The sequence below is a fragment of the Secundilactobacillus sp. MJ173 genome (genome assembly GCF_059704265.1).
In genome coordinates, this window is sequence record NZ_BAAKGN010000060.1 from 1 (window position 1) to 115,343 (window position 115,343).

Consider the following 115,343-nt stretch of genomic DNA (forward strand, 5'->3'; position numbering starts at 1 on the left):
TCCACATTCCATAATTGAACTATTTACTTTATGGTTACAAAACTGCTTTTCTCGTTTAAATAAGTGTTAATAATGGCGTTTCTACGCGCCAAAAACGCTTCGTTGGGTGCCTTAGGATGAACGCGATTAGATAAGAACACCATCCCCTGATGAGTCTGTAAATCTAACACCAAACAAGTTCCAGTATAGCCGCTATGCCAGATGCAACGGTGCGGTGTCGGTAGTTTTGCTTCTAAAAGCGCCCAACCCAATGACCGCCATTGGTGATGCAGAGGTGTCTGATCATTTAGCAATTCAGCCTTTTGTTCAGTGGTTATTGGTAAATCGCTATTTCCCAGCATCGCCTTTTCAAAAATAATCAAATCGTTTAACGTGCTAAAAAGTCCTGCCGAACCACAATGGAATTTCAACACAAACGCTTTAGGATCATGGACCACACCGCGAATTAGACTTCGGGTAGGCGATAGTTCAGTTGGTACACACTGCATTGGGTCAGCAGGCTGAAAAGTACTATTATTCATGCCTAATGGCTGCAAAACATTCTCAGTAATTAGTGTTTGAATGGGCTTGTCTAAAAGGACTTCAGCAATCCACCCCAGAAAAATGAAGTTGATATCCGAATACACCATTTTTTGTTCAAAATTCTCGCCCACATGCATCCCCAATAAAGCCTCATGCAGTTCCTTTGCACTAAGTTTATTCCGGTGCGGGATATAGCCCGTTATTCCTGAAGTGTGGGTCAGCAAATGCCTAACCGTTACACGCGTATCCTGCCAAGCTGGCAGGTAATCGTGAACCCTATCCGTTAACGCAAGCTTTCCAGTAGCCATCAACTGTAAAATCACGTTCACGGTACCCACTACCTTCGTCAGAGACGCCAAATCATACAGTTGATTGGGTCTTAAGGGCTCATAGCTTGGGACTAAGGCCTCAGCACCGTATAAGCCTGTCTGTACGTGCTGATCATCAATAAAGGCATAACTCACACCCGGAACTGTTCCGTCATTAACTAGCTCAGTTATCGCTTGAACCGTTTTCTCATACATTTAACTTCCAGACTCCCTTACACACTTTTCTCTAGAATAACATAAGGCCAGCAACTTCCTCAAAACTGGGAAAGCAACTGGCCTCATCTTTACTAAATCGATTAAAATTAAAGTTCGACTTTTTGAATCCAACCTTCGGGCGCTTCTACATCCCCAAATTGAATTCCGGTTAACGTATCATAAAGTTTCTGCGTTACCGGACCAACTTCGGTTTCACTGTAAAAGACGTGAAGTTGACCCTGATATTCGATGCCGCCAATTGGTGCAATAACGGCCGCTGTACCCATAGCACCAGCTTCCGTAAAACGGTCAAGATCATCAATGTAAACGTCGCCTTCTACTGTCTTCATACCGAGATTATGCTCCGCTAAATAAAGCAAAGAATACTTCGTGATACTTGGCAAGATTGAATCTGATTTAGGCGTAACGAATTCATTGTTCTTGGTAATCCCAAAGAAGTTTGCTGAACCAGCCTCTTCAATCTTAGTATGGGTTGCTGGATCGAGATAAATCACGTCGGAGAAACCTGCTTTATGAGCTTCATCACCAGGCAACAAGCTACCACCATAGTTACCACCCACCTTGCTTTGACCAGTGCCGTGAGGAGCAGCGCGATCATAATACGAAGTCGTAAAGTTAGTAGGTTTGACCCCACCCTTGTAATAAGCACCAACGGGCATCGCAAACACTGTAAACAGATACTCTGGCGCAGGATGAACCCCAATATTGCCGCCAACACCAATCATCAATGGCCGCAAGTATAACGTCCCGCCAGTTCCATACGGTGGTACGTAGTCAGCATTAGCCTTCACAACCGACTTTACCGCCGCAATAAACTTATCTTCTGGAAATGGTGGCATTAACAACCGCTCACAGCTCTTTTGCATCCGGGCAGCGTTACGATCCGGTCTAAATAACTGAATGTCACCGTTTTTAGTCCGATATGCTTTGAGTCCTTCAAAATCAGCTTGACCGTAATGTAATCCAGTCGATCCTTCACTGATATGTAAAGTTGCATCCTCAGTGAGTTCACCGTCGTCCCATTTGCCATCTTGATAGTGCGCTAAAAATCGATACGGCAAATCCATATAATTAAACCCTAAATTCTGCCAATCAATTTCTGATGGTGCTGGTGCCTTTGCCACATCAACCACTCCTTATTATTAAAAATGCATGAATGTTGTTCTTTAATTTTAATAGATTGTATGCTGATTCATTCAAGGTGTCAAGCACACCAAAGACTTCTGTTGCAACTGTCGAATCCCTTGCGACATTCTTCTAACATCTGCTACAATGTCAATGCACCAAAATGCATATAGAGGGAAAAGAGGTTAATTACTTGGCAAGTAATTCTGATTCAATTTATAACGTACTCACCTTTGTTCAGCGTCATCCAGACCGTGTGATTTTTAATCCGCGAGAGTACGCTAATACGGTCACCGTCGGCATTCCAGATAGTGTAAAGGTATCGAATCCTGAAATTTATTTTCCGAGTGATCATCTAAGTGTCAATCTCTTAGCAGACTCATTCGTTGGTGAATATGGTGACCTGCTTAATCATTTCTATGAATTAACGAAACAATCAAAACCTGATTTTCGTGAAGTGTGGGTCACAACTAGCCATTTAAAACATCAAGATTTATACCTTTTAGACCTTTCCTTTGAATAATTGAGTGTGTGCCAAGACTCGGTAGATTCCAAAATTTAACGCAATAAAGCCCATTCCGAACTTTATCGAAATGGGCTTTATTTTGCGTTAATATGCAGAAATCTGAGCTTTAGCGCGTAGCTAGATTGGTAAGTCGTCACTAATTTTAGTCAAAATTTGCTTGAAATACCTACGATATAGGGCCTGTCACAACCCCCTACCCTGTAGCTTTAGTTAGAAAAGGCACTGATCAGCCAGCTTCCCATTAATACCACAACGATAATCGCAAAAATTCCAATAAAGGACGACGCAAAAGCTAAAATCAAACCACCGACGATCAGAATGCCTAAAATTCGAAACAACCAGCCGAAAAGGCCAAGAAAAATACGAAGGCCAAAGAAAATAATGAGACCAAGTACGATCAACGTGAGCATATAACCTGCTTCCTTCCTAATGATGCAGTGATATTTCTTTTAATTTCCGTAGTGCTGCTGCCAAGACTGGATTAACTGTTTGGACATTACTGGTGTTTTTTTAACAATGTTCTGCGCAACAGGCGACATCTGGTACTGTGATTGAATCCATTCATTTGGGAAAAGCAATAAAAGATTAAGCACTAAAAAGATGAGCAGGTACCGCACAATAAAGTTTAGCGCAGCACCAATTAAGGCATTAACTGAATGAATCAGTGGTAAGCGTGTAATGAGATTAAGATCTCGACCAATCCGCCGAATAATCGAATACACGAAACTGAATAACACGAAAAAGACAACACCTGAGAGCATTCTTGGAACAGGAACGGTGACTGAGTTAGAGGAGGTAAATGCGTGGAACAGGAAGTTAGCTAACGTCTGACTAAAAACAGTTGCGATTAACCATGCCGCAACGTAAGCCAGCAGTGAAACCACAACGGATACGAAACCTCTCTGATAGCCCGAAATTAAGCCAAGAGCTAAAATAATGATGATGCCCCAAGTAAAAATCATAGCAACCCCCACTTATCAAAATTCTGTATCAACTACTCTATCAAAAGTACGAGAGAAATACCCCCATATTGCCAGAAAAAAACAAAAAGTTAAACAATTGTTTTTGCCTATCTGTGAATACGGACAGTCAATTGAGTTTGCATTTATTGAACTTCAAAAAGTACTGATGGAATACATTTAAAACAATAAAAAACCGTCATCGTTGATAAATTAAAATCAACAATAACGGATGAAATAAGATTGGGTATACTGGGCTCGAACCAGTAACTTACGGATTCAGAGTCCGCTGCCTTACCAATTTGGCGAATACCCAATAACTATCTGACAAGATAATAGTTTAGCGGTTTTTGAAATTATTGTCAACCAAAAATGAGTAAATTAGGGATAAAATGCATGATTAATAATCTCTGACGAATATTCTATCAGATACATTGACTTTTAGCTTAAAATCGTGTAAATTAATATATTGTGTTAAGACATTTAAATAGGTGTCATTGATAACCTTGCCCGCTGGTCAAATTGGTTAAGACGTCGCCCTCTCAAGGCGGAGTTACGGGTTCGATCCCCGTGCGGGTGATTTATGAAACAGCATAGAAAAATGAGTAAGCTTCAAAGCGCTGATAAACCGGTGTTTTGAAGCTTTTTTGTTGACCTTATTTTCCTGTAAAAGGCATAGGTTCACAAATAATTTGCATTTCAGGAATATTTTCTCCAAATAGTAGAAAACCTATTTAATTGAGGACCAGAATTTATATTCTTGAATGTATAATAATTAAATCACTATTACAACCACCAGGACAGGCACGTTTTGCACTAAGCTCTGAAATCTACCGAATTTTGTCACATACTATCAAATATACTAAGGTTAAATAGTTGCAAATAAGGCGTAGGTATCAGAAATCCAAAATCAGGATTCCTTACCTACGCCTTATTCTTCACTCGCTAAACGCTTGTTTTTACGTTCTATTGTTTAAACTACTTTTTATAGGCGTTTGTTAAGCTTTTCGCCCAGTTCTTCAAAACCTGGTTTCCCAAGTAATGCAAACATATTAGTTTTATATGCTTCTACTCCAGGTTGGTTGAATGGGTTGATCCCGTTAAGGTAACCGGAGATGGCCACAGCTACTTCAAAGAAGTAAATCATGTAGCCTAGCGTATATTCTGACTGATCCGGAATGTGAACACTCATGTTAGGGACGTTACCATCAGTATGGGCCAACGTCACCCCTTGAAAGGCTTTCGTATTGGCAAAGTGCATGGTTTCCCCTTCAAGGTATTTCAAACCATCAAGATTTTCATCTTCCTTAGGAATATCGATATCATGGTTAGGCTTGTCGATGAAGACAACTGTTTCCATCAGATTACGAAGTCCTTCTTGGATGTACTGACCTAACGAATGTAAATCAGTCGAGAAGTTCGCTGATGAAGGATAGATTCCCTTCTCACTCTTACCTTCTGATTCACCCATGAGCTGCTTCCACCATTCGGCAAAGTACTGCATGTTAGGCTCGTAATTCTCCAACAGTTCAGTGGTGAACCCTTTCCGGTACAAAATGTTCCGGTAAGCGGCGTATTGATAAGCTTCATTATTGTTAAGATCGGTATCAGTATAGGTATCCATAGCATCAGCAGCACCCAACATTAGTTGATCGATATCTGCACCAGAAGCAGCAATTGGTAATAATCCCACAGCTGTCAGAACAGAATAACGACCACCAACACCGTCAGGAATCACGAAAGTCTCGTAACCGGCAGCATCTGCCTCTTGCTTCAAGGCACCACGTTTTTTATCAGTTGTGGCGTAGATACGGGAGGTTGCCCCTTCTTCACCATACTTTTTAACCAATAGTTCCTTAAAGATTCGGAAAGCAATCGAAGGTTCAGTGGTGGTTCCTGATTTGGAAATCACATTGACTGAAAAATCACGGTCGCCAATTAGTTTAATGAGGTCATGAACGTACGAGGGACTAAGTGAATTACCGGCAAATAAAATCTGCGGTGTTTCACGTTGTGCATCTGGCAAATAGTTATAAAATGTCTCGTGCAGAAAATCAATGGCCATCTTAGCACCTAAATATGAACCACCAATCCCAATTACAACTAACACCTTCGAATCAGATTGAATCTTTTTTGCAGCTGCTTTGATCCGAGCAAATTCTTCCTTGTCATAATCCTTAGGCAGGGTTAACCAATCACGAAAGTCACTACCAGCGCCAGAACCCGTTCTTAATTCTTCGTCTGCAGCGTTGACCAACGCTTGCATTTCACCCAATTCATTGTCATGAACAAATTTATCGAGTTTTGAAGCGTCAAAGGAAATGTGTGCCATCTAACTGTACCTCACTTTTATTTTGATAAACCCCATTATAAACGATTCCGCCGAAAAAATAAATGGACTATACCATAATTTAATTATTTTAACAGTCCCAGTATAACACTACCGACAATCACTAAAATTGAGCCAATCGTAATATACACCATTTCACGACCCGTTTTCTTTTCGCCAAGAAGTAAAATACTTCCGAAAGTGGAAATAATAATTCCGCTTTGCGCCAAAGAATAACTAATAGCCAACCCAACTGCAGGAATTGACATGAACATGAAGAAATTACCAATTCCCCATACTAAACCAGTGCCAATGTTTTTTACCATTGGTTTACCAAACGGTTTGTTCCGGGCGGCGAATAATAACGCACCGATGACCATACCGATTGATTGAGGAAGAAAAACAGCCTTTGAGTTTACACCAGATGAATTGACAATCACAGTATACAACGTATAACCAATTGTTGAGAAGATTAAGGCTCGTACCCCTGCTCCTGCGTTAAATCCCGTTCTTGAGACATTCGCGCGATCGCGTAAAGAGGTAAAGACAATCCCAGCAATCAAAACGACCATTGCCGTTGTACCCAAGACTAACATTCTGGTTGTTGTCCATTCATGGAACAAAAGGACACCGGCCAAAGTTGTACAAACAAGCTGCATCCCTGTCGAAACAGGCACCGTAACTGAGATACCAATCGCTTTCATTGATTGAAACTGTTGAAATTGTCCGACTGCCCAAAACAGACCGGAAGCAATTCCGACTAACCAAACAAAACCAGTTAAATGGGGGTGGAAATAAAAGACGCTAAAAATCCCAAAAAGGAGGGCACCTACCGTCATTCCAAGGGTTTGCTGGTATGAAGTACCACCCAGCTTACCACTAATTAATCCAATGCTCCCCCAACAAATCGCGGGGATTAAAGCTAAAAGTATTGCCATGAAATTCACTCCGTTCTCTCTTTCATAATCTAAAACGTTTTTGAAAGCGCTTTATTCTCTTTTCATCTACACTAGTTTACTAGAATTTTGTCAAAAAAAAAAGGATTTTTTACAAAATCCCTCATTCTTAATCATTTTCTAAATAGAAGTTCATTTTTTAAACTGACTTGTCATCGGGAAAAATTACCGTAAACGTTGTCCCCTGTTCCGGCTTACTCGTCACTTCAATCTTACCATTATGAAGTAACACTAACTGATGAACAATGGCTAAGCCGAGGCCTGACTCACCATATTTCGTATTTGTTCGTGATGGATCAGCTTTGTAAAACCGTTCCCAAATATTGGCTAACTGTTTTTTAGTCATCCCAATACCAGTATCGCTGATCTTAAAGATGGTCTCTTGATAACCTCGTTGAGCCAAAATAACAATCTGACCGTTCTCAGTAAACTGGATGGCGTTTTGAGTGATATTGAACATAATTTGGACAAAACGGTCGTAATCAGCATAAACCTCAATATCCGTACCACCCTGAATGCTAATGGTATCGTTTTTTGCCGCTGCTTTTTGCCCCAATTGTTCAGCCATGCGCTTTAACGTATCGATTGCGTTAAATTGCTGCTTATTAAGCATAATTTGATTATTCCGAATTTTTTCATAATCCAGGTTCTCATTTACTAGACGGATCAACCGTTTCGTTTCATTTCGCATTAAATCAATGCTTTCAGTTTTACTCTCTTCGGGAATCGCATCATATGCTAACCCCTCTAACAGGCCATTAATCGTCGTTAGTGGGGTCCGCATTTCGTGTGCCGCATCCGCCATAAATTCCTTTCGGCGCTGTTCTTGACGCTGGATTTCTACCTTTGACTCCTGTAATGAACGAGCCATATTATTGAAGTCATTAGCGAGATCATCCACTTCATCTCGATTTTTGCTAGGTACTTGAACATCGTAATTACCCTTCGCAATCTGATTGGTTGCCTTTCGTAGCCGATCGATTCGCAACGTTAAATAACGAGCAATTAAGAATGCCAATAACATCGCTACAATACTTGCCACCAGTAACGCTTTTGTTAAGTTAGCATTAATTTTAGCAATATTGGAATTAATATTTGATACGTAAGCCCCTACCTTAACAACCGCCACCAGATGCTTTTGGTTGCGATTATCGGTGTAGAAATACGGCTTTAAAATGTCCGTCATTGCTGGCTCAGGCTGACCGCTAGCAGTATGCGTCTGCTGATCGGTCACCTTCTGAACGATTTTCCCCTGCTGTAATTTCTGCCAATCAGCATGCTTAATTTTTGAGATGTAAACATTATCTGGAAAAATGGCAGTATTATCACGGTTATAAACCGTAAAATGTACAGACTGATTCCGGAGCAGCACTTCGCTATTCAATAATGATTCGGAATCAAAACTCACGTGGGAAGGATTATCTGGTGAAACACGAACTGACTGTTCTACAAGGCTGTTCGCGTATTTTTCCAAACTCGTCCAAGTATTTTGATAGACGTATTCCTTGGTCATTCTACTAAAGGATAAACCCAGAAGCACTAATACAACAGCAATCATCGATAGCAAAGCAAGTAGCTGCTGGTAAACCAGTTTCATGACTCGTCAGCCCCTGTATCATCAAACTTGTAGCCAACACCCCAAACGGTTTGAATAATTTGAGGCCCGACTTTTTCGATTTTTTGCCGCAACTTTTTAATGTGGGCATCTACGGTTCGCTCGTCCCCGTAATATTCGTAGTCCCAAACCAGTTGCAATAACTGCTCCCGGGAAAATACCTGACGTGGTTTTTGTGCCAGCGTCTTGAGCAAATCAAATTCTTTGGGCGTTAGGTCGTTAATTTGCTTACCGTTTAAATAAGCTTCTCGCGTCTTACTATTCAATTGAAATTTGCCAGTATCAATATCAAATTTCTCTTCTTCCTTAATCACCGAAGCAGCCACTGGTTCATGACCGGTCATTTTACCACCAATTTTAGCACGCCGATCCAAAGCCTTAATTCTAGCAATCAGAGTAATCGGGCTAAAGGGCTTGGTAACGTAATCATCCGCTCCCATTTCCAATCCTAAAACTTGATCACTTTCTGAATCACGAGCTGTGAGCATAATGATGGGAACTGTAGGCGATGACTTGCGGATTTCTGCACTAACCTGCATGCCGTCCATCTTCGGCAAATTAAGATCCAGCGTAATCATATCCCAGTTGTCGGGATCCTCATTAAACATCTGGACCGCTTGCTCACCATCATACGCAAAGTGAGCATCCCAGTTCTCTTTTTTAAAAAACATTTGCATCATTTCAGATACAGATTTATTGTCTTCAATCATCAATATTTTCATCTTTGAGCCTCCGTAATTAAGTGATTGCTTATACTGAAATTGATGCGGTAAAACCGTTCTGATTATCAAGTATATAAATGATAGTGTTTACTTTTTTGTGCGTCATCAATGACTCAGGCGACGTATAGAAATCTGTTATTTAATACAACCGTTCTTATTATACTCGAAGTGTACTATTCATCACAAATCTAATATAAGAATGTGCTACAATCAAAATAATAGAGTAACAGGAAAGGTGAATTGATTCATGACAAAAGCAATCGTCTTTTTTGACCTAGATGGTACCTTACTGAATGATAAAACCCAATTGGATCCTGAAGTCATTAACGCCGTGACGCAACTGAAAGCCAACGATATTTTACCGGTTATCGCAACGGGCCGTAACATTTTCGAAATTAAGAACGTGCTTCAACAGACTCAAATTGATACATTAGTTTCTGCAAACGGCGCCTTTATTGTACTCAATGGCAAACCAGTTGATGTTACCGAAATTCCGCGAGATGTTATTAAACGATTGACTGTGCTGGTTAAAAACCACGATGATGCTTACGCGACATTGAATAATCAGACCGATCGTATCAACCGAATGAATGATAACGTCAAAAAAGTCTACCATTATATTAATAACCCAATACCGATTATTGATCCTACTTTCTGGCAGCTGTATCCGGTTCATATGATGCTGATCATTGCTACTGATGAAAACGATAAGGATTACTTGGACAGTTTCAAAGATGAACTCACCTTTTTCAGACAAACACCATACAGTATTGACGTTGTTGGCCCAGGAGTTTCGAAAAAAGCGGGTATTCAAACCTTGCTTTCTCGGCCTGAATTTAAGGGAATTCCCACCTACGCTTTTGGTGATGGCAACAATGATCTGCCAATGTTTGACGCGGTTGACCACGCCATTGCAATGGGGAATGGTCTTTCGTCCGTTAAAGACGCCGCAGAGTTTGTGACGACTGCCAATATTGACCACGGAATTATCAACGGTCTCAAACATTTTAAACTACTTTAATTTGTATAATTAACATTACCCCTTCAACAGAAAAATAAGCGCCATCCCGATTGCTGGGATAGCGCTTATTTTAGATGAAGAAGATTACTCCAATTAAATCAAGTTTCTTGCGTAAACGTATTGCATGAGTGAACGTGTTTCAGTGAATTCATCCTCATCATGCAAGACAACGGTGATCAGTCGATCATGACCAGATTTTTGACCCGTTCCAACGAAACAATATCCAGCTAAGCCAGTGTAACCCGTCTTCAACCCATCTACCTTTAAGGCAGAATCATAGTATTTGCGCCCAGGTAGGAGATTATTATAGTTGTAGCAAAGCTGCCCAGCAACTGTCAGGCTACCACGACTACTGTCAGTCAAAACTGAGGGATAGTCGGTAATCAAATGTTTGGCAATCAAAGCAACATCTTTAGCGGAAACCATGTTGGCATCACCACCACTGACCGAATAGCCGTAAGTGCGAAGTGCGGACTGTTCCATACCATTGGCAGAAACATAGGTGGCATTACCTAAATTCCACTTCTTTGCCTGAGCATTCATCATTGAAATAAACTTGGTGTTATAAGATGGGGTTGAGCCACCAGCCACCCATTGGCCCAAGGCAATCGCAGCGTTGTTTGAAGATTCAATTAACGCTGCTTGATAAAGTTGCTTAACCGTATAACTATTCTGAGTAAATTTGAAACCACCATAAACGCTTGAGTTCCCCATTCGCTTAAGCCCAGAATATGAGGTCGTTACCTTAGAATTCCATGTAGAACCTGTATTGGCTACCTTCTGTTCGACTAAGTACAACGTCATTAATTTTGAAACGCTGGCGATTGCTCTTGGTGTATTGGCATTTTTAGACCATAACACCTTGTCTGTTTTAGCATTCATCGCAACGGCTGCTTTGGCATACTTAAGGGATAAAGGCGCCTTCCCCTTAGTTAAATAACTATGCCACACATATCCAGAAACGGTACCAGCACCGTTCTTAACAGCATAGTAAATGGCCTTGGTTGACCCATGCTTTAGAGTCACTTTCTTAGTTGCGTACCAAGTTGTATTCGGATAGCTGCTCAAGTTAGCCAACTTTTTGGTGTGGCTAAGATTGTAAACCGCCCCCTTACTTGAAGTACGATGATAAGCTGTTTTAGTCATATTAGAACTGCTAACAACACTGTAAGTAGCGGCAGAAGCAGTTGCAGGCTTTAACGACATGAGGCTAAACATGCTTAACAGTCCAATGACTGTCATTAAAATGATTCGCGTAAAACGATTTGTAAAACGATTTGATGATGTTATTGTCATGATTTCCTCCCTCTCTCTTTATTTCCAACTTAGCATGATAAACATCGGCTGACAATGATAACTCCTGAATTGTAACTAAACTGTGCGGTTGTAGTCACCGGATTGTAACGGCCTTGACATTAATCACTAAAAAGCTGTTTTGTACTGTCAAATTTCGTGTTGACAAACAAGCTGAAACTCATTAATCTGAGTCATAGGTACTAATGAAGCCCGTCATTGTTTGACGGGCCTTGGTTGGTTTACAGAAAAGTTTCTTATTTCAGGTAAGAAGGGATAACATGTCGAAGTTTCCAACGTATAATTCACAGCAATGGGCTGAAGCCAGGGACGCTGTGATGCAGGAGTATCAAGATTTCGTTGAGGATTTGAGAACTCAAGGGGTAGATTACACGATTAAAAATGCCCGTAAGTTGTTGATTTTTCAGGATTTAATTGCTGAATGGCAACATCATTTACCAACCGTTATTTCGGATCTGGAAGAAAACACATTTGCTCTGTCAGTGTTCGATGAGCTTAAGAAGCACAAGAAATGTTCATTATTGGATCGCGCGTATAGTGATATGTCGACATGGTCAAACTTTAATCCACAGGCATTAACACTTTGGCTAGAATTATCAGAGGATGAAGCCATTACAGAGTTTTAATCACTGAAACTGCAATCGTTTAGCTTTCTAAGTCCTGATTAATATGCTAAACTATAGGTTGTAGTTTTTTGGGGATGTTAAGGATTCGACAGGTATAGGTCGAGCCTGGACTGCGTTTCGTAGTGAGGGTCTACGTAAAAAACCTCACCTAATTTTTAACTGCAAATAACAGTTCAAAATCTCTTGCATTAGCTGCCTAATAAGCGCTAAGTAAGGATCCGCCTAATCTCGCCCATGGGTTTGATACGGGTCTTAAATTAAGTGGGCTTACGCTGCCGGCTCCCATCTGAAGTCGTCAGAAGAGATCAATCAGGTTAGCTGTTCATGTTTGGCCCTGACAGGCGGCGAATTGATCAGTGAACTTTAAATAGTCTGAATATAAACGTAGAGGTTCGGGTGGCGATATGCTTGGACGCGGGTTCGACTCCCGCCATCTCCATTTTAAGATTTTAGCAAGCCTGATAGGATGGCATTTCTATCAGGCTTTTGTTTTGGCTAAATTGCTGAAATTCTAATTAGCATCAACTCTTATCACATTCCTTGCTGCCTTCTCATCTGCAACACAATGATTAACTTAGCCTATCTCTTTCCAAGGAGGGATTTCATGAAACAGGTCTTAGTTGAACTATTCGTATTGTTATTGACAATTTTACTGTTTCTAATCGGCATGACTCAATTTCATCAACCGGGAAAATCAAGGTCATCTATGTCTAAAAATATTCATTGTTATGTATATATAAATCAAAGTATCAATGAAAACGCCTACAAAGTAAGTCACAGCGTTATCATTTCTGCATAGTCATCGTATCAATATTAAATTTAATGAATTTTTCTATAGCTTTTAACCCACTTTCTGTGTATAATGATGGCAACTTAAAACAAGGAAGTGTTAAAAAATGAAAACAACCGAAATTACTGACTTTAAAGACCCTCATTTTGACTTTGACCATTTACGTCCAATTACCAAGAAGGATCTGCAACAATTTGATGCTGCAGAACTCAGTTATATTCAAGCTCATCACTATGCCATGGACCCTAAGGACAATCACTTAATTTAATCGAAAAAACAGCAAGCTGTGACAAAACTCGGTAGATTCCAGAGTTTAACCCAAATAATGCCTATTCCGCAAAAATCGCGGAATAGGCATTATTTGGGTTAAACGGCCAGAATCTGAGTTTTGTCACGTAATTAGGCTATATCAACATACAGAACCCCAAGCACGATAATAACTAATTTTGATTGAAAAATTGGTTGAAATACTTACCAAAATAGACTTATGACACCGTCTCTTGTTCTTAGTTTCAAGACTAACGATTTTTTAATCATTCTCTGGATCATCAAGATCCCGTTCAATATCAATACCGTATAGTTTATTCACCGCAGCATCGCGTGGTGCTTGGTGAACCACCAAAATCGTGGTCGCGCCTTTGCTGCTTACATAGCCAGCAAAAGTAGTCACTTCTTCCACTACGTATGCTAAACCATCTGAATGAATGATGTATTGCCCGGCAACTGGCATGGTTTCAAAATAAACCTTGTTCATGCGAATATAGTCGTCACCGTCGTGTAAGACCACCATAACTTTATACAAATTAATCGCTTCCTTTTCACCCTATTGCTATTAAACCACGATTAAATACCCGCTGGCAACTAGCTACTCTTTTTTTAAACACTGTTGTTTAACTACATAATAAGCGGGATGATGACTATCATCCCGCTTATTATAACTATCCCTTATATTGTTGCTAGATATCTGTTTGATTCCGCATACCGTCATGCTCCCCAAACAATTCAGTATGGGCGCGTACCATCGACCGAAAGCGTGCCATCGTTTCAGGATCAACAGTTTTGCCTTGCTGATCAAACTGTTCCACTAAAACTTTCTGCACTACGGGGTGGCCTGAAAAATTTATCACACTCATTAGTGATACCTCCAAAGCTTCAGGACCTACAAACCAACTCTTACAACGAGTTAATTATAGCTCATCACTCCTGATTGGTCTAGTTATAGCACCATAATTTTAAGATTTAATGACGAGCTCGACCCATAATGAAATTGCTCTTATGCAAAGTGTGATTAGTCAAGCAAAATATAAAGTCAACAAAACTTAAAAACTTTTAATTAAAAATATCATAATTGGTATAGTTGAGTCGGCAACGTTGCAATTTGGGTATTAAGCCTCTAAAATGATGAACAAAAGGAGTCTTTTACATGGCAGAAACAAAACACTACATTCATAAATATGAGACAGAAGCAATCAATAATGACGGCGTTAATGGCGTTGCCTACGTTCCTAATGGCTTGGCAGTAGCCGTCAGCCATCCGTTAAATGATGCCCCGGGAACTAATCCGGAACAGTTACTAGGATTATCTTTAAGCACCTGCCTATCAGCTACTTTGGAAGCCATCGAAAAAGAAAATGGCCTGCCTCACCTAGCCCAGGTCCATGTGCATGTCAGCATGGTTAAGAGTACCGATGGCCTTGATTTTTTAGTCACAGCTCGAATTCACATTCCAAACGTGTCTCACGCGCAAGCTTTGGACTTTGTTCACCAAGCTGAACACCGCTGTCCCGTTTCTAAATTATTAAGCAATAGTGCTAACTACACCATTGAAGTCGTTGATAGCTTCGATGAAAAATAACTAAACAGCACCATTTGAGCCGCAACCTTAAAACGCTACAGTCCAAATGATGCTTTTTGTTTGCTATTAATTAGCTTTTGGTCTTTTTTCCAAACTGGCTGCTTCACTAAACGCACGGATGAATTGCAGTAAATCCATCGCCCGATTCTCACCGAAAATATCGATCCAACCATTGAACCGATCTGCAGCTGCTTTTGATAATATCTCCTCAATTTGTTGACCACGCGGAGTCAAGTGCAAAAACTGTCTGCGGTGATCCTTATCATCACGTTGCTGGTATATATAGTCCAGCTTCAGTAAAACCTTAATCTGACGAGAAATCGCGCTGCGAGTCACCCCTCGTTTGTCAGCAATGCGCGCTAAAGTAACGTGAGACTGCCGAGCAATATCATGCATAATCAGATACTGTTCAAACGACAAGTTATACTTTATCCCCGGCTCAGACACAAATGAATCAAGATATTTAAGTGACTTCATATAAACATCAATGTACTCATCTAGTAATCGTGTACGTTCCATATTTTTCACCCTAACCTATATAACTTTCCTAGCATTAGCTTATCATTATCGGAAGTAAATTACCACATGTAAGCGATAATACTAGGTTTCCAGGACATAATTTGACACGCTGTGCAGAACCGGATTTACATCTTGACTCGCCAAAACGTCGCCTAAGTTTAACCCACATCAAAAAGAGTGTAAAATTAAGCCAATATCAAAAGGGGGCAAAGCATATCGAATTGGTTGATCGGATTCACCAAGTTGAATTAGGAAACCTTGCAAAAATTATCTCACTATGCGACGAGCTATCTCTCAACTATTTTTTGATTGGCGGTTCTTTATTGGGCGCTATTCGTCACCAGGGCTTTATTCCCTGGGATGATGACATGGATATTGGGATGACGCGTCCAGACTACGAAAAATTCGCCAAGTATGCACCAGAAAAATTACGTCATGACCATTATTTCCTACAAACCGCCTACTCAGATGATAGCTATGGTTTCAGTTATATGAAACTATTAGATCGCGTTACTTATATCGAAGAAAAAGGCAACGTGAATAACGCACGAAAAGGCGTTTTCATTGATATTTTCCCATTCGATCGAATTCCGGATGATCCTTCTCAAAGACATAGTCAATTTGCTCGTTTTAAGTTACTTGATAGCCGGATTATTTTAAAAGCAGGTTATGGGTTAATTGAGAACCCCTTGCGGCGGCATAGAGCTGATCCCGGACCTGATAAAATTGAAGATTTGACCCAATTAAAACATGAACGAGAAGCTATCATGCGTCTATATGATCACGATCAGTTTAACTTCTACAAAAATTTAGCTTCACAGTATAGCTATGATCACGAGATCCTTTCTGGCACTGAAATCAGCAATTTAACAAAGGTGCCGTTCGAATACTTAAAGGTTAATGTCCCAACGGCTTACGATGCAATTTTAACCCGTATGTATGGCGACTACATGAGCCTGCCACCCGAATATCAACGAACGGAAAAACATATCAGTAAGCTAATCATGGACAATCAAGTCTTTTATTAAATCTATCTTTTGGAGGCGATTATCTTGGCAAGCCATTACTTTGGTACCATGATCATTTCAGTACAGGGACTGGAACTTCTTATTGTTGATTTGAAATCCCTTAAAACAATTGAGCGCGTTCACAAAGAACTGCCGGTTGGAGATGATCTATATCGGCATCAGCCCATTAAATTTGAATTAGTTAATCAGATGGCCACCTCGTTACGGGGATTCTTACAGCTGTTAAACGATTATCAGATTGAAGATTACAGACTGTGGGGCAGTGAAGCACTTTCAAAGGCAATTAATGCCGACTTCATCGCTGATCAGGTTTTCTTAAAAACTGGTCTTAAGTTAAATTGGCTCTCAATTAGTGAGGAAACTTACTACCGTAATCAAGCCGTTTTGGTTGATCTTCAGCAAAAGAAGCTCTCAACTAGTCAGAATTTAACTTACCTAATAGGGATCAATTCTGGAAATACCACCATTACTGAATTCAATCATTTATCTTTTATCTACTCCAGTTACTACTCCTTAGGACCCGTTCGGATTGCTGAAGATCTGCAAAGTTTACGTCAAAGTGCGCCAAATTCCGTTGAGGTTCTGAGTGATTATATTGATAGCAAACTCTCGGATTACAAGCGGTTGCTACCACAAGAGGCAGTTGATGGTCCAAGTGAACTCATTTTACTCAGTTCGATGCCCTTAAACCAATTAACCGTTGTAAACGACCACCATCATACGTTAACGGCAGATCAGTTCGAAACAATTTTCGATCGTGTCATCGATGCGTCGGATCAATTTCTCATGGAAGAATACGGCGTAAAGGAATCAGAAATTCCATTACTGCTTCCAGAGCTCTTATTGGTCCGTAAACTGATGTACCTTACAAAAGCCACTTCGTTGCACTTTTCCCGTAATACTGTATTAGACGGGCTGGCAATTAACGAGGCTGTGCGTAGTGGTTACAGCAAGTACGACTTTTCTGAACAAACCATCACTGCCGCTTCTAATATGGCTAATCATTATCGGGTAGAACCTGTCCACCGTGAGCTGGTAACCAAGTTTGCCCTGCACCTCTTTGATCAGTTAAAACCGATTCACCAACTTACCACTCGCGACCGATTATTACTGCAAGTTGCTTCAATTTTACACGACGTCGGCGCTTATATCGCGGCACATGAACATTATTTACACTCCGACTATATTATTCGCCACACCAGTATCACTGGTCTGTCTGCCCATGAACGCCAAATCATTGCTGCCATCGCGCGTTACCATAGCTCTACCACCCCCAGCGAAGATCTCAGCCACTTTCAACAGTTGGATACCGGTGAACGGTTGCTGGTTGCTAAGCTAGCTGCTATTTTGCGCCTGGCCGATGCCCTTGATGATGATCGTCAACAAAAGATAAACCGCATTTCGGTTTCAATTAAATCCCCAGAATTAGTCATCACGGTTTATAGCAACAAAAACTTGTCATTTGAAAACTGGGAATTTTCATATAAAAGCCAGTTTTTTGAAGAAACTTTTGGCTTGAAACCGAGACTAAAGCAAAGGAGCGTGACTTCAAAATGAGTGATAAAAAAAATTATAGTAACCCAGAATATTTCACCAATCGGGAATTAAGCTGGCTAGATTTTAACGACCGCGTATTAGAGGAATCACGAGATAAAGGTAACCCGCTCCTCGAACGATTAAAGTTCTTGAGTATTACCCAAAGTAACCTTGACGAATTCTTTATGGTGCGAGTGGCTTCACTGGCCAAGCTAGCTGCAGTCAACTACCCCAAGCCGGATGCTTCGGGCATGACCGCAGAAGAACAGCTACGAGCGGTAAACGTCCGCGCACATGAAATGCTGGTTAAACAGTACACTACGTTAAACCGTTCACTGATTCCCGCAGTCCAGCAAATTGGCGTCAACATTAAGAAAGCAGCTAACTTAACTGCCGAACAATTCCAGTTTATTAAGAGTTATTTTCATGATGAACTCTACCCGGTACTGACTCCGATGGCTGATGACAGTTCCAGACCTTTCCCATTCATCGCTAATGACACGCTTAACCTCGCCATCCAACTGACGCCACATGACGGTGATGGCCGACTCTACGCTACCCTGCAAATTCCAGATGTTTTTCCGAGAGTTGTCCGCCTACCAGGAGAAGAAAATGCCTTTATTTTAATTGAGGAAATCATTAAAACCTTTGTTGGTCAGCTTTTCGTTAACTATAACGTCAAGGAAAGTGTGGTTTTCCGTGTTATTCGTGACATGGACCTAGACGTTGCCGAAGAAGATACATCAGACCTATTAAAGGACGTTCAGCAGCAGCTGAAACTACGAGAACACGGAAATGTAATCCGGTTAGAAGTGGAAAACACCATCAGCAAAAAGTTGTTAAAACGCTTAAACAAAGAACTGGATACTCCTGATTTTGCTGTTTATGAAACCAGCGGCCCGGTTGACTTAACCTTTTTAAGCAAGCTAGTTAGTCAAATCATCAATCACGACGATTTGAAATACGCTAATTTCACCGCCTATCAGCCAAAAGAATTAGATCACAGTCATGACATTTTTGCTGCTATTCGTGAGCATGACTGGCTCATGCAGCATCCTTATGACAAATTTGATCCAGTGGTAGAATTCATCCGGCAATCGGCAATCGATCCCAACACGTTAGCCATCAAAATGACGCTTTATCGTGTCTCCGGCGACTCCCCTATCATCCGTTACTTAGGACGAGCAGCCCAAAATGGTAAGCAAGTTACTGTCTTAGTTGAGGTCAAAGCACGATTTGACGAACAGAACAATGTTCATTGGGCCAGACAGCTTGAAAAAATGGGCTGTCACGTGATTTATGGCTTGATTGGACTAAAGACCCACTGTAAGCTGTCTCTGGTCGTAAGACGAGAACAGGGCGGCATTCGTCGGTACATGCACATGGGTACCGGTAACTATAACGACGTCACAGCACATTTTTACACGGATATGGGAATTTTCACTGTAAACCACGATATGGGAATCGACGCCACCAACATCTTTAACATGTTATCTGGCTACTCCAAACCACCCTACTTTCACCAGCTGCACATTAGTCCTGATGGCATCCGAGAATTCATTTATGATAAGTTAACCCAAGCCGGTGATGCGGCTAAAAAAGGTGCTAACGTCACCGTTCGCATGAAAATGAACTCATTATCCGATCAAAAAATGATTGAGCACTTATACAAAGCCTCTCACTGTGGCGTTCACATTGAATTGATCATCCGTGGTATCTGCTGTCTGAGAACTGGTATTCCAGGTATTAGCGATAATATTATCGTACACTCAATTGTTGGTCGTTTTCTGGAACACAGCCGGATCTACAGTTTTGATATTGACGGTCAGAAGAACGTCTACCTTTCCAGTGCTGACTTAATGACACGCAATTTAAATCGTCGAGTTGAATTACTTTTCCCCATTCTACAACCGGATTTAGCCGAACGGGTTTTACAAATCTACGATACAATGTGGCACGATAACGTTAAAACACGGGTGATGCAAGCAGATGGCTCCTACACACACATTGATCGACGTGGCTTGGTACCGTTAGAATCTCAAGCAGACTTTGCGCAAGCCGCTACCCGACACGTCCAGCAAGATCAAGCTAAAGCAGCGAAGACCGCGCCAACTGAATTTCAACCCATGTTAAGTCCGGAAAACCGGCCAAACCCTTTAAACTACGATGATGGGAGTGAATCAGACTAATGGAAAATTTTGCAGTGATCGACTTAGGATCAAACTCAGCCCGAATGACAATTACACAGATTGATAACGATGGAACCTACTCCACAGTGAAACAAATGAAAGAATACGTCCGCCTCTCTGAAAACATGGGTGAAAAAAAGGTCCTGCAGCCTGAAGCGATTCAGCGTACGATGGATGCGCTACATGAATTCAAAGAAGTCTATTCAAAGTTAAATAACGTCCATCTTAAGGCAGTAGCAACTGCTGCTACCCGTCAGGCCAGTAATCAAAAAAAGTTTCTGAAACGCGTTGAAACTGAGCTAGATATCAAGTTAGATGTCCTGCCAGGGACCATGGAAGCCTATTACGACTACCTTGGTGTTAGCGAGACATTACCCGCAACCAATGCTGTTATTTTAGATACCGGTGGTGCCAGCTCTGAAATTGTACTTGTCCAAAACGGTGCAATTAGTCATCTGATCAGTATTCCTCTTGGGAGTGTTAATTTAACCCAGCAATACCTCTCTACCGATCAAATTTCTGCCTCAAGCCTATTTGAAGTGATGACATTCGTTAATGATGTTTATAGTAGTATCTGGTGGCTGCGCAACGGTCTTAATTTACCCGTAATCGGGCTTGGTGGCAGTAACCGGACAATGGCTAAAATCAATCGCCGCTTTAATAACATTCTCAACTTTGAGGATATCCACGGCTATCGACTGAGTCGTCATTCCGTTGATGATACCTTCTCTAGGATTGTCAGTCAGGACTTAGAAGGTCGAAAAGCAATTCCTGGGCTCAGTAAAGACCGAGCCGACATCATCGTTGGGGGATTGATTCCATTGACCTTATTAATGCGTTATCTTGATTCTGATCGCATCACATTTTCCAATAGCGGTCTGCGTGAAGGTATTTTGTTTGAACACTTAAAAGAACTACAGTTACAAAACGTCCATGAAAAAGCCGCTATGACTTTAAACCGTTTCACAACTGATGAAGCCTGAAAGTAAGTCAAAACTGTTGATTCAAAATATTGCCAATAAAAAAATCTGGAAGCCAATTAAATTGGTTTCCAGATTTTTTATCGGTTTAAAAGATACTGCCCCGGCTGGGCTCGAACCAGCGACCTCTTGATTAACAGTCAATTATTCTACCACTGAACTACGGGGCAATAAAAACGCCATGAGTTATTTATACCATAACTTTCCACGACGTGCAATATTTTTTGCAAAATTATCCAATATGATTTTCTTTTAACACCATATCGACTTCGTGTTGAATCTTTTCAGGCTTCTTCCATTCTTCGAAATGATCCATTGCTTCCGTTGGCATCTCATAATTCTCGTTGATATATTTCTCATACGCTTCAACGTGAGGAGAATGTGGAATATTTAATTGTAAAATGCGAACTTGTTTAATAAATCCACGTTCAGCCGCTAATTCTGCACGACCATTTTGCACCATATTACTGATTTCCATATACTTGGTGCCATCCAGACGGGTAATTTCTTCGATGAGTGTAAACGTTTCGTGACTCTTCATCAATAATTGATCCCTCTCTCCACTTTTAATTGCTATAAAGACATTTTAACATAAAGATGTTAATACCTTGAAGCCACCAAAGCTTTTATGGTATACAAAAAGCCACTATCTAGGATAGTGGCGGCATAAGAGAGAAAGAGAATTGATTAGAAGGTAATTAATTCATACCTTACAAGAAATACTATAAGGCATAATGAAAGCGCTGTCAACCTTTTCCAAATTTATTCTCAATATTTATTAAAAAAAGCTTCAACCGTTTCACTGAACGGTTGAGGCTCTAAGAAAAACTAAATGTGAGAAATGCCCTGTTCGTTTAAAAACTAGTCAGGGGGTAAATAAATGGTTACTTACACTATACCACACATTATGAGAAAGTTTCACATTTTTTAACTAAAAACTCATTTATTGATGCAAACTACCCGTTTTATCTACGTGACTCGTCGGATGAATCAAGGTAGTCGGGTTAGAAACAACTTCTGTCAAAGAATGTCCAGAAAGATTCGTCCAGCATGTAAAGACCAGTAGTAATAAAACAACTAGCGTAATTAACCGACTGCCCAATGACATCTTTTCACTGATAACTGAACCATAAAATGCCTTTTTAACCTTGGCTGGTACGTTTTGCTCATCTGGATTTTGTTTCTGCCGTTCCTCAACTACCGACGCCTGATAAGCATCGATATCAAACTGCTTCTGGGCTTCTTTCATTTTCAACTGAAACTGTTTCTTTTCTTTTTTGTTCAAATCCTTGAACCATTTAACAAATTGGCGATAATCTTTCACGATTGTTTCAGTATCGCCGACTTCTTTTAAGTTACCATAATGAATCCAAGCAACCCGATCGCATAGCATTTCGATTTGTTTCAATGAGTGGCTGACAAAAATAATGGTTTTGCCTTCTGCTTTAAATTCAGAAATTTTATCCACGCACTTCTGGTAAAAAGTATCGTCACCAACAGAAAGTGCCTCATCGATGATCAAAATATCTGGGTTAACGTGTACAGCAATTGAAAAACCTAAGCGAGATTTCATCCCGCTTGAATAGCTTTTAACGGGTTGATAAAGGAAATCACCAATATCGGCAAAACTAACGATATCGTCCATTAAACCGTCGATTTCTTCGTTCGTTAGCCCCTGCATCAACGCCTTCAACCGAATGTTTTCAAGCCCCGTTAAATTACCACGTAGACCAGCACCAATCGCAATAATTGAGGTATCTCCACGAACATCCACAATACCCGTTGTTTGGGGAATAATACCCGAAATAATATTGGAGAGAGTTGATTTGCCTGAACCGTTAACACCAATTAAGCCCATCGTCTCACCTGGCATAATTTTGAGAGAAATCCCCATCAGCGACCAAAAATGTGGCACTGGTTTACGATTCAGTGCAAAAAAAGCGCGCAGTTTTTCCGACTGAGTTTTGAACAAATCATACTCTTTGGTGACATTTTGCACCATAATTTTATAATCAGTTGCCATTTTTTAAATTCTTCCTAACATCTTTTTTCGATTTATAATGCCATGAACGCTATTATATCAGAGAACCCTACCCGTGTCTTGCTGGCTCGCTAGTTATTCTTGAGCCCTAAAATATCAGTAATTTGAACCCAACCAGTAACAGAGCCGCTCTTAACTTGATACCAAATTGTCTGATCCTTAGTCACAATACCACGAGCCATCACTTTGACTTTTTTATTCGCTAACTGTCTGGTCCGAATTACCTTAGCTTTATCAGTAGCCGTTGGTACACCATTATAAAATTTAATCGTACCCGGCTTTATGGTTGCCGAACCTTCATAATTAGCATAATCCACACCAGGTGTTATCTTGGTGCTCGTGTCAGCATCCGTACTATTGGCAGTTGTCCGGTCAAAACGATCGTGTAAATCATAATCCGCAATAATTTTATTCAGTTTGTTAGCGTAATCCTTATCTGTAGCATAATTTTCCGCAACAATGTTAGTTGCTGTCATATATGAACTAGCGTTTTCTCGCCAAGCGCCTTCATAAAGAAAAGGATTCCAAGTCGTACCGCCACGTAAAACTTTTGCGTAATCGTCTAACGAGGCCTGAGCTGAAGGATAAACCTTAAAATTAGCCAGCGTATTGTACATCGAACCGCTAGCATTCGCTTCATTAGTCGACATTGTTATGGAATGCCCATCATAATTACCCTTTACACCAAAGTAATTATGAGCATCCACTGACAGCTGACTGGTGCCCCAATTGCTTTCAAGCGCTGCTTGAGCCATCATGACCGAACCATAAAGATGATTCTGGCGACTTACTTTTAATACTGGTTGACTTAGTCGATCAATAAAATCAGTATGTGTATCTGCTTGTGCGGTTTCTGTAGATAATACACTGAGCCCGAGTACCGATACCAGCATAATTGTCAGTTTTTTCCAGAACTTCATCTTAAAAATCCCCTATCTAAAATACTAAACCGTTAATATTATATCGGTTTCTGAAGAATGCACAAGTTAATATTTGATAATAAATTGAAAACTTAACCTTTAAAAAAGGCCCATACCAGAAGCGGTACTAGGCCATTTATATTCCAATCTGATTATTTCTTCACGGCTAAGGATGATACCCAGCCATTAACTGATCCACTATGAATTCGATACCATGTGGTAGTAATCCCGTTTTGAACATGGGTAGCCTTGCTGTCGATTTTCACCGATTTATTAACCAGCGATTTTGTCGTCGTTAACTGCTTAGCAATATAAGTAGAATTGAAGACATGATCATAAACTGGATAAGCGGTTCCAACTAACTTTACCGTTTTTTTATAACTAGCGTAAGTTGTCTTCGGAAAACTAAGTACGCCTGAATAAACCCAGTACTTCTTCGCCGTGGTTTGCTTGCTGAACCGAATACGGTACCAATTTGTTTTAGTCTTAACCTTATATCCACGTGCATCTATCCAAACAGGTCTGCCCTGCCAGCCCCCAACCTTTGACCAGCCGTAATTAGTGGTTTTATACTTGCTACCCTTCACGTGATTGTAAACGGCATAGCTTTTATATTTCGATCCTAACGTCGCTGTTTGATTGTCAGCACCGAAATAATACTTCACGTCGCTAACATTACTAGTAGGCTTCTTGGTTGGTGTTGGCGTTGGCGTTGGTGTGCTATCTAACGAATAGAATTTATACGTTTGAATCAAATTAATCAGCGAATCGCCATAGTTTGGCGCAGTTGCATAGGTCCCTGTTAATGCCCGAGCTGCTGCCTCATACGTTGCAGCGTTTTCGCGCCAAGTTCCCGCATAGTAGTTCGGGTTCCAAGCAGTGCCATTACGCAAAAGTTGCGCATTGTCTGTCATGGACGCAGCTGCATCCGGATACTTCTTAAATGCCGCTTGCGTATAATAGAGTTGCCCGTTCTCGTCATATTCTGCAGTACTCATTGTCACCGAAGCACCGTTATACGCACCCTTAATACCAAAATAATTATTTGCACTAGTAGAAAGCTGACTTGTTCCCCAGCCGCTTTCCAGCGCCGCTTGAGCCATCATAACGGATGGATACAACTTGTATTGATTCGCAACTTTTTTAACAGGCGATGACATATTACTAATAAAACTGTCCGTCGTCGTGCTCGCTTTCACTCTGGTGTGCCCAGCACCAGTTAAACCGCATACGACTAAGCCAACAGTGAGTAACCCCACCATCCATTGTTTCCGCATGTGTGCGTCCCCCTCAGATACAGCAATTTATCCTTATTATAATTGGAATAGACGTCGAAAACAAGCACGGTCAGCCACCCTACATAATTACTAAATAATCACTAATTCTTTAAGTTGTCCTTCTCTCGTTTCTGTCAAAAAAGAAGACCGACATCACTGTCGCTCTTCTCCCTTATGCTTGCTTCAATTCTCTCTAAATTGAATTAGTATTCTTCACTTAATTTGCTTGCCGCCGCTTCATCAATAATAATCGTTACTTGATGATGTTGTTGTAAGAAACTAGCTGGAACATCAGTGGTAATTGGGCCTTCAATCATAGCTTTCACTGCGTCCGCTTTTTCTGATCCATATGCTTCCAAAAGAATGTGTTTACTCGTTAAGATTGACGCAATTCCCATTGAGTAGGCATACCGTGGTACTTCGTTTTCGTTATCAAAGAAACGTGCATTCGCTTTAATCGTTGATTCAGTCAAAGTTACTTTGTGTGTGCCAAGTGCTGGATCAGTGCCAGGTTCGTTAAAGCCAATGTGACCGTTTTGACCAAGGCCTAAAATTTGCAAATCGATCGGATTATCCGCAATCACTTGATCATAACGCTTCATCTCAGCCGCTGCGTCACTGTTCAACCCATCAGGCACGTATGAGTGTGCGAATGGTTTCTGGTCAAACAGGTGCTTTTGCATGAAGTAGTGATAACTTTGTGGATGATCAGGGGCTAAGCCAACGTATTCATCCAAATTAACTGATGTCATCTGACTAAAATCAAGATCACTCTTGGTAAGTTCTTCATAAGTAGTCACTGGTGTGCTACCAGTGGCGAGACCAAACACTTTAGCACCATCACGATAGGCCTTTTCAAAAACTTCGAAACCCTTTTGTCCGCCTTCAATACGATCTTTAACGATAATCACATTCATTTTTGCTTTTGTTGATTCTGACATGATTCGCCACTCCTTTTGTTGGTATAGCCCAATAATAAGTCATCTAGACCAATATTGCAAGAAAAATGACTGATTCAGTTTAATAATTTGCTTTTCGACTGCCTCGTTGCCTATCACCACGCTTATTTGCTGCAAGGGTATTCTGCTGCGTTTTAAACTTCTTCCATGTGGCATCGCGTTTTTCTTCTGCTTGCTTATTTTGACTGCGCTTTTTTGTGAATTTCATAATTGACTCTCCTTTTCTCTACTGCGGAATTGTACCACGGTAAGCTTTCAGCGTCTATGAAATCGCTTGAAAGCGTCAAATTATCTGTTTCACAATGAGTTGTGGCACCAGACCTGTTACCGTTGCGCTATAATGAACTCAAATTCTTTGAGGAGGCTTACTATGCTGCATTTCTCCAGTGACTCACTAACTGCTCTAAAACGTTATAAACTACTCTCTGGGAGCATTATTCCACGCCCAATCGCCTGGGTAACGACACTGGGTCCGAAACCTAACCAGATATTAAATATCGCTCCTTTCAGCTTTTTTTCAGCGATTTCCAGTGAACTGCCGCTGATCACGCTGGCTATTGGTCGCAAACAAAATCGACCGAAAGACACTGCCGTTAATATTTTAGATAATCAGGAAGCCGTGGTGCACCTAGTGAGCCAATCATTAGCCACCGAAATGAACCAAACCGCCGCCAGTTTACCTAGTGACCAAAGCGAGCTTGACCTTACTAAGCTTGCCACAACTCCAAGTCAAACAATCTCTGTGCCGGCTTTGGTAGCACCCAAAGTTCGCTTCGAAACAACACTCCATCAATACGTGCCCATAACTGACAATCGAGCACAAATCCAAAGTGATCTGTTCATCCTTGAAGTCAGCGATTTTTACTTTGCTGATGACGTCTTAGATTCCCAAACTTTCCACGTTGACGCTACTAAGTTAGCTCCGCTGGCCAGACTTGCTGGATCAGTTTACGGTACCGTAGACGGTCTGTTTGAAATGAAACGGCCACTTTGAGAGACAATCAAAAAATCATCACCAGCCGATACCGGCTGGTGATGATTTTTTATTTAAAACTATTCAACGGTAACACTCTTTGCCAAGTTACGTGGCTTATCAACATCTAATCCCTTGTTAAGACTGGTGTAGTAAGCAATGAGCTGGGTTGGAACAACACTCAGAAGTGGTGTCATCAATTCGTCAACATCTGGCAAAATGAGATCATCACCTGGTTTAGCAAGACTTTCAGAAACAATGGTCAGAATATGCGCCCCCCGAGCCATAGTTTCCTGTAAGTTTGAGCGGGTTAAACCGGCTGTCTTCTCCTGGGTAATGATACCAATAACTGGTGTCCCCTTTTCAATCAGAGCAATCGTCCCATGCTTTAATTCACCGGAAGCAAAGCCTTCAGCTTGAACGTATGAAATTTCCTTTAACTTCAAAGCGGCTTCAAGCGAAACGTTCTGGTCAACTCCACGACCAATGTAAAAGGCGTTTGGCGTATTTAAGAAGGATGACTTGGCCAATTCTTCGATCTTGTTCTTCTCATCAACGATGGCCTGAATACCTGTGGCAACCAATCCTAATTGGTGACGAACATCAAACCGTTGTGCAACGATTTGATTATCGGCTTCACCCAAAGCCTTAGCAAGAATTGCTTCAACAGCAATTTGTGCAGTATAGGCTTTAGTAGATGCCACCGCAATTTCCGGACCCGCATGGAGCAACAGTGTGTAGGTCGCTTCACGTGATAAAGTCGAATTCTGAACGTTTGTGATGGTTAAACTCTCGTAACCGCCCGCATTAACGTTAACTAAGACTTCACGTGAATCAGCCGTTTCACCACTTTGTGACAAGAAAATGAAGAATGGCTTCTTGGATAAAATAGGCTGTTCATAAGCAAATTCAGATGAAACATGCACTTCCGTAGGTGTCTGCGTCAGGTTTTCAAACAATCGCTTACCCACCAGACCAGCATGGTAGCTGGTACCGGCACCCACAATATAAATCCGGTCTGCTTGCTTCATCGAATTCAATAATTTATCACTGATGACTGGTTCGCCAGTTTCAGATAAGTAAACCTGAGCAAGGCGACGCATAACGTTTGGCTGCTCATCAATTTCCTTCAACATATAGAAGGGATAAGTGCCCTTATCAGTTTCGTTGGCATCCATGTCAACGTGGAAGGTCTTCCGTTCGACTGGTTTGCCATCTTGGTCTTCAATTTTAACTTCATTAGGTGTAATGGTAACAACTTCTCCGTCCATTAATTCCAAGAAGTCATGGGTTTCGCGCAACATTGCTAAGGCGTCTGAGCAGACAACGTTAAAGCCATCGCCGACACCAATCAATAACGGACTCTTATTCTTAGCGACATAAAGTGTCTCTGGGTCTTCACGGTCCATCAATAGAAAGGCGTATGAAGAACCTTTAAGTAAGCTCAATGCTTTAGTAAAGGCATCATGCGCATTAAGGTCTTCTTCTACAGCAAATTTATCTACCAGTTGAACCATTACTTCAGTATCGGTTTGGCTGGTAAAGGGAACATCACTCAGGTAATCACTCTTGAGTTCCTGGAAGTTGTCGATCACGCCGTTGTGAACTAAATAGAAACGATCATCTTTCGAAACTTGTGGATGAGCATTAGCAACACTCACAACCCCATGGGTTGCCCAGCGAGTATGCCCGATACCAGTTGTCCCGTGAACTTCAGGTCCAACTTCACGTCGTAAATCAGCAATTCGGCCCTTTTCTTTCACGAGAAAATCCTTACCGCTTTGGTCGTTTACATAAATTCCTGCTGAATCGTAACCTCGATATTCAAGCTTTTGTAGACCATCAAGTAAGATTTTTACTGCATTATCACTGCCTGTAACACCGACAATTCCACACATAAGATTTCATCCTCTAGTTTTCATAATATTTTAATTGGTATAGACTCAATAAGGTCTCATATATCTATGAACATGTATACTTTACAGTCTTTTAAATAAGTTGTCAATATTTACGTTCTAAATGGTATAGATTGAAAACGGTTGTTTACACTGCGAAAGTTAAAAAAAGCGATTTTCAAACATCATTGTCTGAAAACCGCCTCTTTGTTTCATAATATTATTCGATACCAACTTCATGCTTAACAACTTCAACGATTCGATTAACATAACCATCGACAGTTTCTTGAGTTGGGGCTTCTGCCATGACCCGCAGTAATGGTTCAGTCCCGCTAGGACGAACCAAGACTCGGCCATCACCAGACATCTCCTTTTCAACCGTATCAATAATGCCCTTGATGGCGGGGTTATCTAAAGCTGCTTTTTTATCAGCGACTTTGACGTTGATCAGTTGTTGTGGATAGTCTTGGACATCGGCTGCAAGTTCGGACAATTTCTTACCGGTTTCCTTCATGATGTGTAATAGTTGTAAACTGGTCAACATGCCATCACCAGTTGTGTTAAAGTCCAAGAAAACAATGTGTCCAGATTGTTCACCACCGAGGTTGTATCCGTTAGCAAGCATTTCTTCAACGACATAACGGTCACCGACCTTAGTTTTAACACTGGTTAATCCATGTGCTTCCATGGCTTTATACATACCCAGATTACTCATCACAGTAGTGACGATGGTGTCTTTTTTAAGACGGCCATGTTCAGACATGTATTTCCCACAAATATACATGATCTTGTCGCCATTGATCACATTACCTTCTTCATCAACCGCAATGCAACGGTCACCGTCACCATCAAAGGCCAAACCAATGGCAGCACCCTTTTCAACCACAAACTTTTGCAGCTGTTCGGGGTGGGTTGAACCGACTTGATCGTTGATGTTCAAACCATTAGGAGTAGTTGCAATGGTATCAAACTCGGCACCTAAATCAGCGTATAACCGTGATACTAAGTTGCTGGTAGCACCATTGGCTGAATCAACCGCAATGTGCATGCCAGTGAGATCGTCATCAATGGTCTGTTCCAAGAACTGAATGTACTTTTGACTGCCTTCTTGGTAATCTTCAACGGTCCCTAATCCCTTGGCAGCTGGTCTTGGCAACGTATCTTTTTGTTCCAGCAATTTTTCGATTTCATCTTCTAATTCATCGGAAAGCTTATAGCCATCAGCACCAAAGAATTTGATCCCGTTATCTTCAACTGGGTTGTGCGAAGCCGTCAGCATTACCCCGGCATCCGCACCCTGAGTACGCACTAAGTAAGCGACTGCAGGGGTTGTGATAACGCCAAGACGCAAAACTTCAATCCCAACAGATAAAAGCCCAGCCACGATTGCTTCTTCCAACATCTGCCCTGAAATTCGTGTATCACGAGCAACTAATACTTGTGGTTGTTCGCGTTCAGTAGCGTGTTCCGTTAATACATAACCACCTGCTCGACCAAGTTGAAAGGCCAGTTCTGGAGATAAATCCTGGTTAGCAATACCACGTACACCATCAGTTCCAAAATACTTCATGTTTAATTTTCCTCATTTCCAGATTATCATTTAGATTCAGTTACAATCGTTACCTTGACACTAGCAGGATCCGTTCCCGTCACCTTGTTAGCTTCTGCATCTAAACTAATTGTTTTTGTTTTTTGATTTTTAACATCACTGACGTCAACGTCTGCATCAAATTCTGAAATAGCCTTCAACTCCGACTCAGAACCAAAGACCTGGATGGACTGAGTACTACTTTGAAAACTATATTCCTGATTGCTATTGGCGTTTTTAGCTTTAAACTTCAGCGGTACTTTTTTCGAATGTCCCTTTGCCGTAATTGGCAGGTTGACTTGGGTCGTAGCAGGAGTCAAGATGACGTTCACCGTCTGACCATTCTTATCCAGTGCCTCGATGACTGCCTCACTGTTTACGGACTTCTTGGTATTTTGAGCCAAGTTTAATTGGGCAACAACCCTACTGATTCGATCAATCTCACCCTCAGCACCAGTTGCCTTAACACTGGTAACATCGCTATTGGCACTGCCTGCAACGTAGTTCTTAGCAATCCGAGTTTTATCATACTGAACACTGACTGGGAAACTCACCGTTTGCCGAGGCTGAATATTAACTTTAATGCTAGCTGGCGCGATTTGATAGCTGATGTCACGGTTTAAGCCATCCTGTTTTAATTTCACCGAATGTTCGCCCGGCTTAAGTCCCGTCAAATTAGCGAACACCCTAAAATTTTGTGTATTGGCTGTGGCGGTAACCAAGGCGGCTGGGCCGCGTAAATGAACCTTGACTTTTTCCGGATAACCCGTGACGAAATACTTATCAGAATCCACGTTTAATCTCAATTGAACGGAAACAGTTTTATGCTCTGTAGCCGTTAAAGTTGTGGAATTAGTTCCTCCCGTATTATTCGTTTGCTGAGTTGACACACTCTTAGAGCTATTAACGTATAAGAATAAGCAGACAGCCAAAAATAAGGAAATTAACCGATACGTCCAACGACTATTGAAAAATTTCTTCATCACCGATTCCCTCCCCTAAAGAACTGGATAAAGATATCAACCAGCCAGTTCAGTGGATTTTTCGGTTGTTCAGGTTCCTGATCTTTAATCAATTCGTTATTCAAAAACTTCAAATAATCATTTTGATCCATATTACGGAGCAACTCATTATTCTTAGTAATCGAAACTTCACCCGTTTCTTCTGAGATAACAATGGTCAACGCATCCGTTACTTCAGAAATACCAACCGCAGCCCGGTGTCTAGTACCTAATTCTTTCGGAATCAAATTACTATCTGACAGTGGCAGGTAAGCCGCAGCAACTGCCACTTTATTATTCCGAATGATTACCGCACCATCGTGTAATGGCGTGTTAGGGATAAAAATGTTGATCAGTAACTCACCCGTAATCTTGGCATTCAATTCGATTCCTGTTTCGATATAGTCTTCCAATCCAGTATCCATCTGAATGGTCATTAAGGCACCAATTCGGCGTTTAGACATGTACTGAATGGCTTTATCCAGAGCAGCAATCATCTGTTTTTCAGCTTCGTTTACCTGCCGATTTCGGACGAACACTGACCCGCGACCCAGATGTTCCAACCCGCGTCGAATCTCTGGTTGGAAAATAATAATCATGGCAATGACGCCCCAATTGATCACTTGGTCCATCAACCATGAAACCGTTCCAAACCCTACGTAAACCGCAATGATCTTGACTAAGACAATCACGATGATACCACGTAAAAGTTGAACAGCTTTGGTTCCTCGTAGCAGCATAATCAGTTCGTAAAAAACAAACCAGACGACGAGAATATCGAGGAGGTTTACGATGTTATGCCACGTCAAAAAGCTACTCCAATCAAGATTCATTTGATAATTTCCCTCCAAAAATCTATTCAGATAACATTATAGCACGCTAACCCCTATTTTTTGGAATCACCATCATATTTCTAAAATCCGCAAATATGAAATTTCAAAATTTTTGTAAACCCACTGAAATTTCATGTCACTGCTCTAGTAATCTGTTATTATTTGAGTAGTGATATTTTGAACAGGGAGATGATCTCGTGGCAGGTCACGCACGCTGGCAAATCCGGATTTTCGTAGTGCTGTGGCTGTTATTTTTGTGGCAGTTCGCACATGAGCCTTTTACTTTTTTAATTTTAAATACCTTTCTGGGTTATTTACCCATCGAAATCAGTTTTCATCTTAATAAAGAACGGCCTAAAAATGGGCTTTTTTTCTGGTTAATCGTTCTTTTATGGTTACTTTTCTACCCTAATGCACCCTACTTACTCACTGATTTGTTTCACCTTTCACTCCTGAATCCATACGGTGTTGATGGGTTGTTGCAGCTAAACCTGCACGTTTGGATCTACTTTACCTACCTTCTAATCAGCGTTTTATTCTGTGTCATTCTTGGTTTCTGGAGTCTCAACTACGTCGCCAATATCATCGCTCAACGGTACTTAAAGGGAAATTCCTGGCTTCAGACGCTTTTAGTCTTGATTCTTACCTTCCTGTCATCAGTTGGCATTTACGTTGGTCGCTTTATGAGAATTCATACCATCTATCTATTCATCTCACCAGAACTGATTACTGACCGGCTACTACATATGTGGACGCCTACCATGCTCGTTTTTGTTGGACTGATGACTCTCATTCAGCTCATTGCTTACTGGCTAGTGTACCTAGCCTATCACAGTCAGATGGCCAATGAACAGGCCACCAAAGAAACCAAAAGTGTTGCAGAAAATTCTGATAAACAGGAACCGCAAAAATAAAACATTAATCATTTAAAGGGGAGTCCAGTTAACGTTGCAGCGTTAACTGGACTCCCCTTTTAAATTTACCGCTATAAATCACTAATCAAGCTCATCACTAACGGCCATCATTAGCACGTTTTCAGAGTAGTTAATATACTGGCGCAGCCGCCCTGACATTTGCCAAGTAATATTACCCGACTCAAGGAGCGACTGAACACCTGTCCGCTCAGCGCCTAAAGCAATCACTCTAAGCTGATTAAGCTGTTTTGCATACTCCGACCGTGAAACTCGTCGATCTTTACGTGCACGTTCAACCCGGTTTCGATAAAAGACAACTAAGTGATAAATGGCCTGTTTATCCAATAATTGCGGATCAACCTCATCATTACCTAGATACTTCGAGAGGGCTTTAATCGCTGATTTTGCACTTTCGCGGTCAATCAGCAGCCATTCATTATTAGAAGACTTACTTTGTGATCGGTGAATGGCCGCCCTGATCCATTGTGACGTTCTGTGAAGAAAAGCTGACCAACTTCTCAAAGGTCCAAAATCCAAATGGCGATTAGGATGATTGATCCGCATAACAGCGCGTTTAATTGATTGAGTTGCAGAATGGTAGGCCTGTGATGAAATCTGATGGTGCGCGTATAACCTGTCCAATGCTGATTGCTCACCCTTCAAGCCCACTTGCCGCAAAGTGATTTCATCATCAACCACCTGTTTTCGATCTTCATCATCACGTGTTTTTAACTCTAACCGACGAATAATAAACTGATAATCCAAGATTAAATCGTAAGCGGCACGCTGATTTTCAATGCGACGATGCTCTTCGATAGCGTTAATTGCCAAACGCATAATGTATATTCTGGCCTCCGCCTCACTTAATAAATGAGGCTCACTGGACTGCTGACTGTCGGTTTCACTGTCATCAGGATCCTCATCCATTTCATCGCTAAAACTAGCACGAGTCTGCAGTGGCACTGGATTATCAGGCGCAACGAGCGGCAGCGTGATAACGGCAGCTACCAAACTAATAATAATCACACCTGCAGCCACGAACAAAACTAACGACCGCTGTGGGAACGCCTGTCCAGAAGCCGTAACAAACGGCAACGACAGTACCCCTGCCATGGTAACGGCACCCCGAACACCTGACAAACCTGCTAAAAGCGCTACTCTCAAACTGGGACGTCTGGGTTTACTAATGCCTTGATACAAGTAAATCCAAATCACTCTAATCAGCAATAAAATCAACCATGCCCCAAACGAATAGCCAATCGCTTGAAACGTGTTGAAATGCACATCGTTGATAATCTTGGTTGTTGCAAGCGGTAATTCATCACCTAAGATCAGGAACACAATGCCGTTTAACAGGTAAACAATGATATCCCACGTCTTCTCACTGACTAACTTAAGCTCCGGTGAATCTTCCACAAGTCGACTTCCCTGCGTATGAGAAACCACGCCAGCGGTCACGACGGCAATCACCCCTGAAGCATGAAGGACTTCCTCGGCAACCACGTAAATCACAAACGGCGTCATCAACTGTAAAACTGTATTAAAGATAACATCGTTAATCCCCTGCTGCCTCAAGAAATGCCGTAAAAAATCAATCAACAGCATGAGGACAAAGCCGGCCAAAAAGCCAAGAATACTGATATACAGAAAATCGCCGGCTGCGTGACTGAACGAAAAAACACCCGTAACGGTCGCTGCTACCGCGTATTTAAACGCAATCAACCCCGACGCATCGTTGACCAAACTCTCACCGCTGACCAGGTGCAAAATCCTGTCGGGCAGTTTCACTCGCTTTGAGATTGATTGAACTGCCACGGGATCGGTAGGTGACAAAATTGCCGCCAACGCAAAACTAACCGATAGCGATAACCGTGGAATCATTAAATAAATAAAGTAGCCGCCCACAACCGTTGTCAAGAATACCAGCAAAATGGAATTAGCAAAAATTGGTCCACGTAACTGCCAAAGCTCTCGTTTAGGAAAGCGCCGCCCATCATTAAACAGCAGTGGCGCAATAAAGAGCAATAAAAACCAGTCCGTATCTAACGGAATCTGAATTTCCCAAAATAGCGCCATTACTAATCCCAGCGCAATTTGAATTAAACTCACCGGAATAAAGGTTAAGTAGTGGCTGATGACGTTGGAGATCAAAACTAATACAACTAATAAAATAACCGCTTCAACTATCAGCAACTAGCTTCCCCCTCTCGTTAAATCTAAACCAGATCTTCTCCAATAATGCGTACTTCGGTCTGCAACTGAACTCCTGCCTTGGCCAAAACGGTGGCTTCAACGTGTTGAATCACTGCCAGGTAATCGGAAGCTGTAGCATGGTCAACGTTCACAATAAACCCAGCGTGTTTGGTGGAAACTTGTGCGCCACCAGACTGATACCCTTGAAGGCCTGCGTCATGAATCAATTTACCAGCAAAATAGCCGGTTGGCCGCTTAAAAACACTGCCGCATGATGGCAAATCCAACGGTTGCTTGGCCGCTCTGCGGACATTTAAATCATCCATCTTGGCCTGAATCTCGGTCGCATCACCTGCTTGCAGCTTAAAGGTAGCAGTAACGACAATATCACCTTCGTCTTGCACACGACTGTGTCGGTAACCGAAATCCAGATCCCCTCGCTGAATCGTTTTCAGTGTTGCTTGCGGTGTCAGCACCGTGACTGAATCCGCAACCATACTGATTTCACCACCGTATGCACCCGCATTCATAAAGACGGCACCGCCAACACTTCCGGGAATGCCGGCAGCAAATTCAAGGCCCGTCAAACTTGCACGCTGAGCAACCTTGGTAACTTCGATTAAAGAAGCCCCTGATTCAGCCAAAATTTCATTGTGCTTCACTTCAACATGATTCATGCGAGTCAAAATCATCACTAAGCCACGAATCCCGCCATCTTTAACAATTAAATTACTGGCATTGCCAATCACAGTAACCGGTAACGCCTGCTTATTAGCGTATTTCACTAATGCTTGAATTTCGGTTAAACTGACTGGAAAGGCTAAGAAATCAGCCTTGCCTCCCGTTTTCGTATTCGTGTAGTTTGATAATGGTTCGTTTTGCATCAACTTCACCTTGGGAAAAGTTGCAATGATGTCTGCCGTCATGATTAAGTTCCTTTCGTTACTCAAATATTTCGTAAAATAATATATTCATATCATACCATGCCTGTTACCGCCAACGAAAGGTTAGTGGTACAAACACGTTGTGCCCATCCTTTTTAACGGTGTTTTAATCAAATGATTATCGTCTAAAACAACTCAAAAATGATAAACTAAAGTTGAACGATTTCACCAAGAAAGGATGTCTCAGCCTTGAAATTTATTAGTTGGAACGTTAACGGGCTCCGAGCCGCTGTTAAACACGATTTTATGACGACATTTAACGATTTGGACGCAGATTTTTTCTGCATCCAGGAAACTAAAATGCAACCTGATCAACTCAAGCTGGATCTGCCCGGTTACCATCAGTATTTTAACTCTGCTGATCGTAAAGGCTACTCCGGTACGGCCATCTTCACTAAGCATCAGCCAATCAATGTCACTTACGATATCGGCACTGATGAGTTTGATCACGAAGGTCGTGTGATTACTCTAGAGTATCCAGATTTTTACTTAGTCACCTGCTACACGCCAAATTCGGGAACTGGCCTCAAACGACTGGATTTCCGGATGGGCTGGGAAGACGCCTTCCAAGACTACATTGATCAACTGAACGCGCAGAAACCAGTCATTCTCTGCGGTGATTTAAACGTTGCTCACGAAGAAATTGACATTAAGAATCCAAAGACAAACCATAAAAACGCTGGTTTTACCGATCAGGAACGAGAAGCTTTTACCCGTTTTCTCGCACGCGGCTACACTGATACTTTCCGCTACTTTTACCCCGATGTCACTGACCGTTATTCCTGGTGGAGTTACCGCTTTAATGCCCGGGATCGTAATGCCGGTTGGCGAATCGACTACTTTGTTACCAGCAATGCCATCCAGTCTAAGCTGGAATCTGCCGACATCAAGGACACCATTTTCGGCTCTGATCATTGCCCGATTTCCTTGACAACTACCGGGCTTCACGTATAATTTGTATGACTTGAAAGGAGGAATGAACAGTAACTGTTTTGCTGTAAAAGAATATCAATCTTTGTAAAGTGGTGCTTATATCCTATTCTGTATTCTTATAAGTCTGGTGAAAATATCACAAGGTTAAAGTTAGGCGTTAAAATTTCCATATCAGATGATAGCTTATAAGCAGTGATTTATATGAATTTCATTAAAAGGCTTTTTGGGGTAAATCTCTCCCGTATAATATGGGAGACACCTTACCTTGGTGATTAAATTCAATAAGGCGGAATACCTGATGCTACTCACCTACAAAGTCGAAATTAAGCCGACTGAAAAACAAGCCTGGCAGATTGACTGTCATATTGGTGGCAGTCGTTGGGCCTATGACCTGTTTCTGGATATCAATCAGCAGCGTTATGAATGCGGTTATTACTACATGGGCGCTTATGAGTTTAGCAAGTGGTTTAACCATGAATACCTTGAAGCTAATCCTGATGATCTATGGATCAAGGATTTATATGCTAAATCGGTCAAACAGGCCTTTATCGATGCTGATACAGCTATGAAGCGATTTTTCAAAAAACAAAGTGGTTTCCCACATTGGCAGTCGTTTAAACGGGGCCAGGGCAGTTACTACTTTGTTAAGAATAGTAAAACGCAAATCATTTCCTGTCAGCGTCACCGGATCAAGTTACCCAAGCTTGGCTGGGTTCGTTTGAAAGAGTTTGGCTACATTCCTACAGACTCAGAACACTTTGTTATCAAACAAGGTCGGATTAAATTTAAGGCTGGTCGGTATTACCTGACCTGTTTAGTGGAACAGGCTGAACTACCAAAATTTAAATTAACCGGTGAGCCTATTGGCATTGACCTTGGTTTAAAAGAGTTTGTCATTTTAAACGATGGCACTTTGTATCACAATCAGAATAAAAGTAGTCGCGTAAGGCGCATCAGAAAACGTCTGCGCAGACTGCAAAGAAAAATGTCCCGTCAGTATCTTGCACTGAAAGCTAGAAGACAGAAAGAAGGGAAATCTGCTACTGATTTTAATCTAGCTAAAACTCAGCGGAAAGTGCAACGCTTGTATCAACGATTAACCAACATTCAGGTAGATTATCAAAATAAGATTATCGCTACTGTAGTGAGAACCAAACCGCAGTGGGTAGCCTTAGAGGACTTGAATGTTAGAGGTATGATGAAAAATCGGCATTTAGCTAAAGCAGTTAGTTATCAAGGCTTTTATAACTTTAGAATCAAGTTAGTTTCTAAATGCCAGCAATTAGGCATTCCGGTGCACTTAACTGGCCGGTTTGAACCAACTTCTAAGTTATGCCATCAATGCGGCTATAAAAAAATTGATTTAAAGCTAAGTGAGCGCACCTATCAATGTCCTAAATGTAGTTATACTGCAGATCGAGATATTAACGCGGCCTTAAACATCAGGGATACTGAAAACTTTAAACTAGCCTACTAACACAGGTTTCAAAGCATGTACCGGTGGCTAGCCGGGAATTAACGCTTGTGGACTATCATACCAACTGTATTAGTGAGTTTCATGCGAGGCAGGATAGGGAGAAGCAAGAATAATCTATAACTTTTTATAAGTTATCAGTAGCAGTGGCCGATTTGAACTTTGTTGCAATGGATTTCGAAACTGCCAACGGTAAACGCTATTCTGCTTGTTCGCTGGCATTGACGATTGTTCGTAACAACCAGGTGGCTGATGAATTTTACACACTGATCAAACCTGACACCGATTTTTTCTGGCGCAACGTCCAAATTCACGGCATTCACGAAGCGGATGTTGCTGATGCACCTGACTTCCCAACGATTTGGCCGCATATTCAATCCTTCTTTACACCAGAACAGTTGGTAATCGCTCATAATGCTCAATTTGATAATAGCGTTTTGCGTCAAACCTTGAATCATTATGGCATGACTTCACCAGCTTATTTAACGCTGGATACGGTGAAAACTAGCCGTCAGTTTTTACCAATGCTTGAAAATCACAAACTCAACACGGTTGCTGACGCATTAGGTATCTCACTTGAACATCACCATAATGCGTTGGATGACAGCTTGGCCTGTGCCAATATTTTATTAACCGAAACCAAGACTTTTGGTCAGGATGCCATTAAACCGTTCATCAAAATGGCCTAACTTGTACAGGCAACAAAAATAAGCTGAATTACCAGAATCTGGTAGTTCAGCTTATTTTGTTACCTATTTAACAGCTAACTGCATCTCAGAAGCCTCAACAACTTCCCCAGTAGAGGCCGTTACTTGTGTCCTTCGAGTGGTCTGAAACCCAATACTTTCATAGAGTTTTACCGCTCGCTGATTACGCAGCTGTACCGTCAGGCTGATGATTTGAAAACGACTGGTTAACGCTGCCCAATCAAGCGCACTCAGCATGAGTTCTCGACCGATTCCGTGATGCCAATACTTTTTGAGAACTGCCACCCCAATCTCACCAGTCGAAGAATCCGTGGTTGGTAGAATGGTGACCAGCCCCACCAGTTCATTATCCAGTACGGCTAATAAAATAACCTGCTGTGTTGACCTGCTGATGCGCTCGATTTGTTCGCTTTCAGTGGCAGAATCAACGTCATCGCTGCTGTCTTCAAAAGTCGTTGATTCTGTTTTGAGGATTGTAAGTAAGTTCAAGACTGCTTGGGCGTCCGTTGCCACTGCCTTTCGAATTTCTAACTCCGAGTTCTGCGCCATCCTATTTCTCCTGTAATTTTGCGACCATGGCTTCAAATCGTTGTCCGTGAGGGTCAAAAATCAGTTCACGTTGATTCTCGCCTTCCTCATCTAATCGTTTGAACGCAATCCGTAAGTAATCATCCGGCAATTCATCTGCGACAAATTTTGACCATTCCACGACACTGACACCATCACCATTAAAATATTCGTCTAGCCCTAATTCATCGCCACTGCCATCTTCTAGTCGGTACACATCCATATGATAAAGTGGTAAACGACCGTCCTGATATTCCCGGATAATGGTAAAAGTGGGACTCTTCACGTTGCGTTTAATGCCTAGTCCAGCTGCCAATCCTTTAGTAAAGGTAGTTTTCCCGGCACCTAAATCACCATCTAGTAAAATAATATCCTTTGGTGCTAACAGTGCAGCGATTTTTTGACCGATCGCCATTGTTTCTTCTGGTGTTGAAACCCTAATTGTAAGTGTCATAGTAACCCCTCAAATCAAAAGGAGCTGGGGCAATGATGCTGCCGACAGCTCCAAAATTTTCGTCAATTTTAAAATTTATTCAACAGCCTGAGCTGCAGTAATAATCGTCACTTTATAGACGTCTTCTTCATTGCAACCACGTGACAAGTCAGATACTGGCGCGTTCATACCTTGTAGCAGTGGGCCAAGTGCTTCATACCCACCTAAACGCTGAGCAATCTTATAGCCAATGTTACCCGCTTCAAGTTCTGGGAAAATGAAGACGTTAGCGTGGCCAGCAACCTTTGAACCAGGTGCTTTGCTGGCAGCAACTTCTGGTACTACCGCAGCATCGAATTGAAGTTCACCGTCGATTGGAACATCTGGTGCCTGTTCTTGAGCTAACTTAGTGGCTTCTTGAACTTTGGTGACTTGATCAGCCTTAGCGGAACCCTTGGTTGAAAAGCTTAACATGGCAACTTTAGGATCAATGCCATACTTTCTAGCAGTTTCAGCACTTTGAACAGCCACTTCAGCCATCCCAGCAGCGTCCAAGTCAATGTTGATTGCACTGTCGGCAAACATTAACCGTTCTTCACCTTTTAAGAGGATAAAGTAACCGCTGATCCGTTTAACGCCGGGCTTAGTCTTAATAATTTGAAGAGCCGGACGAATCGTATCACCGGTTGGATGATCAGCGCCTGAAACCATGGCATCTGCCTCACCAAGGTAAACCATCATCGTGCCCCAATAGTTAGAATCTTCGAGCATTTTAGCTGCCTGTTCTGGGGTATTCTTACCCTTCCGACGTTCAACTAGGGCATCCAACATCTTCTTCTTTTCATCTTCAGAAGCATTCTTTGGATCCGCTAATTTAACACCATTTAGGTCAATCCCTTTTTCACTGGCAGTTGCTTTGATTTTGTCGACGTTACCAAGTAAAACCGGCTGCAGTAATTTCTCTGAAGCAAGTCGGCTAGCTGCGCCAATAATTCTAACATCCTCGCCTTCGGGTAAGACAACTGTCTTATTCAAACCACTAATCTTTTGCTTTAAACTATCAAAAAGTTCCACAATATAGACCTCCAGATTTTGAAATTCCAACTAGTCAATTCTCTCTTGACGCCTCATGCTGCGGTGTTGAGTCCTCAGCAGTAACATGCTCAGGCAACTGCCAGTCAATCGGTGTTTCTCCTAATGATTCAAGTGCGATGTTGGTCTTAGAAAACGGTTTAGAACCAAAGAACCCCCGATTAGCTGACAAAGGACTAGGATGCGCTGACTGAATGACAATGTTTGCCTTGGTATCAATCAAACTGATCTTACTTTGCGCTGCTCGACCCCATAGAATGAATACTACAGGAGTAGGCCTTTCGGATAACTGATGGATAGCAGCATCCGTTAATTGTTCCCAACCTTTTCCCTTGTGAGAAAACGCTTGACCATTACGAACGGTCAAGACTGAGTTCAGTAACAAAACACCTTGTTTCGCCCACTTTTCAAGGTAACCGTGGTTAACTGGCTTAATACCTAAATCAGATTCTAGTTCCTTGTAAATATTTCTCAGGCTAGGTGGGATTTGAACTCCAGGCAGTACTGAGAAACTCAAGCCATGAGCCTGATTAGGCTCATGATAAGGATCTTGACCCAGAATAACGACTTTTACCTGTGAAAAAGGGGGCCACTGGAAAGCTTCAAAAATATGAAACATGTCCGGATGGATATTTTGCGTTTGATACTCATGGACAAGAAAAGTACGCAAATTTTGGTAATATGCCTTTTTGAATTCAGGCTCCAAAACTGGCCACCAATCATTGTGAATAAACGGTTTCATTCCCAACACCTCAAGGTTCATTCTATCATAGATTTTCACGAATTATTAGTCATAACCACTAAAATCGTTCGAACAGTTTTCTTTGAGTCGTTTTAGTGGTCATTGAGAACTTTTAAATTGTTCGTTGTATCCGGCAAAATAAAAAAATTGATAGTTCGTGAGACTCAATTTAACGACTATTCATGTTAGAATAAATGGTAAATACGTCAATAAATGACCTGATTTACGACAAAATGAATGGGAGGCTTCCATGCGCGCACTGTATATTCGACAAGACAGTTTGTCTGCTAAGGGGGCCAGTGTTGTTCGTGACGCTGACCGACGTTCTATTTACCTCCTCATCGGCAAATGGGGACGTCATCAAGACGCACTTTCACTGTATCAAATTAGCGGTGACTTACTGGCAGAACTTCGTCAAACTTCATTAGGCCTGCTCCCCCACTTCGATATTTACTATGAGGGCAATAAAGTAGGCGCCATTTCTAAACGGCTAGGATTCTTTAACGAAATGATTTATATTAGTAATCTCCACTGGATTATCGTTGGCAACTTTGTCACGGGTAATTATAAAATTTATCATGGTACCACAACAATCATGAGTTCTCGTAGCGACGGTGATCTGCGTGAAATGCAAATTATCTCCCAACAATTGGAACCAATTTGTATCTGTATTGCAGCCACATTAGATCACTGGGCCAATGGCCATAGTCAGCTCAAAAATCCAGCTCAAGCTTGGCACGCTTCACTCAAACGTCAAATTGGGCTACGCGGTAATCAGGCTTGGCACTATGCTAATCATCAGGTTGATCACAAACTGACCCACTAACCAATTCACCAACTAATAAACCGACTGTGCCACAAATCTTTATTGGCAAGTGTTCGAATCAGTTTTTAGCGATCATTCTTTATAACTTTCATTTGGTTCAACACCGCCACTCAGATTCTAGCCATAATCAACAAGTCAAAAAACACGTATTCCCAAAACGGGAAATACGTGTTTTTTTCTTACTGCTATTCTGAAACCTAACTGAGTTACTTCACACACTGGATCTTAATAGTGCTTCATCACTCGAGCAATTTGACGGTCCTGTTCGCGCCGTTTGAGTGTCTCACGTTTATCATACTCGTGCTTACCTTTTGCCACACCAAGCAAAACCTTTGCCACACCGTTTTTAAGGTAGATTCTCAAGGGAACGATTGTGATCCCCTTATCTTGCGTTTCACCTTGTAGTTTGGCAATTTCTTTCTTATGCAAAAGCAACTTACGATTACGTAACGGATCATGGTTAAACCGGTTACCCTGGGTATACTCACTGATGTGAATATTCATCAGCCAAGCTTCCCCATTACGTACCTGAGCAAACCCATCAGTCAAATTAACGCGTTTAGCTCGGATCGATTTAATTTCGGTCCCCGTTAAGACAAGACCAGCTTCATAGGTGTTGAGGATCGTATAATCATGCCGAGCTTTTTTATTTTGCGCCATGACATTCTTGTCAGTTGGTGTTTTTTTCTTTGCCAACAGTCCTCACCTCACTTTTAAATTTTAATGACTTGGTTTATGATTCTGGCGGTTGCCAGACTGGGTCTGGTTGCGAGAATGGTGCACGTTACTATTTCGTCCACCATTCCGGTTGCCACCTTGATTATTTCGATTACGGTTACCGCCATTTTGAGAACGGTGATGATCATTTGGACGCCCATTGCCATTATTCCGATTACCACCATAATTAGAATGATGTTCACGCTTTGGCAATAAATCAGACGTTGGTGCAGCTGAAGGGTCAACGAGCGCAAAGTCAATCTGGCTTTGTTCCTTGTCGACGTTGACAACTTTGACCTTAACCGCTTGCCCAATACGGTAAGTACGGTGAGTCTTACGACCAACCAGTGCCAAATACTTTTCAACGTATTCGTAGTAGTCATCCGTTAACCGGCTAATGTGAATCAAGCCTTCAACCGTGTTAGGTAGTTCAATGAACATCCCAAACTTCATGACAGAACTAACAGTTGCGTCAAATTCTTCACCAAGGTGATCCGCCATGTATTCGGCCTTCTTCATGGAATCGGTATCACGTTCAGCATCGATTGCGCGACGTTCCATTTCTGATGAATGAACACCAATTTCTTCGAGTAAATCAGCATAGCGCTCTTTACTCTTAGAATTAATACCATTCTCTTCATAGAAGTGAATCAAACGGTGCACCATGGTATCCGGATAACGACGAATTGGTGACGTAAAGTGGGTGTAGTACTTAGCAGCTAACCCAAAGTGACCAAGGGATTGGTCAGTATACTTGGCCTGCTTTAAGCTTCTTAGCATCATAACGGATACAACGGCTTCTTCAGGTTTGCCAGCAACTGACTTCAAAACATTTTGGAGCATCTTTGGCCGTAAGTGATCAGGATCACCCTTCACGTTGATACCAAAAGCAGTTAAGAACTCGAAGAAACTCTTTACACGTTCACCATCTGGTGTTTCATGGACCCGGTAAATAAAGGGTGCTTTAGCTTTGTTGTAATGTTCAGCAACAGTTTCATTGGCAGCCAGCATGAACGATTCAATCATTCTTTCAGCTAAACCACGAACCCGAAGCTGAATATCAATGGCGTGACCCGTTTCGTCGACAATGATTTCTGCTTCATGATCATCAAAATCAATGGCACCACGACGCTTGCGTTGCTTGTATAAAATCTTGTGCAATTCGCCCATGGTTTCAAACATAGGTACTAACCGGTCGTAACGTTCACGGGTCGCATCGTCATGGGATTCCAAAATCTTGTTCACATCGGTATAAGTCATCCGTGCAGTTGATTTCATGACACTAGGATGAATCCGATGATTAACCACATTACCTTCTGGATCAATTTCCATTTCACAACTCATACATAGTCGTAAAACGCCTTCGTTCAGAGAACAAATACCGTTTGATAACCGTCGAGGTAACATCGGAATTACTCGATCAGTCAAGTAAACACTGGTCCCACGTTTATAAGCTTCTTGGTCCAGCAACGAGCCTTCCTTGACATAGTGGGAAACATCGGCAATGTGCACACCTAAGTGATAGTTCCCGTTATCCATCTTCCAAACGGTAACGGCGTCATCCAAGTCCTTTGATGACTCACCATCAATTGTGACCAGGTCCTGATCCGTAATATCTTCACGGCCAGCCATTTCAGCTTCCGTAACGTGATCTGGAATCGCATCAGCTTCCTGCAAAACATCCTCTGGAAATTCTGATGGAATATCATGCGCATACACGATTTGTAAGATATCGATACCAGGATCATCCACACTACCAATCACCTGCTTGGCAATACCGACCATTGCTAATGGATGATCAGGGTTAGGATATTCAGTAATTTCAGCGGTAACGACTTCGCCAGGAGTTGGCTTTAAGCCAGTATCAACGACGTAGAACTTATAGCGAGACAATTTCTTGTCCGTTAGCCGAACTTGTCCATAGTAGCCCATATCATTATCAGTCTGAGTAAAGGCCCCTACTACGTGTGTATAATGGTGCACGTCAATCCCTGTGACCTTACCTTCTGGTCCACGATCAGAATGTGGGTCAGCAGCACGAACAATTTCCATGTCCACTTCGTCACCGTTTAACGCTAACATCGTGTTATCCGGAGCAATATAGGCATCAGGCAATTCATCATCGTATGCCACAAACCCGAAGCCCTTATCATTGGCATGAAAGACACCATTAAGGGTTCGTGCCTTTTCGTTTAATTGAAATTCGCCTTCACTGGTAACCACGGCAATCTGTTCGCGTTCCAGGCGAGCAAACTCTTGAACGATCAGCTTAAAAGCTGCGGATCCATGATAACCAAGAGCATCGGAAACATCCTCTACCCGAAACCGTTTTGTGGGATTTGCTCGAAGTAAATCCGTAATTTGTTGCTTTAAATTATTATCTTCCACGATTTATTCCTCATTAATTTTAATTTGTTGTGATTAGTTAAAAATCTGTTTTAAGTATACTATTAAATCTTGTTCAAGTTGATGGTGGGCTTTATTTACCGTGAGCACGTGCCCCGCGTCCTGATAATAGTGAAAACTAACTTGACTGTTCGTTAGTGCAGCTTTTAATTCGTACACTTTTTGTGAATCAATCAATTCGTCTTGACCACCCTGAGCCACAAAAGTTGCCTGTTTGACTTTGTTTAAATCACTAGCAACCACACCCGCAAACTGATTGATCTGTGTCAATTGCTCTGGTAAATGAGCCTTCAGCCAGTTTAAGCGTTGCTGCTGTGTCTCATCATCGACTTTCATGTATTTATAGGTTGCTTGAGCCAATCGGATAAACTCTGGCGTGAGGTGGTTTTTCTGAGACATGATAATGGGTGAACTAAACGATCCGCCACCTAATAGTGTTGCGCCCTCTTCCAAAGCACGCATGGCAAAAATACCACCCAGGGACAGACCGAAAATACAAATTTGCTCGTATTTTCTATCCCTCAAAAACTGAATTGCCTGTTGCGTATCATGCCACCAAGCATCCGGAGAACCTTCAGTCAAAATATCAGTTGGTTCACCCGTACCGTGACCAGTAAACATCGGCCCAAGTACCGTATACCCCTGCTTTTGAAGGAAGTGACCGGTCAGCCTTACATCGTTAGAATTACTAGCATATGCGTGTAAAAGAATCACCGCTTGCGAACCGCCTTCAAAGAAGAAGGGTTGGGGTAGCTGAATCATTATTATTCACCTCCATCAGTGTCAAAAAGTCAAAAATCCCCCTGTGGTCATCACAGGAGGATCTATTGCTAGTGTGAAGAAAGATAGGCTAATGCTAACGCCAGCGCAAAGAAGATAACTCCCAAAACGACAGTTGCTTTTTGCATGAATGCTTCAAAGCCCCGAGCCTTTTGATGGGAAAATAAATCTGCACCGCCACCACTTAGGGCAGACATTGCATCGTCTTGCTTAGCGGGCTGCATCAACACCGCAATTATAATAAGTACACTATCGATCATCAGTAATGTTAATAGTAGATTATACAAGAAATTGCCTCCTATTGCTACTTTGTCTCCGACAATACCTCTATACAATTTATCATAAAAACTGATAGATTACTACCCTATGGCTCAAATTATGAACAGCAGGTATCCTAGAACTGATTATTCACCCGTCAGATGTTTCATCCTTTGGCGAACATCTGAAAGCGTTTGTTGTGGGACATTTAGCAACAAAGTATCCCCTAGGTGTACCACCGTATCACCATGGGGAACGATTACCCTTTCGCCGCGTTTGATTTCAACCAATAACGTTCCTTCCGGCCAATCAATATCGCGAATCTGTTTACCATCCATGATGGCATTTTCGAACACCGGAAATTCCAACTGTGTTAAGGGCGAAGAAGAACCGTGGTGAACCTTTTGTAAAGAATTCTCGAGCATGGCTGCATACACAGGGGTTCCACCGAGGACGTCAACCGTCAAATAGGCCAGTAATGAAACAACCGCTAGAGGCATTAAGTGGTGCAGTGTCCCCACCATTTCAGTGATCAGCAAAATCGAGGTAAACGGTGCTTTACTAATCCCTGCGAAGTAACCTGCCATGGCAGTTATCGTAAAAATCGGTACTAGGTTAGGACTGGCTAAATGCCATGCCACGAGCACTTGCCCAAACAGCGCGCCTAAAACCGCTCCTAACGTTAAGATTGGTAGAAAAATGCCACCAGGCAACCCTGTGCCATAAGCAATCATCGAATAAACAAAGCGGACAACGAACACGATTAGTAAAACTATTATTCCAGGTGCGCTGCCACCAATTGAGATAATCAACTGATTACCGCCACCTAAAATCTGAGGTAAAAATAAGCCGACTGGAATCAGCAAAATAAAAGCAATTAAACTATTATACTCATCCGGCAATAACTTTAGTTTGTGATACCAAGTACCGACCCTCAATACCACCAGCTGGTAAAGCCGGCCAAAAAGGCCCAGTAGTACCCCTAATATGATTAACCAGCCGTACTGTGCTAATGGCAATGCGTGCACATAATTAATATGTAAAACAGGCGTCAAGCCAAATAAAAAAGTTGAAACAAAATTTGCTGCAATTGCGCTGGCTAGTGCTGTAATCCAGACCATCGTTGAAAAATTATGATAAACTTCCTCTAAGATAAATAGTGAACTGGCAATCGGAGCATTAAAAGCAGCAGAGAGACCAGCTGCTGCTCCACTGGCAATCAAGATTCGACGCTTATTGCCAGAAATTTTCCGTGTAGCAGCGAAACCTTGACCAACAGTCGCTCCCAACTGAATTGACGGCCCTTCACGACCAAGAAATAAACCACTGCCAATAGCCAGCACTCCACCAACAAACTTTTTCCACAGTACGGGCCACCATTTATACTCAACTTCACCCATTAATTGACCTTCAACCTGAGGAATACCAGACCCCTTAATTTCTGGTGTCTCTTTTAGCCAATGACCAATGATTAAGGTCAATACCACGCTAATGACCAGCCAAATACCAAGGAGCCAAAGATTATGATTGGCCTGACGGAAAAACCATTGTACCAAGAGTAAACCATGGCTGATCAATAAGCGAAAGACGCTCACAATCACGCCAGCCATCAAGCCAATTAAAATTCCCTGTACCACTGCATTAATCCGCGAAAAATCAATCTTTTTATGCTGCATATCATTCATCGTATACTCCTAACATTTTTGTTCGGCTATTATTTTATCATATGTAGACAAAAACCTGATGGCAAATCAGGTTTTTGCTCTTAATTACGTCTAACTATTAAATTTTATGCCACGTAATGAATTCGTTTTGAATACCGTTTTTTCGTATCATTCTTGATGACTTTCTTCCCTCGGTGATGCCTTTTTGCTTTTGTAGTCTTCTTGTGCCGTTTATGCTGCTGGTTTACCTTATGTCGACTATGTTTTCTTTGGGAATGTTGATGTCGATGCTTATTATGATGTTGTTTCAGTAATTTGGTATAACGATCCATCAATCTATTTAATCTTTTGATCAATCTATCCAACTCGGACGAATGATCGACCGATGGCTTATCTTCTAAATGAATTGGGCCACCACTATGATCTGGTTTGTGACTTGGATTAGGCTGAGACCCCGGTTTTACGTCCGGATTGGGCGTTGGTTCTGGAGCTGGTTCTGGGGTTGGTTCTGGCTCAGGAATTGGTATTGGTGATGGTGCAGGATCGGGAGTTGGTTGCGGCTCGGGCGCTGGATTGGGAACCGGTCCTGGATCAGGTGTCGGTGCTGGATTGGGCGCTGGTTGCGGCTCAGGTGCCGGATTGGGAACCGGTCCTGGATCAGGTACTGGTGTAGGATTGGGCGCTGGTTGCGGCTCGGGCGCTGGATTGGGAACCGGTCCTGGATCAGGTGTCGGTGCTGGATTGGGTGCTGGTTGCGGCTCGGGCGCTGGATTGGGAACCGGTCCTGGGTCAGGTGCTGGTGTAGGATTGGGCGCTGGTTGCGGCTCGGGCGCCGGATTGGGAACCGGTCCTGGATCAGGCGTCGGTGCTGGATTGGGCGCTGGTTGCGGCTCGGGCGCCGGATTGGGAATCGGTCCTGGATCAGGTGTCGGTGCTGGATTGGGAATCGGTCCTGGATCAGGTGTCGGTGCTGGATTGGGCGCTGGTTGCGGCTCGGGCGCCGGATTGGGAACCGGTCCTGGGTCAGGTGCTGGTGTAGGATTGGGAACTGGTTGTGGCTCAGGTGCCGGATTTGGGGTTGGTTCGGGCACCGGCTGTGGTGCAGGTATCGGCTTCGGTACCGGTACTGGTGCAGGATTTGGGGTTGGTTCGGGCACCGGTAACGGTACTGGATTAGGTTTCGGCTTATCTGCATTGTCTTTTTGAATTTTTAATTGGATACTCCCATTACCTTCTTGATCGTACACTATTTCATGTGAAAGAACTTGATATCCTTGTGTAACAACTTCTTTAAGAAGGGCTTCTACTTTATCCGTTACTTGCTCATATGCTGATGTAAAACCAGCAGCCAGGTCATCATCTAGCACTGTTTGACCATGAGATGTCTGATAAGTAATTCGGTAATCGATTTGTTTACGGTGAATCACCGTTTCTACTGGGGCCATATTTCGAGTAATAACAGTCTCTTGATTCTCCACTAAATCATAATTCGATTTGAGTGGTTCTACTAAAAGGGGCCGACAAATGCCATCAACAGTGCCTGAAGAATACTGGTAATCGGTGAATTTCTTAGTACTTCTCGTAGCATCAGGATTTTCAAGGACATACCTTAATTTAGGTGCTTCTTTGGTTGCAATCAAGACTAATGCAGATTCAAATTTAAATGTTGACACCCCCTTTGGGATTACAATTGGGGGTATTAAATCAGGGTACAGGCTATAGTAATTAGGATAGAGTGACTTCAAATTGTACGTTCTTAACCCTTCATTATTGAAGTCCGTCACTCCTACCTTGGGTTTTGTCACAGAAACAGTCTTGGACTCCTTCGGCAATTTTCTGAGTGTGGTGGAACCAGCGTCTCTAACTTTTCTAACCACCTCAAACGTGAGTTCATATGGTGAAAATTCTGGGCGGGACACCTTGGCACTAGCGTGAGTAGTCGTTAGTCCTAGCCCCATTGCCACAGCGATTCCAAATAATAATCGGTTATACTTCATTGGTAGCTAATCTCCTCTCTTATATAGAAATTAACTACGTAAAACTAGCAAATTAAAATCGAGAATTTAAAAAAGACCTCAACCGATGAAAAATTCATCAGTTGAGGCCTTTAAATTTATACCGAAACTAATTAATCAGTTCCGAGACAGTTTACTTGTTTTGGATAGCTTCGCGAGCTTGTTCGCTCAAGTTGTAGAATGAGTGAATACCCTTGTAATCTGAAACTTCGCCAAGTTGATCTTCGATACGCATCAATTGGTTGTACTTAGCAATCCGTTCGCCACGGCTCATTGAACCAGTCTTGATTTGACCAGCGTTCAATGCAACAACTAAGTCAGCAATTGTGGTGTCTTCAGTTTCACCTGAACGGTGTGAAATGATAGCAGTGTAACCTGCTTCTTTAGCCATTTCAACGGCTTCAACAGTTTCAGTTAAAGTACCGATTTGGTTCAACTTGATTAAGATAGAGTTAGCAACGCCCATCTTGATACCCTTTGCAAGGTAATCAGTGTTAGTAACGAATAAGTCATCACCAACGATTTGGACCTTCTTGCCTAAGCGAGAAGTAGCCATTTGCCAGTCTTCCCATTCGTTTTCGTCCAATGGGTCTTCGATTGAAACAACTGGGTACTTGTCAACGATGCTTTCAAGCAAGCTAACAAATTCTTCAGCAGTGTATGACTTACCGTCACCCTTAAGGTCGTAAGTCTTAGTTTCAGTGTTGTAGAATTCTGATGAGGCACAGTCAAAGGCGATTGCGACGTCTTTGCCAGGCTTGTAACCAGCCTTCTTGATAGCTTCAACTAAGATTTCAAATGGTTCTTCGTTGTTCTTCAAGTCAGGTGCAAAACCACCTTCATCACCAACGGCAGTAGAGTATCCACGGTCGTTTAAGATTGACTTCAAGGCATGGAAAGTTTCAGCACCCATACGGATAGCTTCTTTAACAGTTGGTGCACCAACAGGCATGATCATGAATTCTTGGAAATCAACCTTGTTGTTAGCATGCTTCCCACCGTTGATAACGTTCATCATTGGAGTTGGAAGTACGTGACCATTGAAGCCGCCTAAGTAGTTGTAAAGCGGAACTTCAAGTTCGTCAGCAGCAGCACGAGCAGCAGCTAATGAAACACCCAAAATGGCGTTTGCACCTAGCTTACCCTTGTTAGGCGTACCGTCTAACTTGATCATAGCCTTGTCGATTGAAATTTGGTCAGTTACATCGTAGCCAACGATTTCCTTAGCAATGATGTTGTTAACGTTGTCGACAGCTTTAGTAACACCCTTGCCACCGAAACGGCTCTTGTCACCATCACGTAATTCAACAGCTTCGTGTTCACCAGTAGATGCACCTGAAGGCACGATTCCACGGCCAACTGCACCGGCTTCTGTGTAAACTTCAACTTCAACAGTTGGGTTACCACGTGAGTCTAAGACTTCGCGGGCGTAAATATCAGAAATAATTGACATTGTATTCTCTCCTTATGAATGTTTAACCTAGCGGGAAACTTTTCCCCGCAGTCTATTTTATTAGTTTAGCTTTGAACTTGCAATTACTATTTGAGTTTATTTTTGGTACCGTACCAATTGTAAAAATGTTTCTGGATCAAGACTGGCACCACCAGCTAAAACACCGTCGATATTTTGCTTAGCCATGATCTGAGAAATATTTTCCGGATTAACACTACCACCGTATAAAACCCGCATCTCGTTAGCCACATTGTCACCATAGAGATCAGCGACGGTCTGTCGAATCAAATAGCAGCCTTCTTCAGCTTGATCAGCAGAAGCAGATTTACCACTACCAATTGCCCAACTGGGTTCATAAGCAATCACTAGTTGACGAGCCAAATCTTCACTCACGCCTTTCAAAGCACCAGTGACCTGACTGACCACCCAGTGAATTTTTTCGCCAGCTTCTAGTCGCCCCATGGTTTCATCACAACACAGAATGGGTGTCATATGATTCCGATAGACCGCGTGCACTTTTCGGTTGATGATGTCGTCGGTTTCATTAAAATAACTTCGCCGTTCAGAATGACCAACGATGACGTATGGAATACCCATTTCCGATAGCGCTAGCGGTGATATTTCACCGGTAAACGCCCCAGCATCCTCATAGTAACAATTCTCAGCACCAATTTTTAACCTATCGGCGCCATTAGCTTCAATCATCGTTTCCAACAAAATAGCAGGTGCTGCAATCGCCGTCTCGACTTGATCAGGCTCAGGCAGTTGATCTGAAACAATTTGCATAAACGAGCGAGCTTCATCGACAGACTTATTCATCTTCCAATTGCCCGCAATAAGTGGTATCCGCACAGTAAACGCTCCTTTTGTTCAGTCATTTAAATTCACAATACTATTCTATCGGAATGAAAACGTTTTAGCTAGTGAAGCCCACCGCCAATTAAAAAAGGTTACCATACTAAGAATGCGCAAAGAAGCCAGGATAGTATCCCAGCTTCTTTAATAACTACTTTTCACTAATAGCTGCAATACCAGGTAAAGTCTTACCTTCAAGGTATTCCAATGAAGCGCCACCACCGGTAGAAATATGGGTTAACTGGTCGCCAACACCAAGTTGTTGAACGGCAGCAGTTGAGTCACCCCCACCAACAATGGTTGTCGCATCGCTCAAAGTACCCAAGAACTTACCAATTTCAAGAGTTCCTTCGGCGTAGTTACTCATTTCGAACACACCCATTGGGCCATTCCAAACAACTAACTTAGCGTCCTTCAAAACATCTTTAAATAAGGCAACTGATTTAGGTCCAATATCCAATGCCATGTAGCCATCAGGAACATCGCCGTCAACAGTTTTGTGAGCTGCATCGTTATCAAACTTTTCAGCAACAACTGAATCAATAGGCAATACTAACTTGTCGCCAGCCTTGTCCATGATTTCCTTAGCCAAATCGATCTTGTCTTTTTCAACTAATGAGTTACCAATCTTCATGCCTTTAGCAGCATAAAAGGTATAAGTCATACCACCACCGATAATCACCTTATCAGCTTTGTCTAATAAGTTGTTAATAACGCCAATCTTATCAGAAACTTTGGCACCACCTAAAATGGCAACGAATGGATGAGCAGGGTTTGAAACTGCACCACCGATAAACTTGATTTCTTTTTCCATTAAGAAACCAGCAGCGGTCTGTGCCATGTTAGAAGCGATGCCGACGTTAGAAGCATGTTGACGGTGAGCAGTACCGAAAGCATCATTAATAAAGACGTCACCAAGGGATGCCCAGTATTTGCCTAAAGCTGGATCATTCTTTGACTCGCGCTTAACTTGTTCACCGTTCTTAACGTCTTCGTAACGGGTGTTTTCCATTACTAATACGTCACCATCATTCATCTTGTTGATGGCATCTTCCAATTGTGCACCTTCCGTTACAGGAACGAAGGTTACAGGCTTGTTCAACAAGTTTGAAAGACGTTCTGCAACTGGACGCATTGATAAGCCGGGCTTGTCGTCTTCAGACTTGATCCGACCTAAGTGAGAAAGCAAAATAGCTTTGCCACCGTGTTCAATCACGTATTTAATGGTAGGTAGTGCAGCAACGATACGGTTGTCATTACCAATAACACCGTCTTTAATCGGAACATTAAAGTCCACACGCATTAAGACTTTTTTGCTCTTTAAATCTAAATCTGAAACAGTTAATTTAGCCAATTTAAAGTCCTCCTGATTTATATCAAGTTGATCATTGTGACCTCTGGTACAAGTCAATTGTTGTAAAAGGCGGAGAAAGTCACCCTCCTCCGCCTTCTAGTTTTTTACTCGTTAATGATTAAAGTGAAGCAAAGTGCAACAATGTACGAACCATGTTGCAAGTGAAGCCCCATTCGTTATCGTACCAAGCAACAGTCTTAACGATCTGAGTGTCGCCGGCAGTAGTAACTTCAGTTTGAGTTGGGTCAAATACTGAACCATGAGGGTCATCAATGATGTCAGTTGAAACGATTTCGTCATCGTTGTAACCGAAGGCATCGTTGTTAACAGTGTGCTTCTTGATTGCTTCGTTAACTTCGTCAGCTGTAACCTTCTTGTCAAGGACAGCAACTAATTCAGTTAATGAACCATCAACAACAGCAACACGTTGTGCGTGACCCTGAAGTTTACCATTCAATTCTGGGATAACAAGGCCAATAGCCTTAGCTGCACCAGTTGAGTGAGGAATGGTGTTAATGCTTGCAGTACGGTTGTTACGCATCTTCTTGCCGCGAGGGCCATCAAGAATTTGTTGAGTAGCAGTGAAGGCGTGAATGGTAGTCATAGTACCGGCCTTGATGCCAAATTCTTCGTTTAAGAAGTATGCTAATGGTGCTAAGCAGTTAGTCGTGCATGAACCAGCTGAAACAATCTTGTCGTCAGCTTGTAAAGTATCCAAGTTAACACCTGGAACAACAGTACGAACGGCACCTGCAGGAGCTGAAACTAAGACCCGCTTTGCGCCAGCGTCCAAGTGAGCTTGTGACTTTTCTTCTGAAGTGTAAAAACCAGTACATTCGAGAACAAAGTCAACCCCGTCGTTCTTAACCCAAGGAATGTTTTGTGCCTTTGGTTCTGCATATACAGGAATTTCCTTGCCATCAACAACGATACCCTTATCTGTTGCTGAAACTTCGCCTGGGAAACGACCATGTGTTGAATCATACTTTAATAGGTATGCAAGCATTGAAGGGGTAGTCAAATCATTGATTGCTGCCACTTCGATGTCGTCAGAATGAAGTTCGTGGATCCGCTTGAATGCTAAACGTCCAATACGGCCAAAACCGTTAATACCAATTTTTACAGTCATAACTGTGTTTTCCTCCTTTAGGAAGTTAAAAAAATAATTATTTTAAACAGCGACACTAATATATAGTATCACTACTTTAAAATCATGTCAGCTAATCCTTCGTCCGTAATCAAAAATGTTTTGGCCGGAGGAATTTTGAAATATGCCTCAACTGCGGCAGCCTTACTATGGCCACCAGCAACTGCAACGACCAGATCCATTCGTTCAAGATCTGAAATCGACAAGCCCAATTTGGGAACCCGGTAAACAATCTGACCATCCTGATCAAAAAAGTCACCAAACGCTTCCCCAACTGCGTGCCGCTTTGCTAGCGTTGCTGTCACTTCGTCGGACATTTGACGTCGCTTGGCCATTGCCATCGCATCACCTACACAATGAATTGCGACGTTTGCACGATCGATCAAGTCAAGTGTTTTTGCAATGGCAGGCTCATGACGTAATGATGTTGATGTTGACTCAGAGCTCAGTTCTGGCAAATACAGTGCCTGATAATGACCCTGAGTTGCTTCAGCCATTCTTGCACAAATTGTATTTGCTTGAATATTGGGTGATTCGCCCATACCGCCTCGAGCCGGCACAAAAGTTAACTGCCGGTCTTCAGCCAACGTGGATGATAACGTCTCCGCTACCGCAGCCATCGTTGTTCCACCCATGACGGCAACAATGCTTTCACCAATCGGTAATTGCTGCCTGAGCAGATCGTTAGCTGCTTTACCCATGGCCTGTTTGACATCTGGACGTTCATCTGAATCACCAGAAACAATTAAACAGTCCTGTAAGCCAAGCCGCTCCTTAAGCAACGTCTCCTTCTTACGTAGACCAGTTAAATCGGCCACCAAGGGTTGAAGATTAAGGATTGCTTTTTGACCATCGTCCGTTAACCAAGCACCGTTAGTCTGCATCGAAACCAGACCAGTATCGACTAAGCTATCCAAGTCAGTTCTCACAGTTCGTTCGGTCAAGTTCATCTTTTCAGCCAATGAACGACGACCAACCGGCTGCATTTGTCTGACTGTCAGCAACAGCGAATAACGTCTGAGCAGTTTCTGGGACATTTTAGGAACAACTGCGTTCACCCATCTCCACTCAAGGTCCATGTCTTAACCAACTCTCTACCACCTATGGGACAGGTTATGTCCCGTAGTGACGTAATGTGACCCATTCAGGCCAAAAATTAATGGGTACTTATCTTTACCCACATTTCAGATTATAGCAGGGAGCCTATCCAATTGCAAATACACGCACAACTTTTTTTAAGTCGGACTAGATTCATTCTGAGATTACCCCTTGTATTTATATGCAAATTCAGGTATAGTATTCTAGTGTTGAAATGTAACTGATATGCGCCCGTAGTGTAATGGATCGCACGTAAGATTCCGGTTCTTGAAATGGGGGTTCGATTCCCTCCGGGCGCATAAATGTAACGTCAAACAAACAGGATACCGATTTAACGGTATCCTGTTTTTGTACTCTCATTAAAATAGCAGGTAGTAAAAACCAGCCAGCCCAATAAACCGGTAAATCCATGGCTTGATCGTTGCCAGATCCCATCGAGTTGATAATCGAGACGCAATCATCGTTCCGACAGTCGCGCCTACCATGCCGACTAATATGTATGGAATAACATGAGTTCCCAGAATCCCACTGGTGACTCGAACACCAGTAATATAGAAGCCATCAATTAGAAAGAACCCTTGAATATTGGCAATATATTCAGGCACGGATTTAGAGCGAGACAAAAAATACAGTGCCATGAGCGGACCGCCAATACCAAATAAACCGTTAAAGAAACCCGAAATAATCATAAATAAAATTGCAATATACCAGGGATACTGCCGACTTCCCGCCTTTTTAGAAATCAGGAAATAAATACTTAGTGCAATCAATAATAGCCCTAACATTATACGCAAAACGTGCGTATTCAGTACCAGACCTAAATGCACTGACCAAGTTGCCACCACAGCATAAACAATAAACGCGGACAATACGCGTTTTAGTTTAAAATGATGACGATAGTGAACCACTAACGAAATTTCACTTAGTAACATAATAATCCCGCCAATACCAGCCGCCTGTGCCATTGGTAAAATTGACGGAAAAAAGATCATCATAATAATCACAGCACCAAACCCTGTTAAGCCTTGAATCAAACCAGCAAGTAACGCTGGTAAAATAACTAGCAGCCACGTCATGAACTTCCCCCCTTGTAGACAAACAAATTTACCATTAAGTATGATAATCTCTTAAACCCGTGTCAATAAGATTCATACAATTAATAGCATCATAACCAAGCACGTTATTCAGTCAATCTGTTCAAAATATGGTATCCTAAGTTTTGGTGTCGGGCTAACAATGAGACTTTCATGAACCAAGTGATTTTGTTTGACCTTTTTTGACCTTTAGGTTAAACTACAAATCAGTTAGTCAAACAGACTAATAAACTTACGATCATAAGGAGGCTGCAAAGCTATGAACTTAGTCCCAACGGTTATTGAACAATCTTCCCGCGGCGAACGTGCTTATGATATTTACTCTCGCCTATTAAAGGACAGAATCATTATGCTTTCCGGTGCAATCGAAGACGATATGGCTAACGCTATTATCGCTCAACTATTGTTCCTGGATGCGCAAGATTCAACAAAGGATATTTACCTTTACATCAACTCACCAGGTGGTGTGATCACTTCAGGTATGGCAATTTACGATACCATGAACTTTATCCAATCTGACGTGCAAACTATCGTTACTGGTATGGCAGCTTCAATGGCTAGTGTCTTGGCATCTTCTGGTACCAAAGGCAAGCGTTTCGCATTGCCACACTCACAAGTCTTGATTCACCAACCATCAGGTGGTGCACAAGGTCAACAAACTGAAATTGAAATTGCGGCCGAAGAAATTTTAAAGGCTCGTAAAATGATCAACCAGATCTTATCAGATAACTCCGGTCAACCAATTGAACGGGTTAATGCTGATACTGAACGTGACCATTACTTAACGGCTCAAGAAGCTGTTGACTACGGTTTGATTGATTCAATCATGACCAGTTCTAAAGACCGTAAATAATCGGTTTAAACCCGTAATACAAAAGACGAACTCATCCGAGTTCGTCTTTTTTAGTCTCTAGTTATTGCTGTCGCAATTTGCGAAATATCCGTCGGTGTAGTTCGACAGCAGCCACCGATTAAACTGGCACCAGCCACCTGCCATTTTGGTACCAAATCCCTAAACACGGGTGCATCGGGTACTGTCTGCCAGGTTTTAGTCACTGGATCATAGATATCGCCATTGTTAGGGTAAACAATAATCGGTTTGCTGGTTACCCCTGCCACCTGTTTAACCAGTTTTTCAATATTTGTCATTGCCGTGCAGTTGATACCAATAGCGGCCACTTGCGGATGGCTTTCAAAATACGCCACAGCTTGGCTTAATGAAGTCCCATCGCATAGCTGCCCCTTTTGATTCACGCTAAACGATACCCATGCTGACATTTCCGGAAATTCATTTTCTAACAAGTCAACTAACGCCTGAGTTTCCTCGAAGTTAGGCTGCGTCTCAAAGGCAAATAAGTCCGCACCAGCTGTTGCCAGTATCTGCATCCGTTCCCGGTGAAAATCCTGATACTGCTGCTTCGTTAATTGATATTTACCGGTATATTCGCTACCATCAGCCAAATACGCACCGTAAGGCCCAACGCTGCCAGCAATCAACAACGGACGCTTTGACTGAGATTCTTCTCGATATTCGTCCCGTGCTCGTTGTGCTAAACGGACCGACTCGGAAATTAACCGTCGACTCTCAGTAACCGATAGTCCAGCCGCTTCAAACGCGGGTAAGTTTGCTTGGTAACTATCCGTAATTGCCACGTTAGCGCCGGCTTCAAAGTAGCTTTTATGTACCGCAATAACAGCATCAGGATTATGAATCAGCGCCATCGCTGACCACAGGGCATTGTTTGTTTCAACACCCCTTTTTTCAAGTTCAGTTGCCATTGCACCATCAATAACAAGTGGTCGATCAAAGTTAATTCTACTCATTTATGATAATCCTCTCATATTTAGACTTGCGTACCCATATTTTTTAATGTTATTCTAATTCTCGTTGGTTTGCAATTATGGAGGAATGAAAATTTGGAGAAAAAAACACATACCACCCTTGAACGTAAAATGACAGCACGCCACTTATTTATGATTTCTCTAGGCGGTGTCATTGGTACAGGGCTCTTCTTAAGTTCCGGTTACACGATCCACGAAGCAGGCCCAATTGGCACGATCTTAGCTTATGGCATTGGCGCCGTCGTAGTTTACCTGGTCATGCTGTGCCTAGGAGAACTATCAGTTGCCATGCCGCAAACCGGCTCCTTTCACGTTTACGCTGACCGTTTTATTGGCCACGGAACGGGATTTACCGTTGCTATTCTTTACTGGCTCACATGGACGGTGGCGTTGGGATCCGAGTTTACTGCAGCTGGCCTCATTATGAGTAAGTGGTTCCCTCACTCACCCACATGGATCTGGAGTGCTTTGTTCATGGTCGTTATTTTTGTTTCCAACGCCATGTCGGTTAAATTCTTTGCCAACACTGAGTTTTGGTTCTCTAGTATTAAAGTGATCGCGATTATTCTCTTCATCATTTTAGGTGGACTAGCCATCTTTGGCGCCATTCATATTAAGGGTTATCAACATGCACCCTACTTTTCTAACTTGTTTAAAGATGGTCTCTTCCCCAACGGCTTTAAGGCCGTTTTTACTACCATGCTCACGGTGAACTTTGCCTTTTCTGGAACGGAACTGATCGGTGTTACAGCTGGTGAAACCAAAGACCCTGAAGTCACATTGCCAAAAGCGATTCACACCACGCTGTTCCGCCTAATCATTTTCTTTATTGGGAGTATCACCGTCATGTCTGAGCTGATTCCGTGGCAAAAAGCTGGCGTCAATCAAAGTCCTTTTGTCTTGTTTTTCAACAGCATCGGGCTACCTTTTGCGGGTGATCTCATGAATTTCGTGGTTTTAACAGCCATCTTATCGGCAGCTAATTCTGGTCTGTACGCCTCAACAAGAATGCTGTGGTCACTAGCAAATGAGGGTACGATTCCGTTGAAAGTGGCTCAAACCAACCGGCGCGGCGTTCCCATGTTAGCACTTTGTTTGAGTATGGTCGGTGGTATCCTGGCCTTGATCTCCAGCGTGGTGGCTGCTTCCACCGTCTATCTGGTTTTAGTCTCCATTTCAGGTTTAGCGGTTGTCATCGTTTGGATGGCAATTGCTATTTCCGAAATTAATTTTCGAAAACAATGGCTTAAAGACGGCCACACCATTTCAGAGCTAAAGTTCAAAACACCTTGGTATCCGGTTGTTCCATGGATTGCCTTCATCATGTGCTTGTTGTCATGTGTGCTCATCGTATTTGATCCAACACAGCGCCCAGCATTGTTCTACATGATACCGTTCTTGGTTCTCTGTTATGCGGTTTATTATGGTAAGAAAGCCTGGACCCAACATCACGTCAGCACAAAAACGAATCATGAAAATAATCGTTAACAAAAAAACAGAGTTTCAGGAAATCAGCAGATTTCTTGAAACTCTGTTTTGATATACGTTTACACTTTACACCTTACACCGCTTTTGCTGTCCTAAGACTGTCAGCGAAATCACTGATTTTACGCAACCGGTGATTGATGCCAGACTTCGAAATTGCACCACTCGGTAACATGGCACCCAGCTCTTTTAAGCTGACCTCGCGATTCGCTAAACGGATTTCAGCCACTTCCCGTAATTTGGGCGGCAGTTGGTCTAAGCCAACCGTGGATTGAATAAACTCAATGTTGGCAATTTGCTTACTAGACGCATTAGCGACCTTATCCATATTGGCATTTTCACAGTTTACAAGCCGGTTAACTGAATTTCGCATGTCACGCATAATCCGAACATCCTCGAACTTCAACATCGCACTGGAAGCCCCAATCAGCGAAAGAAAATCAGCGATTCGTTCGCCCTCTTTAAGGTAAGTAATGAACCCACCACGACGAGCAGTGGTTCGTGCGTTTAAGTCATAGTGGTTGATCATTTCCGCAATCATTTGGTTGTGATCTTCGTACACGGAGTAGATTTCCAAATGATAGCGGGAAGTTTCTGGATTATTAACCGATCCACCAGCCAAAAAAGCGCCCCGTAAATACGAGCGAACCTGACCGTCATTTTTTAACAGTTCAGGTGAAACTTTTTCGGTCAGTTGACCATCTTTAAAAATGCCGAGATCAGCAAGAACCCGTTCAGTTCCTTCATTGACCCGAACAATATAAAGATTATTTTTCTTCAATTTCATTTTACGACGAACCATCAGTTCACTTTCCACGTCGTAAAACTGCTTCAATAGCTGGTAAATGCGGCGAGAAATAGCCGGATTTTCCGTTTGAATATTGAGTACAAAATGGTGATTGGAAATTGCAATAGAGCCGTTCATCCGAATCAGCGCAATTAATTCAGCTTTGGCATTATCGCGATGAACTTCAAGTGTTGTCAGTTCTTTTTTGACTTCACTGGCATATGACATTGGCACTACCTCCCCTCAGCAAACCTCGAAGTGACCTGTCCCAGCAGGTTCATTAGTTCGTTAACCACTAGTTCGCCATTATGAAACGCACCGTTATCCCGTAATTCCAGGAAATCAGCAGAAACGACTCGACAACCCTGTTCTCGCAGGCCATGGAAGTCATGCTCAACTTGACGTGACATTTCGTTCCAGCGCTGATAATCAATGTATTCATCTGGCACTTTTTGAGTGTTAACTAAAACCGTATTGATGACATTTTGCTTTAAATGCCGATTCAAAACGCGAACGTGATCCGCATCAGTGAACTTTTCAGTTTCACCCTTTTGAGTCATAATGTTGCAAATATAAACGATTTCAGCCTGTGTTTTCCGTAAAGCATCGCCCACGTTACTAATCATCAAATTAGGCAAAATACTGGTAAATAGACTCCCTGGTCCCAACACGATTTGGTCAGCATCCATAATTGCATTGATGACTTCATCAACGGCTTGCGGTGCCACATCTTTATGGTTGCTTGACGTGACCCATACGTGTTTAATCAGCTTGTGCGCAGCTGTAATTTCCGATTCACCCGTCATAGTAGTGCCATCAGAAAATTCGGCATTAAGCTCTAACGGTTCGTTGGCAGCGGGATAAATGTGCCCGTCAACTTGCATAATGTCGCAAAGTTCTTGCACGGCATCAAAAATACCGTTTTTCATTTCCGATAGCGCCGCAATCACAAGGTTACCCAGTGCGTGGCCAGCAAAGAACTGATCTTTACTATCGAATCGATACTGGAACAACTGCAACACAAGTGGTGACAATTGAGACAGTGATACCACTACGTTTCGGATATCTCCAGGTGGTACAACGTTCACATAATTGCGAATAATACCAGATGATCCGCCATCATCAGCCACAGTCACCACGGCCGTAATATCTACATCGTGACCCTTTAGATTACGAAGGATGACCGGCAAGCCTGTGCCTCCGCCCATCACAACTATCTTGGGCCGACGTCGTTCTTCCATCATAGTTAGTTTGATTCCTTTCGCTTTAAAATATCGCGGTGAGTAATATGCACTGGATAGTTCTCACCCAGCGTATTACCCAATCGTTCAGCCAACGCAACTGACCGGTGCTGTCCACCAGTGCAGCCAATGGCCACCGTTAGGTTATTTTTTCCTTCCCGTTTATACCCGGGCATAATTGATTCCAGTAAACCCAAGAACTGTTTATAAAACGACTCAGTCTCAGGTTGTTTCATGACATAATCGTAGACAGGCTGATCCAGTCCAGTTAATTGTTTCAATTCTGGCCGGTAGTATGGATTAGGCAAGAACCGGACATCCATCACAATATCCGCATCAATTGGTAGGCCATACTTAAAGCCAAAGGACATCAATTCAATGTGGAATTTCTCAATATCACCGGCTTCAAAATTATGGAAAATTTCTTCACGCAACTGACGTGGTGATAATTCTGACGTATTGATGACGAGTTGTGCGGCCTGTTTAAGTGGTGCCAAGAGCTTTCGTTCAGCCTTAATCCCCTCGATCACCCGGCCATTACGTGCCAACGGGTGTGAACGTCGTGTTTCCTTGTAACGTGAAACCAGTGTCTCATCATCTGCGTCCAAAAAAACGATTTGAGTCGTATCTGATCGGTTTAAATCCGAAATATCCGTAGTCATTTGTACGATTTCATCGTAAAACGCTTTGGCACGTAAATCGATGACAACGGCGACCTTTTTGATTTTGCCAGTTTCTCTAACTAGCTCCCAGAACTTACTCATTAACGACGGTGGCATGTTATCGATACAAAAATATCCAAGGTCTTCAAAGGCCTGCATACCAACCGTTTTACCAGCACCGCTCATGCCAGAAATAATGACTAATTGCACATCATTGTTCATAGTTCTATCTCCAATCAAATCAATCATTTAAACATTCTAACACACCAGGCGTGTCATTACTAATTTCAACCGGGTGTTTTGACAAAAAAGCTGCCAATTCTCTACTGGTGAACTGGCAGCCCCTAAAATGTCTATTTTTAGTTTTACCTTCTTGCAAAAGCCAACATAATGGCATTAATACCAAAAACAATGAGGTAAAAGCCAATCAGCCAAGTAACTGACATTATGGCAATCACCGGGTTAATCAGCAATAAAATACCCAGAATCAGTGACAAAACGTCCAGAATCATGGACCCAACAAAATAGCCAGTCCCAAAGTCACGTAAATGCGACACAACAATCAGCCGTTCAACGGAATCAATGATGAACCAGAAAGCGACCATATAACCCAAAACAACGATACCGCTACTGGGTTTAATAATAAAGAACAGCCCAATCAGTAAATCAATAATGGCTAAAATGAAAGCCCCGACTGCCCAATTGCCAACAAAATCGCGCAGTTTACTGACACCCGACAATGCGGTGAGTCCACTGAGAATTGCTAGAAAGCCAAAGATGACAGACATGGCTATCAAACTGACATGAGGCATCCCAATCACTACATAAGCAGCTATCAAACTTAAAACACCCGTAATTAACTCATGCCAATCAAATCCCCACTGAGGCTGCATACTGAACATATTGCTCACTCCAATCCATAGACACTGGTTAATAATATAAATCCATCATAGCGATTGTGAGCATTGAGGGCAACCCACAACAAATAATCAGGCCTATCGCAGCATTGCCTTACCGAGAACATTTCTCAGGTCCGCCAACTGTACGTTAGGCTGACGATCTAGTCCAATGAGATAGAAATGGCGGTGATACTGCTGTCCCAGTGACTGGCGAGCTACCGTAGAAGGTAGAATTCCCTCTGACATCAGTGTTTTACCGATGCCCCGCGTTAATAACCCAATAATACTCTGATTACTGTCAACAACCAGCGTCTGTTGCGGTACGATTCCCTGTTCGTGCAAATAGGCCTCCGTATAGTGGCGCACCCCAGATCCCGGTTCTCGCAACAGCCAAAGTTTTTCATCCGAACGCCCCGCTAGTACAAGCTGATCGCCAGGCACCTCAGTCTGCTGAACATAGTCGGCAACGATTGGTTTTTCAATAATGCCATAGGCAACTTTACGATCAACAACTGCCTTTAGGATACTCTCTGAATTCATAGTTTGGATTTCAAATTGAAACCGTGGGTCAGCTAACAGTGATTCAATTACCCGAGGCATTAATTCCACTGAGGTTGTTTGCGAAAAACCTAACACAACCTTTATCTTTGACTGCTCCGTTGTTTGTTTAAGCTGCTCATATCCCTGTTTCCAAGTACGTTGCAACTGTTCAGCCGTCGCATACAGATTCACTGCAGCTGGCATTGGCTGTACCTGTCGATGACCACTGCGGTCAAACAGACTTAGACCGAGTTGCTTTTCTAACTGATTAATTTGTACAGAAACACTCGGTTGAGAAATGAATAACTGCTTTGCGGCTAACGAAAAGTTACGCGTTTCATATACGGCCATAAAAGTCATTAAAAGTTTATCCACAGTCTGCCTCCAACTATTAAAATTATTAATAGAATCTATTACAATTCGATATTTTATTAATGATACCAATTTCTGTATACTTCAACAAGTATAAAGAGAGAGGAGACAACATCTATGAAACCTGAACGTGCGGTCCTGCCTGGGCTGGGTCTTAGTTTTGTGATTGCTATTATTAGTCAATTGATCAACTCATTTTTGCTTAAAGGAATCGGGGCGCCAACAGTGGCCCTTTTGATCGGCATTCTGCTAGGCAATACCATTATTCGCCAACCTGTTTGGCAAAGTGGAACGGCTTGGTCAGAAAAGCGGCTGTTAGAATATTCGGTGCTCCTGTTAGGTGCTACTATCACCTTTCAAACCATCCGTGAATTACACTTAACCGGTGTCGCTTATATTTTGCTTCAAATGACCATCACAATTTGCGGTGCACTTCTGCTCGGTAAGTTACTGCACTTTTCCGAAGGGATGACATTACTCATGGCGGGTGGCAACGCGGTCTGCGGCTCGTCAGCAATCGCAGCCATTACGCCAGCCATTGAAGCGAAGGATGAGGAAAAACGTCTGGCTGTTACACTGGTCAACCTCATGGGAACGATTTTGATGCTCACTTTACCAGTTATCAGCTTACTGGCTTTTCACCACGACAACTTTTTACGTGGCGCCTTGATTGGGGGGACTGTTCAATCCGTTGGGCAAGTTATTGCCAGTGCAACCATGGTCAACGAACCAACCACGACTTACGCCACGCTCTTTAAAATTTTACGTATCATTATGTTAGTAGCCGTGGTTGTGATTTTTAGCCGTATCCATCAGCATAACCAGTCCGCCCAGGGAGTTGAATCCACCGTCCAAAACAGCTGGCGACGGGCCTTACCCTGGTACGTGGTTGGTTTTGTAGTATTATGTGCACTTAACTCTTGGCTCCATTTTAATCCGGCAGTTTCAGGATTGGCCCATGGCCTTTCTGGCTGGTGTGAAGTGACCGCACTGGCTGCCATTGGTCTTCGTTTAAACTTTGCTGCTTTCGTTAAAGCCGGTAAAAAACTTGCCCTTTATGGTGGCGGCCTGCTAGTCATTCAAGTCGCCAGTGCACTGATCTTGATTACAGTTCTGCTTTAGTCGATTGGGGCTGAAATCAACGAATGATACAAAACAAAATAAGCGATATCCTGATTTTACTCGGGACATCGCTTATTTTAGTGTTTACACCGAAATCATGACTCAAACAGCCTGATTAATTTTTACCGGCTTTAACGGTCTGCGCTTCCGCCATCCGTTTTTTGTCTCGTTGGAGAATGGGACCCAGGTACCGCCCAGTGTAACTTGCTTTCACCTGAGCTATTTCTTCTGGTGTTCCAGTAGCAACCACTTGGCCACCACCTTCGCCACCTTCAGGTCCTAGATCGATCAAATAATCGGCAGTCTTAATCACGTCCAAGTTATGTTCAATGATCAATACTGTATTGCCGTTATCAACTAATCGGTGCAACACGTCTAACAGACGCTTAATATCATCAGTGTGTAAACCGGTAGTCGGTTCGTCAAGAATGTAGAAGTTTTTGCCATCTGCCTTCTTTTGTAACTCAGCCGCAAGCTTCATCCGTTGAGCTTCCCCACCTGATAAAGTAGTCGCTGACTGTCCCAATGTGACATACCCTAAACCAACGTCATGAATCGTTTGCAATTTACGGGTGATCTTAGGAATCGCGCTGAAGAAGTCCAATGCTTGGTCAACAGTCATGTTCAGTACATCGGCAATGTTCTTACCCTTATACTCAACTTCGAGGGTTTCTGAGTTATATCGGCTGCCATGACAAACTTCACAAGGCACGTAGACGTCTGGTAGAAAATTCATCTCAATCTTTAAAATACCGTCACCATGACATGCTTCGCAGCGACCGCCTTTGATGTTAAAACTAAAACGGCCCTTTTGATAGCCACGTAACTTAGCTTCAGTGGTTTGCGCAAACAAACCCCGAATATCATCGAACACACCTGTATAAGTTGCTGGGTTACTTCGCGGTGTCCGTCCGATTGGGCTTTGATCAATGTTGATGATTTTTTCAATATTTTTAATCCCGCTAACCGACTTGTATTTCCCAGGCTTTTCCGAGTTATGATTAATCTTCTGGGCTAAAACCCGCTTTAAAATCGTGTTAACTAAGGTCGATTTACCAGAACCAGAAACACCGGTAACTACTACAAATTCACCTAAAGGAAAATCAACGGTAATATCCTTAAGATTATTTTCGGCCGCGCCAGTAATCCGGATTTTTTTACCGTTACCCTTGCTGCGCTCAGTTGGCACTGGGACGAATTTTTTGCCGGACAGATACTGTCCAGTCAAAGATTTCTTAACTCGAGTGACTTGTTTGGGCGTTCCAGCAGCCATGACCTTACCACCATTCGCGCCAGCTCCGGGACCAATATCGATTAGATAGTCGGCTGCTAACATGGTATCTTCATCATGCTCCACAACAATCAATGTATTGCCTAAGTCACGCATCTTCTTTAAAGAAGCAATCAGGCGATCATTGTCGCGCTGATGCAACCCAATGGAAGGCTCATCCAAGATGTATAAAACACCCGACAAATTCGAACCAATTTGCGTTGCTAACCGAATTCGCTGAGCTTCCCCACCAGATAGCGTTCGGGCAGAACGGCTCAGCGTCAAATAGTCTAAACCAACGTTTTCCAGGAAGGTTAACCGATCCCGAATTTCCTTTAAAATTGGCTTAGCAACCGTTTCGTTCTGTTCACTGAAGTGCAGTTCTTCGAAGAATGGTAATTCTTTACTGATTGCCAAATCAGAAACTTCACCAATATGATGACCAGCAATCTTAACGGCTAGCGCCTTGCGATTCAACCGGTAACCATGACAGGTCTGACAAGTTAATTCACGGAAATATTGCTGCATCTGACCTTGGGTGAAATCTGAGCCATTATGATAGCGCCGTTCCACATTATTAATGACACCTTCAAACGGTGTGTCGGTTTCACGAACACCACCAAAATCACTGTCCAAAACAAAGTGGTAGTTCTTTCCCTTTGACCCGTAAAGGACAAATTGCTGGTCTTTATCCGTTAACTTTTCCCAAGGTGTATCCATATCGATACCAGCCTGTTCACAAGCTTGGCGCAACATTTCTGGATAATATTTAGAGCTAGAATCCCAAGGGGCAACCGCACCCTCACGCAATGTTTTTGTCGCATCGGGAACGATCAAATCTGGATCTACTTCTAGTTTCATTCCCAGACCGTCACAGTCAGGACAAGCACCAAACGGCGCATTGAATGAGAATAACCGTGGTTCAAGTTCACCAACAGTGAAACCACAAACTGGGCAAGCATAGTGTTCAGAAAACATGATGGGTTCGCCATCGATCAAGTCGGCAACTGCATATCCACCACTCAACCGCAGTGCTGCTTCGAAGGAATCGAATAAACGTGAACGAATCCCGTCTTTGACGACAATTCGGTCAACAACAATATCAATGGAATGCATTTGATTTTTATTTAAATCAAGCTCTTCATCAACATCGTGAACTTCACCGTCAATTCGAACACGCACAAAACCTTCACGCTTGATTTTCTCAAAAATCTTTTTATGCTGACCTTTTTTCTCCCGCACAATCGGCGACAAAATTTGTAGTTTGGTTCGTTCAGGTAGTGCAAGTACGCGATCAACCATCTGTTCAACGGATTGACTGGAAATTTCAGTCCCATCATTAGGACAAATTGGCGTGCCAACTCGAGCCCATAATAACCTCAAATAATCGTTGATTTCAGTGACGGTTCCTACCGTTGAACGGGGGTTTTTCGAAGTTGTCTTTTGATCGATTGAAATGGCTGGTGAAAGACCATCAATAGAATCGACATCCGGCTTATCCATTTGACCTAAAAATTGACGGGCATAAGCGGATAGGCTTTGAACATAGCGTCGCTGTCCTTCAGCGTATAACGTATCAAAGGCCAACGAACTTTTCCCAGAGCCTGATAGTCCGGTTACAACCACCAGTTTATTTTTAGGAATTTTAACGTTAATGTTTTTTAAGTTATGGGCTCTTGCCCCATGAATATCAATATAATCGTTTGCCAAAAACCATGTCCCCCTTATTACCCATCTAGTTCAGTCTTTAATTCTAAGATGGTATCACGTAGCGTTGCAGCGTGTTCGAAATCCAGTTTCTTCGCTGCGCTGCGCATTTCATCTTCTAAGCGTTTGATCATGTCTTGCTGTTCTTCAGACGTCATTGATTCAAAGTCAGTTTCAACAAAGTCATCTTTCTTACCAGCGTTTTCATCCGGTTTGGTAACACTGATCAAATCACGAATATCCTTTTTAATTGTTTTAGGTGTGATGCCATGCTTTTTATTATAGGCAATTTGGACTTCACGCCGTCGAGCCGTTTCATCCATCGCCCGTTTCATAGAATCCGTCACGGTATCGGCATACATGATAACCGCACCATGTTCGTTACGAGCGGCTCGACCCATAGTTTGAATCAGTGACCGTTCGTTACGCAAGAAGCCTTCCTTATCAGCATCTAGAATGGCCACCAGTGAAACTTCAGGCACGTCAATCCCTTCACGTAGCAGATTAATTCCAACCAGCACATCGTACTTACCAAGTCGCAAGTCGCGAATGATCTGAGTCCGTTCCAGTGTCTTAATATCACTATGCAAATAAGCAACCTTAATTCCTAGGTCTTTTAGATAGTCGCTCAAATCTTCTGCCATCTTTTTAGTTAAAGTGGTAACAAAGACCCGTTCGTTGGCATCGATTCGCTTATTGATTTCACCAACTAAATCATCCATTTGCCCCATGATTGGTCGAACTTCCACCGTTGGATCCAATAGCCCAGTTGGTCGAATAATTTGCTGAATAACGGTATTCGTCTGGTCCAATTCGTAATCACCGGGGGTAGCAGACATATAAACCACTTGGTTAATGTGCTTTTCGAATTCGTCAAGTTTCAACGGCCGATTATCCAGTGCACTGGGCAGTCGGAAACCGTAATCGATCAACTGCTGCTTCCGGGAGCGGTCACCGTTATACATGCCGCGAACTTGTGGCATGGTAACGTGAGATTCGTCTACAACCAGCAAAAAATCTTTAGGGAAGAAATCCAGCAAGGTATACGGCGGTTCGCCAGGTTTACGGCCATCCATAAAGCGTGAATAATTCTCGATACCGTTGGTGTAACCCATTTCCCGTAACATTTCAATATCGTAGGTGGTTCGCTGCTTAAGCCGTTGCGCTTCTAGCAACTTACCTTCTTTTTCAAAGTATGCCAAGCGGTCTTTCAATTCGGCTTCAATTCCCGTAATCGCACGATCCATAATATCATCATTCGTCATAAAATGAGTTGCAGGGAAAATGGCCACATGATCACGATCACCAATAATCTCACCAGTTAAAGCGTCAACCTCTCGAATACGATCGATTTCATCACCAAAAAACTCCACTCGCAATGCACGTTCATCATGAGATGCAGGAAAGATTTCAAGTACGTCCCCGTGTACTCTGAAACGGCCACGTTGAAAATCGATGTCGTTACGTTCGAACTGAATATCAACCAGTTTCCGCATTAAATCGTTACGCTCGATTTGTTGACCCACTCTTAGCGAAACGGTGTGGTTTTTATATTCGGTGGGATCCCCTAAACCAAAAATGGAAGACACAGACGCCACCACGATGACATCGTTGCGTTCAAGTAATGAACTGGTTGCAGAATGACGTAACTTATCAATCTCATCATTAATCGACGAATCCTTTTCAATGTACGTATCACTTGATGGCACGTAGGCTTCTGGTTGGTAATAATCGTAATAACTCACAAAATACTCCACAGCATTATTGGGGAAAAATTCTTTAAACTCACCATAGAGCTGACCAGCCAACGTTTTGTTATGAGAAAGGATCAGTGTTGGCTTATTCACATTTTTGATGACGTTGGAAATGGTAAATGTTTTCCCTGTTCCCGTCGCACCCAACAGCACTTGGGCCCTTTTGCCCTGTTCAATACCCGCTGTCAATTCTTTGATTGCTTCGGGTTGATCTCCTGTGGGCTGATACTTTGAAACTAGGTCAAACTGACGATCTCCCTGCCGTTCAATCATAAATGGATTACCCCCTTAATTTCAGTACACGTTAAAAGCAGGAAAGCAGCTGCCTTCCCACATATGTTTGTCTATTTTAACATAGCGAACGTATTTTCGCCACCGAAAGCATCAACATCAAATAAGGCTCATGTAAAGCCTAATTTAACGGGATTTCACTAGTTATTCATTCGCTAACGTTTTTTGATAAATTAGGGCATCCATAAAGACCTGTCCAACCTGTGTGCGCGTTTCACTCACCGTTTCAAATTGCGCATTTTCGTAAAATTTACGATTTTCTTGATCTGCTTTCAAAACAAGCAACTGAACCTGCACTGCTGTTAACTGCTTCAACACACTCAGAATTTGATTAAGAATCTCGGTACGCTCACCAGTTGATACCCGACTCTCATCAACAAAGTATTGACCAAGCCAGACCAGCTGAGGTAACGGATAGTCAATCGTCAAATCCAGGGTTGCCACTAGCTGGTCACCACTAAATAAGCCTAAATAATGCTTTTGGCTGGCCGCTGCCTCGCCCGCAACTTCATCTAAATCAGAAACTGCCTCACGTTTAGTTAATCGATGATCCAGAAATAAATCAAAGAATTTTTGGTGCTGTTTTTGCAACTGATAGATTTGATCGTCATCGTCATGAGTCAGCTCACGAACATCATAAGCCAGCTGGTTGGATAATTGTTTAGCAAGAGTTTGCATATTTGGTATCCCCTTTTTAATTAACAGTTCTACTTCATTATATAGTAACTCATCAGATTTACGACTTTATTCAACTAAAAAAGGGAATGGCCAATGACCATTCCCTTAAAATCCAATTTATCAATTATTTAACAACGGCACCATTGTCAGCCAATGCTTCAATGTATTTAAACACCTGTTGGCCAGCCATACCGCCATCACCAACAGCAGTCGTAATTTGACGCAAGTCTTTAACCCGAACATCACCAATGGCGAAGATTCCGGGAACCTTGGTCTCCATGTGGTCATTCGTTTCAATCCAACCCATCGAGTCAGTAATACCAAGATCAGTAAACTGCTCAGTCTTAGGTAAAATACCAACGTAAATGAACACGCCGCTAGCATCAATAGTGGTTTCTTCACCAGTCTGATTATTCAAAACTTTAACGCCAGTAACCTTTTGGTCGTCTCCAAGGATTTCCTCAACATTACTGTTCCAGACAAAGTTCATCTTATCATTTGCAAACGCTCGATCTTGGAGAATCTTTTGCGCACGTAACTGATCACGGCGATGAATAACGGTTACCTTAGAAGCTAATTGTGTTAAGTAGAGTCCCTCTTCAACGGCAGAATCACCACCGCCAACCACGATCACTTCACGACCTTTAAAGAAGGCACCATCACAAACCGCGCAGTATGAAACCCCACGCCCGCCGTAGGTATCTTCACCAGCCACACCTAATTTACGGTATTCTGAGCCGGTTGCAATAATCACTGCTTTAGTCTCATAGGTATCCGTGTCGGTAGTCACCACTTTGGTAGCACCATGATCTTCAACGGATTCTACGCTGCCATATGCGTACTCGGCACCAAACTGAGTGGCACCCTTGTACATATCCTCGGCCAAATCTGGTCCCATGACCGATGAAAAGCCAGGATAGTTTTCAATTGCCGCAGTGTTGTTCATCTGACCGCCATAAATACCGCGATCTAACATGAGGACTGATAAGTTGGCACGGGATGCATAAAGCGCAGCGGTCATCCCGCCAGGCCCTGCACCAATTACAATTACATCATACTGTTTAGCCATACTACTTCCCCTTTCAAGCGCAACAAGTGCGACACTGAGTGTTTATTTAAATACTTGTAGTTTCAAAGACGAAACCTAGTCTACTATCTTTTTGTAAGTTTGTCGAGAAATAAGATTGCGCACAAGCAACCTGTTGTTAAAATTCTGAACGACCCTCACGCATCATTAAGTCTGAAATTGCTTTGCGAATGTCTTTACCCTCGTATAGAACTTGGTAGATTGCTTCGGTAATTGGCATTTCAACGCCGCGCTGTTTGGATAATTCGTAAGCAGCTTTAGTCGTTGCAACCCCTTCGATCACCATTCCCATAGTATCGATCACTTCTTCCAGCGTTTGACCCTTCCCTAACTCGTCACCTGCACGATAATTCCGGGAATTTTGACTCGTTCCAGTGACGATAATATCGCCGACACCGGCTAATCCAGTGAAAGTCTGCGGGTTAGCGCCAAATGAAGCACCAAGCCGTGAAATTTCAGCGAGGCCACGAGTCATCAACGCAGCTTTAGCGTTGTCACCATAGCCAAGACCGTTTAAGGCACCAGTACCCAAAGCAATGATATTTTTCAAGGCCGCAGCAATTTCTACACCAATCACATCACTGTTGGTGTACACCCGGAAATAGCGATTCATAAATAATTTCTGAGTATGCTTTGCAGCATCCAAATCCGTGCTAGCTGCCGTAACTAGGGTAATATCTCGCTTGGCAACGTCTTCCGCATGGCTTGGACCCGACAGCACCGTGATGGCTGCCCGAAGATCAGCTGGTATTTCCTCAGCTAAAATTTCTGAAACCCGCTTATAAGTGCCTTGTTCAATCCCTTTGCTGGCGTGGATAATTTGTGGCTTTGTGTGCAACTCTTCAAGCACCGCTTTAGTCTTACCGGCAACTGAGCGCACGGCCTTAGTAGGAACAACGAACAGTACGGTGGTCGCACCTTCCAATGCCTGCTTCAAATCTGAGTAGGCTTTAAGGGTTTCAGAAAACGTAAAATCTTTTATATAATGCGTGTTAGTGTGTTTTTCGTTGAGTTCTTTAACCTGATCGGGATTATATGACCAAAGTGAAACTTCACTGCCATTTTCATCCAATAGGTTTGCCAAAATACTTCCCCAAGAACCTGCGCCTAACACTGCAATTTTTTCAGACATAGTAATTTCTCCTTAATTTTTAGCCTGCTTGGCTTTTTTTGAATACGGATTACCATCCAAATACATTGAGACCTGGGAACCAAGTCGCCGACGATAAATCATGAGACCAATTGCGCCAATAAACAATACCACGGATAACAACTGCGAAACTCGAATGACGTTAAACAGCATTAAACTATCCGTCCGCATGCCTTCCACAAAGAACCGACCAAACGAATACCAAATCACGTAGCTTAAGAACACTTCACCCTGTTTAAATAATCCTGGACGATGTCGCAGACTCATCAAAACGATGAACCCTAGAATGTCCCAAGTAGATTCATACAAAAAAGTGGGCTGCCGATAAGCACCGTTGATCAGCATCTGAGAAATAATAAAATGCGGCAAGTGTAACCCCTGAAGAAAACTTAAACTGGTAATCTGACCAAAAGCTTCTTGGTTCATAAAATTACCCCAACGTCCAATCCCCTGCGCCATGATGACTGTCGGTGCAGCAATATCGAGCATCAACCATACCGGAATAAAACGGGAGCGACAGAAGAAAAACACGACAATACCGGCACCAATTAGCGACCCATAGACTGCAATACCGCCATCCCAAACGCGAATAATTTCCGCTGGATGCTGTGCATAATATGGCCACTCAAACGCCACATAATAAATCCGTGCTGCAATGATTGCTGCAGGTAGCGCCCACAAAATCATATCATATATATCATCGGAATCAACGTTTCGGCGACCGCCTTCGCGAACGGCCAAAGTGACCGCAATAATAACGGCACTGGCAATAATAATGCCGTACCAGTGAACCTGTATCGGCCCCAAATAAAACGCAATGGGGTTAAGTGCTGCAAGGATTCCCCGCAAAAGTGCCACCTCTTAACTTTCACTGTAGTTATTTTAATCTATTCATGCTTTGAATTTTTCTTGATCAAACGGTTTAAGTTTTGATCAAAGACTTTCGTTGCGTCATAGCCCATTGAGCGAGCACGGAAATTCATGGCTGCCGCTTCAATAATAATGGCTAAATTACGGCCAGTTTTAACTGGAACAGAAATCTTAGGAATCTCAACATCAAAGATTTTCTGAGTTTCCGAACCACTGCCTAAACGATCAAACTTTTTATCCGGCGTCCAGGCCTCAAGGTGAACAATTAGTTCAATATCGGTCTCGCTTCGAACGGCTCCGGCACCGAATAAGTTCATGACATCAATGATACCAATACCACGAATTTCCAAGAGATGAGATAAAATTGCTGGCGCTGCACCGACCAATGTTTGCTCATCTTGTTGGTAAACTTCCACCCGATCATCCGCAATTAACCGGTGACCGCGTTTAACCAGTTCCAGAGCAGTTTCACTTTTACCAACACCGGAATCCCCAGTGATCAAGACCCCAACACCATAGATGTCAACCAACACGCCATGCAGCGACTGCCGCTCAGCTAGCTTGCCTTCTAGATAGTTAGTCATATTACTTAAAACTCTGGAAGTCGTCATCTTAGTCCCAAGAATCGGTATACCTGTCTCTTTTGCTGCCTGAAGTAATTCTTCTGGCGGTTCTAGTTGGGTTGAAATTACAAATGCCGGCGTTTCAGGCTGACACATCTGCCTCATCACTGATAACAGATCTTCGTGACTCATACCCTTTGCAAAAGAAGTCTCAGTAATCCCCAACAACTGAATCCGCTTAGCTGGATAGTAATTAAAATATCCCGTTAGCTCAAGACCCGGTCGTGAAATGTCACTGGTGGAAATTTTTCGGTTTTCCAAAAGATCATCACCGTAAAGGACATCGAGCCGGATGTTTTTAACTAAATCAGCAACCGTTACACTTTCTGCCAAATTATTGACCACTACTGGTACATCGAATGCATGCTCACTAAAGCGCTATCACTTTAGTTTCCCGGTTAGCTATCGGGTTATGTTATGAAACTCCACTTAACTACTATCCTCATCCAAAACCTGTTTAGCTAACACCAGCCAGTAGTGGCTCGCCCTTCTTTCCGAATCCGGTCTTAATGAGAACTGTGAAGGCAAAAATCTAACTTTAACTATCTTAATTACTACTGTGCCCGCGACCTACATAATTGGAGATCACTGCGTTACAAAGCGACATTAAAATGGCAACCAAAAGTGCGGTGCCAAACGAACTGAAGTGAAAATCATTGCCAACCAGCATTGATGTTAACTGTAGCATCACACCATTGATCACAATACTAAACAATCCTAGCGTAACCACCGTTATGGGTAATGATAATACCACTAAAAATGGTTTGACCAGTGCATTTAGAAGTGATAACACCACGCTTGCCAATAATGCAACCCACGGACTAGCAACGTAAAAGCTTGACCTTAAAAAACCAGCCAGTGCCATAAATAACACTGTGTTAATTAAAATTCGAACCCAAAATTTCATATCGACAACTCACTTTTTATCTGTGTCTTCTTCAGTAACATCATGGAGTTCTTTTCGAGAACGTGATTGCTGCCCCATTCCCCAAAATGTCGAGTGATGCATTGTCCCAGAATCCTCTGGAATCAATACAGTGAGCAGCAAGTAAACTAATAAGCCAAATAGGATGTGGCCTGGATAAATCGTCAGGATAACAAAAATAACGCGAACCAAGGTCGCACTGATTCCAAAATACGCTGCTATCCCGCCCAACACCCCGGTCAAAATCCGCTTTGACGATCGCGTTAGTCGGCGTTTGCTATTCATCAAAAAATCACCTCATTTCTAGCTACCGCTTGCAAAGTCAGTGAGCTGTTTAAACCTAACTGAATCCAAAAGTAACTTGAATTTTGCTACTAGAATCATTATACCCACTCAAGTGGAGATAGACAATTCAATCGTGCTTCTACGGTAAATTCCATAAAAAGGCCAGCAGTTATCATTCGACAACCACTAGCCTTAAAATAGCCTATTTCATTAATTTTAATTCAACAATTTGACCGGTTTTAAGATAAACGATCCATTCACCAACGTTGGTTAAATAATCGGCAATCCGAACCAGATCAGCTGCCACGTTGTTATAATTCATGGCAGCAACTAAAACATCTGCATCCGAAGCAATTTCATTATAACTGGCACGCATAATCTGATCCCGGTATGCGATCAGCTGATCGTTAACTGTCACCAACGCTTTGGCAGCTTCCTCGTCTTTATCCACATAAGCTTGAATGGCCTGCTTCACCATGTCAGTGGTTAAATGTCCCATTTCGGCAAGCTGCGTTTCAATCTCAGCGACTCGGGTATTACCTTTAACCTCAATCGTTGCATGAGCGATATTACGGGCATGGTCCCCAGCACGTTCCAAATCAGAAACAGCCTTTAAAATAGTGACCACTTCCCGTAAATCAGAAGTCACCGGCTGGTAAAGCGCAATGATTTCAAAAGATTTGGACTCTAACTGAATCTCACGTTCGTTAATATCATGGTCGTGGTCAATGATTGCCTGCGCTGCCTGCCGGTCGTGGTTAATAAACGCATCAACCGACTGCTGCACCACGTTGCTGACCAAGATGCCCATTTCAGTAAACCCGTTATCAAGTTCATCTAGTTCTTCATCAAATAAGCGTCTCATTGATACCCTCCTCAGGTTTTAGCCAAAACGGCCACTAATATAATCTTCGGTTTCCTTACGCGCTGGATTCATGAAGATTTTCTTGGTGTCGTCAACTTCTATCACTTCACCATCCATAAAGAAGGCCGTTCGATCAGATATTCTTGATGCCTGCTGTAAGTTATGGGTTACCGTGATGATTGTATAATCGGTTCTTAATTTTAACAAAGTCGATTCAATTTGGCTACTGGAAATTGGATCTAGGGCACTCGTCGGCTCGTCCAGCAAAATAATTTGCGGAGAAACTGCCAACACTCTTGCAATGCAGACCCGTTGCTGCTGACCACCAGATAAGGATAGTGCACTTTCATGTAAATGATCCTTTACTTCATCCCAAACAGCAGCTTGTTTCAAACTTGTTTCCACGACTTGATCAAGATATTCGCGGTTCTTCTCACCCGCTAACTTTAGGCCAAAGGCAACGTTATCGTAGATTGAAAACGGAAACGGATTAGGTTGCTGAAATACCATCCCAATTTCCTTTCGTAACGTCACTAGATCAGTCTGAGGTGCATAAATATCTTGGTCACGAAACTTAATGGTGCCGGTAATGGTCACGTTGGGAATTAAATCGTTCATCCGGTTAAGGGTTCTCAGGTAGGTTGACTTGCTCGATCCTGAAGGCCCAATCAAAGCTGTAATGCCACCTTCTTCAAAGGTCAAATCAATCCCTTTAAGGGCTTCGTTTTGGCCATAATAAACGTGAAGATCGTGCGTTTCTAACAATTTAGTCATGGTGTCCTCCTAGCCAAAGTCCCCGGCAACATAGTTATTGGTCAGCTGCACTTTAGGGCTGGTAAAGATCTGCGACGTTTCATCGTATTCCAGCGCCCGCCCCATATTAAAGAATGCGGTGTAATCACTAATTCTAGCGGCCTGTTGCATGTTGTGGGTCACGATAATAATCGTGTAATTTTCTTTGAGTGTTAATAATGTTTCTTCCAATTTGCTCGTGGAAACCGGGTCCAAAGCACTTGCCGGTTCATCCAGCAATAAAATATCCGGTTTGACAGCAATGGCACGTGCAATACAAAGTCGTTGCTGCTGACCACCTGATAACGCAAGCGCACTTTTTTTCAATTTATCCTTAACTTCATCCCAAATAGCGGCTTGTTTAAGACTAGTTTCAACAATCTCATCCAGCTTCTTTTTATCTGTCACACCGCGACGTTTTAAGGCAAAAGTGATGTTGTCGTAAATCGATTTCGAAAATGGATTAGGTCGTTGAAAAACCATGCCGATCCGTCGTCGCATTTCGTAAACGTCGATTTCTGGTCGATTAACATCCACACCGCGATACAAAATTTCACCACTGACGCGGGCAATGCCGTCATTCATCCGGTTCAACGACCTGAGATAAGTTGATTTACCTGAGCCGGATGGCCCAATCAGTGCTGAAATCTGATGTTCAGGAAATTTTAAATCTCCCTCATGAATGGCTTCATTATCACCATAATAAACATGAAGCTGACGTGTTTCCAGCACAATTGGTTGTTGGCTTTTGAGACTGGGATCCACGATATTTCGTTCCAGCCACCCGTCATCCAAACGCGGGCTTGAAGGATTGATCAACATTTGCGTACCTCCTGATAATGACTTTCAGCAAAACGACTACCCTGCTGTCAATCGCTTAAATAATCGGTGACCCACAAACCGGGCAAGTAAATTAAAGCCTAAGACTGAAATGACAAGCACTGCGGAAGCTCCCGAAGAAATTGCTTTGGCATCTGGCATGATTCCTTCCGAGTTAATCTTCCAAATATGAACGGCTAAAGTTTCTGCAGGCCGCATTGGATTTAACGGACTGGAAATATTAAACGGATTCCAGTCGGTAAAATTCAGTGCTGGGGCGCTTTGACCAGCAGTAAAAATCAGCGCAGCAGCTTCACCAAAAATTCGGCCAGCACTTAAAATCACACCAGTTAAAATAGCGGGTAGCGCAGCGGGCACGATGATGTGGAGAACCGTTTCCCATTTTGACAATCCTAGAGCCAGACCACCTTCACGCTGCTCATTTGGCACTGCAGCTAACGCTTCTTCAATGCTACGCGTTAGCAGTGGTAGGTTAAAAAAGGTGAGGGCAAAGGCACCAGAAAGAATTGAAAAGCCAAAACCGAACTGGACCACGAAAACTAAGAAACCGAATAACCCCACGACTACGGAAGGCAATGAGCTTAAAATTTCGATAGCAGTTCGAACTAAGGACGTCACCCAGTTTTGTTTGGCGTACTCATTTAAGTAAATACCAGCACCTAACGCAATTGGAAAAGAAATCAACATTGTTAGAATCAGTAGATAGAACGAGTTGAATAGTTGAATGCCAATGCCGCCACCAGCATTAAATGCTTTAGCGGGAGACGTCAGAAAATGCCAGCTTAGCGCAGGCAAGCCGCTAATAATAATGTAACCTAACAACGCTGCTAAGATCACTACGATAGTGCTAGCTATGACATACAGGGTTGTAATGGCGATGCGATTGCTTACTTTGGAATTCATTTAGACATTGCCCCCTTCCGGCCAATCATTCTAATCACAAGGTTAAAGATCAATGACATTGTGAGCAGAACCAGAGCCAACGACCACAACGCGTTATTTTGCAGCGATCCCATGACCGTATTACCGATACCCGTGGTTAATACTGAAGTCAGTGTGGAGGCTGGTGAAACCAAATTGGTTGGCAGCAAAGCAGCGTTCCCAATAACCATTTGAACGGCTAGCGCCTCACCGAAGGCCCGGGCCATGCCAAACACAATCGCGGTTAACATTCCGGGAGTTGCTGCCCTTAAAACCACTTTATAAATGGTCTGCCATTGCGTGGCCCCCAGTGCCAAAGCTGCCTCTCGATAGTACCGTGGGACTGATTTTAACGCATCTACACTCATTGAAGTCACCGTTGGCAAAATCATCACGAACAGAACGAAGGTACCGGCTAAGATACCAAAACCACTACCACCAAAAACACTGCGAACAGCTGGCACAACAACCGTTAGTCCGATAAAACCATAAACCACCGAGGGGATGCCAACCAATAATTCGATGACTGGCTGCAAGAATTTAGCCCCTCGATGCGGCGAAATTTCATTCATAAAAATAGCGGTCCCAATGGCAAATGGGGTTGCTAACAACGCCGATAATATCGTCACGACGAAAGAACCACTGATCATAGGTAATGCGCCAACTTCTGGCTGTCCCTTTGCATTCGTCACGTTAGGGTTCCAATCTTTACCAGTTAAAAAATCAATGACATTGACGTGATTAGAGAAAAAGGTGGAAAGACCCTTAGAAGCCACAAAAATGATAATTGCAAAAACGGTTACCGTGATGAGCATTAAAGCCAGGAAACTAACCGTTTTCCCCAATCGCTCCAGCTTCGCAGCCTTCGACCGTTTGAGAAGCTGTTTTTGTAATTTATTATTCATGACTTGCCTCCACTTTGTGTACTTTTCCCTGGCCATCTCGAGTAACATTCATATCCGCCATGCTAATATACCCTAAACGCCGAACCAGTGAATTCTGAATTTGTCGAGATTGAACATATTTAATAAATTGTTTGGCTAAAGGTTGAGGCTTTTTACCCGTATACATGTGTTCATAAGACCAGATCGTCCACTTATTACTGGTTACGTTTTGATTCGTTGGTGCAACACCATCTATACTGATTGACTGCACCGACTTATCAACGTAAGAAAAACCAACATAACTAATCGCACCGGGAGTAGTGGCAACAATCTGACGAACCATCCCAGAGGAATCTTGCTCTTGAGCTGCGATACTGCGACGATTTTTTAGACCAAACCGTTCGAAGGTCGTACGTGTACCGCTGCCCTGTGCTCGGTTTAAAATGACAATTTTTTGATTTTTACCGCCAACTTGAGCCCAGTTGCGCACTTTGCCAGTAAAGATATTAATCAGCTGTGTCGTCGTTAACTGATGGACGCCTACTGAGCGATTAACGATTGGCGTGATGCCCACAACCGCCACCCTGTGATCTTGAAGGCGACCCGTTTTAATCCCCTTTTGTTCCTCAGCAAAAACATCCGAATTACCAATATCGACAGCGCCCTCCTGAACCTGACTCAGGCCAGTTCCGGAACCGCCACCCTGTACATTAATAAACGTGCCTAAGTGATGAGTTGAATAGTCTTCACCGGCAGCCTCAACTAGCGGTTGCAAAGCAGTGGATCCCACTGCCGTAATGGTCATGTTTGACTTATTTACTTGCCTCGTTTGATACGCCCAACCACCTAGAACAATCAGGCCAATCAAGAGTAGGCACTCAATCCACCGCTTTTTTTGCATGTTTAAGCCTCCCATTTCATCTTTCAAAAATTAGTATATCGATACAATGTAAATGTAATGTACATTTCTTTGTAAAGATTCTGTAAATATTCCAGATTTATCCCTATACCAATCCCAATCTAGACAAAAAGGACCCTAAATATTCAACAATCTGAATATCTAGAATCCAACAAAAATCGTTTTATTATTGCTGTTTAACGGGGAACGACACGGAGAAAACACTGCCAACGCCACGTTGACTTTCAACTGAAATCTGTCCTTGTAAAGACTGAACCAATTCCAATACAATCGCCAATCCCAGTCCGGTACCGTTAACAACTTGTTTCGTACGTGAACTATCAACACGATAAAACCGTTCAAAAATTCTTGCTTGCTCGTTTTGAGCGATTCCAATACCCGTGTCCGTTACTCTCAATGTCCATTGATGCTGGGTTACTGCATAATCAATGGTGACTGAACCATCTTCACGATTATACTTAATGGCATTAGACACTAAATTCTTGATAATTTCAACTAACTTGCCTTCATCACTGCGCTGCACAACGCCACTAGGTACCTGGTTGACCAGTGTAATGTGTTTAACTGACGCCATTTGCTGCAGTGTGCTCAACTGTTCATCAACTAAATTAAAAATATCGATATCCGTTATTTTCTGTTGAGATATGGATTGCGATTCAATTCTAGAAATCGATAACACATCTTGAATCAACTCAGTCAGCCGTTTACTCTCTCTCTGGATAATATCCAAAAATTGATTTAACGTTTCGGGATCGTCCTTCGCACCAGCTTGTAGTGTCTCAGCAAAACCAGAAATCGCAGTGACGGGTGTTTTCAATTCATGGGAAGCGTTGGATAGGAAGTCCATTTGCATTTTTTCAACCGCGTAAATTTCCGTTACATCGTACAGTAAAACTAAAATCTGAAAGAAATCTTCTGAGGTTGACGTATAAATCACAGATGCTTCCACCCGTTTTTCAGTTGGCATCCCTGGGAGCGTGATAACCTTGCGTTGAGATTCCTTATTAGTAAAAACTTGACCAATCAAAGAAACCAAATCAAATTGGTGAATATCCTGCGTATACGGATGTCGCCGACTGCTGATATCCGTTTGCAAAAATTCAGCCATTGCTGAATTAGCCATTTCAACTTTTCTGTAACGATCAATTACCATGACACCAATGGGGAGGTAGGATAACAATAACCGTAGCTCCTCACCCTGTTGTGCCTTGGCACGAAGAACCTTCTGCTGATGCGTCTGCAAATGATTGATTGCCATAGCTAATTCGTAATAATCGCTATCTTGATGCAACAGAATATGAGCGGGTTCTTCGTCTTTTAACATCGCTTCAACCTTGTGCGTCATTGCAGTTACTGGCTGCTGACGATACCGAACGACCCAGTTAAAAAGGCCCACCTCAATCACTGATACAACTAAATCTAGTACCACTAATTGCATATACGTACTGGCAACGATGCGCTGATTCATCAGTGACTGGGCAACTAGGACAAAGACCAGCATATTAATCGCTAACACGACTAAATACTCTAAACTCACCCGTTTAATCATGTTGTGGTACCTCAAATCGATAACCAAAACCACGCACTGTCTTTAAATACACTGGATGCTTAGGATCCGTTTCAATCTTATCTCGTAAATGTGAAATATGAATATCCACCATGCGTGTCTGACCAGCATAATCAAATCCCCAAACACCTTCAAGCATCTGATCACGCTTCAAAACTTGATTGGGTCGTTTAACTAAATAAATTAACAGTTCAAATTCTTTTGGCGTCAGTTTAACTTTACGTCCATCCACCGTCACGGTCACTGTGGACTGATCAATGACAATGTTACCAACACGCAACTGCTGATTTTCGTTAAACCTGTTTTCTCTATCAGTCTTTCCTTGTGTCCGTCGTAGAACCGCTTTTAATCGCGCTAACACCTCTCTTGGACTGAACGGTTTGGTAATGTAATCATCTGCACCCAGTTCCAAACCGAATATCTTATCAAATTCATCCGTCTTCGCTGTAATCATTAAAATGGGTGTATCAACTTTTTCTTGACGCAGCTTTTTGGTGACTTCCACTCCGTCTAAACCCGGTAACATCAGATCCAATAAAATTGCATCAAAGTGTTTTTTTATCGCCATCTGAACTGCATCAGGACCGTTAGTAGCCGTATCCACTTCAAAATTAGCCTTTTCCAAATTATAAGATAACAACGTTACAATTGCTGGTTCATCATCAACAACTAAGACTCTTTGCATAAGGTCCTCCTAATCTTTAAACATCACAATTCCAATCTCATGCGGTGAACCGTCAAAAATTGCGGTTTCAGTTACTTTTAAATCACCCTCCGGCGTTTGAACTTTAAGGTGACAATAGGTTGGATCAGACAATAAAGCTTCGTAAAAGCTGGTTTCGGAATGTACCGGTTGCTGATTGCAAGTAGTGATGATGTCGCCGACTTGAATATCCATTTTGGCAGCAGGTGTTTCCGGTTTAACTCCTAATACCCGCACGCCGTGATCGACTTGAGAGTACCAAAATGACTGCCGTCGATCGTGCCACCGTGCTCTCAATAGGCAGCCAACGTAACCGATGTAAGCTAACCCCAAAATGACCCACGCAGCGGGTTTATTCAGCAGTGCGATTACGCCACCAATCAGTACCAAAACGCTGAGGATTAACAGAGACTTTGCCAAGCGCTTAAAAGCCATCCTAGGATTCTGCTTGAAAATCGTTAAGTGCAGTCCTAGCAGTAACGGCAAAAATAGCGGCGTAACATGCGTATCGCCAAGTGATAGTACAGGCCAAAAAGCCAAATGTGTACTGATAAAATCTCCTGGGACCAATATCAGGGTTGGAACGACTAACAGCTCGTTAAAGGGATAGCCAGCAATAAGCTTGCCCCGTTTTTGCGCAAAGATTTTGGGTGAAGCAAATCGGCCGCCAGCCCTTTTTAGCCAGCTACTCAGCAGCAATAAAACTGCTGCCAACAAAATCACTAAAACAGCGATATTGACTGGTTGACTTGAGAAGCCAAAATGTCTTAGCGGCGTCAAAATTGGTTGACTAAAACTGGCTTTATCGATCCAGTCATACAATACCACTGTTCCTACAAAAATGGTGATTGGAAGTCGTGAACCCAGACCAAAAATAACCGCAATTAGTGCAAAGACTGAATAGCACACCCACCAACTAATTGGCACTGTCATTCCCACAGCAAATGACACCACTGACGTCACTAGCCCCCAAAAAAGGCTTAATAAAACAAAATGTCGCACCTCAAACTTGTCAGAATAAACCGCACTGCCAAAAGTTCGTCGTTCCTGTTTAATCCGCCGATCAGCTGTCCACCATTCGTATATTAGTCCAAGCCACCAGACTGGTTGAGCTACCAAACTTAATATTAATAATCCCATTGTCATCATCAACACCTGCATTTTCATTATCAGTTTCTAAAAGAAGTATAGCATAAACCTATTGGACCCGCTTTCTTGCTTGAAGATACGCTTCAGAAATCACAATAGCATGTTTGATATATGGTATTAACTAATTTGGCAGTATGAAAAAACGCCTAACTTTAATTTTAAAAAAGATGTTAGACGTTTCTCTCATCAATCGGGGTTCGCTTGCTCCAACTGATATTGCAGGTACGCATTAATGAATGGATCTAAATCACCGTCCATGACTGCTTGACCATTTCCAGTTTCATAGTTGGTCCGATGATCTTTTACCATGGTATACGGATGGAAAACATAAGAACGAATCTGAGAGCCCCAGCCAATATCCAACTGTTCGCCTTCAATCGCTGCTTTTTGCTTTGCTTTCTTTTCCTCTTCCCGTTCATACAGTTTAGCTTTCAGCATATTCATCGCCGTTTGACGGTTTTGAAGCTGTGAACGTTGGGCCTGACTGGCAACCACGATACCCGTTGGTTCATGAGTAATTCGAACCGCTGAAGAAGTCTTGTTAACGTGTTGTCCACCGGCACCACTAGCACGATAAACATCAACCTTTAAATCTGCTGGATTAATGTCGACGTTAACCGAATCATCCAGTTCTGGCAAAACATCAACTGATGCAAACGAGGTATGCCGCCGACCAGCTGAATCAAAAGGTGAGATTCGAACCAACCGGTGAACGCCTTTTTCTGACCGTAAATATCCATAGGCGTTATGTCCAGAAATCAGAATGGTAACCGAACTGATTCCCGCCACTTCACCTGCTTGATAGTCTAAAGTTTCTACAGTAAACTCATGCTGTTCAGCCCACCGCGTATACATTCTCAGCAGCATCGAACCCCAATCTTGAGATTCAGTACCACCTGCTCCTGGATGAATTTCCAAAATAGCGTTGTTAGCATCATAAGGGCCATTTAAGAGGAGCGTTAACCGGTACTGCTGCAGGTTCTTTTTGAGTTTGGCTAAATTTGCTTCCAGTTCACTTTGAACCTCTGCATCTGGTCCCTCTTCCAGCAACTCGACCGCCACAGAAACATCGCCTAACTGATTTTTTAAATCCTGATATGATTCGGATTTTGCTTTTAGCTGATTGGTCTCGTCAATTAACTTTTGCGCCCTAGGCTGATTATCCCAAAATCCAGGTTCAGCCATTTTTGATTCGTTGATCGAAATACTTTCATTCAGGGCATCTAAGTCAAAGAGACCTCCCAAAGCCATCGATTTCACTAGTCATGGCTTTTATATCGCGTTTAATATCACTGAGTTCCATTACCTTACCTCCAAATTAATGCTCTTAAGTTGATCATCAACACTCACAATAGCACATATGTGATTATTTCCTCTAGATACGAAAAATCCGCATGACCAAAGTCATACAGATTTTCAGTTGGTCGGTTACTGAACCGACTAAAGTCTTTAACGCTTAATGTTTTGACGAATTTCTGACTTCATGAACAGACGAGTTGCGTCATAATCAATATCAGCAATCATTTCTTCAAACATCCGGTAACCATCTTGTTGATATTCAACTAACGGGTTCAATTGACCATAACCACGTAAGCCGATAGAAGTTCGAAGTTGATCCATGACATCGATGTGATCAGTCCAATGAGAGTCAACCACACGTAAGATAACGACTTTTTCAAATTCTAGCATTTGTGCTGGATCATAAAGTTGCTTTTGTTTAGCTTGATAAACATCATCAGCTAAGCCCTTAAGCAATTCCTTAATCTGATCAGCATTCTTGTTTTTAAGATCATCTAACTTAATCTGATCAGGACTGACAATTGCAGAAATTGCAAAGTCCAGAATCGTGCTTAAATCCCAATCTTTCTGCTCACCTTGCGTATGGAGGTTAACAACACGATCGATAGTCCGGTCAAACATTGGCTTGATAACCCAACGTAAGGACTTATCTTCATTAATCACTTCATTACGCTGGTTGTAGATAACCTCACGTTGTGCACGCATCACGTCATCGTACTGCAAGACGTTCTTACGTGAATCGTAGTTGTTACCTTCAACCCGCTTTTGAGCAGATTCAACTTGACGACTGATCATCCGGCTCTTAATCACCGCATCATCACCTTCAACGTTCATCCGTTCAAGGAAGCCCTTAACTCGATCAGTACCGAAACGGCGCATCAAATCATCTTCAAGCGACAGGTAGAACTGTGTCAAACCTGGGTCACCTTGACGACCAGAACGGCCACGAAGCTGGTTATCAATACGACGAGATTCATGTCGTTCAGTCCCCAGCACAACTAAGCCGCCCAATTCACGAACGCCGGGTCCAAGCTTGATATCGGTCCCACGACCAGCCATGTTAGTAGCAATCGTAACGGCGCCACGTTGACCAGCGTTCATGATGATATCAGCTTCCTTAGCATGGTTCTTAGCGTTTAAGACCACGTGAGGAATATTAGCCTCATCCAGCAACTGAGAAATGTACTCAGATGTTTCAACTGCCACAGTACCAACCAAGATTGGCTGGCCCTTTTCGTGCAATTCTTTAATCCGGTCGGCAACCGCGTTAAATTTAGCTTCCAAAGTTGGGTATAAAACATCTGGTTCATCAATCCGAATAACGGGTTTGTTAGTTGGTACTGAAATAACTTCCATGCTGTAGATCTCACGGAATTCTTCAATTTCAGTCCGAGCAGTACCCGTCATACCAGCTAACTTATCGTACATCCGGAACATGTTTTGATAGGTAATGTTAGCCATGGTCTTGGATTCTTCTTGAATGTCCACGCCTTCCTTGGCTTCAATCGCTTGGTGCAAGCCATCAGAATAACGACGGCCTTCCATGACACGACCGGTAAACGAATCAACGATCAAAACTTCGCCATCGGAAACCACGTAATCCTTATCACGAAGCATAATGAAATTAGCTCGTAAGGCTTGGTCCAAATGGTGGGTCAAAGCAGTATTATCAGTATCAAAAAGGTTTTTCAGGTTGAAGTACTTTTCAGCCTTTGCGATTCCTTCTTCAGTCAACGACACACTCTTAGACTCCAAGTCGATCTTGTAATCAGTGTCCTCGTGTAACGTCTTAGCAAAACGGTCAGTCCGTTGATACAACTGCGAAGTGCCTTCAGATTGACCAGAAATGATCAGTGGTGTCCGAGCTTCATCAATCAAGATTGAATCCACTTCATCGACGATGGCAAAGTTCAGTGGCCGCTGTACCATGTCTTCCTTATAGACAACCATGTTATCACGCAGATAATCAAACCCAATTTCTGAGTTGGTTGAATAAGTGATATCACAGTTATAAGCTGCCCGCTTTTCTTCGGGTGATTTTTCGGTTAAGTTCAAGCCAACGCTCAAGCCCAGCCAGTTGTATAATTCACCCATTTCTTCAGCATCACGAGATGACAGATATTCGTTAACCGTCACAACGTGAACCCCCTTACCTGACAATGCATTCAGGTAAACAGGCATGGTTGCGGTCAACGTCTTACCTTCACCAGTTTTCATTTCAGCGATGTTACCCTCATGAAGCACAATACCACCCATAATTTGAACGTGGAACGGGTATAAGCCAAGCACTCGCTTAGCCCCTTCACGCGCAACGGCAAAGGCTTCTGGCAATAAATCGTCTAGGGTTTCGCCATCTTGATAACGTTTTTGAAATTCTGGAGTTTTTGCTTTTAAATCATCATCAGATAAAGCTTCGTACTCTTTAGAGTAGCTATTAACCTGATCTGCAATTTTGCTGATTCGTCGAAGTTCTCGTTTATCACTTTCGACCCAGCGTTTTAAAAAGTTAGCCATTCTTGATTCCCTTCTGTTAATGTGTTCTCAATTATTATCATTCATTTGATTGCATACCATCAACTAGTCTAACATTTATATGCGTTTTTTAAAACTCATCTGATAAGTATATTTTTTAAAAGACTGTAATAAAAGCATTACAGTCTGACTACAAAGGGACCGAAGCTTTGATTAATAAAGCTTCGATCCCTTCGCAATGATATTTTTAAATAATTAATCGCCGGCTTCAATCAAACCGTAACGACCGTCATTACGACGGTAGACGATATTGACAGCATCGGTTTCAGCGTCTTCATAGATAAAGAAGTCATGCCCTAGCATATCCATTTGTAGGATTGCTTCTTCGTTGTCCATTGGTTTCAAGGAAACTCGCTTCGTCCGAACAACTTCTAACTTTGCACTATCATCAGTGTCTTCGCTGTCGGCAGTTTCAGGTGTGAATTCAAGGTTTTTGAACCCTTTTTCACGAGACTTACGGTTGACCTTTGTCTTGTACTTGCGGATCTGACGCTCTAGCTTATCCGTAACCAAATCAATACTTGCATAAAGATCTGGAGACGTTTCTTCTGCCCGAAGTGTCAAATAAGGAAGTGGAATAGTAACTTCCACCTTAGAATCCTTATTTTGATACACCTTCAAATTAACATGAGCAGTTGAATCCACGCTTTGCTCAAAATACTTCTCAAGCTTACTGATCCGCTTTTGAACGTAATCCCGGATTGCTTGAGTGACCTCGATGTTTTCGCCACGAATATTGAATGTGAGCATAGAACTTCTCTCCCTTCCACAACAAACAAAAGTTAATTTAAGCATACCTAAGTCTACGGCTTAAATGTTTGTTTTGTTTATAGCTTAATTATAATAGAAAGCGCTACAATACACAATAGTTTAAGGCTCCAAACAGCATTAATCTGTATTTATTCAATTTATCCGTGAGCTAAAGTAAGACCCACAACCTCACTAGCACCAGCGTCTAAGAGCAATGTTGCAGCGTGACGAATCGTCCGACCAGTGGTATAAATATCATCCACGATCAAGACCTTCTTTTTATTAAATTTTTCAGCACTTAAATTTAGCTTAAAAGGCTGCTTAGATTTGAGCCGTTCCTGACGATTTTTGGCTGACTGAGGCCGCTGCTTATCCAACTCAAGTGTCGTCAGTCCATCCACTATCTTAACAGGTTCTAATAGACCAGCAACTTGATTGAACCCCCGACGTTGCTGAGTTGCCATGTCAATCGGGATTGGCACCACTAGGTCAGCTTTAAAGCGATTGATCTCATGAACGATTTCGGCTTGAAAAACTTTTCGCAGTCGATAATCACCGTAAAATTTATACTGTGACATATATTGTTTAAGCAGCTCATTATATTGAAACATTGCCCGGTTTTTAAAGCTTGGTAGTTCTTGCCATTTTGCACAATCTGGACACAACTGTTCTGACCATGCACGACCGCAACCCGGGCACGCCTGTTCAGGCGAAATGGCTTCTAAACTGCCAAGACACGTCTGACACAGTAATGGCGGTTCAACTGGTTGAAAGTTTAACAACTGCCAGAGTGTTAGCTGTTGACGGCTATTACGGTGACATAGTAAACATTCAGCCATGAGTTTCACCCCCTATTAATCCCTCTTTTTGGGCCTTTCGATTAACGAAGCGGATTTGGCGCCGAGCTTCTTTGATTGCTTTCGTTTGACAATCAGCAAAAAAAGCCACCAGCCCTGTAGGATAAGCTGCTTTGCGGCCAGCTCTCCCGGCAATTTGGACCAGGGCAGCAGTTGAAAACACCGCATCATCCGCACCCAGTACGACGACATCAATATTGGCAAAGGTAACACCGCGCTCTAGAATGGTAGTCGTAACTAAGCAATCCAAATCACCATTTCTCATCTGCTGAACTTTTTCATGCCGGTTCTCATCCCCTGCATGGACTGTTGCTACTTTCATATCCGGAAATTGATGTTTAAGTGCTAGCTGCACCCCTTCTAAATCCTTTACGTGCGGCACAAAAAGTAGAAAATGACGTTGGCGTGAAACGATTTTTCTAAGAATAGTTGTTACTGCACTAGGCAAACGACTTTTAACCAGAACTTGGCGCCATCTATTTGTTAACTTTAGCCGTATCTCCGGTAATGGATACCCGTGATACCTAGCAGGTAAATAACTCACTGACAGTTTTTTCTGACGTTCCTGCCTTTGTAATTCTTTACTGGGTGTCGCGGTGAGATAAAGTAATGCTCCAGACTCTTTCTTTGCCTGCTCAGCCGCATAATTCAACCCAGGATCAGCAGCAAACGGAAATGCATCCACTTCATCAATCACCAGAACATCAAAAGCATGGTAAAATCGAAGAAGTTGATGCGTTGTGCAAATTGTGAGCTGGCAATATTCGTAAGGTCTGTCCATCTCACCGTACAGCACAATTTGTGGAATCCCGTCAAACGCGGCTTGAAACCGTGGTGCAAGCTCTAAGCAAACATCAATTCTCGGTGATGCGATGCCGACACGTAGTCCTTTCATTAAAGCTTGTGCAATACCGTAAAACAACATTTCGGTTTTACCAGCACCGGTCACTGCCCAAAGCAGATGCGTTTTACCAGCAGCAAAAATATCGTTGATTTGCTGACTGCAAGCGTCTTGAGCAGGCGTCAGCTGTCCCGACCAGGTTAACGGTGATGTCGGCCATTGTAAAAACTGATTGGGCTCAGGCAACGACCACAGCCATTGGTTGGAAGTGACTCGCCCCAGTTGGAAACAGTGCGGGCAATAATAGTTGCCGTTCGGTAGTCGAACCTCTTGCTTGGCCGTCTTCTGACTGCAACGTTGACAGATTGCCCACTGACCGGTCTCAATCATCGCTGATCGACGAATCAATTGCGGTTGCCAATCAGCTTTAACCACCATCGTATCGGCCAATATTTGTCGACCAAAAAGTTGTTTTTCTTCCATCATTTCCACCACCTCATTAACTATACATACGCAGAAATGGAGTCATTCAATCAATGTCAGAAAATTATTTAACAATTAAAGCCGCTGGTTCCCACGAACTGGAAATTAAAAAATCCCGTTTTATTTGCAGCGTACAACGTGTTGAGACTAAAGACGCGGCCGATGCCTTCATTGCCGCCGTTCGTCAGAATAATCCCAAAGCAAATCATAACTGCTTCGCCTACATGCTAGGTGAACATGATGAAATCCAGCGTGAAAGCGACGACGGTGAACCTTCTGGAACCGCTGGCGTTCCCATCCTGGAAGTGTTAAAACAACTGAAGATCCATAACGTTGTCGCCGTGGTTACCCGTTACTTTGGTGGTACCAAATTGGGTGCTGGCGGCTTAATCCGGGCTTACAGTAACGCTACCTCCCGTGCCATCGAGCAAGTCGGTTTAGTCCAAAAGGTTCTACAACGAGATCTCATTTTGACCGTTTCATATGCCAATTACGAGAAATTGAATTATCATCTCCAACAGGAACAAATTAATCTCATCGACACAACTTATGGTAGCAACGTTGTGGTCACTATTGCGGTGGACTTAACTGCCGTCGAATCAGTTCAAACTAAAATTACGAATTTACTTTCCGGCCAAGTCACCATCAAGACCGGGAACGAACACTATCATGAAGTCGACGTACCCGTTTATCCAGCTTCTTAGGATTGAAACCTTTCCTCAAATTTAACGATGCAAATAGCGCCAACCATCTGTCTCAATCAAACAAATGGTTGGCGCTATTTTAATGATTTATGATCATAAAAATCAGTGTGAATTCTTTGACGTTGTTCCCTTCACTAGCCGCTTGATCCAGTTCAGCAAAGGCTGCCGGTTCACACCAACTAGACCGATTGCTTCAACAAACAACTCTAAGCCAATTAAACTAGCGACGGTTAAACAAATTGTCCCCCAAGTTGGTGAGATTGGGTACATTAACGAAATAAACGCAAAGATTAACGCAATGCCGTAAATGACTAACACGGTTTGCCGATGTGTTAGGCCAATTTGCATCAAGCGGTGATGTAAATGGTGCTTATCGGCGTGTGAAATTGGTTGCCGATTCAGTAAACGCCGCAATATAGCATAGACGGTATCCGTTATGGGAACACCCATGATGATCACTGGAATAATAACGGAAATAAACGTCACGTTCTTTAACCCGTACAATGAAAAGACTGACATCATAAACCCAATAAACAGTGAACCGGTATCACCTAGATAAATACGCGCCGGAAAGAAATTATAGGGCAAAAAGCCAATCATTGCCGCAACTAAAGCAAAGATACTGATCCCCACAAAGGTATTTGCAACATTCAAAAAGAATAACCCAGTAATTCCCATGGTTGATAGTGCGATAATCCCCACACCAGTGGCCAAGCCGTCCAAACCATCAATCAAATTAACGGCATTCGTAATGGCTAATATCCAGATCCATGTAATGGGCAAACTTAACCAACCAAGTGATACCATGCCGACAAACGGAATCGTCAAGTGGCTCATTTTAACCCCAGCAGCAAAGTAAACTACTAAAGCAGCGATGGAAATACCGATAACCTTTTGACGTGGCTTAAGTTCGAAAATATCGTCAATCGTACCGGTGGCAATAATCACACACTCACCAGCGAAGACTCCCCACAACTGACGCGTGGGAATCTGAAACCTTAATAGGAAGATAGTCGCAAAAGAATAAGAAAGGAAAATGGCCAAGCCGCCCATCGTGGGCATCGGTACCTTATTCACCCTTCTTGCATTAGGATTATCAATTGCGCCAACTTTAAACGCCAGTTTGCGGACAAACGGTGTCAGGATGGCGGATAAAATCATAGTCGCAACTAAACTGACAATGATTTCAAATTTCATAGTAGTTTCCTCTCTTCGTGACACATTGGTACTATTATACAAATGGCTTTCAGTAAACACAATCACTCACCTTAAATTTTTCGGCCATTAATTGAACAAATTGAGCAAACTGATTAATTTAAACACCAATTACACAAGCATTTTTTCAGTAAGCGTTTGCAATTATGACTATAGCCTTGCGTTTTTTTGGAAAAATGAGTATACTTACATTGTGAAGCGAAAGCGCTTTACTAGTTTGTGAAAAATTTTTTATAATTTCTGAAAGGAGTGTTTAATTATGGCAAGTAACCAATCTACCAAGACTGAGGGAACTGAACACGAAGCGGCACCAATTTTACAGCAAATGTGCATCTTCGCAACGGTCTTATTCGTTTCTTCATTAATTTCACCATTATTCCCTAAGTCATTCCCAGTTCCAACTCCGGTTATTGGTTTGGCTTTGATGTATGTACTTTTAGCATCACACATCATTAAATTATATCAAGTGGAGAAGATGGCTGACTTTTTGATTAGCTTAATCGCCTTCTTGTTCGTCCCATCTGGTATCCAAATGGCCAACTCACTGAACGTCTTCACTGACGATGGTGCTTTGACCGGTGTTATGCTGATTGTGACTATCATCTTAGCTACTATTATTCTGTTAGTTGTAATTTCATACACGACCGCAGGATTTATGGCCATCAGTCGTAAAGTATTCCACAAATCAACTGATGTTCAGTAATTCGGCGACTCTCCCCAACTATAGAAAGGATTGAGTTAAATGACCTGGGTGAACTTTTTCGGTAATGCATTAGATCCGAAAGTCGGTGGGATTGCATTCTTTGGTATTTTCTTATCATTAGCAGTGTTTCTCATTGGCCAATATTTATTTAAGATTTCAAATGGTTTCTTCTTATTCCAGCCATTATTCGTTGGTATGGTTCTAGGTATTTTCATTCTTTGGCTGATGGCTAAATGGTTCGGTGTTTCACTGCCAACCTTCTACATGTCAGCATACAAACCAGGTGGGGATATCCTATTCTGGTTCTTGAACCCTGCCACTATTGCTTTTGCCATTCCGCTGTATCGTCGGAATGATGTTGTTAAGAAGTTCTGGTTAGAAATTGTTTTGTCATTGATCGTTGGTATGGTGATTTCATTATTCGTCATCTACTACGTATCAAAGGGCTTAGGACTCAACAACAAGATGATTGCTTCTATGTTGCCACAAGCTGCAACTACTGCGATTGCGATGCCTATTTCTGGCGCCACTGGTGGTATTCCAGCCGTTACTGCGATGGCATGTATCATCAACGCCGTCTTGATTTACGCCTTAGCTGATGTCTTGATCAAAGTGTTCCGCTTAAACAGCGACCCAGTTGGTGCTGGTTTAGGTTTAGGTACCGCAGGACACACGGTTGGTTCAGCTAAAGCCGTTCAACTCGGTTCCATTCAAGGTGCTATGGCTTCTATCGCCGTTGTTGTCATTTCAATCGTTGTCGACATCGTTGTACCACCATTTGCACACATGATGGGCTTGTTCTAAACAGGTAATTAATTTAAAAAATTTTTCTCAACTACAAACTAAAATAAAGCTTAGGATGCCATATCCTAACTTAACAAGAAAGTCGTCAGATCAAGTTCTGACGGCTTTTCTTGTACAAGTAATTACTCAGAAAGTCAGTCAAAAGTAATTTCAAGACCGTGTCATCATTCAGTATTTCAACTATTTGTAGCCAGGATTAGTTGCCATTGTACTTTCGTTTTGAATGTCAATATAGCCTAACTGTTCTTCAACATAAATAGGACCTATTCCCAACAGTGATTGCCGGAATAGGCCCTATTTTCTTATTCATATTAAATTCTGGAATCTACCGCGTCTCTTCTTACTGGGTACCAGCGCTCTTGCCATAAGGGCTCCATGCAATTAACGTTGGAAACTTGTCATCCGTTGTTGGCATATAAATATCAGTATAAATCGTCACACCGTCACGAAGCTTCACAGGGACGTCTTTTAACATCTTAATATCACCTGAAAGTGGTTTAAACCCATCGGCGATTTGCTGACCTTTCTTGAGGATCACTGTTTTAGTTTCAAATGGACTAAGAACACCATGTTCAACACCATTATCAATGTAATCAAAAGCGGGACTAAATTTCATGTTTTCAGTAATCTTTACGGTCATTTGTATTCCCTCTAATTGTCTATGCTGATTCGTTTAAGCATTGAGTATACGGGATGTATAGACGGGATGTACAATTGCAAATTTGGATATTCATGAAGGAAATACACCTGTTATTTAGTTTATGAATAGCAGGTCTGGAACTTCGGAGACTGATGTATAACAAAAACACCCAGATCAATTATCTGGGTGTTTGGGTAACTATCTCTTTAAGTGGTAACTATAAGTTGAAACAATGATATTTTGACGTGTATTTAGCGCTGAACGCAACCTCAACGCCGTTTGGTTATGCAAAATATTCTGCCATGGCCGTCGTGGTACGAATTGAGGAACAAGCACCGTGGTAGTGAAATTCCGTTCTGCAGCCCGCTTGGCGATGACATCACAGAACCGCAAAGTCGGTGTGATAATTGACCGATAAGAAGAATGAATATCAACAAACCGAACGTCAGGAAATTCAACTTTAAACTTCTGAGCCGTTTTATGTTCCTTACGTGGATTCTCGTCAAAGGAAACGTGCATAGCAATCACGTAATCCCCCACTGAACGGGCATAATCAATCGCACGAGCCGTTACCTGCGTCACGTCACTCACAAGCACAATCACAGTTGCACCGTCATAGTGATGATTAACCGTATCACTGTTTTCACTAATCCGTAACTGACGCGCAACGTTCACATAGTGCCGATGAATACGATAAAACATATAAATTACGGCAGGCATGACAATCAAATATGGCCAGACGTTAGGAAAGTGAAGGAAGAATAAGAAGACAACCAACGCAAACGAAATGAATGCACCAAGGAAGTTGATGCAGGCCTTGAGTTGCCATTTACCTTCACGAACTCTAAACCAATGACGAATCATACCAGATTGAGATAAGGTAAACGGTACGAACACCCCAACAGCATAAAGCGGAATTAACAGACTCGTCTTCCCATGGAAGATAATGATTAAGAAGATTGCCCCTACCGCAAGTGAAATAATGCCATTTGAATAACCCAACCGATCACCGCGATCCAAATAGGCGTGTGGCAGGAACTTATCCTTAGCCAAGTTATAAGCCAAAATTGGGAAGGCAGAAAAACCGGTATTAGCAGCGACAGCCAAAATGGCAGCCGTTGCAAGTTGCAATAGGTAATAGATTAAACCGTGACCAAAAACAGCTTGGCCAATTTGAGACAGAACAGTATTATCAGCCATTGGCTTAATACCTAGATAGTAGCTTAAGAACGTAATACCACCGAAGAAGAAAGCCAATATCGATGCCATAATAGCTAATGTCGCACTGGCATTATGACTCTTAGGCTTGCGGAAATTGGGCACTGCGTTACTGATCGCTTCAACCCCTGTCAGAGAGGAAGAACCGCTTGAGAACGCCCTGAAGAACAGTACTAGTGTCATTCCCTGGATAGGTGCTCCAACGGCCGCAGAGGCGTGATATGCGACGTGTCCGGTGACAATCTCAAAGATTCCCCACCCAATCATCACAAAAATCATGAGAATGAAGAAATAAACGGGTAAAGTCAGCATCGAAGCTGATTCACGCATTCCTCTAAGATTAAGTCCCATGATCAGTAAAACTAAAATAATTGAAATACCAACTTGATGGGAACTAATAGCAGGTATCGCAGAAATAATCGCATCAGTACCAGAGGTAACAGAAACCGCCACGGTCAGCATATAATCAACTAACAGTGATCCACCGGCAACTAACCCAGCTGGTTGTCCCCAGTTGGTTGTTGCAACAACGTACGCACCCCCACCGGATGGGTAGGCGTGAATAATCTGTTGGTATGACAACGTGATTGCGAACAGTAAAATCAAGACTAACGCAGCTACCCAAAGTTGATACATCAATGCTGCTGCAGAAAGCGTGATTAAAACCGTTGTAATTTGTTCAGTCCCATATGCGACTGAAGATAACGCATCAGAAGAAAGTAGTGCCAGTGCCTTAAACTTGGTTAAAGCCTGTCCACCTTCGTCCGTTGTCTTCAACGGTTTACCAATGAGTAACCGTTTCAAATAACGCCACATGATTTTTACTCCTTTATCGACGAATAACAGCTATCAATCACAGGATAATAGTGACCGATAGCTCCTTTCGAAATTTAATATCTAAAATAAGTGAATGCCGCAAATGGGTATGCAAAATCAATAGGTATTGTACAACAAACTATCAGATGAAAGCAAGCTGGTAAAAGGTAAACTGAAATGGTTGAGATATCACCACTAGCCAACAACTCGTTTTAATCAAATTTTGACTTTCTTTGAAAACAAAAAGCATTCGCAATGTGGTTCATTGCGAATGCTTTCATCGTATTCAAACACAATCTATCAGATGTTTGAATGAATTTATTACATCATACCGCCCATACCTGGTTGAGCAGGTGCAGCTGGAGCAGCATCATCCTTTGGTTCGTCAGCAACAACGGCTTCAGTCGTTAACAGCAATGCTGAAACTGAAGCAGCGTTTTGAAGCGCTGAACGGGTAACTTTGGTTGGATCAACGATACCAGCCTTAACCATGTCTTCGTACTTGTTAGAAGCAGCGTTGTAGCCTTCGCCTGGCTTCAATGTCTTCATGTGTTCAACGATAACTGAACCTTCAACACCGGCATTTTCAGCGATTTGACGAACTGGTTCTTCCAAGGCACGACGAACGATTGCAACACCAGTAGCTTCGTCGCCTTCAGCTTCAACCTTTTCCACTTCTGGGATGACGTTGATCAAGGCAGTACCACCACCAGGAACAAAGCCTTCTTCAACAGCGGCACGAGTAGCGTTCAAAGCATCTTCGATACGGTACTTGCGTTCTTTCAATTCAGTTTCAGTTGCAGCACCGACACGGATAACGGCAACACCACCGGCCATCTTAGCCAAACGTTCCTTTAGCTTGTCACGGTCGAAGTCTGAAGTTGTTGCATCGATTTGAGTCTTGATTTCAGAAACACGTTCTTGAATTTGTTCTTTGGCGCCAGCACCTTCAACAATGGTTGTGTCGTCTTTAGTAACGTTAACCTTGTTTGCTTGGCCAAGTTGTTCAAGCGTAGCATCCTTCAAGTTCAAGCCCAAATCATCGGTAATAACAGTACCACCGGTCAATACGGCAATATCTTGAAGTTGTGCCTTACGACGGTCACCAAAGCCAGGAGCTTTAACAGCAACCACGTTGAAGGTCCCACGCATCTTGTTCAAAACAAGTGTTGGTAATGCTTCACCAGTAATATCATCAGCGATGATCAAGAGTGAACGACTTTGTTCAACAACCGATTGCAATAATGGCAAGATATCTTGAATGTTAGCAATCTTCTTGTCAGTAATCAGAATGTATGGGTTGTCCAAGTTAGCTTCCATCTTATCGTTGTCGGTAACCATGTACTGTGACATGTAACCACGATCAAACTGCATCCCTTCAACAACGTCCAAGCTAGTATCAACACCACGAGATTCTTCAATGGTGATAACCCCGTCGTTACCAACTTTTTCCATTGCGTCAGCAATCAAATCGCCGACTTGTTGGTCAGCTGAAGAAATAGATGCGATTTGAGCGATATCGCTCTTAGTGGCAACTTTGTGGCTCATCTCATGTAAAGCCTTAACAGCGGCGTCAGTAGCCTTTTCAATACCACGACGGATACCAACTGGGTTAGCACCGGCAGTCACGTTCTTCATACCTTCGTTAACGATTGCTTGCGTCAAAACAGTTGCAGTGGTGGTACCATCACCAGCAATGTCGTTAGTCTTTGAAGCAACTTCAGCAACTAACTTGGCACCAAGGTTTTCAAAGTGATCTGACAATTCAATAGCCTTTGCAATCGTAACCCCATCGTTAGTGATGGTTGGGTTACCATATGATTGTTCCAAAACCACGTTACGACCTTTGGGACCAATCGTTGTTTTAACTGTATCTGCTAACTTATCAACACCGGCAAGCATTGCTGACCGAGCGTCTTCAGAAAACTTAAGTTCTTTAGCCATAGTTTTACTTCACCTCATAAAATAATTTAGTTTAAAATTTTAGTCCAGTTACTTCTTAATTAGTCGACAATTGCGACTAGGTCTTTTTCATGGACAACGAGATATGAGTCACCGTTATACTTAACTTCAGTACCTGCGTATTTATCAAATAAGACAGTGTCGCCTTCTTTAACACTTGGCGCAACCTTTTCACCATTGTCAAGCACACGGCCACTACCTACGGCAACAACCTTGCCAGTTTGTGGTTTTTCCTGAGCATTACTTGCTAGTACGATACCACCAACAGTCTGTTCTTCTTCTTCTTGTGCTTGTAAAATTACACGGTCTCCTAATGGTTTTAACACTTGAATCCCTCCAATAAATATAAAGTTTAGCACTATTAGCACTCATCTAACATAAGTGCTAATCACAATTAATACTATAAAATTATTCCCACCCAAATGCAAGCCATTTACCTAAAAAAAGCACGATTTACTAAATCTTTTACATTGTCTTCGGTTTCCTAACAAAAGTAAAAGTGGCTCAACTACCAGTACATCAACTGATAATCGAGCCACTTCATTTAATTAAGTATTGAATACTTACCTGCGAAAACAGCAAGTCGCTATTCTCGCATTTGCAAATAATTACTCTTCTTCATTATAATGATCTAAAAAGTAGATCAACGTTTGCAGTTCATTAGTCAAATCAACGTTTTGGACCCGTACGTTTGTTGGCACGGATACTCGTAATGGCGTAAAGTTAAGAATCCCACGAACGCCACCCGCAATGGCATCGTCCGTGACGTTTTGAGCAACTGATTCTGGAACCGTCAAAATCACAATCTTGATTTGCTGATCCTCTAGCTGCTTACGTAATTCCGACATGGGATAAATCGGAACACCGCTCTGAACGGTATTTGCTAAATCTGGGCGGACATCAAACGCCGCACTGATCCGCACATTACTGTTCTGATGAAAATTAAAGTTCAGCAGGGCATTTCCTAAGTTACCCACACCAATAAGCGCAGCATTAGTTAGTTTGTCCTGATTTAAAATCTTTTTGAAGAACTTTAACAAACTATCAACATCGTACCCGTATCCTCGTTTTCCAAGTGCACCAAAATATGAAAAGTCACGACGAATCGTGGCCGAATCAACCTTAACGGCCTCTGAAAGTTCTGTTGATGATACTCGATTTTTATCAGAATCATGCAAAATATTGAGATAGCGGTAATAAATCGGTAATCGTTTTGCAGTGGCCTTCGGAATCTTTGTTTCTGCCAATTTCTCTTCCTCCTTGTGAATTTACCTAATTAAAAATACCTTAGAAAACGAATCTTTTATCATCAAAATAATTGCGAATTTCTAAAATAAATAAGTTTGTGAAAACATCATTCTAGTTAATTGTAGCATATTGGGGCGATTTGTGAAATAATTTTCAATAAAAAATCCATGAACATTTTACCAAACCTATCAGTATCTCACTAATTAATGGTAGAATAGTTTCACAATAGAAAGGCAGCTGATACGACATGTTATTACAGGTCCAACAAGTAACACGCCGGTTCGGCGCGGATACTCTTTTTGATAATGTCAACCTAGATGTCCCTGAACACGGTCGGGTGGCTCTCGTGGGTCGAAACGGTGCTGGTAAATCGACTCTGGTCCGCATGATTACGGGTATTGACGCTCCGGACGAGGGGCAAATTATTTACAAAAAAGGCATGACCATTGGGTATTTAGCTCAAGATACCGGACTCGATTCTGATAAATCAATTTGGGAAGAAATGGCCAGTGTCTTCCAAGAACTTCAGGATCAAGAAGATGAACTGCACCGTTTGGAAGAACGGATGAGCGACCCAGAAGTGATTAATAATAAAGAACAATTTGAACAACTTTCAAAAACTTACGATCAACGGCAAACTTCCTTCAAAAATAACAATGGTTACGGCTACCGTGCAGAAATTCGTGGTGTTCTACACGGTTTCGAATTTGGCGAAGAGGATTATGGACGCTCGATCAACGAATTGTCTGGCGGACAAAAAACCCAGTTAGCGTTAGCTAAGCTACTGCTCGAAAAACGTGATTTATTAGTTTTGGATGAACCTACTAACCATTTGGACGTTGAAACCTTAACTTGGCTTGAAGGCTATATTCAATCTTATAAGGGTGCCCTACTGATTGTTTCTCATGACCGTTATTTTTTGGATCGACTGGTGACTGAAGTCTACGAAATGTCTATGGGAACAGTCTTACACTTTCATGGCAACTATTCAGCCTACGTCACGCAAAAGGCAGCCCAATTGCAACGCCAATGGAAAGAATATGATAAACAGCAACATAAAATATCTCAGCTAGAAGATTTTGTTAACCGCAATATCGTGAGAGCCTCAACAACCAAACGGGCGCAAGCTAGACGTAAACAACTTCAGAAAATCGACCGTATACAGCGGCCTGAAGCTGATGATAAAGTCGCTCACTTTGCGTTCACTCCCCGTCGTCAAAGTGGCAACATCATTTTGACTGTAAAAGATCTGGCAGTGGGTTACGAGCCTAGCAAAGTATTAGCCCAACCAGTTAATATCGACATCAAAAAGCACCAAGCTATTGCCATCGTGGGTCCCAACGGCGTCGGTAAATCAACCCTCTTAAAAACCATTCTGGGAAAAATTCCTGCACTCGCTGGCAAAGTAACCTTTGGCACTGGTGTCGATACTGGTTACTATGACCAAGAACAAAAATCATTACACGGTAATAAAACGGTTTTAGCCGAACTTTGGGACGACCATCCTACGACACCTGAAAAAGATATTCGCACGATTCTCGGCAGCTTCCTATTTACTGGAGAAGATGTGGATAAGATGGTTCACAGTCTCAGTGGCGGTGAAAAGGCACGGCTACTGTTAACAAAACTTGCGATGAAGCACGATAATTTCCTGATTTTGGACGAACCTACTAACCATTTGGATATCGATAGCCGACAAGTGCTTGAAAACACACTGAACGATTTTGATGGTACGATCCTGTTTGTTTCTCATGACCGTTACTTTATTAACCAAGTAGCAACTTCGGTAGTTGAACTATCAGCTAAGGGCTCTGAACTATTCCTTGGGGATTACGATTACTTCATCGAAAAGAAGCAAGAACAGGCCGCTGTTGCAGAAAAGAAACAAGAAGAAGCGCTGGAAAAAGATCCCAGTCTTGCCGTTAAACCTGTTAGTCAAAAAAAGCAAAATTATCAGCAATCAAAGGAACGACAAAAACAAGAACGAAAATTAGCGCGCCAAGTCGAGACATTAGAGCAGCAACTTAACGACTTCACCGAGAAAAAGGGCCAGATAGAAACTACCATGACTCAGCCAGAAATCTTTTCCGACCAAGCGAAAATGGCAGAATTGCAAAAACAGCTCGAAGAAATAACTAAGCAAATAGAATCAACCGAAAATAATTGGGAGGAAGCTTCTTTAACACTAGAAGATTTATCCGACTGATCGTATAAAACACAAAAACAGATTTCCATTTTTCGGAAATCTGTTTTTTAGTACTTTATTTGCCTGTATACAGCTTCTCTATGATGCCATCCAATCGAACTCAAGACTAGGATCAGCATTTAAAGTCATGTCGCCGAACTGTTTCAGTTGATAACTAACATATCCCGCCGCACCAATCATCGCTGCGTTATCCCCACAAAGTTTAAGTGGTGCTTTAATGAAATCAACGTTTTCAAAGGCTTGCAGTTCTGAATCTAATCGCTCACGCAACCCCTGATTAGCAGCAACACCGCCGGCCAAAATCAGTTGTTTTACAGAATAGGCATCAAGCGCCCTAACAGTTTTATCAGCTAAAACATCCACTACCGCTTGCTGGAAGCTAGCCGCTAAATCTTCCCGCTTTAGTGTTTCGCCAATTTGATCTGAATGGTGAACTGTATTTATGAAAGCACTCTTCAATCCACTAAAACTGAAATCAAATGATTCAGAATCATCCATCGCCCGCGGAAAGTTAAACGTATCCTGACCTAAATGAGCAAGACGGTCCACTTCCTTACCTGCCGGATAGTTAATTCCCAGTACCCGACCGATTTTATCATAAGCTTCACCAGCTGCATCATCGCGTGTTTCACCGATAATTTCAAACTGTCCTGGTCCAGCCATATAAACTAATTCAGTATGACCACCTGATACTAACAGCGCCAATGCAGGAAATTCGATTGGCTTTACATAACGGGCAGCATAAATATGACCAGCCATATGATTGACAGGAATTAACGGTAAATCATGGGCGTAAGCCACTGTTTTGGCCGCGGTAACCCCTATTAACAAGGCACCCACTAACCCTGGTCCGTACGTCACAGCTACCGCTGACAAATCATCATAAGTCACTGAAGCTTCTGACATCGCTAAATCAATGCAATCCGTAATTTGCTCAATATGATGTCGGCTAGCAACTTCGGGTACCACACCACCAAACCGCTGGTGACTTTTGATTTGAGTAGCAACAATATTAGAAAGGATTTTTTCACCATTCTCAATCACTGCCACACTGGTTTCATCACAACTTGACTCAAAGGCCAAGATTAAATTACGTTCCACGTTCAATTCGCTCCCTTTGTGACTCTCTTTATACGCTAAGTTTCATTAAAATTGCGTCTTCATCCGGATGAGTATAGTACGCTTTACGGACATTAATGGCGCTAAACCCGATTCGCTGATAGAGCTGTCTGGCAGCCACATTAGATTCTCTGACTTCCAAAAATACCTGCGTATTAGCTTCCAATGACGTAACGAGACGACTCATCATTTTAAATGCCCAGCCATTTCGCTGGTATGTCGGATCCACTGCCACACCGGTAATATCAACTTGATCCAGTACTTTAACCGCCCCAACGTAACCTACCAGCTGGTCACCATTATAGATCACCGTATACACACGATGAGCGGCCTCCATGTCAGACTGAAAATCTTTTAGCGTCCAACCCGTACCGTTGGTGTAAGCCCGTGTTGCAATACGGGCACAGGCTTCAACTAAGGGCAATAAGTCAGCTTCGGTTACGATTTGGATCCTAAGATTATGCATTTTCTGAATCTCCGATAGTAATCACCATGTCTACCGCATCCTCGTGATCACCGAAGTAGTAGCCCCTTTTAATGCCAGCTTTTTCAAAACCTAAATCCTGATATAAGGCCTGCGCGCGTACGTTGCTTAGCCGAACTTCCAGAGAAACTTGTTTGAGTTCCAGCTGACGTGCCTTTTTAATCATCACCGCAATTAGGAAATGGCCAAGACCCCGATTTTGATAGTCTGGTACCACGGCGATGTTGGTAATATGTGCATCACTTTTAACATCATTAAACGTACAGCCAATGAAGGCCAATAGGCGATCGTGGCGCCGCAAAACAAGGTATAAACGATCCGTATCATGACGCAGTTCACTGGCAAAAGCTGCGGAATCCCATGGTGTTTTCCCCCCATAAACTGCTCGCTCAATGCCAAGCATTTCGGGGATATCAGTAAATTGTGCCTTAGCTAAAAAATAAGCAACATTTTGGATCTGAACTTGATGATTTTTGATGTCCAAAACATCCTGATATTTGGTATCTCGGATTTGAAACAGTTGCTGATACCAATCTTTAAACTTTTTCAACATAATCGCTACTATCCTCTTCTGGGTGTTGTTTCTGCCAATCAGCTTCCGCTTTGGTCAAACGCAGATATCGTGGCACAAACCCATTGATGTCACTCACAGGTACTTGCCGTTGACCGAGTCGGCCTAACTGCACTGCGCTTGGAAGACTCAGCTCTAGCGGATAATGGATGTAGTTTGCTTCAAGAGCCGTTTTTAAACGCTCCGTAAACGCATCAAGGTCACCTAACACAACAATCGGTTCAGCTAGCGACTTAAGCTTGGGTAATAATTTTTCAAACGGAATATGCTGATCTTCAATGACGGATACTGGTATCCCGTTTTGAATTCGATAAACACCACCGAAAACGTTATCGTTACGACCATCAAATAAAACCGCTACTAACTGTGCCTCATTAACGATATTTGCCGCAATAGTCGCTAAACTGGAAACGCCAACGAGTTCAATTTTTAATGTATCAGCTAATGTTTTGGCTGTTGTGACGCCGATTCTCAATCCTGTGTACGAACCAGGACCATCTGCGACAATGACTCGGTTCAGCTCAGCTGGCTTTAACTTCGCCGTCTGCATCAAATTCTGGATAATAGGTAGCAAATGTGCACCATGTTTTTTAGTCGTGGTCACTGTCGTTGTTGCTAAAACTTGATCATCTGACATCACCGCGACACTGAGTGTTTGATTAGACGTATCTAACGCCAATACTTTCATATCGTTTTCATACCTCTTTTTCCTGATTCTTCAGCCATCATCATACACCTAAGCCCAATTATCTGCCAACTAAGCTTGATCTGAACGATTAATGATCGGTTCCCAGTGACACTCTGCTTCAGTAGCCACGTCACCATTTTCCATGGTAATTCGATGTTTAGTCACAATTGAATCAGGAACATCCGTCATTAAAGTTGCTTCACTGGTAACGATATGATGATACTGAACTTCATTTTCAAAACGAATATTGATACTGGTCAAATTATGACGCGTGAGAAAACTCATCGGCAAGGCATCTAACAACCAATCAAAATAACGGGAGTTGTTAACGTGACCATTGCCATCAATATCAAAGTAGCGTACTCGATATTGTTTCGTCATTAATTGATCCTTCTCGGTCAGCTTTTTTGGTCGAGACAAACGGGGAATCATTTTAACTTGTTCAGAATTAGATGGTGCAATAATGCTATTCGGAATCGTCACAATCTTACGCGTCTCATGGTTCATCGTGACCCAAATGCTCTCAACGTGAACACATTCGCGACCTTCGCTGTCATGAACCCAAAATTCTCGGAACGCAAAATAACGGTTGTAACACGTAGCTTGCGTTGACACTTCAATGGTCTCTCCCTGTTTGGGTAGCCGGGTAATGTCCATCTTATATTGAGTAACCACCCAACCAATACCGAGGTCAGCAACTACCTTTGCACCGACCCCCAACGAATCGGTTTGGTCTTCTGAAGCCAAAATAATCATGTTTACTAGCATGGCTGGTGTCACCGTATTCGTAACATCTGTTTCGTAGAAAGTGATTTGATGCTTTTCTGAAAAAATTTTCGCGCCCATTCGGTTTTCCTCTAATTCTATTTAATTCTGATTAAGATGATGATAAATCTGATAAACTTCCTGCTTCTTTAGTTGACGTAAATGAGCTACCTGCTTGATAGCATCGTTCGTCCTCAGTCCAGTCTCAATAAGGTGGTCAACGTGATCTTCAATACTTAGTCCGCTATAATCGGGCTCTTCATTATCTTGATCACCCTTTGCATTACCGCTAACGATTACAACAAATTCTCCGCGCACTTGGTCTGACTGCTTGGCCCACTCTAATAGTTCGGTCAATGAGCCTCGCAAAAATTGTTCGTGTTTTTTAGTCAATTCACGACAAAGGGAAGCCTGCCGATCACCGCCATAAACGTCAACTAAATGTTGAAGTGTTTTCGCTAGTCGATGAGGTGCTTCATAAAAGATCTGACTCTCAAAACGATCCTTGAGCTTCTCTAATTCCGCAACCTGCAGTTTAGGTTTGCGGTCTAAAAAGCCGTAGAAATAAAATGGTTGCGGATCAAGCCCCGAGGCAATCAGTGCTGTAAGTCCTGCATTAGCACCAGGTAACGGTACTACTGGGATATCAGCTTCAATACAAGCAACAACTAGTTCATGGCCAGGATCACTAATTGATGGCATTCCAGCATCACTAACTTGCGCAAGGCTTTCTCCCGCTTGCAACTTCGCAACCAACTGTGGGATACGCTCTTGCGTATTATGTTCATGAAAACTAATTTGCGGCGTTTCAATCTCAAAGTGATTCAGCAACTTTTGAGTGTTTCTGGTGTCTTCTGCTGCAATCAAATCGACCTGTTTTAACACTTCTACACTACGGAAAGTCATATCGCCTAAATTACCAATTGGGGTCGGTACTAAATAAAGTGTGCCCGTTTGATTCTGTTTTGAAAAGCTTAATTGCGATTGCACGCTGATCCTCCTAATTACCGTTCACCATAGATAACATCTAAACAAAAAGCACAGGGCTCATCATTTTCTCGTCGTTTTCCATACTCAAAGTTGCAGACGTGAAACCCTTCTTCATACAGTTTTTCTAAATTTTTACGCGACTTTGACAGCGGTGGCTCAGTATTATTGCCACTAATGCCTTCATTGCGATCAGAACGCAAAACTTCGCGTAGATGCTGGTTTTCAATTTCCAACTCAGCATTCTGTTCTAATGTTTGAGTTACTTCGTCTTGAACCTGTTCAAATTTCGAGATCATTTTTACCATATCGGCCTGTAAGTCTTTCAACTCTTCGTAAACATCCCGCTTTGCCAAGATTGCACCTCTTTACTTATTCAATATGTAATGAATGTTCCACTGTGAGAACATCCGCAACCGCTAAACATGTTGTTTCATATCAGCTAAAATCCGCAACGTCAAAGTTTCTAAGATACTCTGAATATTCATATTTCCTGCAAGCGCCTTTTTGGTATCCAGCACAGCCGTTAAAATCTGAAGTAGTTGTTCCCGAGTTAACGATCGTGCCATTTCCAACATGGTTGTCTGCAATTCTGGAAATACTGATTGTGCGTCATCTGACAGGTATTTAGCTTGCAACATATTTTGCCAAAGTAACACAATGGCGTCTAAAATCACAGCTTGATGATCACGGTCATGAGCTAACGGCATCAAACCAGTCTGAACCGTGACAAACGCCATGTCGTCATGTTTTGAAAGTTGATTAAACCAACGACTAAGTTCATGTTGACATTTAGCTAACCAATCGTCGACAACCAATTCGTCAGCCGTATCCATGCTGTTGGTCAGCCCACTTAATAAGGGAATCTGATTCTCTGAAATGTGGTGCTGACGCAAACTTTCAGCAAACGCCTTAGACGATAATGCCGGAAACTCGACGACTTGAGTTCGGGATAAAATAGTTGCTAGCATCATGCTTTTATTGGTTGTCAATAAAAAAATGACCCGATTAGCAACGGGCTCTTCAATAAATTTTAATAGCCCATTTGCTGCATTAGTCGTTAGGGTTTCGGCTCCTTCAATAATGAATACCTTAGTTGAGCCTTCAACGGGACTCTTAGCAAATTCATCCTTAATATAACGGACCTGATCAACTTTAATGCGCTGGCCATCGGGTTCCACCGTGACAACATCGGGATTATCACCAGCTAAGATTCGCCCACATTCCGGGCACTGACCACATGGCATGCCATCCGCATTTGGTTTTTGACAAAATAACCGCATAGCAACAACTTGTGCCACTGCCCGTTTACCACAACCCGGCAAGCCAGAGAATAAGTAGGCATGGCTAAGTCGGTTAGTTAACACAAGGTGAATAAAATGCTGCATTAACTGCGGCTGCTTGCTTTCAGCTTGTTCAATTAAAGTTTGTTCTGCCAAAGCCTACTCCTCCGTTAAGTTAAAATTGATGAAATTGTTCAATTGGTAAGACGAAGACGGTTGCGCCACCCACCTGAACTTCGACCGGGTAACCAGAGGTACTTTCCATTTGCGCGTCAATATTAACGGGCGGCGTCATGAACTGCTGCCGGGTTCGGGAAGTTTCATGGATCAAATCGAGTACTTCTTGAACACGCTTATCTTCGATACCAATCATATACGTTGTGTTACCCGACTTTAAGAAACCACCAGTTGTTGATAATCGTGTGACGCCAATGTCCGCTTTAACAAATTCACTGCGCAAACGGTTAGCGTCTTTATCCTGCACAATTGCAATCACTAATTTCATACTCGATCCTTCTTTCTGCCGATTTATTGTTGCTGCATTCTAGCCGTAATCAGCGTCATAGCTTGACTGATCACGTCAGTTAACGGTTGTGTGGCGTCTATCGTTATGATTCGTTCTGGAAATCGCTTTGCTAATCTAAGATAAGCTGAGCGGACACGTTTATGAAAACTCAGTGCTTCAGCATCCAATCGGTCAACATTCTGCCGATGTGCTTTGATCCGTGCCAATCCAACTTCAGAGGGAACATCAACATAAATAGTTAGATCAGGCGTTAAGCCTTCAGTTGCAAACTGATTCATCTGATAAACGGCTTCTTCACCAATTTGTCGACCTGCGCCCTGATAAGCTACTGAACTATCAACAAACCGGTCGCATAAAACCACCTTACCTGCTGTCAATGCAGGACGAATTGTTTCCTGAATAAGCTGACGCCGTGAAGCCGCGTATAGTAATGCTTCAGTACGCACATCCATTTGCGTATTCTGAGGATCTAATATAATTTTACGAATAGCTTCCGAAATTTGGTTACCACCTGGTTCGCGAGTAACCAGAATGTCGGTCCTGTTTGCGATATCAAGCTGTTCTGCAATCGCGCTTAAGACGGTCGTTTTACCAGCGCCATCAGGTCCTTCAAATGAAATAAATAATCCTGCCAAATTGGTTACCTCGCTTACAATTAATAATGGTGGTCAATTAACATTGAAACCACCCTTTATGATGTACGACACTTGCAATTGTACTTGATTAGGACTACGGAATCAAGCGCTTGGCAAGGCCTTGAACGGTTTCTTAAATCCCCTGAAAAGACCATGACACTGATTTAGTGAATTCAAGTTTTTCAGCGTCAATCCAACATCTCGTATTTATTCTAAGAATAAATGATGGTCGAAATCCCTAAATTTTAGCGAGTAAAAACTAACAAATCCCATCCCGACGAAATCATCGGAATGGGACAACTGATTTAATGATCAAAAACGGACGCTTGAATATGATCTCCACGCACGTTACGTAACCGCGCTTCACGATACAAAAAGAGGTACTTCTGGCGAGCTAACGCTGTTTGCGCTGTAATCTCTTCATCTACATCCGCAATGGCAATTTCGGTTTGCTTAGCCTGATCCCATTCTTCTTTAGCACGTTCAATCGTTGTTAATAATTTTTCATCAAACTGATATCTAATGTGTTGCTTGCGCACACCAAACACGTTGTCACTTCCTTACATTTCGGTTCGGCCCTCAACTGCCTTGTATAACGTCATTTCATCTGCATACTCAATATCTGATCCAACTGAAAGTCCATGAGCAAGCCGTGTCACTTTGATCCCGGCTGGTTTGATCAGTCGGGAGAGATACATTGCCGTTGCTTCACCTTCTGGAGTAGCGTTAGTCGCCACGATCACTTCTTTTACTTTCTCGTTGGTCTGCAAACGTTTCAGCAGACTGGACATATTCAAATCTTCTGGACCTTTACCTTCAATTGGGGACAAGACCCCATTCAGTACGTGATATAGGCCATGATATTCTTTCATCTTCTCCATGGTCATGATATCTTTGGCCTGTTCCACGACTAGGATCTGGCTCTGATCACGAGACTTATCACGACAAATATCACACGGATCGTTTTCAGTAATATTACCGCAGATCGAACAAAAATGAAGGTCTCGTTTAGCCGAAATTAATGACTTAGCAAAGCGGGTCACATCATCATTGTCCATATCAATGGTAAAGAATGCCAATCGCGTAGCCGTTTTTTGCCCAATACCTGGCAGTTTCATATAACTATCGATTAGTTGTGCAATTGGTTCTGGATATTGCATTACTGCCACTCACTCCTTTAACTCAATTACATTCCAGGCATGTTGTTTGTATACTTGCCTAAGGTTTGCTTACCGTCTTCATCAATTTGTTTCAGTGCAGCGTTAACCGCAGCTAAAATTAAATCGCTGAGCATGTCTGGATCATCCGGATCAATGGCTTTCGGATCGATTGATAAATCGGTCATTTCACGTTTACCAGTAAAAGTGGCCTTCACCATTTCATCGGGAGAAACACCAACGTATGTCTTGGCTTCCATCGCTTTTTGTTCTTCAGCGAGCTGTTTTTCCATCTTTTTCATTTGCTTCATCATGTTGCCCATATTACGATTTCCACGCATCATTGTTATTTACCATCCTCGTATTAAATATTAATTATTAATCTGCTTTAACATCGATGACATCATCGCCAAAAAGTTCTTTCGCCTTATCAACCACGGGTTCCGCTTTTGGTTGGGATGACTCATCTTCAGATTGATCGTCAGCTTGAGTTGCTTTTTCAGGTGCCTGTCCGCTTTGATTATTCACTTGGTGCTGTTCCAAATAAGTTTTACGAATTTCCGGCCACTGATCGGTGGGAACGAACACTAACTTAGGTACCTTATGCGTTAACCGATCTAACCCATTTTCCAACGCATCATTTAACTCCTGATCTGCATTGGCACGCTGCTGAAGAAATGCATAATCAAAGGCAATGATTGCGCCATCAGGACTAGCAGCTACGGGCTTGGAAACACCCATGATCGACCGTTGCGGTATCGACAAAATATTCATCAAATCAGGCCAGACTTCCTGTAATGCTGACAAATCTTGTCGGGTCGCCGCACCTAAAATAGGATAAACCAGACTAAGATTAACCTGAGTACGCTTTGGTTTAACAGTCTTCATCGCAGCGGGACGCTTCGGACTAGTTTCGGCAGCTGCGGGTGCCTTTTGTAAATCAGCCACCGTTTTTTTAAGGCTGCTTAACTCCGCCTCTAATCGGTCAATCACCGCATTATTAACTGGAACAGACGAACCCGTTTCAGTAACCTGACCTTGGTGACCCGCCAGACGTACCGTTAGTACTTCCAAATAGACATCTTCATGAGTTGTAAACCGCATTTGCTGCTGGATGTCATTCAAATCATCAATAATCTCATATAACTGCTGCGGTTTAATTTCTGTCGCCAGCTGTTTAAAATCCGAATCAACCTGATCCATTTCAATCTGAGTCACCAATTCAGGAGATTGCTGATAAAGGAGCAGATCTCTGGTCAAGTTCACCAAATCTTCCGTAAATCGTTCGGGATCTTTCCCATCATCTAAAATCTGTTGTATGGTCATCAGCGCTTTTTGAGTTTCCTGATGTGTCACCTGGGTCAGATACGTGACCAATAGCTGCTTTCGTACCGCACCCGTGACAAGCAGTGCATTATCTAATGTGACCTTATCATCGCCGAATGAAATCACCTGATCCAAAATACTCAGCGCATCACGCATCCCGCCTTCGGAAGCCTTTGCGATGACTTTTAATGCTTCCTCATCATAAGAAAGCTGTTTTTCTTTCAGAATATGAGCCATTCGTGAAAGACTGTCCTTAGCTTGGATTTGTTTAAAATCAAATCGCTGTGTCCGCGAAATAATGGTGGCGGGAATCTTATGCGGTTCGGTGGTGGCAAGAATAAAAATCACGTTAGCCGGTGGTTCTTCCAAGGTTTTCAATAATGCGTTGAAAGCTCCCGTCGAAAGCATATGAACTTCATCAATGATATAGACTTTATAGTCGGCCTCGGTGGGTGCATACTTCACTTTATCACGGATGTCTCTGATCTCTTCCACACCATTATTGGAAGCGGCATCGATCTCAATCACGTCATTTAGTGTGCCCTTAGTAATTGCTTTACAAGTTTCACATTGATTACAAGGCTCACCATCTTCTTGATGCTGACAGTTGACTGCCTTAGCGAAGATTTTAGCCATCGAGGTTTTTCCCGTTCCCCGTGGTCCAGCAAACAGATAGGCATGACTAATTTGTTTAGTTTTAACGGCGTTTTTCAAAGTTTGGGTGATCAGTTTCTGCCCGATCACTTCATCAAAACGCTGTGGCCGCCACACCCGGTACAAGGCTTGGTAACTCATGACTAGTTTCCTCGATTCTTTTGGGTTATCTCTTAAGACTCACTGATAAACATTATATAGTGTTTATTCACCAAATACTATACATACCAATCGTTAAAAATTGTATAAGAAGAGGACGGTAACAAAACTCAACGTTTTGTCCCGCCCTCGTTAAAATCATATCAACTTGGAGCACAAAGTCACTCATAC

110 protein-coding genes, 4 tRNA genes, 2 other RNA genes and 1 pseudogene (1 of these 117 running past the window's edge) are annotated in these 115,343 nt (G+C 42.5%); 25 read left to right on the forward strand and 92 right to left on the reverse strand.

What is annotated here, in order from left to right:
- Positions 1-23: 23 nt before the first annotated feature.
- Positions 24-1,046 (reverse strand): serine hydrolase domain-containing protein, encoded by a 1,023-nt coding sequence (locus AC6H04_RS09020; RefSeq protein ID WP_497571352.1) that lies wholly within the window; start codon positions 1,044-1,046, stop codon positions 24-26.
- 107 nt (positions 1,047-1,153) lie between these two features.
- Complete coding sequence (locus AC6H04_RS09025) at positions 1,154-2,191, reverse strand: branched-chain amino acid aminotransferase (protein ID WP_497571353.1); 1,038 nt, start codon at positions 2,189-2,191, stop codon at positions 1,154-1,156.
- Positions 2,192-2,385: 194 nt separating this feature from the next.
- Here AC6H04_RS09025 and AC6H04_RS09030 point away from each other — a divergent pair, with 194 nt between their 5' ends.
- Complete coding sequence (locus AC6H04_RS09030; RefSeq protein WP_497571354.1) at positions 2,386-2,715, forward strand: hypothetical protein; 330 nt, start codon at positions 2,386-2,388, stop codon at positions 2,713-2,715.
- A 209-nt stretch (positions 2,716-2,924) separates the two neighbouring features.
- On the opposite strand, the gene AC6H04_RS09035 is transcribed toward AC6H04_RS09030, so the two are convergent.
- The 3 genes from AC6H04_RS09035 to AC6H04_RS09045 all read right to left on the reverse strand — a co-directional run bounded on the left by AC6H04_RS09035 (position 2,925) and on the right by AC6H04_RS09045 (position 3,993).
- The gene (locus AC6H04_RS09035) at positions 2,925-3,128 is read right to left on the reverse strand and encodes a hypothetical protein (protein WP_497571355.1); all 204 of its coding nucleotides are present in this window, start codon (positions 3,126-3,128) and stop codon (positions 2,925-2,927) included.
- Positions 3,129-3,167: 39 nt separating this feature from the next.
- Positions 3,168-3,680, reverse strand: coding sequence for a CvpA family protein (locus tag AC6H04_RS09040; RefSeq protein ID WP_497571356.1), 513 nt, complete (start codon positions 3,678-3,680; stop codon positions 3,168-3,170).
- A 240-nt stretch (positions 3,681-3,920) separates the two neighbouring features.
- Positions 3,921-3,993, reverse strand: a tRNA-Gln gene (locus AC6H04_RS09045).
- Between the two features lie 191 nt (positions 3,994-4,184).
- On the opposite strand from AC6H04_RS09045, the gene AC6H04_RS09050 reads away from it, so the two are divergent.
- Positions 4,185-4,257, forward strand: a tRNA-Glu gene (locus AC6H04_RS09050).
- Positions 4,258-4,662: 405 nt separating this feature from the next.
- On the opposite strand, the gene AC6H04_RS09055 is transcribed toward AC6H04_RS09050, so the two are convergent.
- The 4 genes from AC6H04_RS09055 to AC6H04_RS09070 all read right to left on the reverse strand — a co-directional run bounded on the left by AC6H04_RS09055 (position 4,663) and on the right by AC6H04_RS09070 (position 9,299).
- Entirely contained in the window at positions 4,663-6,009 is a 1,347-nt protein-coding gene (locus AC6H04_RS09055; protein WP_497571357.1) for a glucose-6-phosphate isomerase, read from the reverse strand.
- Positions 6,010-6,092: 83 nt separating this feature from the next.
- On the reverse strand, positions 6,093-6,944 hold the full coding sequence (locus tag AC6H04_RS09060) for a GRP family sugar transporter (RefSeq protein WP_497571358.1): 852 nt from the start codon (positions 6,942-6,944) through the stop codon (positions 6,093-6,095).
- A 157-nt stretch (positions 6,945-7,101) separates the two neighbouring features.
- Positions 7,102-8,559, reverse strand: coding sequence for an ATP-binding protein (locus AC6H04_RS09065; RefSeq protein WP_497571359.1), 1,458 nt, complete (start codon positions 8,557-8,559; stop codon positions 7,102-7,104).
- Positions 8,556-9,299, reverse strand: coding sequence for a response regulator transcription factor (locus tag AC6H04_RS09070; protein WP_497571360.1), 744 nt, complete (start codon positions 9,297-9,299; stop codon positions 8,556-8,558). The genes AC6H04_RS09065 and AC6H04_RS09070 overlap by 4 nt, the downstream gene beginning before the upstream one ends.
- Before the next feature lie 247 nt (positions 9,300-9,546).
- Here AC6H04_RS09070 and AC6H04_RS09075 point away from each other — a divergent pair, with 247 nt between their 5' ends.
- Entirely contained in the window at positions 9,547-10,320 is a 774-nt protein-coding gene (locus tag AC6H04_RS09075) for a Cof-type HAD-IIB family hydrolase (protein WP_497571361.1), read from the forward strand.
- Positions 10,321-10,413: 93 nt separating this feature from the next.
- On the opposite strand, the gene AC6H04_RS09080 is transcribed toward AC6H04_RS09075, so the two are convergent.
- Positions 10,414-11,538, reverse strand: coding sequence for a serine hydrolase (locus AC6H04_RS09080; RefSeq protein WP_497571473.1), 1,125 nt, complete (start codon positions 11,536-11,538; stop codon positions 10,414-10,416).
- Between the two features lie 356 nt (positions 11,539-11,894).
- Here AC6H04_RS09080 and AC6H04_RS09085 point away from each other — a divergent pair, with 356 nt between their 5' ends.
- The 3 genes from AC6H04_RS09085 to AC6H04_RS09095 all read left to right on the forward strand — a co-directional run bounded on the left by AC6H04_RS09085 (position 11,895) and on the right by AC6H04_RS09095 (position 13,318).
- On the forward strand, positions 11,895-12,260 hold the full coding sequence (locus AC6H04_RS09085) for a hypothetical protein (protein ID WP_497571362.1): 366 nt from the start codon (positions 11,895-11,897) through the stop codon (positions 12,258-12,260).
- A 70-nt stretch (positions 12,261-12,330) separates the two neighbouring features.
- Positions 12,331-12,702: a transfer-messenger RNA gene (ssrA, locus tag AC6H04_RS09090) on the forward strand.
- A gap of 454 nt (positions 12,703-13,156) precedes the next feature.
- Positions 13,157-13,318: a hypothetical protein gene (locus AC6H04_RS09095; protein WP_497571363.1), complete on the forward strand. Its 162-nt coding sequence runs from the start codon at positions 13,157-13,159 to the stop codon at positions 13,316-13,318.
- Positions 13,319-13,579: 261 nt separating this feature from the next.
- Here the strand turns inward: AC6H04_RS09095 and AC6H04_RS09100 are convergent, their stop codons facing one another.
- Both AC6H04_RS09100 and AC6H04_RS09105 read right to left on the reverse strand, forming a co-directional pair.
- Positions 13,580-13,852 carry a LysR family transcriptional regulator gene (locus AC6H04_RS09100; RefSeq protein WP_098826024.1) on the reverse strand — a complete coding sequence of 91 codons (273 nt, stop codon included), beginning with the start codon at positions 13,850-13,852 and terminating at the stop codon, positions 13,580-13,582.
- Between the two features lie 154 nt (positions 13,853-14,006).
- Positions 14,007-14,183, reverse strand: coding sequence for a hypothetical protein (locus tag AC6H04_RS09105; RefSeq protein ID WP_497571364.1), 177 nt, complete (start codon positions 14,181-14,183; stop codon positions 14,007-14,009).
- Positions 14,184-14,473: 290 nt separating this feature from the next.
- Here AC6H04_RS09105 and AC6H04_RS09110 point away from each other — a divergent pair, with 290 nt between their 5' ends.
- Complete coding sequence (locus AC6H04_RS09110) at positions 14,474-14,905, forward strand: OsmC family protein (RefSeq protein WP_497571365.1); 432 nt, start codon at positions 14,474-14,476, stop codon at positions 14,903-14,905.
- A gap of 66 nt (positions 14,906-14,971) precedes the next feature.
- On the opposite strand, the gene AC6H04_RS09115 is transcribed toward AC6H04_RS09110, so the two are convergent.
- On the reverse strand, positions 14,972-15,424 hold the full coding sequence (locus AC6H04_RS09115) for a MarR family winged helix-turn-helix transcriptional regulator (RefSeq protein ID WP_497571366.1): 453 nt from the start codon (positions 15,422-15,424) through the stop codon (positions 14,972-14,974).
- 215 nt (positions 15,425-15,639) lie between these two features.
- On the opposite strand from AC6H04_RS09115, the gene AC6H04_RS09120 reads away from it, so the two are divergent.
- From AC6H04_RS09120 to AC6H04_RS09135, 4 genes are read left to right on the forward strand one after another with little or no spacing between them, the layout of a single operon-like run.
- On the forward strand, positions 15,640-16,452 hold the full coding sequence (locus AC6H04_RS09120; RefSeq protein ID WP_497571474.1) for a LicD family protein: 813 nt from the start codon (positions 15,640-15,642) through the stop codon (positions 16,450-16,452).
- Between the two features lie 24 nt (positions 16,453-16,476).
- Positions 16,477-18,009: a Ppx/GppA phosphatase family protein gene (locus tag AC6H04_RS09125; RefSeq protein ID WP_497571367.1), complete on the forward strand. Its 1,533-nt coding sequence runs from the start codon at positions 16,477-16,479 to the stop codon at positions 18,007-18,009.
- On the forward strand, positions 18,006-20,177 hold the full coding sequence (locus AC6H04_RS09130) for an RNA degradosome polyphosphate kinase (RefSeq protein ID WP_497571368.1): 2,172 nt from the start codon (positions 18,006-18,008) through the stop codon (positions 20,175-20,177). The genes AC6H04_RS09125 and AC6H04_RS09130 overlap by 4 nt, the downstream gene beginning before the upstream one ends.
- A complete protein-coding gene (locus AC6H04_RS09135; RefSeq protein ID WP_497571369.1) occupies positions 20,177-21,160 on the forward strand; it encodes a Ppx/GppA phosphatase family protein in 984 nt (327 codons plus the stop codon). The genes AC6H04_RS09130 and AC6H04_RS09135 overlap by 1 nt, the downstream gene beginning before the upstream one ends.
- Before the next feature lie 95 nt (positions 21,161-21,255).
- Here AC6H04_RS09135 and AC6H04_RS09140 read toward each other — a convergent pair.
- The 7 genes from AC6H04_RS09140 to AC6H04_RS09170 form a co-directional block, all read right to left on the reverse strand.
- A tRNA-Asn gene (locus AC6H04_RS09140) sits at positions 21,256-21,327 on the reverse strand.
- A gap of 62 nt (positions 21,328-21,389) precedes the next feature.
- Positions 21,390-21,698: a hypothetical protein gene (locus AC6H04_RS09145; protein ID WP_497571370.1), complete on the reverse strand. Its 309-nt coding sequence runs from the start codon at positions 21,696-21,698 to the stop codon at positions 21,390-21,392.
- 402 nt (positions 21,699-22,100) lie between these two features.
- Positions 22,101-23,180 (reverse strand): ATP-binding cassette domain-containing protein, encoded by a 1,080-nt coding sequence (locus tag AC6H04_RS09150; protein WP_497571371.1) that lies wholly within the window; start codon positions 23,178-23,180, stop codon positions 22,101-22,103.
- An 89-nt stretch (positions 23,181-23,269) separates the two neighbouring features.
- Positions 23,270-24,118 carry a glucosaminidase domain-containing protein gene (locus tag AC6H04_RS09155; RefSeq protein ID WP_497571372.1) on the reverse strand — a complete coding sequence of 283 codons (849 nt, stop codon included), beginning with the start codon at positions 24,116-24,118 and terminating at the stop codon, positions 23,270-23,272.
- 152 nt (positions 24,119-24,270) lie between these two features.
- The gene (locus tag AC6H04_RS09160; RefSeq protein ID WP_497571373.1) at positions 24,271-25,395 is read right to left on the reverse strand and encodes a glycoside hydrolase family 73 protein; all 1,125 of its coding nucleotides are present in this window, start codon (positions 25,393-25,395) and stop codon (positions 24,271-24,273) included.
- Positions 25,396-25,598: 203 nt separating this feature from the next.
- Positions 25,599-26,312 (reverse strand): glucosamine-6-phosphate deaminase, encoded by a 714-nt coding sequence (gene nagB, locus AC6H04_RS09165; RefSeq protein ID WP_497571475.1) that lies wholly within the window; start codon positions 26,310-26,312, stop codon positions 25,599-25,601.
- Between the two features lie 103 nt (positions 26,313-26,415).
- On the reverse strand, positions 26,416-26,562 hold the full coding sequence (locus AC6H04_RS09170; RefSeq protein ID WP_497571374.1) for a hypothetical protein: 147 nt from the start codon (positions 26,560-26,562) through the stop codon (positions 26,416-26,418).
- Between the two features lie 162 nt (positions 26,563-26,724).
- Between AC6H04_RS09170 and AC6H04_RS09175 the strand changes: the two genes are divergently transcribed.
- Positions 26,725-27,348, forward strand: coding sequence for a flavin reductase family protein (locus tag AC6H04_RS09175; protein WP_497571375.1), 624 nt, complete (start codon positions 26,725-26,727; stop codon positions 27,346-27,348).
- 59 nt (positions 27,349-27,407) lie between these two features.
- On the opposite strand, the gene glmS is transcribed toward AC6H04_RS09175, so the two are convergent.
- The 4 genes from glmS to cdaA all read right to left on the reverse strand — a co-directional run bounded on the left by glmS (position 27,408) and on the right by cdaA (position 32,644).
- Positions 27,408-29,225: a glutamine--fructose-6-phosphate transaminase (isomerizing) gene (gene glmS, locus AC6H04_RS09180; RefSeq protein WP_497571376.1), complete on the reverse strand. Its 1,818-nt coding sequence runs from the start codon at positions 29,223-29,225 to the stop codon at positions 27,408-27,410.
- A 217-nt stretch (positions 29,226-29,442) separates the two neighbouring features.
- Positions 29,443-30,792, reverse strand: coding sequence for a phosphoglucosamine mutase (glmM, locus tag AC6H04_RS09185; protein ID WP_497571377.1), 1,350 nt, complete (start codon positions 30,790-30,792; stop codon positions 29,443-29,445).
- Positions 30,793-30,818: 26 nt separating this feature from the next.
- A complete protein-coding gene (locus AC6H04_RS09190; protein WP_497571378.1) occupies positions 30,819-31,793 on the reverse strand; it encodes a CdaR family protein in 975 nt (324 codons plus the stop codon).
- A complete protein-coding gene (gene cdaA / locus AC6H04_RS09195; RefSeq protein ID WP_497571379.1) occupies positions 31,793-32,644 on the reverse strand; it encodes a diadenylate cyclase CdaA in 852 nt (283 codons plus the stop codon). The genes AC6H04_RS09190 and cdaA overlap by 1 nt, the downstream gene beginning before the upstream one ends.
- A gap of 197 nt (positions 32,645-32,841) precedes the next feature.
- Here cdaA and AC6H04_RS09200 point away from each other — a divergent pair, with 197 nt between their 5' ends.
- The gene (locus AC6H04_RS09200; RefSeq protein ID WP_497571380.1) at positions 32,842-33,558 is read left to right on the forward strand and encodes a DUF1361 domain-containing protein; all 717 of its coding nucleotides are present in this window, start codon (positions 32,842-32,844) and stop codon (positions 33,556-33,558) included.
- Positions 33,559-33,639: 81 nt separating this feature from the next.
- Here the strand turns inward: AC6H04_RS09200 and AC6H04_RS09205 are convergent, their stop codons facing one another.
- Together AC6H04_RS09205 and murB are read right to left on the reverse strand one after the other, a co-directional pair.
- Positions 33,640-35,751, reverse strand: a complete 2,112-nt coding sequence (locus AC6H04_RS09205; RefSeq protein WP_497571381.1) for a cation:proton antiporter — start codon at positions 35,749-35,751, stop codon at positions 33,640-33,642.
- Between the two features lie 23 nt (positions 35,752-35,774).
- Positions 35,775-36,677 carry a UDP-N-acetylmuramate dehydrogenase gene (gene murB / locus AC6H04_RS09210; RefSeq protein WP_497571382.1) on the reverse strand — a complete coding sequence of 301 codons (903 nt, stop codon included), beginning with the start codon at positions 36,675-36,677 and terminating at the stop codon, positions 35,775-35,777.
- Positions 36,678-36,884: 207 nt separating this feature from the next.
- Here murB and AC6H04_RS09215 point away from each other — a divergent pair, with 207 nt between their 5' ends.
- The 3 genes from AC6H04_RS09215 (at position 36,885) to AC6H04_RS09225 (ending at position 39,791) form a co-directional block, all read left to right on the forward strand.
- A complete protein-coding gene (locus AC6H04_RS09215) occupies positions 36,885-37,649 on the forward strand; it encodes an exodeoxyribonuclease III (RefSeq protein ID WP_497571383.1) in 765 nt (254 codons plus the stop codon).
- Positions 37,650-37,926: 277 nt separating this feature from the next.
- Positions 37,927-39,105: an RNA-guided endonuclease InsQ/TnpB family protein gene (locus tag AC6H04_RS09220; protein ID WP_497571384.1), complete on the forward strand. Its 1,179-nt coding sequence runs from the start codon at positions 37,927-37,929 to the stop codon at positions 39,103-39,105.
- A 152-nt stretch (positions 39,106-39,257) separates the two neighbouring features.
- Positions 39,258-39,791 carry a 3'-5' exonuclease gene (locus AC6H04_RS09225; RefSeq protein WP_497571385.1) on the forward strand — a complete coding sequence of 178 codons (534 nt, stop codon included), beginning with the start codon at positions 39,258-39,260 and terminating at the stop codon, positions 39,789-39,791.
- 63 nt (positions 39,792-39,854) lie between these two features.
- Here AC6H04_RS09225 and AC6H04_RS09230 read toward each other — a convergent pair whose 3' ends face one another.
- From AC6H04_RS09230 to AC6H04_RS09245, 4 genes are all read right to left on the reverse strand, one after another.
- Complete coding sequence (locus AC6H04_RS09230; protein ID WP_497571386.1) at positions 39,855-40,358, reverse strand: GNAT family N-acetyltransferase; 504 nt, start codon at positions 40,356-40,358, stop codon at positions 39,855-39,857.
- Position 40,359: 1 nt separating this feature from the next.
- Complete coding sequence (tsaE, locus tag AC6H04_RS09235; RefSeq protein ID WP_497571387.1) at positions 40,360-40,830, reverse strand: tRNA (adenosine(37)-N6)-threonylcarbamoyltransferase complex ATPase subunit type 1 TsaE; 471 nt, start codon at positions 40,828-40,830, stop codon at positions 40,360-40,362.
- Between the two features lie 75 nt (positions 40,831-40,905).
- Positions 40,906-41,883 carry a phosphate acetyltransferase gene (gene pta / locus AC6H04_RS09240; RefSeq protein ID WP_497571388.1) on the reverse strand — a complete coding sequence of 326 codons (978 nt, stop codon included), beginning with the start codon at positions 41,881-41,883 and terminating at the stop codon, positions 40,906-40,908.
- A gap of 34 nt (positions 41,884-41,917) precedes the next feature.
- The gene (locus tag AC6H04_RS09245) at positions 41,918-42,643 is read right to left on the reverse strand and encodes a uracil-DNA glycosylase (protein WP_497571389.1); all 726 of its coding nucleotides are present in this window, start codon (positions 42,641-42,643) and stop codon (positions 41,918-41,920) included.
- Between the two features lie 250 nt (positions 42,644-42,893).
- Between AC6H04_RS09245 and AC6H04_RS09250 the strand changes: the two genes are divergently transcribed.
- Positions 42,894-43,469 (forward strand): LURP-one-related/scramblase family protein, encoded by a 576-nt coding sequence (locus tag AC6H04_RS09250; protein WP_497571390.1) that lies wholly within the window; start codon positions 42,894-42,896, stop codon positions 43,467-43,469.
- 225 nt (positions 43,470-43,694) lie between these two features.
- Here AC6H04_RS09250 and smpB read toward each other — a convergent pair whose 3' ends face one another.
- From smpB to AC6H04_RS09305, 11 genes are all read right to left on the reverse strand, one after another.
- Positions 43,695-44,165: an SsrA-binding protein SmpB gene (gene smpB, locus AC6H04_RS09255; protein WP_098825630.1), complete on the reverse strand. Its 471-nt coding sequence runs from the start codon at positions 44,163-44,165 to the stop codon at positions 43,695-43,697.
- A gap of 24 nt (positions 44,166-44,189) precedes the next feature.
- Positions 44,190-46,574 (reverse strand): ribonuclease R, encoded by a 2,385-nt coding sequence (gene rnr / locus AC6H04_RS09260; RefSeq protein WP_497571391.1) that lies wholly within the window; start codon positions 46,572-46,574, stop codon positions 44,190-44,192.
- Between the two features lie 33 nt (positions 46,575-46,607).
- Positions 46,608-47,354, reverse strand: coding sequence for an alpha/beta hydrolase (locus AC6H04_RS09265; RefSeq protein WP_497571392.1), 747 nt, complete (start codon positions 47,352-47,354; stop codon positions 46,608-46,610).
- A gap of 68 nt (positions 47,355-47,422) precedes the next feature.
- Complete coding sequence (gene secG, locus AC6H04_RS09270) at positions 47,423-47,659, reverse strand: preprotein translocase subunit SecG (protein WP_497571393.1); 237 nt, start codon at positions 47,657-47,659, stop codon at positions 47,423-47,425.
- A gap of 117 nt (positions 47,660-47,776) precedes the next feature.
- Entirely contained in the window at positions 47,777-49,315 is a 1,539-nt protein-coding gene (locus tag AC6H04_RS09275; protein WP_497571394.1) for a ClC family H(+)/Cl(-) exchange transporter, read from the reverse strand.
- A 104-nt stretch (positions 49,316-49,419) separates the two neighbouring features.
- Complete coding sequence (locus AC6H04_RS09280) at positions 49,420-51,291, reverse strand: bL35 family ribosomal protein (RefSeq protein WP_497571395.1); 1,872 nt, start codon at positions 51,289-51,291, stop codon at positions 49,420-49,422.
- Positions 51,292-51,442: 151 nt separating this feature from the next.
- Positions 51,443-52,762: a phosphopyruvate hydratase gene (gene eno / locus AC6H04_RS09285; protein WP_497571396.1), complete on the reverse strand. Its 1,320-nt coding sequence runs from the start codon at positions 52,760-52,762 to the stop codon at positions 51,443-51,445.
- 96 nt (positions 52,763-52,858) lie between these two features.
- Complete coding sequence (gene tpiA, locus AC6H04_RS09290) at positions 52,859-53,614, reverse strand: triose-phosphate isomerase (RefSeq protein ID WP_497571397.1); 756 nt, start codon at positions 53,612-53,614, stop codon at positions 52,859-52,861.
- A 154-nt stretch (positions 53,615-53,768) separates the two neighbouring features.
- Positions 53,769-54,971, reverse strand: coding sequence for a phosphoglycerate kinase (locus AC6H04_RS09295; RefSeq protein ID WP_497571398.1), 1,203 nt, complete (start codon positions 54,969-54,971; stop codon positions 53,769-53,771).
- Positions 54,972-55,089: 118 nt separating this feature from the next.
- Positions 55,090-56,100 (reverse strand): type I glyceraldehyde-3-phosphate dehydrogenase, encoded by a 1,011-nt coding sequence (gene gap, locus AC6H04_RS09300; protein WP_497571399.1) that lies wholly within the window; start codon positions 56,098-56,100, stop codon positions 55,090-55,092.
- Between the two features lie 71 nt (positions 56,101-56,171).
- Positions 56,172-57,197, reverse strand: a complete 1,026-nt coding sequence (locus AC6H04_RS09305) for a sugar-binding transcriptional regulator (protein ID WP_497571400.1) — start codon at positions 57,195-57,197, stop codon at positions 56,172-56,174.
- Positions 57,198-57,443: 246 nt separating this feature from the next.
- Here AC6H04_RS09305 and AC6H04_RS09310 point away from each other — a divergent pair.
- Positions 57,444-57,515 (forward strand) — tRNA-Arg (locus tag AC6H04_RS09310).
- Between the two features lie 60 nt (positions 57,516-57,575).
- On the opposite strand, the gene AC6H04_RS09315 is transcribed toward AC6H04_RS09310, so the two are convergent.
- Complete coding sequence (locus tag AC6H04_RS09315) at positions 57,576-58,292, reverse strand: sulfite exporter TauE/SafE family protein (protein ID WP_497571401.1); 717 nt, start codon at positions 58,290-58,292, stop codon at positions 57,576-57,578.
- Positions 58,293-58,569: 277 nt separating this feature from the next.
- Here AC6H04_RS09315 and AC6H04_RS09320 point away from each other — a divergent pair, with 277 nt between their 5' ends.
- Positions 58,570-59,163: an ATP-dependent Clp protease proteolytic subunit gene (locus AC6H04_RS09320; protein WP_497571402.1), complete on the forward strand. Its 594-nt coding sequence runs from the start codon at positions 58,570-58,572 to the stop codon at positions 59,161-59,163.
- 50 nt (positions 59,164-59,213) lie between these two features.
- On the opposite strand, the gene mmuM is transcribed toward AC6H04_RS09320, so the two are convergent.
- On the reverse strand, positions 59,214-60,134 hold the full coding sequence (gene mmuM, locus AC6H04_RS09325; protein ID WP_497571403.1) for a homocysteine S-methyltransferase: 921 nt from the start codon (positions 60,132-60,134) through the stop codon (positions 59,214-59,216).
- Between the two features lie 129 nt (positions 60,135-60,263).
- Here mmuM and AC6H04_RS09330 point away from each other — a divergent pair, with 129 nt between their 5' ends.
- On the forward strand, positions 60,264-61,640 hold the full coding sequence (locus AC6H04_RS09330; RefSeq protein ID WP_497571476.1) for an amino acid permease: 1,377 nt from the start codon (positions 60,264-60,266) through the stop codon (positions 61,638-61,640).
- A gap of 73 nt (positions 61,641-61,713) precedes the next feature.
- On the opposite strand, the gene whiA is transcribed toward AC6H04_RS09330, so the two are convergent.
- The 5 genes from whiA to AC6H04_RS09355 form a co-directional block, all read right to left on the reverse strand.
- The gene (gene whiA / locus AC6H04_RS09335) at positions 61,714-62,652 is read right to left on the reverse strand and encodes a DNA-binding protein WhiA (RefSeq protein ID WP_497571404.1); all 939 of its coding nucleotides are present in this window, start codon (positions 62,650-62,652) and stop codon (positions 61,714-61,716) included.
- Between the two features lie 5 nt (positions 62,653-62,657).
- Entirely contained in the window at positions 62,658-63,668 is a 1,011-nt protein-coding gene (locus tag AC6H04_RS09340; protein ID WP_497571405.1) for a gluconeogenesis factor YvcK family protein, read from the reverse strand.
- Between the two features lie 2 nt (positions 63,669-63,670).
- Positions 63,671-64,549, reverse strand: a complete 879-nt coding sequence (gene rapZ, locus AC6H04_RS09345) for an RNase adapter RapZ (protein ID WP_497571406.1) — start codon at positions 64,547-64,549, stop codon at positions 63,671-63,673.
- 143 nt (positions 64,550-64,692) lie between these two features.
- Entirely contained in the window at positions 64,693-65,229 is a 537-nt protein-coding gene (locus AC6H04_RS09350) for an HdeD family acid-resistance protein (protein ID WP_497571407.1), read from the reverse strand.
- A gap of 93 nt (positions 65,230-65,322) precedes the next feature.
- Positions 65,323-66,141, reverse strand: coding sequence for a LysR family transcriptional regulator (locus tag AC6H04_RS09355; RefSeq protein ID WP_497571408.1), 819 nt, complete (start codon positions 66,139-66,141; stop codon positions 65,323-65,325).
- A 114-nt stretch (positions 66,142-66,255) separates the two neighbouring features.
- On the opposite strand from AC6H04_RS09355, the gene AC6H04_RS09360 reads away from it, so the two are divergent.
- Positions 66,256-67,260: a YeiH family protein gene (locus AC6H04_RS09360; protein WP_497571409.1), complete on the forward strand. Its 1,005-nt coding sequence runs from the start codon at positions 66,256-66,258 to the stop codon at positions 67,258-67,260.
- A 115-nt stretch (positions 67,261-67,375) separates the two neighbouring features.
- Here AC6H04_RS09360 and uvrA read toward each other — a convergent pair whose 3' ends face one another.
- The 23 genes from uvrA to AC6H04_RS09475 all read right to left on the reverse strand — a co-directional run bounded on the left by uvrA (position 67,376) and on the right by AC6H04_RS09475 (position 93,305).
- Positions 67,376-70,240 (reverse strand): excinuclease ABC subunit UvrA, encoded by a 2,865-nt coding sequence (uvrA, locus tag AC6H04_RS09365; RefSeq protein ID WP_497571410.1) that lies wholly within the window; start codon positions 70,238-70,240, stop codon positions 67,376-67,378.
- Positions 70,241-70,257: 17 nt separating this feature from the next.
- Positions 70,258-72,264 carry an excinuclease ABC subunit UvrB gene (uvrB, locus tag AC6H04_RS09370; RefSeq protein WP_497571411.1) on the reverse strand — a complete coding sequence of 669 codons (2,007 nt, stop codon included), beginning with the start codon at positions 72,262-72,264 and terminating at the stop codon, positions 70,258-70,260.
- 162 nt (positions 72,265-72,426) lie between these two features.
- Complete coding sequence (locus tag AC6H04_RS09375; RefSeq protein ID WP_497571412.1) at positions 72,427-72,960, reverse strand: acetyltransferase; 534 nt, start codon at positions 72,958-72,960, stop codon at positions 72,427-72,429.
- Between the two features lie 124 nt (positions 72,961-73,084).
- Entirely contained in the window at positions 73,085-74,029 is a 945-nt protein-coding gene (gene trxB / locus AC6H04_RS09380) for a thioredoxin-disulfide reductase (protein ID WP_497571413.1), read from the reverse strand.
- Between the two features lie 136 nt (positions 74,030-74,165).
- Entirely contained in the window at positions 74,166-75,179 is a 1,014-nt protein-coding gene (locus tag AC6H04_RS09385; protein ID WP_497571414.1) for an NAD(P)H-dependent glycerol-3-phosphate dehydrogenase, read from the reverse strand.
- Between the two features lie 12 nt (positions 75,180-75,191).
- Entirely contained in the window at positions 75,192-76,046 is an 855-nt protein-coding gene (gene lgt / locus AC6H04_RS09390; protein WP_497571415.1) for a prolipoprotein diacylglyceryl transferase, read from the reverse strand.
- 38 nt (positions 76,047-76,084) lie between these two features.
- Entirely contained in the window at positions 76,085-77,023 is a 939-nt protein-coding gene (gene hprK, locus AC6H04_RS09395; protein WP_497571416.1) for an HPr(Ser) kinase/phosphatase, read from the reverse strand.
- Between the two features lie 214 nt (positions 77,024-77,237).
- Positions 77,238-77,597, reverse strand: a complete 360-nt coding sequence (locus tag AC6H04_RS09400) for a phage holin family protein (RefSeq protein ID WP_497571417.1) — start codon at positions 77,595-77,597, stop codon at positions 77,238-77,240.
- Between the two features lie 9 nt (positions 77,598-77,606).
- Entirely contained in the window at positions 77,607-77,900 is a 294-nt protein-coding gene (locus AC6H04_RS09405; RefSeq protein WP_497571418.1) for a PspC domain-containing protein, read from the reverse strand.
- Positions 77,901-78,102: 202 nt separating this feature from the next.
- Entirely contained in the window at positions 78,103-78,765 is a 663-nt protein-coding gene (gene phoU, locus AC6H04_RS09410) for a phosphate signaling complex protein PhoU (protein ID WP_497571419.1), read from the reverse strand.
- Positions 78,766-78,783: 18 nt separating this feature from the next.
- Complete coding sequence (gene pstB / locus AC6H04_RS09415; RefSeq protein ID WP_497571420.1) at positions 78,784-79,539, reverse strand: phosphate ABC transporter ATP-binding protein PstB; 756 nt, start codon at positions 79,537-79,539, stop codon at positions 78,784-78,786.
- 9 nt (positions 79,540-79,548) lie between these two features.
- Positions 79,549-80,325 carry a phosphate ABC transporter ATP-binding protein PstB gene (pstB, locus tag AC6H04_RS09420; protein WP_497571477.1) on the reverse strand — a complete coding sequence of 259 codons (777 nt, stop codon included), beginning with the start codon at positions 80,323-80,325 and terminating at the stop codon, positions 79,549-79,551.
- Between the two features lie 90 nt (positions 80,326-80,415).
- Positions 80,416-81,300: a phosphate ABC transporter permease PstA gene (gene pstA / locus AC6H04_RS09425; RefSeq protein ID WP_497571421.1), complete on the reverse strand. Its 885-nt coding sequence runs from the start codon at positions 81,298-81,300 to the stop codon at positions 80,416-80,418.
- Positions 81,297-82,223, reverse strand: coding sequence for a phosphate ABC transporter permease subunit PstC (gene pstC, locus AC6H04_RS09430; protein ID WP_497571422.1), 927 nt, complete (start codon positions 82,221-82,223; stop codon positions 81,297-81,299). The genes pstA and pstC overlap by 4 nt, the downstream gene beginning before the upstream one ends.
- Positions 82,216-83,103, reverse strand: a complete 888-nt coding sequence (locus tag AC6H04_RS09435) for a phosphate ABC transporter substrate-binding protein PstS family protein (protein ID WP_497571423.1) — start codon at positions 83,101-83,103, stop codon at positions 82,216-82,218. The genes pstC and AC6H04_RS09435 overlap by 8 nt, the downstream gene beginning before the upstream one ends.
- Before the next feature lie 184 nt (positions 83,104-83,287).
- Positions 83,288-84,670, reverse strand: coding sequence for a two-component system histidine kinase PnpS (pnpS, locus tag AC6H04_RS09440; RefSeq protein ID WP_497571424.1), 1,383 nt, complete (start codon positions 84,668-84,670; stop codon positions 83,288-83,290).
- Positions 84,663-85,373: a response regulator transcription factor gene (locus AC6H04_RS09445; protein WP_497571425.1), complete on the reverse strand. Its 711-nt coding sequence runs from the start codon at positions 85,371-85,373 to the stop codon at positions 84,663-84,665. Before AC6H04_RS09445 ends, pnpS begins: the two co-directional genes overlap by 8 nt.
- A gap of 9 nt (positions 85,374-85,382) precedes the next feature.
- Entirely contained in the window at positions 85,383-86,537 is a 1,155-nt protein-coding gene (locus AC6H04_RS09450) for a PDZ domain-containing protein (RefSeq protein WP_497571426.1), read from the reverse strand.
- A 189-nt stretch (positions 86,538-86,726) separates the two neighbouring features.
- Positions 86,727-87,843 (reverse strand): peptide chain release factor 2 gene (gene prfB, locus AC6H04_RS09455; RefSeq protein ID WP_497571427.1). Its coding sequence is split into 2 segments (ribosomal slippage): positions 86,727-87,782 and positions 87,784-87,843, totalling 1,116 coding nucleotides; the frame shifts between segments, so codons are not numbered across the junction.
- A 146-nt stretch (positions 87,844-87,989) separates the two neighbouring features.
- The gene (gene secA, locus AC6H04_RS09460; protein WP_497571428.1) at positions 87,990-90,353 is read right to left on the reverse strand and encodes a preprotein translocase subunit SecA; all 2,364 of its coding nucleotides are present in this window, start codon (positions 90,351-90,353) and stop codon (positions 87,990-87,992) included.
- Between the two features lie 213 nt (positions 90,354-90,566).
- Complete coding sequence (gene hpf, locus AC6H04_RS09465) at positions 90,567-91,121, reverse strand: ribosome hibernation-promoting factor, HPF/YfiA family (protein ID WP_497571429.1); 555 nt, start codon at positions 91,119-91,121, stop codon at positions 90,567-90,569.
- Between the two features lie 158 nt (positions 91,122-91,279).
- Positions 91,280-91,960: a ComF family protein gene (locus tag AC6H04_RS09470; RefSeq protein ID WP_497571430.1), complete on the reverse strand. Its 681-nt coding sequence runs from the start codon at positions 91,958-91,960 to the stop codon at positions 91,280-91,282.
- Positions 91,953-93,305, reverse strand: a complete 1,353-nt coding sequence (locus AC6H04_RS09475; protein WP_497571431.1) for an ATP-dependent helicase ComFA — start codon at positions 93,303-93,305, stop codon at positions 91,953-91,955. Before AC6H04_RS09475 ends, AC6H04_RS09470 begins: the two co-directional genes overlap by 8 nt.
- Positions 93,306-93,355: 50 nt before the next feature.
- Between AC6H04_RS09475 and AC6H04_RS09480 the strand changes: the two genes are divergently transcribed.
- Positions 93,356-94,006, forward strand: a complete 651-nt coding sequence (locus AC6H04_RS09480) for a YigZ family protein (RefSeq protein WP_497571432.1) — start codon at positions 93,356-93,358, stop codon at positions 94,004-94,006.
- Between the two features lie 102 nt (positions 94,007-94,108).
- On the opposite strand, the gene AC6H04_RS09485 is transcribed toward AC6H04_RS09480, so the two are convergent.
- Positions 94,109-95,203: a glycosyltransferase family 4 protein gene (locus tag AC6H04_RS09485; RefSeq protein ID WP_497571433.1), complete on the reverse strand. Its 1,095-nt coding sequence runs from the start codon at positions 95,201-95,203 to the stop codon at positions 94,109-94,111.
- Between the two features lie 277 nt (positions 95,204-95,480).
- On the opposite strand from AC6H04_RS09485, the gene AC6H04_RS09490 reads away from it, so the two are divergent.
- Together AC6H04_RS09490 and lrgB are read left to right on the forward strand one after the other, a co-directional pair.
- Positions 95,481-95,924 (forward strand): CidA/LrgA family protein, encoded by a 444-nt coding sequence (locus AC6H04_RS09490; RefSeq protein ID WP_497571434.1) that lies wholly within the window; start codon positions 95,481-95,483, stop codon positions 95,922-95,924.
- A gap of 39 nt (positions 95,925-95,963) precedes the next feature.
- On the forward strand, positions 95,964-96,728 hold the full coding sequence (gene lrgB, locus AC6H04_RS09495) for an antiholin-like protein LrgB (RefSeq protein WP_497571435.1): 765 nt from the start codon (positions 95,964-95,966) through the stop codon (positions 96,726-96,728).
- A gap of 346 nt (positions 96,729-97,074) precedes the next feature.
- On the opposite strand, the pseudogene AC6H04_RS09500 reads toward lrgB, so the two are convergent.
- The 5 genes and pseudogenes from AC6H04_RS09500 to AC6H04_RS09520 form a co-directional block, all read right to left on the reverse strand.
- Positions 97,075-97,368, reverse strand: a pseudogene (locus tag AC6H04_RS09500) (CocE/NonD family hydrolase); the annotation flags it as partial.
- A 198-nt stretch (positions 97,369-97,566) separates the two neighbouring features.
- Entirely contained in the window at positions 97,567-99,402 is a 1,836-nt protein-coding gene (locus AC6H04_RS09505) for an APC family permease (protein ID WP_497571436.1), read from the reverse strand.
- A gap of 321 nt (positions 99,403-99,723) precedes the next feature.
- Positions 99,724-101,346, reverse strand: coding sequence for a chaperonin GroEL (gene groL / locus AC6H04_RS09510; protein ID WP_497571437.1), 1,623 nt, complete (start codon positions 101,344-101,346; stop codon positions 99,724-99,726).
- Positions 101,347-101,405: 59 nt separating this feature from the next.
- Positions 101,406-101,690 carry a co-chaperone GroES gene (gene groES / locus AC6H04_RS09515; RefSeq protein ID WP_497571438.1) on the reverse strand — a complete coding sequence of 95 codons (285 nt, stop codon included), beginning with the start codon at positions 101,688-101,690 and terminating at the stop codon, positions 101,406-101,408.
- 282 nt (positions 101,691-101,972) lie between these two features.
- Positions 101,973-102,611, reverse strand: a complete 639-nt coding sequence (locus tag AC6H04_RS09520; protein WP_098825537.1) for a redox-sensing transcriptional repressor Rex — start codon at positions 102,609-102,611, stop codon at positions 101,973-101,975.
- A gap of 248 nt (positions 102,612-102,859) precedes the next feature.
- Here AC6H04_RS09520 and AC6H04_RS09525 point away from each other — a divergent pair, with 248 nt between their 5' ends.
- Positions 102,860-104,818, forward strand: a complete 1,959-nt coding sequence (locus tag AC6H04_RS09525; RefSeq protein ID WP_497571439.1) for an ABC-F family ATP-binding cassette domain-containing protein — start codon at positions 102,860-102,862, stop codon at positions 104,816-104,818.
- 78 nt (positions 104,819-104,896) lie between these two features.
- Here the strand turns inward: AC6H04_RS09525 and tsaD are convergent, their stop codons facing one another.
- From tsaD to ffs, 15 genes are all read right to left on the reverse strand, one after another.
- Positions 104,897-105,925, reverse strand: coding sequence for a tRNA (adenosine(37)-N6)-threonylcarbamoyltransferase complex transferase subunit TsaD (tsaD, locus tag AC6H04_RS09530; RefSeq protein ID WP_497571440.1), 1,029 nt, complete (start codon positions 105,923-105,925; stop codon positions 104,897-104,899).
- A gap of 22 nt (positions 105,926-105,947) precedes the next feature.
- Positions 105,948-106,403: a ribosomal protein S18-alanine N-acetyltransferase gene (gene rimI / locus AC6H04_RS09535; protein WP_497571441.1), complete on the reverse strand. Its 456-nt coding sequence runs from the start codon at positions 106,401-106,403 to the stop codon at positions 105,948-105,950.
- Positions 106,396-106,974 carry a ribosomal protein S18-alanine N-acetyltransferase gene (rimI, locus tag AC6H04_RS09540; protein WP_497571442.1) on the reverse strand — a complete coding sequence of 193 codons (579 nt, stop codon included), beginning with the start codon at positions 106,972-106,974 and terminating at the stop codon, positions 106,396-106,398. Before rimI (AC6H04_RS09540) ends, rimI (AC6H04_RS09535) begins: the two co-directional genes overlap by 8 nt.
- Positions 106,958-107,680: a tRNA (adenosine(37)-N6)-threonylcarbamoyltransferase complex dimerization subunit type 1 TsaB gene (gene tsaB / locus AC6H04_RS09545; RefSeq protein ID WP_497571443.1), complete on the reverse strand. Its 723-nt coding sequence runs from the start codon at positions 107,678-107,680 to the stop codon at positions 106,958-106,960. Before tsaB ends, rimI (AC6H04_RS09540) begins: the two co-directional genes overlap by 17 nt.
- A gap of 69 nt (positions 107,681-107,749) precedes the next feature.
- The gene (locus AC6H04_RS09550; protein ID WP_497571444.1) at positions 107,750-108,526 is read right to left on the reverse strand and encodes an acyl-[acyl-carrier-protein] thioesterase; all 777 of its coding nucleotides are present in this window, start codon (positions 108,524-108,526) and stop codon (positions 107,750-107,752) included.
- Between the two features lie 21 nt (positions 108,527-108,547).
- The gene (rsmI, locus tag AC6H04_RS09555) at positions 108,548-109,435 is read right to left on the reverse strand and encodes a 16S rRNA (cytidine(1402)-2'-O)-methyltransferase (RefSeq protein ID WP_497571445.1); all 888 of its coding nucleotides are present in this window, start codon (positions 109,433-109,435) and stop codon (positions 108,548-108,550) included.
- Positions 109,436-109,449: 14 nt separating this feature from the next.
- Positions 109,450-109,788 (reverse strand): DNA replication initiation control protein YabA, encoded by a 339-nt coding sequence (locus AC6H04_RS09560; RefSeq protein WP_497571446.1) that lies wholly within the window; start codon positions 109,786-109,788, stop codon positions 109,450-109,452.
- A gap of 63 nt (positions 109,789-109,851) precedes the next feature.
- Entirely contained in the window at positions 109,852-110,871 is a 1,020-nt protein-coding gene (gene holB, locus AC6H04_RS09565; RefSeq protein WP_497571447.1) for a DNA polymerase III subunit delta', read from the reverse strand.
- Between the two features lie 19 nt (positions 110,872-110,890).
- Entirely contained in the window at positions 110,891-111,220 is a 330-nt protein-coding gene (darA, locus tag AC6H04_RS09570; RefSeq protein WP_098825519.1) for a cyclic di-AMP receptor DarA, read from the reverse strand.
- A gap of 23 nt (positions 111,221-111,243) precedes the next feature.
- On the reverse strand, positions 111,244-111,876 hold the full coding sequence (gene tmk / locus AC6H04_RS09575) for a dTMP kinase (RefSeq protein ID WP_497571448.1): 633 nt from the start codon (positions 111,874-111,876) through the stop codon (positions 111,244-111,246).
- Between the two features lie 305 nt (positions 111,877-112,181).
- Positions 112,182-112,424 carry a YaaL family protein gene (locus AC6H04_RS09580; protein WP_497571449.1) on the reverse strand — a complete coding sequence of 81 codons (243 nt, stop codon included), beginning with the start codon at positions 112,422-112,424 and terminating at the stop codon, positions 112,182-112,184.
- A 12-nt stretch (positions 112,425-112,436) separates the two neighbouring features.
- A complete protein-coding gene (recR, locus tag AC6H04_RS09585; RefSeq protein WP_497571450.1) occupies positions 112,437-113,036 on the reverse strand; it encodes a recombination mediator RecR in 600 nt (199 codons plus the stop codon).
- A gap of 26 nt (positions 113,037-113,062) precedes the next feature.
- Positions 113,063-113,377 (reverse strand): YbaB/EbfC family nucleoid-associated protein, encoded by a 315-nt coding sequence (locus AC6H04_RS09590; RefSeq protein WP_497571451.1) that lies wholly within the window; start codon positions 113,375-113,377, stop codon positions 113,063-113,065.
- A gap of 34 nt (positions 113,378-113,411) precedes the next feature.
- A complete protein-coding gene (gene dnaX, locus AC6H04_RS09595; RefSeq protein WP_497571452.1) occupies positions 113,412-115,154 on the reverse strand; it encodes a DNA polymerase III subunit gamma/tau in 1,743 nt (580 codons plus the stop codon).
- A gap of 160 nt (positions 115,155-115,314) precedes the next feature.
- Positions 115,315-115,343: signal recognition particle sRNA small type (ffs, locus tag AC6H04_RS09600), an RNA gene on the reverse strand (it continues 58 nt past the right edge of the window).

Excerpts from the sequence above, each read along its gene's own strand:
- AC6H04_RS09020 (WP_497571352.1), bottom strand. The coding sequence starts at position 1,046 with ATGTATGAGAAAACGGTTCAAGCGATAACTGAGCTAGTTAATGACGGA.
- AC6H04_RS09035 (WP_497571355.1), bottom strand. The coding sequence starts at position 3,128 with ATGCTCACGTTGATCGTACTTGGTCTCATTATTTTCTTTGGCCTTCGT.
- AC6H04_RS09040 (WP_497571356.1), bottom strand. The coding sequence starts at position 3,680 with ATGATTTTTACTTGGGGCATCATCATTATTTTAGCTCTTGGCTTAATT.
- AC6H04_RS09055 (WP_497571357.1), bottom strand. The coding sequence starts at position 6,009 with ATGGCACACATTTCCTTTGACGCTTCAAAACTCGATAAATTTGTTCAT.
- AC6H04_RS09060 (WP_497571358.1), bottom strand. The coding sequence starts at position 6,944 with ATGGCAATACTTTTAGCTTTAATCCCCGCGATTTGTTGGGGGAGCATT.
- AC6H04_RS09065 (WP_497571359.1), bottom strand. The coding sequence starts at position 8,559 with ATGAAACTGGTTTACCAGCAGCTACTTGCTTTGCTATCGATGATTGCT.
- AC6H04_RS09070 (WP_497571360.1), bottom strand. The coding sequence starts at position 9,299 with ATGAAAATATTGATGATTGAAGACAATAAATCTGTATCTGAAATGATG.
- AC6H04_RS09075 (WP_497571361.1), top strand. The coding sequence starts at position 9,547 with ATGACAAAAGCAATCGTCTTTTTTGACCTAGATGGTACCTTACTGAAT.
- AC6H04_RS09080 (WP_497571473.1), bottom strand. The coding sequence starts at position 11,538 with ATGTTTAGCCTCATGTCGTTAAAGCCTGCAACTGCTTCTGCCGCTACT.
- AC6H04_RS09085 (WP_497571362.1), top strand. The coding sequence starts at position 11,895 with ATGTCGAAGTTTCCAACGTATAATTCACAGCAATGGGCTGAAGCCAGG.
- AC6H04_RS09095 (WP_497571363.1), top strand. The coding sequence starts at position 13,157 with ATGAAAACAACCGAAATTACTGACTTTAAAGACCCTCATTTTGACTTT.
- AC6H04_RS09105 (WP_497571364.1), bottom strand. The coding sequence starts at position 14,183 with ATGAGTGTGATAAATTTTTCAGGCCACCCCGTAGTGCAGAAAGTTTTA.
- AC6H04_RS09110 (WP_497571365.1), top strand. The coding sequence starts at position 14,474 with ATGGCAGAAACAAAACACTACATTCATAAATATGAGACAGAAGCAATC.
- AC6H04_RS09115 (WP_497571366.1), bottom strand. The coding sequence starts at position 15,424 with ATGGAACGTACACGATTACTAGATGAGTACATTGATGTTTATATGAAG.
- AC6H04_RS09130 (WP_497571368.1), top strand. The coding sequence starts at position 18,006 with ATGAGTGATAAAAAAAATTATAGTAACCCAGAATATTTCACCAATCGG.
- AC6H04_RS09135 (WP_497571369.1), top strand. The coding sequence starts at position 20,177 with ATGGAAAATTTTGCAGTGATCGACTTAGGATCAAACTCAGCCCGAATG.
- AC6H04_RS09145 (WP_497571370.1), bottom strand. The coding sequence starts at position 21,698 with ATGAAGAGTCACGAAACGTTTACACTCATCGAAGAAATTACCCGTCTG.
- AC6H04_RS09150 (WP_497571371.1), bottom strand. The coding sequence starts at position 23,180 with ATGGCAACTGATTATAAAATTATGGTGCAAAATGTCACCAAAGAGTAT.
- AC6H04_RS09155 (WP_497571372.1), bottom strand. The coding sequence starts at position 24,118 with ATGAAGTTCTGGAAAAAACTGACAATTATGCTGGTATCGGTACTCGGG.
- AC6H04_RS09160 (WP_497571373.1), bottom strand. The coding sequence starts at position 25,395 with ATGCGGAAACAATGGATGGTGGGGTTACTCACTGTTGGCTTAGTCGTA.
- nagB (WP_497571475.1), bottom strand. The coding sequence starts at position 26,312 with ATGAATGTGATTATCGTTAAAGATCGTATTGAAGGCGGACAAAAGGGT.
- AC6H04_RS09170 (WP_497571374.1), bottom strand. The coding sequence starts at position 26,562 with ATGAAATTCACAAAAAAGCGCAGTCAAAATAAGCAAGCAGAAGAAAAA.
- AC6H04_RS09175 (WP_497571375.1), top strand. The coding sequence starts at position 26,725 with ATGCTGCATTTCTCCAGTGACTCACTAACTGCTCTAAAACGTTATAAA.
- glmS (WP_497571376.1), bottom strand. The coding sequence starts at position 29,225 with ATGTGTGGAATTGTCGGTGTTACAGGCAGTGATAATGCAGTAAAAATC.
- glmM (WP_497571377.1), bottom strand. The coding sequence starts at position 30,792 with ATGAAGTATTTTGGAACTGATGGTGTACGTGGTATTGCTAACCAGGAT.
- AC6H04_RS09190 (WP_497571378.1), bottom strand. The coding sequence starts at position 31,793 with ATGAAGAAATTTTTCAATAGTCGTTGGACGTATCGGTTAATTTCCTTA.
- cdaA (WP_497571379.1), bottom strand. The coding sequence starts at position 32,644 with ATGAATCTTGATTGGAGTAGCTTTTTGACGTGGCATAACATCGTAAAC.
- murB (WP_497571382.1), bottom strand. The coding sequence starts at position 36,677 with ATGACGGCAGACATCATTGCAACTTTTCCCAAGGTGAAGTTGATGCAA.
- AC6H04_RS09220 (WP_497571384.1), top strand. The coding sequence starts at position 37,927 with ATGCTACTCACCTACAAAGTCGAAATTAAGCCGACTGAAAAACAAGCC.
- AC6H04_RS09230 (WP_497571386.1), bottom strand. The coding sequence starts at position 40,358 with ATGGCGCAGAACTCGGAGTTAGAAATTCGAAAGGCAGTGGCAACGGAC.
- tsaE (WP_497571387.1), bottom strand. The coding sequence starts at position 40,830 with ATGACACTTACAATTAGGGTTTCAACACCAGAAGAAACAATGGCGATC.
- AC6H04_RS09245 (WP_497571389.1), bottom strand. The coding sequence starts at position 42,643 with ATGAAACCGTTTATTCACAATGATTGGTGGCCAGTTTTGGAGCCTGAA.
- AC6H04_RS09250 (WP_497571390.1), top strand. The coding sequence starts at position 42,894 with ATGCGCGCACTGTATATTCGACAAGACAGTTTGTCTGCTAAGGGGGCC.
- AC6H04_RS09265 (WP_497571392.1), bottom strand. The coding sequence starts at position 47,354 with ATGATTCAGCTACCCCAACCCTTCTTCTTTGAAGGCGGTTCGCAAGCG.
- AC6H04_RS09275 (WP_497571394.1), bottom strand. The coding sequence starts at position 49,315 with ATGAATGATATGCAGCATAAAAAGATTGATTTTTCGCGGATTAATGCA.
- AC6H04_RS09280 (WP_497571395.1), bottom strand. The coding sequence starts at position 51,291 with ATGAAGTATAACCGATTATTATTTGGAATCGCTGTGGCAATGGGGCTA.
- eno (WP_497571396.1), bottom strand. The coding sequence starts at position 52,762 with ATGTCAATTATTTCTGATATTTACGCCCGCGAAGTCTTAGACTCACGT.
- gap (WP_497571399.1), bottom strand. The coding sequence starts at position 56,100 with ATGACTGTAAAAATTGGTATTAACGGTTTTGGCCGTATTGGACGTTTA.
- AC6H04_RS09305 (WP_497571400.1), bottom strand. The coding sequence starts at position 57,197 with ATGGACCTTGAGTGGAGATGGGTGAACGCAGTTGTTCCTAAAATGTCC.
- AC6H04_RS09315 (WP_497571401.1), bottom strand. The coding sequence starts at position 58,292 with ATGACGTGGCTGCTAGTTATTTTACCAGCGTTACTTGCTGGTTTGATT.
- AC6H04_RS09320 (WP_497571402.1), top strand. The coding sequence starts at position 58,570 with ATGAACTTAGTCCCAACGGTTATTGAACAATCTTCCCGCGGCGAACGT.
- mmuM (WP_497571403.1), bottom strand. The coding sequence starts at position 60,134 with ATGAGTAGAATTAACTTTGATCGACCACTTGTTATTGATGGTGCAATG.
- AC6H04_RS09330 (WP_497571476.1), top strand. The coding sequence starts at position 60,264 with ATGACAGCACGCCACTTATTTATGATTTCTCTAGGCGGTGTCATTGGT.
- whiA (WP_497571404.1), bottom strand. The coding sequence starts at position 62,652 with ATGTCATATGCCAGTGAAGTCAAAAAAGAACTGACAACACTTGAAGTT.
- AC6H04_RS09340 (WP_497571405.1), bottom strand. The coding sequence starts at position 63,668 with ATGATGGAAGAACGACGTCGGCCCAAGATAGTTGTGATGGGCGGAGGC.
- rapZ (WP_497571406.1), bottom strand. The coding sequence starts at position 64,549 with ATGAACAATGATGTGCAATTAGTCATTATTTCTGGCATGAGCGGTGCT.
- AC6H04_RS09350 (WP_497571407.1), bottom strand. The coding sequence starts at position 65,229 with ATGTTCAGTATGCAGCCTCAGTGGGGATTTGATTGGCATGAGTTAATT.
- AC6H04_RS09360 (WP_497571409.1), top strand. The coding sequence starts at position 66,256 with ATGAAACCTGAACGTGCGGTCCTGCCTGGGCTGGGTCTTAGTTTTGTG.
- uvrB (WP_497571411.1), bottom strand. The coding sequence starts at position 72,264 with ATGATTGAACGGCAGGGAGATCGTCAGTTTGACCTAGTTTCAAAGTAT.
- AC6H04_RS09375 (WP_497571412.1), bottom strand. The coding sequence starts at position 72,960 with ATGCAAACTCTTGCTAAACAATTATCCAACCAGCTGGCTTATGATGTT.
- trxB (WP_497571413.1), bottom strand. The coding sequence starts at position 74,029 with ATGGCTAAACAGTATGATGTAATTGTAATTGGTGCAGGGCCTGGCGGG.
- AC6H04_RS09385 (WP_497571414.1), bottom strand. The coding sequence starts at position 75,179 with ATGTCTGAAAAAATTGCAGTGTTAGGCGCAGGTTCTTGGGGAAGTATT.
- AC6H04_RS09400 (WP_497571417.1), bottom strand. The coding sequence starts at position 77,597 with ATGAAATTTTGGGTTCGAATTTTAATTAACACAGTGTTATTTATGGCA.
- AC6H04_RS09405 (WP_497571418.1), bottom strand. The coding sequence starts at position 77,900 with ATGAATAGCAAACGCCGACTAACGCGATCGTCAAAGCGGATTTTGACC.
- phoU (WP_497571419.1), bottom strand. The coding sequence starts at position 78,765 with ATGAGACGCTTATTTGATGAAGAACTAGATGAACTTGATAACGGGTTT.
- pstB (WP_497571420.1), bottom strand. The coding sequence starts at position 79,539 with ATGACTAAATTGTTAGAAACGCACGATCTTCACGTTTATTATGGCCAA.
- pstA (WP_497571421.1), bottom strand. The coding sequence starts at position 81,300 with ATGAATTCCAAAGTAAGCAATCGCATCGCCATTACAACCCTGTATGTC.
- pstC (WP_497571422.1), bottom strand. The coding sequence starts at position 82,223 with ATGAATAATAAATTACAAAAACAGCTTCTCAAACGGTCGAAGGCTGCG.
- AC6H04_RS09435 (WP_497571423.1), bottom strand. The coding sequence starts at position 83,103 with ATGCAAAAAAAGCGGTGGATTGAGTGCCTACTCTTGATTGGCCTGATT.
- pnpS (WP_497571424.1), bottom strand. The coding sequence starts at position 84,670 with ATGATTAAACGGGTGAGTTTAGAGTATTTAGTCGTGTTAGCGATTAAT.
- AC6H04_RS09445 (WP_497571425.1), bottom strand. The coding sequence starts at position 85,373 with ATGCAAAGAGTCTTAGTTGTTGATGATGAACCAGCAATTGTAACGTTG.
- AC6H04_RS09450 (WP_497571426.1), bottom strand. The coding sequence starts at position 86,537 with ATGACAATGGGATTATTAATATTAAGTTTGGTAGCTCAACCAGTCTGG.
- secA (WP_497571428.1), bottom strand. The coding sequence starts at position 90,353 with ATGGCTAACTTTTTAAAACGCTGGGTCGAAAGTGATAAACGAGAACTT.
- hpf (WP_497571429.1), bottom strand. The coding sequence starts at position 91,121 with ATGCTCACATTCAATATTCGTGGCGAAAACATCGAGGTCACTCAAGCA.
- AC6H04_RS09470 (WP_497571430.1), bottom strand. The coding sequence starts at position 91,960 with ATGGCTGAATGTTTACTATGTCACCGTAATAGCCGTCAACAGCTAACA.
- AC6H04_RS09475 (WP_497571431.1), bottom strand. The coding sequence starts at position 93,305 with ATGATGGAAGAAAAACAACTTTTTGGTCGACAAATATTGGCCGATACG.
- AC6H04_RS09480 (WP_497571432.1), top strand. The coding sequence starts at position 93,356 with ATGTCAGAAAATTATTTAACAATTAAAGCCGCTGGTTCCCACGAACTG.
- AC6H04_RS09485 (WP_497571433.1), bottom strand. The coding sequence starts at position 95,203 with ATGAAATTTGAAATCATTGTCAGTTTAGTTGCGACTATGATTTTATCC.
- AC6H04_RS09490 (WP_497571434.1), top strand. The coding sequence starts at position 95,481 with ATGGCAAGTAACCAATCTACCAAGACTGAGGGAACTGAACACGAAGCG.
- lrgB (WP_497571435.1), top strand. The coding sequence starts at position 95,964 with ATGACCTGGGTGAACTTTTTCGGTAATGCATTAGATCCGAAAGTCGGT.
- AC6H04_RS09505 (WP_497571436.1), bottom strand. The coding sequence starts at position 99,402 with ATGTGGCGTTATTTGAAACGGTTACTCATTGGTAAACCGTTGAAGACA.
- groL (WP_497571437.1), bottom strand. The coding sequence starts at position 101,346 with ATGGCTAAAGAACTTAAGTTTTCTGAAGACGCTCGGTCAGCAATGCTT.
- AC6H04_RS09525 (WP_497571439.1), top strand. The coding sequence starts at position 102,860 with ATGTTATTACAGGTCCAACAAGTAACACGCCGGTTCGGCGCGGATACT.
- rimI (WP_497571441.1), bottom strand. The coding sequence starts at position 106,403 with ATGCATAATCTTAGGATCCAAATCGTAACCGAAGCTGACTTATTGCCC.
- rimI (WP_497571442.1), bottom strand. The coding sequence starts at position 106,974 with ATGTTGAAAAAGTTTAAAGATTGGTATCAGCAACTGTTTCAAATCCGA.
- tsaB (WP_497571443.1), bottom strand. The coding sequence starts at position 107,680 with ATGAAAGTATTGGCGTTAGATACGTCTAATCAAACACTCAGTGTCGCG.
- AC6H04_RS09550 (WP_497571444.1), bottom strand. The coding sequence starts at position 108,526 with ATGGGCGCGAAAATTTTTTCAGAAAAGCATCAAATCACTTTCTACGAA.
- darA (WP_098825519.1), bottom strand. The coding sequence starts at position 111,220 with ATGAAATTAGTGATTGCAATTGTGCAGGATAAAGACGCTAACCGTTTG.
- recR (WP_497571450.1), bottom strand. The coding sequence starts at position 113,036 with ATGCAATATCCAGAACCAATTGCACAACTAATCGATAGTTATATGAAA.
- AC6H04_RS09590 (WP_497571451.1), bottom strand. The coding sequence starts at position 113,377 with ATGATGCGTGGAAATCGTAATATGGGCAACATGATGAAGCAAATGAAA.
- dnaX (WP_497571452.1), bottom strand. The coding sequence starts at position 115,154 with ATGAGTTACCAAGCCTTGTACCGGGTGTGGCGGCCACAGCGTTTTGAT.